The 111,619-nt window shown below is 61.8% G+C and carries 94 protein-coding genes, 1 tRNA gene and 2 pseudogenes (1 of these 97 running past the window's edge); 62 read left to right on the forward strand and 35 right to left on the reverse strand.

Going from position 1 to position 111,619, the window contains the following annotated elements:
* From A9762_RS03480 to A9762_RS03515, 8 genes are all read left to right on the forward strand, one after another.
* Positions 1-222: the final stretch of an aldehyde dehydrogenase gene (locus A9762_RS03480; RefSeq protein ID WP_069340659.1), read on the forward strand. The gene continues 1,275 nt to the left of window position 1, outside the view; only the last 222 of its 1,497 coding nucleotides appear in the window; the start codon falls outside the window, past its left edge; its stop codon occupies positions 220-222.
* A gap of 74 nt (positions 223-296) precedes the next feature.
* Positions 297-1,310: an ABC transporter substrate-binding protein gene (locus A9762_RS03485; protein WP_069340660.1), complete on the forward strand. Its 1,014-nt coding sequence runs from the start codon at positions 297-299 to the stop codon at positions 1,308-1,310.
* A gap of 13 nt (positions 1,311-1,323) precedes the next feature.
* Positions 1,324-1,668 carry a hypothetical protein gene (locus tag A9762_RS03490; RefSeq protein ID WP_069340661.1) on the forward strand — a complete coding sequence of 115 codons (345 nt, stop codon included), beginning with the start codon at positions 1,324-1,326 and terminating at the stop codon, positions 1,666-1,668.
* Positions 1,668-1,886 carry a recombinase-like helix-turn-helix domain-containing protein gene (locus A9762_RS03495; protein ID WP_139133048.1) on the forward strand — a complete coding sequence of 73 codons (219 nt, stop codon included), beginning with the start codon at positions 1,668-1,670 and terminating at the stop codon, positions 1,884-1,886. Before A9762_RS03490 ends, A9762_RS03495 begins: the two co-directional genes overlap by 1 nt.
* A gap of 73 nt (positions 1,887-1,959) precedes the next feature.
* Positions 1,960-2,991 (forward strand): aromatic ring-hydroxylating dioxygenase subunit alpha, encoded by a 1,032-nt coding sequence (locus A9762_RS03500; protein WP_069340663.1) that lies wholly within the window; start codon positions 1,960-1,962, stop codon positions 2,989-2,991.
* 23 nt (positions 2,992-3,014) lie between these two features.
* Positions 3,015-3,461, forward strand: a complete 447-nt coding sequence (locus A9762_RS03505) for a RidA family protein (protein WP_069340664.1) — start codon at positions 3,015-3,017, stop codon at positions 3,459-3,461.
* A gap of 45 nt (positions 3,462-3,506) precedes the next feature.
* The gene (locus A9762_RS03510; protein ID WP_069340665.1) at positions 3,507-4,472 is read left to right on the forward strand and encodes a PDR/VanB family oxidoreductase; all 966 of its coding nucleotides are present in this window, start codon (positions 3,507-3,509) and stop codon (positions 4,470-4,472) included.
* 34 nt (positions 4,473-4,506) lie between these two features.
* The gene (locus tag A9762_RS03515; RefSeq protein WP_069340666.1) at positions 4,507-5,478 is read left to right on the forward strand and encodes a VOC family protein; all 972 of its coding nucleotides are present in this window, start codon (positions 4,507-4,509) and stop codon (positions 5,476-5,478) included.
* Between the two features lie 174 nt (positions 5,479-5,652).
* On the opposite strand, the gene A9762_RS03520 is transcribed toward A9762_RS03515, so the two are convergent.
* On the reverse strand, positions 5,653-6,198 hold the full coding sequence (locus A9762_RS03520; protein ID WP_069340667.1) for a glutathione peroxidase: 546 nt from the start codon (positions 6,196-6,198) through the stop codon (positions 5,653-5,655).
* Positions 6,199-6,292: 94 nt separating this feature from the next.
* Positions 6,293-7,285 (reverse strand): AraC family transcriptional regulator, encoded by a 993-nt coding sequence (locus A9762_RS03525; RefSeq protein WP_069340668.1) that lies wholly within the window; start codon positions 7,283-7,285, stop codon positions 6,293-6,295.
* Between the two features lie 144 nt (positions 7,286-7,429).
* Here A9762_RS03525 and A9762_RS03530 point away from each other — a divergent pair, with 144 nt between their 5' ends.
* The 6 genes and pseudogenes from A9762_RS03530 to A9762_RS03550 all read left to right on the forward strand — a co-directional run bounded on the left by A9762_RS03530 (position 7,430) and on the right by A9762_RS03550 (position 19,693).
* Positions 7,430-8,761: an aromatic ring-hydroxylating dioxygenase subunit alpha gene (locus A9762_RS03530; RefSeq protein WP_069340669.1), complete on the forward strand. Its 1,332-nt coding sequence runs from the start codon at positions 7,430-7,432 to the stop codon at positions 8,759-8,761.
* A 95-nt stretch (positions 8,762-8,856) separates the two neighbouring features.
* The gene (locus A9762_RS03535) at positions 8,857-9,894 is read left to right on the forward strand and encodes an ABC transporter substrate-binding protein (protein ID WP_139133049.1); all 1,038 of its coding nucleotides are present in this window, start codon (positions 8,857-8,859) and stop codon (positions 9,892-9,894) included.
* A 613-nt stretch (positions 9,895-10,507) separates the two neighbouring features.
* Positions 10,508-16,456: an autotransporter domain-containing protein gene (locus tag A9762_RS03540; RefSeq protein WP_069340671.1), complete on the forward strand. Its 5,949-nt coding sequence runs from the start codon at positions 10,508-10,510 to the stop codon at positions 16,454-16,456.
* A gap of 253 nt (positions 16,457-16,709) precedes the next feature.
* Positions 16,710-17,354: pseudogene (locus A9762_RS29355) on the forward strand (tetratricopeptide repeat protein); the annotation flags it as partial.
* Between the two features lie 264 nt (positions 17,355-17,618).
* Positions 17,619-18,797, forward strand: a complete 1,179-nt coding sequence (locus tag A9762_RS29360; protein WP_069340744.1) for a glycosyl transferase family 8 — start codon at positions 17,619-17,621, stop codon at positions 18,795-18,797.
* Positions 18,798-18,799: 2 nt separating this feature from the next.
* Positions 18,800-19,693, forward strand: coding sequence for an alpha/beta hydrolase (locus tag A9762_RS03550; RefSeq protein WP_371442389.1), 894 nt, complete (start codon positions 18,800-18,802; stop codon positions 19,691-19,693).
* A 27-nt stretch (positions 19,694-19,720) separates the two neighbouring features.
* Here the strand turns inward: A9762_RS03550 and A9762_RS03555 are convergent, their stop codons facing one another.
* Together A9762_RS03555 and A9762_RS03560 are read right to left on the reverse strand one after the other, a co-directional pair.
* Positions 19,721-20,584, reverse strand: coding sequence for an NAD(P)H-binding protein (locus A9762_RS03555; protein ID WP_069340672.1), 864 nt, complete (start codon positions 20,582-20,584; stop codon positions 19,721-19,723).
* A gap of 57 nt (positions 20,585-20,641) precedes the next feature.
* Positions 20,642-21,979, reverse strand: coding sequence for an NAD(P)/FAD-dependent oxidoreductase (locus A9762_RS03560; protein WP_069340673.1), 1,338 nt, complete (start codon positions 21,977-21,979; stop codon positions 20,642-20,644).
* 117 nt (positions 21,980-22,096) lie between these two features.
* Here A9762_RS03560 and A9762_RS03565 point away from each other — a divergent pair, with 117 nt between their 5' ends.
* The 3 genes from A9762_RS03565 to A9762_RS03575 all read left to right on the forward strand — a co-directional run bounded on the left by A9762_RS03565 (position 22,097) and on the right by A9762_RS03575 (position 24,706).
* Positions 22,097-23,056: a helix-turn-helix domain-containing protein gene (locus A9762_RS03565; protein WP_371442390.1), complete on the forward strand. Its 960-nt coding sequence runs from the start codon at positions 22,097-22,099 to the stop codon at positions 23,054-23,056.
* Positions 23,053-24,180 (forward strand): ArsO family NAD(P)H-dependent flavin-containing monooxygenase, encoded by a 1,128-nt coding sequence (locus tag A9762_RS03570; protein ID WP_083253597.1) that lies wholly within the window; start codon positions 23,053-23,055, stop codon positions 24,178-24,180. The genes A9762_RS03565 and A9762_RS03570 overlap by 4 nt, the downstream gene beginning before the upstream one ends.
* Before the next feature lie 268 nt (positions 24,181-24,448).
* Positions 24,449-24,706 carry a hypothetical protein gene (locus tag A9762_RS03575; RefSeq protein WP_139133050.1) on the forward strand — a complete coding sequence of 86 codons (258 nt, stop codon included), beginning with the start codon at positions 24,449-24,451 and terminating at the stop codon, positions 24,704-24,706.
* Positions 24,707-24,806: 100 nt separating this feature from the next.
* Here A9762_RS03575 and A9762_RS03580 read toward each other — a convergent pair whose 3' ends face one another.
* Entirely contained in the window at positions 24,807-25,127 is a 321-nt protein-coding gene (locus A9762_RS03580) for a hypothetical protein (RefSeq protein WP_069340676.1), read from the reverse strand.
* A 659-nt stretch (positions 25,128-25,786) separates the two neighbouring features.
* On the opposite strand from A9762_RS03580, the gene A9762_RS03585 reads away from it, so the two are divergent.
* A complete protein-coding gene (locus tag A9762_RS03585) occupies positions 25,787-27,205 on the forward strand; it encodes a glutaminase (protein ID WP_256388773.1) in 1,419 nt (472 codons plus the stop codon).
* A 447-nt stretch (positions 27,206-27,652) separates the two neighbouring features.
* Here A9762_RS03585 and A9762_RS03590 read toward each other — a convergent pair whose 3' ends face one another.
* Positions 27,653-28,360 carry a hypothetical protein gene (locus A9762_RS03590; protein WP_069340678.1) on the reverse strand — a complete coding sequence of 236 codons (708 nt, stop codon included), beginning with the start codon at positions 28,358-28,360 and terminating at the stop codon, positions 27,653-27,655.
* 195 nt (positions 28,361-28,555) lie between these two features.
* Here A9762_RS03590 and A9762_RS03595 point away from each other — a divergent pair, with 195 nt between their 5' ends.
* Positions 28,556-28,822, forward strand: coding sequence for an AlpA family transcriptional regulator (locus A9762_RS03595; RefSeq protein ID WP_170836173.1), 267 nt, complete (start codon positions 28,556-28,558; stop codon positions 28,820-28,822).
* A gap of 791 nt (positions 28,823-29,613) precedes the next feature.
* The gene (locus A9762_RS03600) at positions 29,614-30,903 is read left to right on the forward strand and encodes a hypothetical protein (RefSeq protein WP_069340680.1); all 1,290 of its coding nucleotides are present in this window, start codon (positions 29,614-29,616) and stop codon (positions 30,901-30,903) included.
* A gap of 652 nt (positions 30,904-31,555) precedes the next feature.
* Here A9762_RS03600 and A9762_RS03605 read toward each other — a convergent pair.
* The 3 genes from A9762_RS03605 to A9762_RS28390 all read right to left on the reverse strand — a co-directional run bounded on the left by A9762_RS03605 (position 31,556) and on the right by A9762_RS28390 (position 35,518).
* Positions 31,556-33,256: a hypothetical protein gene (locus A9762_RS03605; RefSeq protein ID WP_069340681.1), complete on the reverse strand. Its 1,701-nt coding sequence runs from the start codon at positions 33,254-33,256 to the stop codon at positions 31,556-31,558.
* A 33-nt stretch (positions 33,257-33,289) separates the two neighbouring features.
* Complete coding sequence (locus tag A9762_RS03610) at positions 33,290-34,465, reverse strand: dsDNA nuclease domain-containing protein (protein WP_170836174.1); 1,176 nt, start codon at positions 34,463-34,465, stop codon at positions 33,290-33,292.
* 672 nt (positions 34,466-35,137) lie between these two features.
* Positions 35,138-35,518 (reverse strand): hypothetical protein, encoded by a 381-nt coding sequence (locus tag A9762_RS28390; protein ID WP_139133051.1) that lies wholly within the window; start codon positions 35,516-35,518, stop codon positions 35,138-35,140.
* A 326-nt stretch (positions 35,519-35,844) separates the two neighbouring features.
* Between A9762_RS28390 and A9762_RS28805 the strand changes: the two genes are divergently transcribed.
* Positions 35,845-36,075 carry a hypothetical protein gene (locus tag A9762_RS28805; protein ID WP_069340683.1) on the forward strand — a complete coding sequence of 77 codons (231 nt, stop codon included), beginning with the start codon at positions 35,845-35,847 and terminating at the stop codon, positions 36,073-36,075.
* Between the two features lie 236 nt (positions 36,076-36,311).
* On the opposite strand, the gene A9762_RS27950 is transcribed toward A9762_RS28805, so the two are convergent.
* Positions 36,312-36,608, reverse strand: coding sequence for a hypothetical protein (locus A9762_RS27950; protein ID WP_083253607.1), 297 nt, complete (start codon positions 36,606-36,608; stop codon positions 36,312-36,314).
* A gap of 586 nt (positions 36,609-37,194) precedes the next feature.
* The gene (locus A9762_RS03620; protein ID WP_069340747.1) at positions 37,195-37,539 is read right to left on the reverse strand and encodes a helix-turn-helix domain-containing protein; all 345 of its coding nucleotides are present in this window, start codon (positions 37,537-37,539) and stop codon (positions 37,195-37,197) included.
* A gap of 181 nt (positions 37,540-37,720) precedes the next feature.
* Between A9762_RS03620 and A9762_RS03625 the strand changes: the two genes are divergently transcribed.
* From A9762_RS03625 to A9762_RS03635, 3 genes are all read left to right on the forward strand, one after another.
* Complete coding sequence (locus tag A9762_RS03625; protein WP_139133052.1) at positions 37,721-38,479, forward strand: bifunctional 2-polyprenyl-6-hydroxyphenol methylase/3-demethylubiquinol 3-O-methyltransferase UbiG; 759 nt, start codon at positions 37,721-37,723, stop codon at positions 38,477-38,479.
* 741 nt (positions 38,480-39,220) lie between these two features.
* The gene (locus tag A9762_RS03630) at positions 39,221-40,354 is read left to right on the forward strand and encodes a ComEC/Rec2 family competence protein (RefSeq protein ID WP_139133053.1); all 1,134 of its coding nucleotides are present in this window, start codon (positions 39,221-39,223) and stop codon (positions 40,352-40,354) included.
* On the forward strand, positions 40,354-41,166 hold the full coding sequence (locus A9762_RS03635) for a hypothetical protein (RefSeq protein ID WP_069340686.1): 813 nt from the start codon (positions 40,354-40,356) through the stop codon (positions 41,164-41,166). The genes A9762_RS03630 and A9762_RS03635 overlap by 1 nt, the downstream gene beginning before the upstream one ends.
* A gap of 61 nt (positions 41,167-41,227) precedes the next feature.
* Here the strand turns inward: A9762_RS03635 and A9762_RS03640 are convergent.
* Both A9762_RS03640 and A9762_RS28395 read right to left on the reverse strand, forming a co-directional pair.
* A pseudogene (locus tag A9762_RS03640) lies at positions 41,228-42,041 on the reverse strand (IS3 family transposase); the annotation flags it as partial.
* A gap of 149 nt (positions 42,042-42,190) precedes the next feature.
* On the reverse strand, positions 42,191-43,501 hold the full coding sequence (locus A9762_RS28395; protein WP_139133054.1) for a hypothetical protein: 1,311 nt from the start codon (positions 43,499-43,501) through the stop codon (positions 42,191-42,193).
* A gap of 291 nt (positions 43,502-43,792) precedes the next feature.
* Between A9762_RS28395 and A9762_RS03645 the strand changes: the two genes are divergently transcribed.
* A complete protein-coding gene (locus A9762_RS03645) occupies positions 43,793-44,392 on the forward strand; it encodes a recombinase family protein (RefSeq protein ID WP_069340687.1) in 600 nt (199 codons plus the stop codon).
* Between the two features lie 30 nt (positions 44,393-44,422).
* On the opposite strand, the gene A9762_RS03650 is transcribed toward A9762_RS03645, so the two are convergent.
* The 4 genes from A9762_RS03650 to A9762_RS03665 form a co-directional block, all read right to left on the reverse strand.
* Entirely contained in the window at positions 44,423-45,652 is a 1,230-nt protein-coding gene (locus A9762_RS03650; RefSeq protein ID WP_069340688.1) for an integrase arm-type DNA-binding domain-containing protein, read from the reverse strand.
* Positions 45,653-45,846: 194 nt separating this feature from the next.
* Positions 45,847-45,931, reverse strand: a tRNA-Leu gene (locus tag A9762_RS03655).
* Positions 45,932-46,114: 183 nt separating this feature from the next.
* On the reverse strand, positions 46,115-47,284 hold the full coding sequence (locus A9762_RS03660) for an ABC transporter substrate-binding protein (protein ID WP_069340689.1): 1,170 nt from the start codon (positions 47,282-47,284) through the stop codon (positions 46,115-46,117).
* A 171-nt stretch (positions 47,285-47,455) separates the two neighbouring features.
* Complete coding sequence (locus A9762_RS03665) at positions 47,456-48,397, reverse strand: CysB family HTH-type transcriptional regulator (RefSeq protein WP_069340690.1); 942 nt, start codon at positions 48,395-48,397, stop codon at positions 47,456-47,458.
* A gap of 133 nt (positions 48,398-48,530) precedes the next feature.
* On the opposite strand from A9762_RS03665, the gene A9762_RS03670 reads away from it, so the two are divergent.
* The 5 genes from A9762_RS03670 (at position 48,531) to cobA (ending at position 53,522) form a co-directional block, all read left to right on the forward strand.
* A complete protein-coding gene (locus A9762_RS03670; RefSeq protein WP_069340691.1) occupies positions 48,531-49,307 on the forward strand; it encodes a sulfite exporter TauE/SafE family protein in 777 nt (258 codons plus the stop codon).
* A 104-nt stretch (positions 49,308-49,411) separates the two neighbouring features.
* On the forward strand, positions 49,412-50,128 hold the full coding sequence (locus A9762_RS03675) for a phosphoadenylyl-sulfate reductase (RefSeq protein ID WP_069340748.1): 717 nt from the start codon (positions 49,412-49,414) through the stop codon (positions 50,126-50,128).
* A gap of 124 nt (positions 50,129-50,252) precedes the next feature.
* On the forward strand, positions 50,253-51,200 hold the full coding sequence (cysD, locus tag A9762_RS03680) for a sulfate adenylyltransferase subunit CysD (protein ID WP_069340692.1): 948 nt from the start codon (positions 50,253-50,255) through the stop codon (positions 51,198-51,200).
* 101 nt (positions 51,201-51,301) lie between these two features.
* Positions 51,302-52,603 (forward strand): sulfate adenylyltransferase subunit 1, encoded by a 1,302-nt coding sequence (locus tag A9762_RS03685; protein ID WP_069340693.1) that lies wholly within the window; start codon positions 51,302-51,304, stop codon positions 52,601-52,603.
* Between the two features lie 109 nt (positions 52,604-52,712).
* Entirely contained in the window at positions 52,713-53,522 is an 810-nt protein-coding gene (cobA, locus tag A9762_RS03690) for a uroporphyrinogen-III C-methyltransferase (protein WP_069340694.1), read from the forward strand.
* A 50-nt stretch (positions 53,523-53,572) separates the two neighbouring features.
* Here the strand turns inward: cobA and A9762_RS03695 are convergent, their stop codons facing one another.
* The 7 genes from A9762_RS03695 to lptF form a co-directional block, all read right to left on the reverse strand.
* A complete protein-coding gene (locus A9762_RS03695; protein WP_069340695.1) occupies positions 53,573-54,334 on the reverse strand; it encodes a hypothetical protein in 762 nt (253 codons plus the stop codon).
* A gap of 43 nt (positions 54,335-54,377) precedes the next feature.
* Positions 54,378-55,904 (reverse strand): hypothetical protein, encoded by a 1,527-nt coding sequence (locus tag A9762_RS03700; protein WP_069340696.1) that lies wholly within the window; start codon positions 55,902-55,904, stop codon positions 54,378-54,380.
* The gene (locus A9762_RS03705; RefSeq protein ID WP_069340697.1) at positions 55,814-56,854 is read right to left on the reverse strand and encodes a hypothetical protein; all 1,041 of its coding nucleotides are present in this window, start codon (positions 56,852-56,854) and stop codon (positions 55,814-55,816) included. Before A9762_RS03705 ends, A9762_RS03700 begins: the two co-directional genes overlap by 91 nt.
* A 197-nt stretch (positions 56,855-57,051) precedes the next feature.
* Positions 57,052-58,056: a hypothetical protein gene (locus tag A9762_RS28400; protein ID WP_139133055.1), complete on the reverse strand. Its 1,005-nt coding sequence runs from the start codon at positions 58,054-58,056 to the stop codon at positions 57,052-57,054.
* Positions 58,057-58,368: 312 nt separating this feature from the next.
* Positions 58,369-58,749 (reverse strand): sirohydrochlorin chelatase, encoded by a 381-nt coding sequence (locus A9762_RS03715; protein WP_069340749.1) that lies wholly within the window; start codon positions 58,747-58,749, stop codon positions 58,369-58,371.
* A 10-nt stretch (positions 58,750-58,759) separates the two neighbouring features.
* Positions 58,760-59,899 carry an LPS export ABC transporter permease LptG gene (lptG, locus tag A9762_RS03720; RefSeq protein WP_069340750.1) on the reverse strand — a complete coding sequence of 380 codons (1,140 nt, stop codon included), beginning with the start codon at positions 59,897-59,899 and terminating at the stop codon, positions 58,760-58,762.
* Positions 59,899-61,026: an LPS export ABC transporter permease LptF gene (gene lptF, locus A9762_RS03725; protein ID WP_069340699.1), complete on the reverse strand. Its 1,128-nt coding sequence runs from the start codon at positions 61,024-61,026 to the stop codon at positions 59,899-59,901. Before lptF ends, lptG begins: the two co-directional genes overlap by 1 nt.
* 91 nt (positions 61,027-61,117) lie before the next feature.
* Here lptF and A9762_RS03730 point away from each other — a divergent pair, with 91 nt between their 5' ends.
* The 3 genes from A9762_RS03730 to A9762_RS03740 are packed head-to-tail and all read left to right on the forward strand — an operon-like array spanning position 61,118 to position 63,419.
* A complete protein-coding gene (locus tag A9762_RS03730) occupies positions 61,118-62,629 on the forward strand; it encodes a leucyl aminopeptidase (protein ID WP_069340700.1) in 1,512 nt (503 codons plus the stop codon).
* On the forward strand, positions 62,626-63,042 hold the full coding sequence (locus A9762_RS03735) for a DNA polymerase III subunit chi (RefSeq protein WP_069340701.1): 417 nt from the start codon (positions 62,626-62,628) through the stop codon (positions 63,040-63,042). Before A9762_RS03730 ends, A9762_RS03735 begins: the two co-directional genes overlap by 4 nt.
* 2 nt (positions 63,043-63,044) lie before the next feature.
* Positions 63,045-63,419, forward strand: coding sequence for a DUF2486 family protein (locus A9762_RS03740; protein ID WP_069340702.1), 375 nt, complete (start codon positions 63,045-63,047; stop codon positions 63,417-63,419).
* Between the two features lie 90 nt (positions 63,420-63,509).
* Here the strand turns inward: A9762_RS03740 and A9762_RS03745 are convergent, their stop codons facing one another.
* The 3 genes from A9762_RS03745 to ilvD (A9762_RS03755) all read right to left on the reverse strand — a co-directional run bounded on the left by A9762_RS03745 (position 63,510) and on the right by ilvD (A9762_RS03755) (position 67,937).
* Complete coding sequence (locus A9762_RS03745) at positions 63,510-63,899, reverse strand: c-type cytochrome (RefSeq protein WP_240493432.1); 390 nt, start codon at positions 63,897-63,899, stop codon at positions 63,510-63,512.
* 290 nt (positions 63,900-64,189) lie between these two features.
* On the reverse strand, positions 64,190-65,863 hold the full coding sequence (gene ilvD, locus A9762_RS03750) for a dihydroxy-acid dehydratase (RefSeq protein WP_069340703.1): 1,674 nt from the start codon (positions 65,861-65,863) through the stop codon (positions 64,190-64,192).
* 205 nt (positions 65,864-66,068) lie between these two features.
* Positions 66,069-67,937: a dihydroxy-acid dehydratase gene (gene ilvD, locus A9762_RS03755; RefSeq protein WP_069340704.1), complete on the reverse strand. Its 1,869-nt coding sequence runs from the start codon at positions 67,935-67,937 to the stop codon at positions 66,069-66,071.
* A gap of 199 nt (positions 67,938-68,136) precedes the next feature.
* Between ilvD (A9762_RS03755) and A9762_RS03760 the strand changes: the two genes are divergently transcribed.
* From A9762_RS03760 to A9762_RS03775, 4 genes are all read left to right on the forward strand, one after another.
* Positions 68,137-69,090: a LysR family transcriptional regulator gene (locus A9762_RS03760; protein ID WP_069340705.1), complete on the forward strand. Its 954-nt coding sequence runs from the start codon at positions 68,137-68,139 to the stop codon at positions 69,088-69,090.
* Positions 69,091-69,333: 243 nt separating this feature from the next.
* Positions 69,334-70,224: a prolipoprotein diacylglyceryl transferase gene (gene lgt, locus A9762_RS03765; protein ID WP_069340706.1), complete on the forward strand. Its 891-nt coding sequence runs from the start codon at positions 69,334-69,336 to the stop codon at positions 70,222-70,224.
* A 270-nt stretch (positions 70,225-70,494) separates the two neighbouring features.
* Positions 70,495-72,531, forward strand: coding sequence for a hypothetical protein (locus A9762_RS03770; protein WP_069340707.1), 2,037 nt, complete (start codon positions 70,495-70,497; stop codon positions 72,529-72,531).
* A 110-nt stretch (positions 72,532-72,641) separates the two neighbouring features.
* Entirely contained in the window at positions 72,642-73,871 is a 1,230-nt protein-coding gene (locus tag A9762_RS03775) for an ankyrin repeat domain-containing protein (RefSeq protein ID WP_069340708.1), read from the forward strand.
* A 48-nt stretch (positions 73,872-73,919) separates the two neighbouring features.
* Here the strand turns inward: A9762_RS03775 and A9762_RS03780 are convergent, their stop codons facing one another.
* A complete protein-coding gene (locus A9762_RS03780; RefSeq protein ID WP_069340709.1) occupies positions 73,920-74,591 on the reverse strand; it encodes a GntR family transcriptional regulator in 672 nt (223 codons plus the stop codon).
* Positions 74,592-74,944: 353 nt separating this feature from the next.
* On the opposite strand from A9762_RS03780, the gene dctP reads away from it, so the two are divergent.
* The 6 genes from dctP (at position 74,945) to A9762_RS03810 (ending at position 82,012) form a co-directional block, all read left to right on the forward strand.
* A complete protein-coding gene (dctP, locus tag A9762_RS03785; protein ID WP_069340710.1) occupies positions 74,945-75,991 on the forward strand; it encodes a TRAP transporter substrate-binding protein DctP in 1,047 nt (348 codons plus the stop codon).
* The gene (locus A9762_RS03790) at positions 75,988-76,608 is read left to right on the forward strand and encodes a TRAP transporter small permease (RefSeq protein WP_083253602.1); all 621 of its coding nucleotides are present in this window, start codon (positions 75,988-75,990) and stop codon (positions 76,606-76,608) included. Before dctP ends, A9762_RS03790 begins: the two co-directional genes overlap by 4 nt.
* A complete protein-coding gene (locus A9762_RS03795; protein WP_069340711.1) occupies positions 76,605-77,948 on the forward strand; it encodes a TRAP transporter large permease in 1,344 nt (447 codons plus the stop codon). The genes A9762_RS03790 and A9762_RS03795 overlap by 4 nt, the downstream gene beginning before the upstream one ends.
* Before the next feature lie 49 nt (positions 77,949-77,997).
* Positions 77,998-79,560, forward strand: coding sequence for a malonyl-CoA decarboxylase domain-containing protein (locus A9762_RS03800; RefSeq protein ID WP_240493433.1), 1,563 nt, complete (start codon positions 77,998-78,000; stop codon positions 79,558-79,560).
* A gap of 42 nt (positions 79,561-79,602) precedes the next feature.
* Positions 79,603-80,403, forward strand: a complete 801-nt coding sequence (locus A9762_RS03805) for an enoyl-CoA hydratase/isomerase family protein (RefSeq protein WP_083253609.1) — start codon at positions 79,603-79,605, stop codon at positions 80,401-80,403.
* Positions 80,404-80,479: 76 nt separating this feature from the next.
* Complete coding sequence (locus tag A9762_RS03810) at positions 80,480-82,012, forward strand: malonyl-CoA synthase (protein ID WP_069340712.1); 1,533 nt, start codon at positions 80,480-80,482, stop codon at positions 82,010-82,012.
* Positions 82,013-82,116: 104 nt separating this feature from the next.
* Here the strand turns inward: A9762_RS03810 and A9762_RS03815 are convergent, their stop codons facing one another.
* Together A9762_RS03815 and A9762_RS03820 are read right to left on the reverse strand one after the other, a co-directional pair.
* Positions 82,117-82,824, reverse strand: a complete 708-nt coding sequence (locus A9762_RS03815) for an SIMPL domain-containing protein (protein WP_069340713.1) — start codon at positions 82,822-82,824, stop codon at positions 82,117-82,119.
* A gap of 163 nt (positions 82,825-82,987) precedes the next feature.
* Positions 82,988-83,458, reverse strand: a complete 471-nt coding sequence (locus A9762_RS03820) for an EVE domain-containing protein (protein WP_069340714.1) — start codon at positions 83,456-83,458, stop codon at positions 82,988-82,990.
* A 226-nt stretch (positions 83,459-83,684) separates the two neighbouring features.
* Here A9762_RS03820 and A9762_RS03825 point away from each other — a divergent pair, with 226 nt between their 5' ends.
* Positions 83,685-84,473 carry a hypothetical protein gene (locus A9762_RS03825; protein ID WP_069340715.1) on the forward strand — a complete coding sequence of 263 codons (789 nt, stop codon included), beginning with the start codon at positions 83,685-83,687 and terminating at the stop codon, positions 84,471-84,473.
* Between the two features lie 105 nt (positions 84,474-84,578).
* On the opposite strand, the gene ompA is transcribed toward A9762_RS03825, so the two are convergent.
* The gene (gene ompA, locus A9762_RS03830; RefSeq protein WP_069340716.1) at positions 84,579-85,247 is read right to left on the reverse strand and encodes an outer membrane protein OmpA; all 669 of its coding nucleotides are present in this window, start codon (positions 85,245-85,247) and stop codon (positions 84,579-84,581) included.
* Positions 85,248-85,658: 411 nt separating this feature from the next.
* On the opposite strand from ompA, the gene gyrA reads away from it, so the two are divergent.
* The 6 genes from gyrA to aroA all read left to right on the forward strand — a co-directional run bounded on the left by gyrA (position 85,659) and on the right by aroA (position 93,812).
* Positions 85,659-88,280, forward strand: a complete 2,622-nt coding sequence (gyrA, locus tag A9762_RS03835) for a DNA gyrase subunit A (RefSeq protein ID WP_069340717.1) — start codon at positions 85,659-85,661, stop codon at positions 88,278-88,280.
* A 141-nt stretch (positions 88,281-88,421) separates the two neighbouring features.
* Positions 88,422-89,009 (forward strand): DUF2059 domain-containing protein, encoded by a 588-nt coding sequence (locus A9762_RS03840; RefSeq protein ID WP_069340718.1) that lies wholly within the window; start codon positions 88,422-88,424, stop codon positions 89,007-89,009.
* A gap of 308 nt (positions 89,010-89,317) precedes the next feature.
* Entirely contained in the window at positions 89,318-90,430 is a 1,113-nt protein-coding gene (gene serC, locus A9762_RS03845) for a 3-phosphoserine/phosphohydroxythreonine transaminase (RefSeq protein WP_069340719.1), read from the forward strand.
* 87 nt (positions 90,431-90,517) lie between these two features.
* Complete coding sequence (pheA, locus tag A9762_RS03850; RefSeq protein WP_069340720.1) at positions 90,518-91,600, forward strand: prephenate dehydratase; 1,083 nt, start codon at positions 90,518-90,520, stop codon at positions 91,598-91,600.
* Between the two features lie 17 nt (positions 91,601-91,617).
* Positions 91,618-92,490, forward strand: a complete 873-nt coding sequence (locus tag A9762_RS03855; RefSeq protein WP_069340721.1) for a prephenate dehydrogenase/arogenate dehydrogenase family protein — start codon at positions 91,618-91,620, stop codon at positions 92,488-92,490.
* Positions 92,490-93,812, forward strand: coding sequence for a 3-phosphoshikimate 1-carboxyvinyltransferase (gene aroA / locus A9762_RS03860; protein WP_069340722.1), 1,323 nt, complete (start codon positions 92,490-92,492; stop codon positions 93,810-93,812). Before A9762_RS03855 ends, aroA begins: the two co-directional genes overlap by 1 nt.
* A gap of 284 nt (positions 93,813-94,096) precedes the next feature.
* On the opposite strand, the gene A9762_RS03865 is transcribed toward aroA, so the two are convergent.
* Complete coding sequence (locus tag A9762_RS03865) at positions 94,097-95,422, reverse strand: Nramp family divalent metal transporter (protein ID WP_083253603.1); 1,326 nt, start codon at positions 95,420-95,422, stop codon at positions 94,097-94,099.
* Between the two features lie 111 nt (positions 95,423-95,533).
* Between A9762_RS03865 and cmk the strand changes: the two genes are divergently transcribed.
* From cmk to cysM, 10 genes are all read left to right on the forward strand, one after another.
* On the forward strand, positions 95,534-96,229 hold the full coding sequence (gene cmk / locus A9762_RS03870) for a (d)CMP kinase (RefSeq protein WP_217424881.1): 696 nt from the start codon (positions 95,534-95,536) through the stop codon (positions 96,227-96,229).
* 114 nt (positions 96,230-96,343) lie between these two features.
* The gene (rpsA, locus tag A9762_RS03875; protein WP_044454718.1) at positions 96,344-98,047 is read left to right on the forward strand and encodes a 30S ribosomal protein S1; all 1,704 of its coding nucleotides are present in this window, start codon (positions 96,344-96,346) and stop codon (positions 98,045-98,047) included.
* A 12-nt stretch (positions 98,048-98,059) separates the two neighbouring features.
* Entirely contained in the window at positions 98,060-98,353 is a 294-nt protein-coding gene (locus A9762_RS03880; RefSeq protein WP_017232087.1) for an integration host factor subunit beta, read from the forward strand.
* Between the two features lie 248 nt (positions 98,354-98,601).
* Positions 98,602-98,895: a lipopolysaccharide assembly LapA domain-containing protein gene (locus A9762_RS03885; protein ID WP_042115054.1), complete on the forward strand. Its 294-nt coding sequence runs from the start codon at positions 98,602-98,604 to the stop codon at positions 98,893-98,895.
* Between the two features lie 60 nt (positions 98,896-98,955).
* Positions 98,956-100,131 (forward strand): lipopolysaccharide assembly protein LapB, encoded by a 1,176-nt coding sequence (gene lapB, locus A9762_RS03890; RefSeq protein ID WP_069340724.1) that lies wholly within the window; start codon positions 98,956-98,958, stop codon positions 100,129-100,131.
* A 21-nt stretch (positions 100,132-100,152) separates the two neighbouring features.
* Positions 100,153-101,526, forward strand: a complete 1,374-nt coding sequence (locus tag A9762_RS03895) for a UDP-glucose/GDP-mannose dehydrogenase family protein (RefSeq protein ID WP_069340725.1) — start codon at positions 100,153-100,155, stop codon at positions 101,524-101,526.
* Positions 101,527-101,543: 17 nt separating this feature from the next.
* The gene (gene rfaE1 / locus A9762_RS03900) at positions 101,544-102,533 is read left to right on the forward strand and encodes a D-glycero-beta-D-manno-heptose-7-phosphate kinase (protein ID WP_069340726.1); all 990 of its coding nucleotides are present in this window, start codon (positions 101,544-101,546) and stop codon (positions 102,531-102,533) included.
* A complete protein-coding gene (rfaD, locus tag A9762_RS03905; protein ID WP_069340727.1) occupies positions 102,530-103,534 on the forward strand; it encodes an ADP-glyceromanno-heptose 6-epimerase in 1,005 nt (334 codons plus the stop codon). The genes rfaE1 and rfaD overlap by 4 nt, the downstream gene beginning before the upstream one ends.
* 219 nt (positions 103,535-103,753) lie before the next feature.
* Entirely contained in the window at positions 103,754-104,545 is a 792-nt protein-coding gene (locus tag A9762_RS03910; RefSeq protein WP_069340728.1) for a helix-hairpin-helix domain-containing protein, read from the forward strand.
* 136 nt (positions 104,546-104,681) lie between these two features.
* A complete protein-coding gene (cysM, locus tag A9762_RS03915; RefSeq protein WP_069340729.1) occupies positions 104,682-105,584 on the forward strand; it encodes a cysteine synthase CysM in 903 nt (300 codons plus the stop codon).
* A gap of 116 nt (positions 105,585-105,700) precedes the next feature.
* On the opposite strand, the gene mltB is transcribed toward cysM, so the two are convergent.
* Positions 105,701-106,798: a lytic murein transglycosylase B gene (gene mltB, locus A9762_RS03920; protein WP_240493434.1), complete on the reverse strand. Its 1,098-nt coding sequence runs from the start codon at positions 106,796-106,798 to the stop codon at positions 105,701-105,703.
* A 530-nt stretch (positions 106,799-107,328) separates the two neighbouring features.
* On the opposite strand from mltB, the gene A9762_RS03925 reads away from it, so the two are divergent.
* Positions 107,329-108,252 carry a histone deacetylase family protein gene (locus tag A9762_RS03925; RefSeq protein ID WP_069340731.1) on the forward strand — a complete coding sequence of 308 codons (924 nt, stop codon included), beginning with the start codon at positions 107,329-107,331 and terminating at the stop codon, positions 108,250-108,252.
* Positions 108,253-108,354: 102 nt separating this feature from the next.
* The gene (locus A9762_RS03930; protein WP_069340732.1) at positions 108,355-109,176 is read left to right on the forward strand and encodes an enoyl-CoA hydratase; all 822 of its coding nucleotides are present in this window, start codon (positions 108,355-108,357) and stop codon (positions 109,174-109,176) included.
* A gap of 87 nt (positions 109,177-109,263) precedes the next feature.
* Here the strand turns inward: A9762_RS03930 and A9762_RS03935 are convergent, their stop codons facing one another.
* Both A9762_RS03935 and A9762_RS03940 read right to left on the reverse strand, forming a co-directional pair.
* Positions 109,264-110,037 (reverse strand): ferredoxin--NADP reductase, encoded by a 774-nt coding sequence (locus A9762_RS03935; RefSeq protein ID WP_069340733.1) that lies wholly within the window; start codon positions 110,035-110,037, stop codon positions 109,264-109,266.
* Between the two features lie 128 nt (positions 110,038-110,165).
* Complete coding sequence (locus tag A9762_RS03940; protein ID WP_069340734.1) at positions 110,166-111,149, reverse strand: alpha/beta hydrolase; 984 nt, start codon at positions 111,147-111,149, stop codon at positions 110,166-110,168.
* Positions 111,150-111,619: the final 470 nt, after the last annotated feature.

Here is a 111,619-nt window from a genome sequence, read left to right on the forward strand (position 1 = left end):
CGCGACTACAAGCGCGCCTGGCGCATGGGCCGCGCGTTGGAGACGGGCACCGTCTGGATCAACACCTACAAGCAGTTCTCGATCTCGACGCCGTTCGGCGGCTGGAAGGAGAGCGGCATGGGTCGCGAGAAGGGACGTCTGGGGCTGCTCGAATACACGAACCAGAAGAGCCTTTACTGGGGCATGAACGATCAGCCGCTCGCTTGGGCGGGCCAGGTCTGACGTGGGTAGCGAATGGTGGCAAGCCGCGATGCACGGGGCATCGCGGTCATCCGAAACTTGAGCGAGGCAAAGATATGTTGTCGATTTTCCGTGCATCGTTGGCGCGTCGCGCCTTCCTGACGGCCGGCCTGTGCGCCGTGGCCGGACTCGCGGGCGTGGCCGCACCGGTCATGGCCCAGCAGCCGGCGACCCAGCAGATCACCTACCTGCTGCCGGCACCGGCGAACCTGCCGGCGTTCGCGCCGCTGATGCTGGCCGAGAAGAAGGGCTACTACGCCGCCGAAGGCCTGTCGGTTCGCTGGTTGACGGTGCAGGGCGGTGCCGACGTCGGCAAGCAGCTCGCCTCGGGTAACGGCGATCTGGGTGGCGGTCTGGGCGACACGCCGATCGTGCTGCGTCCGAACGGCATTCCGATCAAGGGCGTGGCGCTGCTCGGCGGCCGCACGCTGCACCAACTGGTGGTGCGAGACGATGCGAACATCAAGTCGCCCGCCGACCTGAAGGGCAAGACCATCACCGTGCTGGCTTATCAGGACACGGGCTTCTACGCCACGCTGGGTCTGCTCGCCTCGGCCGGTCTCACGCGCAACGACGCCCGCATTCAGGGGGCCGGTCCCGCAGGCGTGTGGCAGCAGGTCGCCACCGGCAAGGCCGAAGTCATGGTCGGCACGCCTGAGTGGGCGCAGAACATCGAAGACGCTGGCGTGAAGGTCACCATGACGTCGACCGACAAGTACTTCCCGGGCATGGCGCAGGCAATTCTGGCCTCGGACAAGACCATTGCCGAGAAGCCGGAGATGATCCGCAAGTTCGTGCGCGCGACGGTCAAGTCGGTCGCCGAAATCATGCGTGATCCGGCGGGCGCTGCGAAGGAATACTGCGCCACCGTGCCGGGCTACAAGGGCAAGGAAGCCGAGATCGAGAAGATCCTCACTTACTACGCCCGCAATGTGTACCCGGGTCAACAGCGTCTGGGGGCATTCGACCCGGCACGTGTGACGAAGCTGCAAGACTTCTACGCACAGGAGAAGGTCATTCGCGAGAAGTCGAAGGTGGACGATCTGTTCACCAACCAGTTCGTGCAGTGATGCGAGGCCAGCGATGAGTGAGACCGCACCGGGCACGGCCCAATCCGAAACGATGTTGCTGACGGTGTTCCTGCGTCACGATCAGTCGAACAATCTCGACGATTTTCAGGAGCGCCTGAAGGCGGCCGAATGGTGGGAACGCTTCCCGCCCGCCGGCGTGAAGGTGGTGTCCTGGACGGTGGCGATGAGTTTCGGCCAGATCGTCACGCTGGAGTTGCTGCCGCACTTGCTGCCCGCAGTGAACGTCGAGCTGGAGCGCTCGGCGTGGGGCGTGTTCCGCACCGAATGCTATCCGACTTACGACTTTGTACCCGTGCACGCGCGCATTCGCGAACGGGTTCGCAATGGAGGGAAATGATGGACCGTTATCTTGAACCGCATCAGGCGCGTCGTCATGTGCCGACGCAGTATGAAAGCCTGCTGGGCGACGCCATCGAGCGCGCCTACGCCGCCGGCACGCACGATCTGGCCGGCCTCGTGGCTTATCTGAATCGCACCGGCCCCGGCCCGCAGGACGGCGACGTGTGGACGGAAGACGTCTACAAAGCGCAGATTGCCCGACTGGCCGAAGAGTAAATACATCAGACAGCGCGATCGTCGCCCGCCACGCAGGCGTTGGCGGGTGATGCGCGCGATGGAGACGTCCCCCATGACAACGCAACAGCCCATTCTTACCGCCGACGCCATTCTGGAGCGCGGCCTGAAAAACCTCTGGTACCCGATCTGCCCGTCGGGCATGATCGGCCGCGAGCCGGTCTCGCTGCGCCGCCTCGGCAAGAAGCTCGTGTTCTGGCGCGATCAGGACAATCAGGTGCATGCGCTCGACGATCACTGCCCGCACCGTGGCGCCCCGTTGTCGAAGGGCATCGTGATGGGCGACCGCATTGCGTGCGGCTATCACGGCGTGCAGGTGCGCTGCGACGGCACCGTGATGCGTGTGCCGGGCAGCCCGGGCTGCAAGCTCGAAGGCTCACGCCCGACGCAGGCGTACCACATCGTCGAACGTAACGATGCCGTCTGGCTCTACAACGCCACCGAGAACATCGACACGCCGCCCCCGCTCGTGCTGCCCGAAGAACTCGACGCCGACGGTGAATTTTCCTCGTTCCTTTGCTACACGGAATGGAAGGGCGACTACCGTTACGTGCTCGATAACGTGATGGACCCGATGCACGGCACGTATCTGCACAAGCAGTCGCACTCGATGGCCGAGGGCGACAACTCGGCAGCGTTCCGCATTCGCGACACCGACCGTGGCTTCGTGTTCGAGAAGGAAGGCCAGCGCGACGTGAACTTCGACTGGACCGAGTGGGCGGACACCGGCACGCACTGGATGCGTCTGGAAATTCCGTATCCGAAGACGGGCGGCCCCGGCGGCAACTTCGTGATCGTGGGCAGCTACACGCCGATTTCGCCGACGCTCGCCGCCGTGTTCCACTGGCGTTGCCGCAAGCTCGACGGCTGGCAGCGCGACACGTGGCGCTTCCTTTATCGCAATCGTCTGGAAGCGCGTCACTGGGCCGTGCTGGAGCAGGACCGCGTGATGCTCGAAGACATGGAGCCGGACGCCAATCAGAACGAACATCTGTATCAGCACGACATGGGTATCGTGCGTCTGCGTCGCCACCTGAAGAACCTTGCGAAGGCGGAGCTCGAACGTCTCCAGCAAGGCAAGGCATAACGGGTACGGAGCGCAAGACAAGCATGCAGATCGATCCACCCCTCAAGGCCGAGCGCATCCGCGCGCAAGCCGTGCCCGATCTGGGCACGGCGACGTGGAGCAACGGCATTCGCTTCGGCAACGAGATTCTCCTGTCGGGCATGACGGCGCATCCGGCCACGCGCGATGCGCAAGCGCCGCTCTCGACTTACGAGCAGACGCTCGTCGTGCTCGGCAAGATTCGCGCGCTGGTCGAGGCGGGCGGCGGTCGTCTCGCGAACATCTACAAGCTCGTGGTGTACGTGACCGACATTGCCGACAAGGATGAGGTCGGGCGCGCGCGCCGCGAGTTTTTCGCGGACGTGGCGGCCAACGGCGGTGCGTATCCGTGTTCGACGCTGGTGGCCGTCAGCGCGCTGGTATTTCCGGAATTGCGTGTGGAGATCGAGGCGTTTGCGCGTCTCGACATCGATTTGTCCGTGGCGGGCTGACCCGCGCGGCCATCAAGAAGATCAGCAACATCAGAGAGCGGTGTTATGAGCAAGTCAAACCTGTCGGCAATGGTGCGCACGCTTCGCTTCGAGGCGGCAGGCATCATGAGCATCGAACTCGTGCCTGTGGCGGGCAGCGCCACGGCCTTCCCTGCTTTCACGCCGGGGGCGCACATCGATCTGCATTTGCCGAGCGGACTGGTGCGCAGCTACTCGCTCGTGAATGCGCCCGGTGAGACCAACCGCTACGTGCTCGGCATTCTGGCCGACCCGAAGAGCCGGGGCGGGTCGCGTTTCATCCACGACAACTTCCGCGTCGGCATGACGCTGGACATTTCCGAGCCGCGCAATCACTTCGAACTCATGGAGAGCGCTGAGCACACGGTGCTGGTGGCGGGCGGTATCGGCGTCACCCCGATCCTGTGCATGTATCGCCGTCTGCGCGCGCTGGGGCGCAACGTCAAACTGCTGTACTGCGCGCGCACGGCGTCGCAAGCGGCCTTCGTCGATGAATTGAACGCGCTGGGCGGCGATGTGACGTATCACTTCGACGAGCAGCATGACGGCAAGCCCGCATCGCTCGCGGCGTTTCTGGCGGATCAACCGGCAGGCACGCACGCGTACTGCTGCGGGCCCGGCGTGATGCTCGATGCCTTCGAGGCGGCGTGCGCCGAGGCGGGTATCGCTAACGTGCACATCGAGCGCTTCGCCGCTGCGCCGGACGCGCCGCCGCCGGCAACGTCCGAAGGCTATGTCGTCACGCTCGCGAAGTCCGGCAAGGACATCGCGGTGCCGGCCGGTGCGACGCTGCTCGATACGTTGCTTGCCGCCGGTATCGACGCGGAACATAGCTGCATGGAAGGCGTGTGCGGCGCGTGCGAGACGCGCGTGCTCGACGGATGCCCCGATCATCGCGATTCGGTGCTCAGTGCATCGGAGCGCGCGTCGAACAAGGTCATGATGATCTGCGTGTCCGGTTGCAAAGGCGACCGTCTGACGCTGGATCTGTGAATCTCCTGACCCAGAACCTTTTCCCGAGACTGTCATGACGATTCTTGGCATCGAACAAATTACCTACGGGGTCACCGACCTCGACACTTGCCGTCGGTTTCTCGCCGACTGGGGCCTGACCGAAGTGGCGGCCGACGCCAATGGCGCGCACTTCGAAACGCTCAACGGTTGCCGCGTGCTGGCGGTGCGCCACGACGATCCGTCGTTGCCGCCCGCCATGGAAGACGGCCCCACGCTGCGCGAGGTGACGTGGGGCGTTACGACGGCTGAAGAAGTCGCCGCGGTTGCCGACCGTCTCGCCGATCAGCCGGGTTACTTCTTCAAGGATGGCGCGACGGGCTGTATCGACCCAAATGGGCTGGCCGTGCGTGTGACGGTGACGAGCAAGCGAGCGCTCGACGTGCAAGGTGCGCCGACCAATCCGTGGGGACTGCCGGCGCAACGTGTGAATACGCCGAGTCCGGTGTATGAGCGTGCCCAGCCGATCGAAGTCGGTCACGTGGTGTTTTTCACGAACGCGCTGGCGGCGACGCAGGCGTTCTACGAAGACAAGCTCGGCTTCGAGTTGTCCGATCGCTATCCGGATCGCGGCGCCTTCATGCGCTGTGCGCCGCATGGCGGCCACCACGATCTGTTCCTGCTGGCGTTACCCAACGGCAAACGCGGTCTGAACCACGTGGCATTCACCGTGCGCGATATCCACGAAGTGTTCGGCGGCGGCATGCACATCGACCGTTGCGGCTGGGAAACCCAGTTGGGGCCGGGCCGTCACCCGATTTCGTCGGCGTATTTCTGGTACTTCAAGAATCCGTGCGGCGCGCTCATCGAGTACTACGCGGACGAGGATATTCTCACGCCGGAATGGCAGCCGCGCGACTTCGAGCCGGGACCGACGGTGTTCGCGGAGTGGGCGGTGGATGGCGGGCTGGATGGCAATACGCGTCGCCAGAAGAAGGGCGGTGAAGCGCCGACCGGCAAGTTCATGACCGACACGGCCAAGCGCTGAGTCGGTACATCGTAGACGCGTCGGACCTGGGGGGACGGCGCGTCTGCTTTCGCGAGTTGTCGCGAGAAGCGGGGACCGGCGTGTGATGGGGCGGCCATGCTGGCCGTGCGTCACGCGCCGGCGACCGTGTCGTCGGCGCGGTGACATCGGGGGCAGCAGCCCCCATGAGGCAACTTACTTGGCCAGTTCTGCGTCGATGGCAGCGACCAGACGCGGATCGTCGGCCTTCACATCCGGCGAGAAACGGGCCACGACCTGACCGTTACGGCCGACCAGGAACTTCTCGAAGTTCCACAGCACGTCGGCGCGGTTCTCGCGCTCGACGCCAAATCCCTTCAGACGTTCGCGGAACGGGCCTTCGCCGATGGCTTCAGGTTGCGCGTCGACGAGTGCCGTATAAAGCGGGTGACGGTCGTCGCCCAGTGCCGAGAGCTTGGCGAACAGCGGGAAGGTGACGTTGTATTGCGTGGTGCAGAACTCCAGGATTTCGGCGTCGGTACCCGGCTCCTGACCCTTGAAGTTGTTGGCGGGGAAGGCCAGCACTTCCAGACCGGCGGCGCGCTTGTCTTCGTAAAGGCGCTCAAGCCCTTCGTATTGCGGCGTCAGGCCGCACTTCGATGCGACGTTCACGACCAGACGCACTTTGCCTGCGTAATCGGCCAGCGTGGCGGACGAGCCGTCGTTACGGTTGACGGCGATGGTTTCGATGTTCGTGCTCATGAAAATTCCTGTCGATGGAGAGGGGCAGCAAGTGACCACAGCGGGTCCGGCGAGTGTAGCGTAAGCCCGCCGGACGTGCTGAGCGTCGCTCGGGCTAGTGCATGTTTGCGTTGCCTGCCGTATCCGGCACGTCGGGTGCGCCCGCATCGAGCAGATCGCGCGTGCGCCGCCCGAAGGCGCGTGGCGTATCGCCCGCCCAGCGCTTGAACGCCCGCGAGAACGCCTTCTCCGAGGTATAGCCGACTTTGTCCGCAACTTCCGCCACGCGCAGCGTGCGCGTCGCGAGCGCCTCGGCTGCGAGATGCATGCGCACGCCCGTCAGATGCGCCATCGGCGCGCTACCGACCAGCGTCGTGAAGCGTGCCACGAAGCGCGAACGCGACATGCCCGCCAGCTCCGCCAGTTGACGGACATCCCAAGGGGCAGCGGGCTCGCGATGAATGGCGAGCACGGCACGTCCTACCTGCTTGTCGAGCAACCCCTTGAGCCAGTGGGCGCCCACGCGTTCGTTCTGCAACACATGCGCGCGCACCATCTGGACACACAGCACGTCGGACAGACGCGCTGCCGCAATCATCCAGCCGGGCTTGCACGCCATCGACTCCTCGATGAAGGTCTGCAACGTCGCCTTGAGCCATGGGGCGACCGCAGGGTCGTCGTGGCGGATGTGAATGATGGGCGGGAGGATCGCGAAGATCGGATGCCGGTGCGCGGAGGCGAATCCCACGATTGCGGTATGCAACTCACACAGCGGGCCGTCAGCGCCGACGACCATCGCCAGTGGCGTGTCTGAGCGTGGCGTGATGCCGCGCTCGGCGAGCAGGTCGTTGAACGGGACGGCGGGTACGTCCGGCGTGCTCGACATGCGATGCGCGCTGCCGTGCGGCAACAACACGACGTCGCCTTCCCGGATATACACGGGGTCTTCTCCTTCGACATGAAGCCAGCACGACGCCCCACGGCAGATCCGGAAGGGGATGCCCTGCACGGCCTCCTTATCGAACGCCCACGGCGCGTGCAGTGTGAAGTGACCGGTGACGACGGCGGTGGCGTGCACATCCGCCAGAACTTCGCTCAGTTGATCCATGACGTCTCGCTTTTTTTTGTGGGGTGGCCGTGCGGTTGAGACGAACGGCAACTCAATTGAATTTTGCGGTAGTTCCTTGCGCGCGTCTTGCGATCAAAAATCGTCGCATCTCCCTGCCATCCCCCTGCCATTCGAGACGCCATCATGCTTAGCCAAGAAAAGAACAAACTCCTCACCGAAGTCGGTCCGGGCACCGCCATGGGCGACTACCTGCGGCGCTATTGGCATCCCATCGCGGGTGTGTCGGAATTCGACGGCAAATCCGTTCGTCCGATCCGGTTGTTCGGCGAAGACCTCGTGCTCTACAAGGATCTGTCCGGCAACTACGGGCTGGTGCAGCGGCGCTGTCCGCATCGCAACGCGGATCTCGCGTTCGGCATCGTCGAGCAATGCGGCCTGCGCTGCGCGTATCACGGCTGGGAGTTCGGCCGTGACGGCGCGTGCACGCATCAGCCGTTCGAGGAAATCGTCGATCCCACGGCGCGGCTGCGTCAGAAAACGCGCATCACCGCCTACGAGGTTCGCGCGAAAGCCGGATTGCTGTGGGCGTACATGGGGCCGCTGCCCGCGCCGGAATTGCCCGATTGGGAGCCGTTCAGTTACGAGCATGGCTTCGCGCAAGTGGTCATGGCCGAGATTCCCTGCAACTGGTTCCAGTGCCAGGAAAACTCTATCGATCCCGTGCATTTCGAATGGACGCACAACAACTGGACGGCGCGTCAGCAAGACGCCGGCGCCGCCTACGTGCCCACGCACTTGAAAGCCGCTTACGAAGAGTTCGAGCATGGCTTCGTCTACAAGCGTTTGCGCGCGGCCGAGACTGAGGAGAACGTCATGTGGACGGTGGGACGCGTGACGTTGTGGCCGAACGGGTTCTATCTCGGGCATCACTTCGAGTGGCGCGTGCCCATCGACGACGAAAACACGCTGTCGGTGTTCTGGGTCTTCAATCGCGTGCCGAAGGAACAGGAGCCCTATGTCCAGACACGCATTCCGACGTGGTACGGCCCGCTGTACGACGAGAACGGCGACTGGATCACGTCGCATGTGGCGAATCAGGATTTCGCCGCGTGGGCCGGACAGGGGCGCATTACCGACCGCTCGAAGGAAACGCTGGGCGCGAGCGATCGCGGCATCGTGATGATGCGCCGCAAGTTCTTCGAGGAGCTTGAGGCCGTGGCCGGTGGCGCTGCGCCCAAAGGCCTGATCACCGATCCTGCGAAGAACGAGCGCGTGTTCCTGCCGTCTGCCTGTCGGGACGAGATGTTGACGGGGCTCACGCGCGAGGCACTGTCGGCGCATCCGTTACTCGGGCCTTATCTGCACGACTTCTTCGGGCAGGCCGGGCAGCCGGACGATGTGCGCGAGGCGTACGAACAGGCGGTGGGGCAGAAGATGCGCGGCGCGAAGTTCTTCACGGTGCACGGTGCGGGCGAAGTGCAAGGCGACGAAGCCGATAAGGCAAGCAAGGCGTAGCGGACACGTAGCGATCGATGGGATCGGGATGCGATCCGGATGTGAACGTTGGGTGTGGTTCATCCGAAACATAACTTCAAGAACGCGAGGACAAGGTGAACGTAAAGGCAAAACTGTGCGGGCTCGGCCCGATGGCGAGGGGCTGGCGGGTGCTACGTGGTATGTGGGTTGCGGGCGTTCTGGGAGCAACGGCATGGTCGGCTCAGGCACAGGGCACGGCGCCACTCAAGGAGGTGACGTTCCTGCTTGCGGCGCCGCCGGGCGAGCTGGCGTTCGCGCCGTTCATGCTCGCGCAGAGCAAGGGCTATTACGCGCAGGAGGGGCTGAAGATCCGATGGATCACCGTGCACGGCGGCGCTGCGGTCGGCAAGCAGTTGGCGGCGGGCAATGGCGATATCGGCGACGCGCTTGGCGACACCGCTATCGTGCTGCGTAACAACGGGATTCCCGTCAAAGGTGTGGCGTTGCTCGGCGGACACCCGTTGCATCAGTTCATCACGCGGGCGGATCGCAATATTGCGCAGGCCAGCGACCTGAAGGGCAAGACGTTGTCGGTCATGTCGTACGAAGACACGTCGTATTACGTCACGCTGGGCATTCTGGCCGCAGGCAAATTGAGCAAGAGCGACGTGACGATATACGCGGGCGGGCCGAACGGTGTCTGGCAGGACGTCGCTAACGGTCGCTCGGACGGGTTGGTCGGCACGCCGGAGTGGGGCGCACGCGTCGAGGAGACCGGCGTCAAGGTGCATTACCGGCCGACGGATCAACTGACGCCGGGCATGGGGCAGGCGATCATCGCGTCGGACAAGAAGATCGCGTCCGATCCCGAGACCATTGCGAGGTTCGTGAAGGCGACGATGAAAGCGATGAGCGAGATCGAGGCCGACCCGGTGGCCGCGTCGAAAGCCTATGTAGCGGCGGTGCCGACCTACGCCGACAAGCTGGATTTCGTGACGAAGGTGCTGACTTACTACGCGAAGTATGTCTTCCCGAGCCGCCTGCGTCCGGGAGAGTTCGACCCGGCCATCGTGGCTTACGTGCAGAACTCGTACGTCGACAAAAAGGTGGTGCGTTCAGCGCAACCGGTGGAGTCGCTTTACACGAATCAGTTTATTCCCGGGAGCAAGTAAGGCACTTGTAAGATTTTCTAGGCATACAAACCATTGTGCACAAATAAGAGGCGGCGCCATGAGAGTGGGCTGCCTTTTATTATTGGCTTGTAATGATCTGAGGAGGATTTACCAGAGAGCGACGTTGTTTTTTGAGTCTCTTTTTATCTCAATAGAATCATGTGTTTAAGATGTTATTCGGTTTGGCGATTGACAGTCGGGTAAGCGTGTGAAAGGATTCGGTCGATAAAGAAAATTACCAGAAATAACACACGCAACGCGTTCGCCAATAATAACGGGGTAGTCCGAATGTTTCGTATCGCTTCTCGCCAAATCGATACGCCTGTGTCAAGCACAGGCCGTGCCAACGTTTCCACCTTTCGCGAAGCCTGTCTCCGCCATTAGCGAAAAGGGGCCATAGCGCTCCTTACCGCGCTTTCCGCTTTTCCGCCGTCTTCGGCAATTCGCCGAAGTCTCAGTCCGACAGACATTGATGCCCTTCGCTCATGCGGCGGAGTGTTTGCGTTTGCCTGCGCGCATCGTGCTGATCGTTGGCAGTTCCCGGAAAGTCGCGCAAGCCGTTCCGAATTCAGACACTCGTGCATCAATAAAAACAAAGACCCTGGGAAATCAAATGAATCACATTTATCGCGTGGTGTGGAGCGCCAGTCTGGGCATGTATCAGGTGGCCTCGGAAGTGGCCAGCGGCCATGGTGGAAAGTCGCGCTCGGTCGATCGCCGTCGGGCGCGCAAGGCAGCCGCTGTGGCGGCGGTGGCCGTGGCGTCGATGGGGACGGGGATGGCGTTTGCCGTACCGGTGAACCCCGTCGCCACGATGGATGGCCTGACGACGCTGTTCGGCGGGCAGCCGGATCCGTTCACCTCACCCGCATGGGCGTTCGACGGTACGAACCTGACGATTTCCGGCACGACGTTTGCCTCGATCACGGGAAGCCTTGGCACGATTTCGAACGCGGGTACGCTCACGGGTACGTATGCCCTGTCGTTCTCTGCGGCAGCGAATGTGTCACGTGTCGAGAACGATGGTTCGATCAACGTGACCGGTAATAGCTCCGGGTCGTACAACAGCGGCACGATCGGCACCTTCGTCAATCGCGGATCGGTGACGACGGGCACGTTTGGCGGTATTGGCAACGGTGGCTTGATTTCCCAGTTCGAGAATAGCGGCACGATCACCGGGTTCCTGCAAGGTCTGAACAACAGCGGCACGTTGACTTCCGCCGTCAATACCGGATCGATTGCTGCGACAGCCGGATATGGTGTGTTGAATACGTCGCAGTTCGGCGAACTCAACAACAGTGGACGTATCTCGGGCATTTTCGGCGTCGCGGCGGTCAATACCGGTTTGCCGAATCCGCAACTCGGTTCGCTGGTCAACAGCGGCACCATTGTCGGAACGGAAACGGGTATTTCCAACAGCGGCACGTCGATTACGACCGTGGAAAACCGTAGCGGTGGACTGATTACGGGCACGAACGGCACGATCGGCGTGGGCATCGCTAACCGAAGTGCCACCGTCAATTCGGCGCTGGTGCATGGCTCGATCGGCACGATCAACAACGCCGGTACGATCTCCGGCGCCGTCTATGGCATCTATAACGTCGATTCGATCGGTACGATCAACAACCTCGCGGGCGGGGTGATTACCGGGTCGTCCGCAGCGATCACCAATCCGTCTTCGGACGCTTCGGTGGGGCAGATCAATAACGCCGGCACCATTGTCGGGAACGTCCTGTACGGCGGGTCTCAAGCATTGTCCATCGCCGGCGCGTCGGGCGCGTCGTTCGGTACGCTGACCGGCTACGGCGGTTCGATGGGGACGCTGGCGAGCTCGTTTGCCGATGTGCACTTCAACGGCGGCAACCTGCTGCTGAACGATAACATCGACCTCCTCAATGCCCGCACGGCGTTCAACGACGCGTCCGTGTTGCAGGTCAACCGGCCGATCTTCGTCACCGGCAACTACTCGCAGGGTGCCAACGGCACGTTGCAGATTGGCGTCGGCACCGGCGCGGTGACGACGGGCAATATCGGACTCGATGCCGGTTACGGCCGTCTGCTGGTCTCGGGTAACACCAGCCTTGCCTCGGGTTCGACCATCGCCTTGCAGTCGCTGGGATACAGCTTTGCCGCAGGCCAGCGTTTCGTCGTGATCGATACGACGGGCAGCGCCACCTACAACGAAGGGACGTTGCGTTACGTCGTCAACGGCGCGCCGCACCTGTCCGGCACGGGGGCGAACGTCTTCAGCAGCGGTCATCAGGACCTCGTCGTCACGGTCACAGCGCCGTATGTCGGCGCCATGGGGGCAACGACCGCGCTCGTGGCCGGTACGCCATCGGCGTCGCTGCCGGACTGGAGCTACGACGGCACGAACCTGTCCGTCACCGGCACCTCGTTCGCGACGATCACCGGCAGCATGGGCACGCTGACGAACTCTGGCACGCTGACCGGCGCTTACGCATTGTCGACCTCGCCGGCGGGCAATATCGGACGTCTTGAGAACGACGGCGTGATTGCCGCGACCGGCTCGGGTAGCTCAGGTCTCTATAACGGCGGCACGATCGGGACGCTGGTCAACCGTGGATCGGTGTCGACGGCGGCGTTTGGCGGTGTCAGCAACGGCGGCACGCTCACGCGCTTCGAGAATTCCGGCACGGTCACGGGGGCATCGCAAGGCCTGAACAACAGCAATGTGCTCACGTCGGCGCTCAATTCGGGCACGATTCAGGCCGCCAATGGCTACGGTGTGCTCAACTCCGCGCAATTCGGCTCGTTGACGAACACCAGCACGGGACTGATCTCGGGCTATTACGGTGTCATCTCCACCAAGACCGGTTTGGCGAACCCGTCGATGGGGACGCTGACGAATAGCGGCACCATTACCGGCACCAACAAGGGGGTCGTGAACAGTGCCAGCTACCTCGGTCTGCTCGACAACCAGTCGGGCGGACAGATTCTCGCCACGGGGGGCACCACGGCGGACATCGCCGCGGTGACCAATACGGCTGGCGGATCGATCGGCCAGATCAAGAACGCTGGCACGATTTCGGGCGGTTACTACGGTATCTATAGCGAAGCCGCCATCGGCACGATCGACAACCTCGCCGGTGGCCTGATCAAGGGGCTGGGTGGCGCGATTTCGAATCAGTCGCCGACGTCCTCGATCGGTCAGATCAACAACGCGGGCACGATTGCCGGCTGGATCATCAACCGTTCGCCGAACACGCTGTACATCAGTGGCGCGACCGATGGCACGTTCGGCACGCTGACCGGCTTCGGTCCGACGTACTCCAGCACCATCGTCAGCACGAACGCCGATGTGCATTTCAATGGCGGCAAGCTGGTGGTCGACGATCACTTCGATCTCGCCGGTACCCGCACGGCGTACAACGATTCGTCGGTGCTCCAGATCAACAAGGCGCTGAACGTCAGCGGCAACTATTCGCAGGGAGCCGACGGCACGTTGCAGATCGGTGTCGCCAGCGGTGCGATCACCACGGGCAATGTCGCGACGGATGTGGGCTACGGGCGCCTGTTCGTTTCGGGCAACACTTACATTGCGCCGGGCTCGTCCATCGCGCTGCAATCGCTGGGCTACAACTTCGCGGCAGGCCAACGCTATGTCGTGATCGATACGGCAGGTTCGGCGATCTACAACGAGGGAACGCTGCGCTACAGCGTGAACGGCTATCCCGCGCTGGCCGCCAGCGGCGCCAAGGTCGGCAATGGCAGCAACAACGATCTGGTCGTGACGATCTTTGCGCCGGCCAACATCGGCACCATCGGCGGCACGACGGCGCTTACACCGGGTGTCGCCACGGGCGTTGCCCCTGACTGGGCGTACGACGGTGCGAACCTGACGATCACCGGCACGACCTTCGGCTCGATCAACGGCTCGCTCGGCACGCTGACGAACAACGGCACGCTGACCGGAACGTCGGCGCTGTCGGTCGGCGGCAACGGCGGCAGCATCGATCGCGTCACGAACAATGGTCTGATCCATGCGACGGGCACGACCGATTCGGCGATCTACAACGGTGGCGTGATCGGCACGCTCGTCAACAACAACACGTTGCTCTCCGAGAACATGGCCGGGGTGAATAGCGTGACGGCCCTGACGCGTCTCGAAAACAGCGGGCAGATCACTGGCGGCCGATTGGGTGTTGCGAACACCGGCGTGCTGACGACGCTGGTCAATACCGGCACCATTACGTCCACCTCGACGATTTCGACGGGCGTGGGTCTGTGGAGCACCGGCCAGATCGGTTCGATTAACAACAGTGGCCGGATTACGGGCTACACCGGCATCATGCTCGCGCCGTCGGGCAACGTCACACCGCGCTCGACGCTCGATACGCTGACCAACAGCGGCACCGTGGTGGGCAGTTTCTCCGGGTTGAGCAACTACGGCGGCACGATCGGTACGATCAACAACCTGGCGGGCGGACGCATCACCGCCACTGATTCTTCCTACTCGTCGGGTATCGTCAACGACTGGACGACGGTCAGTGGAACGACCTACGGCGGCACGATTGGCGCGATCAACAACGCCGGTACGCTCACGGCAGGCTATTACGGTATCTACAACGCCAACGCGATCGGCACCATCAACAACCTTGCCGGTGGCGTGATTACGGGGTTGGGCGGTGCTATCTCGAATCAAAGCGCAACGTCCTCGATCGGTCAGATCAACAACGCCGGCGTGATCGCCGGGTGGATCATCAACCGTTCGCCGAACGATCTGCGTATCGCCGGTGCGACCGACGGCACGTTCGGCACGATCACGAGCTTTGGTCCGACGTACGGCGGCACGATCGTGAGCACTAATGCGGACGTCCGCTTTAACGGCGGCAATCTCGTCGTCGGCAACAACTTCGATCTGGCGGGCACGCGCACCGCTTACAACGAAGCCTCGGTGCTTCAGATCAACAAGGCCATTCAGGTCTCGGGTAACTACGCGCAGTCCGCTGGCGCAACGCTGCAACTTGGTGTGGCAAGCAATGCCGTCACGACCGGTGATGCCGCGACCGACAGCGGTTACGGTCGCCTGGTGGTGAGTGGAAACACGACACTTGCCGCCGGGTCGCGTGTGGCGTTGCAATCGCTGGGCTACAACTTCGCGGCGGGTCAGCGCTACGTGGTGATCGACACCGCAGGCACGGCGACCTACAACGCGGGCTCGCTGCTGTACAGCGTGAACGGCTCGACGACACTCGATGCCAGCGGCGCTGAAGTTGCCAACGGCAGCCACAAGAACCTGGTGGTGACGCTCGCCAACGGTACGGGGGCGAATAACAGCACGGGCAACGGCGGTATCAACAACGGCGCCGGGTCAGGCATTGGCGGTGGTGGTACGGGCGCGAACCCGGAAGCGGGCAGCGGTAGCAACAATAGCGGCGTGCCGGCATTCGACCCGCGTACGAATGCAACGATCGCGTCGACGCCGAACGCCGTGTCGGCCTTGCGAGGCTTGCTGGGATATACCGGCGTGAGCGACCCGCAATTGCTCAACCTGTTCAACGCGACGCTCGGTTCGCTGAGCGATCGCTCCGGCGATTCGGCCAACCGCGTCGGCAAGCAGCTCGCGCCGGCACAGAACACGCGTGCGGCGGGTGCGGCGACGTTCGATTCGATGGGCGTCGTGAACTCGCACGTCAACGGCCTGCGTGTGGCGCAAGCGGGCGGTACCGGTGTTGCGACAGGCGATGCCGCAGCCAACTGGGGCGTGTGGGGGCAAGCCTTCGGCGGCCATGCGAGTCAGTCCGCACGTGATGGCGTGGACGGCTACAGCGCGAATTACGGCGGGTTGCTCGTCGGCGCAGACCGCGCGTTCGGCGACCACGTGCGTGCCGGGGGAGCCTTCCAGTTCTCGCGCACGGTCATCAACAACGATGGCAGCACGGCGGGCAATTCCTCCAGCGTGAACGGCTATGGTCTGATCGGCTATGCCGCATACACCGGCGAGCCGTGGTACGTGAACTTGACGGGTTCGGTCGTGTTGCAGCGTTACGATTCGAAGCGCTTCGTGTCGATGCAGGGCTTCAACGGCATCGCCAACGGCAATTTCAACGGCCAGCAATACGCGACGAGCGCCGAGTTCGGTTGGCCGTTGGCATTGGGTCGTGCCATCGTCACGCCGCTCGCCAGCATCACGTATAGCTATCTGAACCAGAACAGCTACACGGAAACGGGCGGCAACGGCACGGCACTGTCGGTGGGTAGCGCGGGCAGCAGCTCGGTGCGCAGTGCGTTGGGCGCGAAGATCGCGCTGCCGTTCGAGACGTCGTCGGGCACGTGGACGCCGGAGTTCGGCCTGCGCTGGGTGCACGAGTACAACCGCACGCGTCAGACCACCGGGGCGAGCTTTGCTGCGGATCCGACCGGTCAGACGGGTTTTACCACCGTTGGGGCAACCCCGGTGTCGGATCTGGCCGAGATGTCGGTGGGCGTGACGCTCATGCGCGCGAACAACCTGAGCGCGTCGATTCGTTACGATCTGCAAGCGGGCTCGGGCTTCGTGTCGCACACCGGTATCGTGCGCGTGCAGCAGCGCTTCTGATCGTCTGAGGCGTGCGGGCAAGACCCGGCGGTCGCAGCCATTGACACGGCTGCGACCGCCGTGGAAGTATCACGCAGTGCCCGCGGCCTGACGATGTTTCCGGCCGCCCCCCCGCCTTTCTCCCGGTTGTTATCCGATGTCTTCCGCTCCCGCATCCTCGTCGGCGTCCTCCGATCCGGCTCACGACGCTTCTCAGGCTGCTTCTCAGGCCACCTCTCAGACCGTTCCTCAGACGCTGACCTTCGCGCAGGCGATGGCGCTGGCGAATTCGCACTGGCAGGCGGGGCAGGCGCAGCAGGCCGAAAGCTTGTGTCGACGCGTGCTGGAAGTCGCTCCCGAACACCCCGATGCGCATTATCTTCTGGGGCTCATGGCGCATGCGTTCGGCAAGCGCGACATGGCGATCAGGCATCTTGAGACGACCTGCCGTGCGGCAAACGGGCACGCCGCCTGCTGGTCGGATCTGGCCGAGATGTACCGGCAGGCGGGCCGTCTGGATGAGGCCGTGACCGCCGGGCGGCGCGCCGTCGAGATCGATCCGGCGTTCGCGGCCGGATGGAACAATCTCGGCATCGCCTTGCAGGAGGCCGGGCAGCTCGAATCGAGTCTGACCTGTCTGACCCGTGTGGGCGAGCTGGAACCCGGCTCGGCCGATGCACAGAACAATCTGGGCAATACCGCGCGTTTGCTGCGTCGCTTCGATGTGGCCGAAGCGCATTACCGCCGCGCGCTTGCTCTCGAGCCGCAGCGAGCCGACACCCTCAGCAATCTCGCGTCGTTGCTCAGCGTGCAGCAACGATTCGACGACGCCGAGGCGCTGGCCCGGCGTGCCATCGATATCGCGCCGAACTTTGTCGACGCCTATCGCAATCTTGCCGACATCGAGCTGTCGCGAGGCAATGTGGCGTCGGCGTTACAGGTTGTCGAGGTGATGTCGGCATTCGCCGCACAACATCCTTCGACCCTCGTGGCGCGCGCAAGCATTCTGCGTCTGGTGGGGCGTCTCGACGAAGCACTGATCAGCGCTCGTGCCGCGGTCGAGCTTGCACCGGACAACGCCAACCTGCGGGCGACGCTGGCGGCCGTGGAGGCGGACATTGCCGCGCGGTCGGTATCTGCACAATCATCGGACGCGGTGCACGGTGAAGCGCGAGCGCCTGCGATGCAGGATCTCGCTGCCATTCACGAGACGGCCGCCCAACATATCGCATCGCAAGACTTCGCGGGCGCGGAAGCGTTACTGCGCGAGGTCGTATCCGCCGGCGCGGCACCGATGTCGATGTGGCGATTGCTGGCGGTCGCCTTGCGCGCACAGGGCAAGGCAGAGGAAGGCCGCGACGTGCTGGCGATGCTTGCGCGTCAGGTGCCGGGCGATCTGTCCAACCGATTCGATCTTGCAGAAGCGCTGCTCTTGCTGGGGGATTTCGAACGCGGCTGGCAGGAGTACCGCTACCGGTACAGCCTGGAGCACACGCAGTCCATTGAACGGAAGGTGCAGCGTCCGCGTTGGAACGGTCAGCCAATTCCCGGACAGACGTTGCTCATTCACGACGAGCAGGGATATGGCGACACATTCCAGTTCATGCGCATGGCGTTGTGGGCGAGGGAGCGGAGTCAGGCGCGGGTGATTTTCGAGGTGAATCCAGAGACGCTGTCGATCGCGCGACGCATGTGGGGCGACACCGATATCGTCGCTCGCGGCACGTTGCCCGTGACGTTCGATCAGCATTGCGAGTTGATGAGCTTGCCGATGGCCATGGGCCTGAAGCTTGACGATTTACCGGGCAATGCCGCCTATCTGCGCGCAGATCCGGCGCGCGTGGCGCATTGGCGTGCACGGTTGGCCGAAGTGCCGAAGCCATGGGTGGCCGTGGTGTGGGCCGGGCGTCCGGAGCACGTGAACGACAGGAACCGCTCGGTGGCGCTTGATCAGTTGGCACCGCTGGGTGCGAGCGGCGCCACGTTTCTGTCGATTCAGAAGGGCCCCGCGGCTTCGCAGGCGAATACGCCGCCCGCAGGCATGACGATGGTGTCGTTGAGCGACGAGATTCGCGACTTTGAGGACACGGCCGCGATTCTCCATCTCGCGGACCTGCTGATTTCGGTCGATTCGTCACCCGTCCATCTGGCCGGCGCCATAGGGCGGCCGGTGTGGGTAATGCTGCCTTACGTGCCGGACTGGCGCTGGTTGCTCGGGCGGGACGATTCGCCGTGGTATCCCGGCATGCGGCTATTCCGTCAACCGGCGGTCTCCCAGTGGGCGCCGGTGATCGAGCGCATGGCACAGGATCTGACGCAGTTCGTCGCTCGATGGACGCCGGCGCAAAGCGACGAGGAATGACGATGGCGAGCGATGCACGCATGGACACGCTGCGATGGGCAAAATGGGTCGGGTGGGCCGGGTGGGTGATGGCCTTGAGCGCAGTGGCGCTCATCTCAGGTTGCGCGAGTCTGGATCGCAACGCCCATGCCGAAGCGATTGCGCAGCCCGCTGGTCTGAAGCGCGAAGTGCTGGCGGCAGGGGACTTCCGGATGACGGCATTCTCTCGCGTCACCCGCCCGGACAGGCCGTTGCGGATCTACATCGAGGGTGATGGCTTGGCGTGGGTGTCGCGCACGGAACCGTCGATGGATCCGACACCGGTTGCGGCAACCGGGCTCGCGCTGGCCGCAGCGGATCCGTCTGCCAACGTCGTCTACCTCGCGCGTCCCTGTCAGTTCACGCCGATGGCAGACAATCCGCGTTGTGGCATCGCCTATTGGACGGGCAAACGCTTTGCGCCCGAAGTGCTCGATGCGATGGACGCAGAGATCAGCCAGTTGGCAAAGCTTGTGCCGGGGCAGCCGCTGGAACTGGTCGGGTTCTCCGGGGGCGGGGCGATTGCGGTATTGCTCGCGGCCCGTCGACACGACGTCGCTTCGCTACGAACGGTCGCAGGCAATCTCGACGTCGAGTACGTGAACGAATTGCATCGTGTCTCGGCGATGCCCGATTCGCGCAATCCCATTACCGTTGCCAGCCGGGTTGCGCGCATTCCCCAGATCCATTTCAGCAGCGCCGAGGACACGATCGTGCCGCCGGATGTCGCGAAGCGCTTCGCTGCTGCCGTGGGCGGTGCGTGCGTCAGGACGTCCGTGGTGACCGGCCTGTCTCACGACGGTGACTGGGCAGCGCGGTGGCGCGACCTGCTCGCGCAGACGCCGGTCTGTGGCAGCACGCCGGGCGATGCTCGATGAGCCGACGCGGTAGCCGTCGGTGGCGAGTCAGGTTTCCCGAACCAGTGCGGCAATCGCATCGAGAAGCGTGACGTCGCCCCGCAAGGCGTGCTTGCCGTCATCCCGGAATCGGAACGTGCCGTCGTTGAAGGCGTCCAGCATCTGGATGCGCGGCAGCGGGTTACGCATGCCCTGCGCACGGAATAGCGGGTCCCATCCCGCGCGCGGCACGGCCTCGGCGCTCACGTCGCGAACCAGCGTGCGGGCGAGGGCACTGGCGATATCGTCTGGCGAATAACGCTCTGGGCCTTCGATCTCCCAGATTCGCTCGTCACTGAAATCCTCCAGCATGGCACGTGCGGCGAAATGACCCACGTCGTTGGTCGATACCATCGGGATCGCGCGATCCACGGGCGCCAGATAGCTCGGAAACTCGCCGCGCTCACGGGCGGGCGAAATGTCCCACGCGAAGTTTTCCATCAGCCATGCCGGACGCAGGAATGTGACTGGTAATGACAGCGAGACCATCGCCGTCTCGAACATGTGCAGTGCGGTGAGCAACGTGGGGACTTCGACATCGGCCCCGATGCTCGACAGGCAGACGACGCGCTTCGGACGTGTAGCCGCAAGCGCCTGACGCACGGCGTCGATCAGATGACGGGCGTGCGAGAAGTCCGGCTCGGGGTCGGCATTCGGCGGCAGCATGACGAACACGGCTTCGCTGCCGCGAAAGGCATTGGTGAGGGCATCGACGTCGCCATTCTCGGCAACGGCGATCTCACCGCCGAGCGTCGCCCATCGGCTCGATTTGACGGGGTCCTGAACGACAGCCCGCAGCGGCACGCCCGCCTTCAGCAAATCGTGGCCGATGACGCCGCCGACGCGTCCCGTGATACCCATTACGGTGTACATGGTCACTCCTCGCGCGCAGTCACGTTGCCGTAAAAGTAACACGGGAGCGCCAACGTCTCATAACTGCATGGCATCCACGGCGACCGCCCGGGGTTGCTGCGGCGAACGGCGGCGGGCATTGAGCAACGCGGCGCCGGCATCGGCCAGCCGGACGGCCTCTCTCGCGCGCTCGCACATGTCGCGTTCATAGTCGGCGAGCGCTTGCGATAGCGGCATGCGGCCCTGCGCCACGGCGTGCAGATGTTCGGCGAGACGGGCGGCGTCGCGCAAGGCGGTGTTGGCGCCCAGTCCGCCGGCGGGACTCATGGTGTGGACAGCGTCGCCCAACCCCGTGACGCTCTCTACTTGCCACGGCAGCGGACTGGTCGTGCTGCGCACGGGCATCGTCCGGATGGTTTCCGGTACCGCGTGCGAGAACAGCGATTCCAGATGCGGATGCCAACCGGCGGTGAGCGCTTCGATGCGATTGAGCGGTGCGTTGTCCGCCAGCCCGATGCCGGTGCGAGGCGCGCCCAGCAATGTCTGCGACGGGCCGATGAAGGCCCAGTACAGATAGTCGGAAACCGGGGAGAGCGGCATGCGGGCCGGGCAAGCGACGTCTGGCGTGGACAGCGGGGTGGCCGGCGGACGACGGAACAGCATTGCCTCGATGACAACCGCGAAGCCGTCGGCAAATACGACCGTACTGCCTTCCATCGTCGTGGCTTCGCCGTGTGCGTCCATCAGAACGAGCAAGGCGGTAGATACCGGTGTCAGTCCGTAAATGCAGACGTTGCCCGTGTCGCGCGGGGTCATGCCGGGCAACACGTATTCGCGAACACGGGAATGAGTGCCGTCCGCTGCCACGACCAGCCCCGGTGCGCTGTGGGAGCCGTCTTCGAAATGCGCGATGCGGCGACCGTCTTCGGCGGTGGTCGTGCGGGAGAAGGTCTTCCCGAAGTGCACGCGGTCGAGAATGCCGTCGAGCAGGATTTCCCGAAGCGTCTGGCGATGCACGCTGACGTCGCCCGGAATCTCGGGCACGTGCGGCGCCGGGCGTGCCGTGACCGCCGCCGTTCGGCGGCGATGTGCGGTGACGCCCTCGTCCGTATGGGCGTCGTGCCAACTGGGCGGCAGGACGACATCGGCGTCGTCGAGCTGCGGCGTGACGAAGCGGCCGCCGGTGCGGGTCGCCGCTGCGTGCTCGCGCACGCGCTCGACGCGGCCGTCGGGCAGGCATTGGGTGAGGGCGTCGAGGCCGTCGGCGTCGATGCGCAGACGGTATCCCTGGAAGCGGGCTTCGGGGGCGGCATCGCGCTCATAGACATCGAACGGGATGCCTGCGCGACGCAGGCCCTGAGCGAGACACAGGCCGCCCAGACCCGCGCCGATGATGGTGACATGCAAGGCAGACATGATCGTGAAGGTGCCCCCCGAAGGCGGCTGAGTGTGGTACTTCGCTCATTGTCTGCGCGCTCGGCACTGACCTGATAACATCGTTTGGTCATAAAACAATGCAAATCGGACAAAGGTATGTGTGCCACCCCTGCCGATCCCGTGGATCCTGTTCGTCCCGTCCATCGTGAGGACACCCTCGATTCGCTCCCGCTGACCGCGCAGTCGCGCAGGAAGTCCGACGTGCCGATGATGTCGCTGGATAGTTCACCATTCGCCCGGTACAAGCCGAACGATCGGCCTGACGGCCCGCCCGTGTGGGCGTTCGGCGGAAGCGATCATGAGCGAAGCCTTTTCAAGATCGGCACGCGTGAGCTCGACTGGCATTCGCATGTGCGCGGGCAGTTGTTCTGCATTCACTCGGGTCTGGTGCACGTGCACACGCCTTACGGGGCCTGGGTGCTGCCGCCTTATCGCGCGGGATGGATTCCACCGAACGTGACGCATCGCGTGTCGTTTGCCGGTGTGGTGAGCGGGTGGATCGTGCTCGTGGCGCCGAGCGCCGCGACGGTGTTGCCATCGACGCCACGCGTGGTGGGCGTGTCCGAGTTGCTGGCGGCGCTGGTCAAGCGGGCGGTGGCGTGGGCATCTCGCGATGCGTTGACGGACGAGGAGGCGCGTCTCGCACAGGTGCTGATTGACGAGATCGCGCGTGCACCGGCGGAGCCGCTGGGGTTGCCGATGCCGACCGATGCGAGGGTGGTGCGCGTGGCGCGTGCCGTGCTCGACGATCTGGGCGGACAGGCGTCGCTCGACATGCTGGCGCAGCATGCCGGGGTATCGTCGCGTACGGCACGGCGGCTTTTCGTCGCCGAAACGGGGATGGGGTTCACGCAGTGGCGGCAGCAGGCGCGTCTGGTGAGTGCGCTCGAACGACTGGCCAACGGGGAGCCCGTCGGCACGATTGCCGACTCGCTGGGGTATTCCACGCCGAGCAATTTCATCGCGATGTTCCGCCGTGCCTTCGGCGAATCTCCGGGGCGGTATTTCCGGCAGGTCGGACCACGCATGCCGCCGGATGAAGAGGATGCCGAATGAGCCGACAAGACATTTCCTCCGAGGGGCGAGAGGCTGGAGGCGCTGCGAAGGCGGTGCGCTACGTCGACACGCTCGTCATCGGTGGCGGACAGTCGGCGTTGGCGACGGCGTATTTTCTGCGCCGCTGGCACGTGGACTATGTGGTGCTCGACGATCAGCCGACAGCGGGTGGTGCGTGGCAACGCGCGTGGACGTCATTGCAACTTTTCTCGCCTGCGCAGTGGAGTTCGTTGCCCGGGTGGCCGATGCGTGGCGGCGAGCAGCATTACCCGTCGCGCGATGAGGTGGTGGCTTATTTGCGCGAATACGAGGCACGCTACGAGGTGCCCGTGATGCGTCCGGTGAGTGTGGCGCGTGTCATTGCGCAGGAGGCGGGATTGCGCGTTAGCACCGATCGAGGCGACTGGCTGGCACGTACTGTGATCAGCGCGACCGGATCGTGGCGTTCGCCCTATGTGCCTTCGTATCCGGGGCAAGCCTCGTTTCAGGGACGTCAGATGCATTCCGCCGACTATGACGGTGCCGAAGCGCTGCGCGGTGCGCGCGTGCTGGTCGTCGGCGGAGGCAATTCCGGCGCGCAGATCTATGCCGAGGTGTCGCGAGTGAATGATGCGACCTGGGTCACGCTGAGTCCGCCATCGTTCTTGCCGGATGACGTCGACGGGCGTGTGCTGTTCGAGCGTGCCACCGCCCGGTGGCAGGCGGCACAGCGCGGGTTGCCGGATCCTTATCCCGACAATGGGCTCGGGCATATCGTCATGGTGCCGTCGGTACTTGCGGCTCGCGAGCGCGGCGTGTTGCAGGCAGTGCGGCCGTTCGTCCGCTTCGTGGAGGATGGTGTGGTCTGGGAGGACGGCGCGTTTTCGGCGGTCGATGTCGTCATCTGGTGCACAGGATTCCGACCGGCGCTGGGGCATTTGCATTCGCTACCGCTGACGCAGGAAGACGGACGTATTCGCGTTGCCGGAACCCGAAGTATCGATGAGCCCAGACTTTGGCTCGTCGGCTATGGCGAGTGGACGGGATACGCGTCGGCGACATTGATTGGCGTGATGCGAAGTGCGCGTGCGACGGCGCAGGAGATCGTCGCCTATCTCGGCGAGCCGATGTCGGAGACTACGTAGCGCCGAAAGTCCCGGGCAACGGGATAGAGTGGTTTCCATGCAGTGACGAGAGCGAACCGTTCGGTGTCGCAAAGCCACGGAAAAAGCCGCGGATTTCCTGCCGAATCTCTCGCACTGCACTTCGTTTTTTCACGCGTCGCCACTTTGGATATCAGGTGAGACGATGCGACAGAAGGTGGTGATGAAGATGGGAACACTCCGGAAAATTGATTCGCGATTTACACGTTTGAAAGTTAGTCATACGGATACCAGATCCAAACATGACGAAATGAGGTTGCAGGCTCGCATCGCTTCAGTCGAAGCGATTCTGCCCACCCTCGCGACCAAAGAGGATCTGGCCAAGGAGATCGGCACGCTGCGTGCCGAAGTGCACCAGGAGGTTGGCGGCCTCAGAAGTGAGATGCATAAGGAGTTCGCGACGGTGCATCGTGAGTTGCATGCACTGACGTGGCGGCTGATCGGTACGATGGTCACGCTCGGCACGGCGCTGGTGGCCGCGACACATTTCGTTTCGAAGGCCGGGTGATCGCAAGCGTCTGCCAAGGTCCTGCGTGACATGCGGCCATGCATCGGGACGTGCGATCAGAAGTCATGGCTCGTCGTTCCCGACGAGCCATTGTTCCCGCCTAACCCATAAGCTTCGGCCGTTTTCCAGGGCCGGGCGAATGAAGTACCCGGCAAGGACTGACGAACTTGTCGCATGCGACCGCCGCTTGCGCAAACGTCTCGAAGTAGATCGCGTGATCGTCATCCGTGACGTGAGCCTTTTCGATCTCCGCTGCCGTGTCGTTCCATGCCAGCCCAAGGTACTTTCCGTGGTCATGAAACCAGACGACATAGCCCTCTCTTGCTAACGATTTCGGTAATTTCGGCATGGGCGCCTCCTCGCGCCTTTTCTTGCCTGTCCCATTGTGTTTCACGTGTTTGGTGTCTTTCGACGTGGTCATGAAAGTCTCCGTCACTTCCCGGTGAGTTAATTGGATTGGGGGGCGAAGTCATGATGTCAGGCGTGAAGTGACCTGAGTTTCAGCTTCATCCGAATAGGAAGTGCCGGAGCGCCGTACCCGACAGGTTTCGGCGTTTTTCACAAATGCGCGCATTGCTGCGCCGGATGCGCAAATCCACGTGGTATGCGCGTCTCAGAGGAATGTCGGGCGTTCGTCGGGAAGGCGGCAATCTGGACCGACGCGAGACGCGACTGAGTGCCCGTTTAAGAAATTACGTAATCCTTTGGCAGGCGGCGCGCCGGCGTATTGACGTAGACAGCGGCCGCCGGTGTGCGATTGATCGCGGCTTCGCACGATGTGTGTCTCGGCGATGAGCGAGCTATGGAATCGGACGGCGGCACCAGACGAATAGTCTGGTCGTACAAAAATTAGTACAGGGATGCTTCTTGAAAGTCTTACGTCCAAGCCCCGCAATTCCCCCGCATGACGTTGTTGCCACCGACTGTCCGCGTCGACCCAAACACACCGAGATAGCCCGCGATTTCCTCGGCTCACGCAATGTGAGCAGCGGTCTGCGGGACGGCGCCGGTTGCGGTGTCGGTAGGGAGCCCATATACGTCGTGGACATGACGCTACTGGAGGAAGTGATTCGCGCTCGCATGTCGCCCGCTGGCAAGGGGGCGCCGGTTCAGGGCATTCCCGGTACGGCGCCGTGCGCCGATAAGCGTGCGATCTCGCTGATGAACACGCAGACGGGGCAGATCGTCAGCGTTGGAGATCCTCATCACCGGTTTTCGCAGCAGAGCATGTCGAAGCCAATGGCGATGGCGTTGGCGATTCGCTTGATGGGTGATCAGCCGGAACACTACCGGCAGCGCATCGCGTCGGAACCGTCCGAGCTGCCTTACAACGACCCTGCGCTCATGCCGGATGGCCGCCCGTTCAATTCGAGCGTGAACATTGGCGCCCTCGCCACATGGATGTTGATACACATCCATACGCCGTCGGGAAGGGAGCCTTTCGATTTGTATCTGGAGATGATGCGTGCGCTGACGGGAAATGCCTGTCTGACGGTCAACGAGGAGATGGCGCTTGGCGAGTTCAGGTATTGCCCGCCCGGGGCCGAGAGGAGTCGCAACCGGTTATTGCTCGCAAAGTTGACCGACGTCGGATTCGTCGATGACGACAGTTTGCTGCGCTATGCATTGCGCAAACATGGCGGGGGCACGATCAAGGCGCACACGACGCGGGACGGGATGCTGGCGCCGTCGTTTGTCGTCGCGTGCCGGCATGCGCTATCCGAAGATGCATTGCTCAGCTACTGCCGCGCTTGTGCAGTGATGGTGAATACCGTAGACATGGTCCGTGTCGCCGGCGTGTTTCGCAACGCGGGCGTGCGGATCGACGGCGCAGACGGAGCACGAAAGCAGGTGTTGCCCGCAGCGATTGCGGACTACGTCCGACATTCAAACGACATGGGGGGCAGTTACGAGGAGTCGGGGACGCAGTACGCAAAGAATGCGTTCGGTGGAAAGACGGGCGTGGACGGTGGGATTTTCGGCAGCCTGTATCGACATGCGAATCTCGTGGTCGCGACACATCACTCGGATCTGAACGCAGCGGGGAATTCGGGCGAGGGGCAAAAGTGGATCAATACGCTTAATCGCCTGAACCTGACGTTTCCCTCGTTGCCAGGTACGGTGAAGGCAGGATCATTGCCCGTGACCCGAGTGCGATCCATCGCCATGCGTTTGCCGATCGGTGCATTAGGTCCGTCGCCGCGCGACGTCGACCGAAGGTTGCAGATGGACATGACAGACGAAACAAGGCGCTCGCTAATGGACGCGATGCCGCTGATCGATGGAGCGCCGCAGCAGTTTTACGCAAAAGCGCCTGACGGCCGGAAATCGAAGGATCAGACGTTGGGCGGGACACTGCTAGTCTCCGCAGTCGACATCCACGGCACCATGAAACGCTACTACCACATGTCGAAAGATAGGCACGCGCTTGGCAAGGTGGTTGTGGTCGATGAGGCGCATCAGCCGGAAGCCCCACGGAAGCATCGGAAGGGCAAGTGAAGGATCGGAATGCGTCCCTGGCCGTGTGCAACCAAAAACGTAGAACGGATCGAACATTTTTGCGTCGCGACGTACGTTGCCCACGTTTTCGTACTGCGTCGAACGTGGAGCCCTGATGAGCAAGTCAAATGCTGATTCGGGCGGCATCGCTCCGATCTTTACGCCAAACCACCGGGAATGTCTTGCCAGATAAGGCTGTTGTGGTGCCAGGGCCGGACTGGAATTTATAAGGAAAAGCCGCGTTGGTGCTTGGCTCGTATAAATTTCAATTTTTTATGCCCCCAAAGATGCCCCCAAGATCGGGTTGCTATTTGCCCGCCCGTGACGCCTGGTGGAATGTCCAGGGTTGATCGCCATGAAATTGCAATGGAGGTTTTGGGCGGGCCAGGGCATCTGAGTTGTGCCAAACGCTAAACACCCCCGATCATCTCGTGATAACGCCTTGTGTCACGCGGGGTCAGCATTTTCGCGCGAGTCTTCGTCTTCGACACGAAAGCCGTTTTCCTTCGCTTCACTCAGATACCGGCGAACCGTTTTTGGGTCGATACTGCCTCCAGTGCGTTGTGAAACGAGTTTGGCTACGTTCGAGGCAATACCACGAACCTGCCCAGCCTGCTTGTTGGCCGCAGCCAGTTGGTACAGCGCCCCGATGATGTTAATCATCGAATCATACTGCCCCTGCCCACTATGAACGTCCTTGTTGCGGTTGCGCTCAAACTCAATGCCAACTACCCGGGCGAATTTCTCAAAGTCGGATCGCGTTATCGCCAGTTCGGTAAGACCCCAACTGGGGTGATGAGCCGTCACATTTACCCGACTACCATTCTCGGCATGAATTGCATCGATGCGGCCGAGTGCAAGCATTGCGTGAAGCGTGTCGAGATGATTATCCACCACGCTCATCCAGTCCTCTCTCGCTCGGACCTCGATTACCGTCAACCCGGTACGATTGGTTAAAACAATTTCCGCTGTCGTTTCGGCTGCTTCAGTTGCCAAATACGTCGCCTTCGGCTTGATCTTCGAACTGGCGATGATTCCCAGCGGGTTACAACGCCGCTCCAGATTTTCTCGTTCTTCTCGTTGTCTTGCCCTCGCTTCTTCAACCTGCCACTGCTCCAGCGGTTGTGCCATTTGAGCCAGCGCTTCTCCAGTCATTTCGAGGCCTCGTCATCTCTTTAGTGGTAATGCTTGCGGAATCCACGTGCTTCCACATTGTGAAAGGGGGGATGTCCATTCACAAACGGACATGTCCCCTCATCGCTGCAACCCGCCTCCAAAATGCGTCTCAGGTGCTCGACGGACCGCACCGGTTACCGCTGCAACGCGCTCTTCACGCCACCAAGGAAAGCAATGGACCCGCCCTCTCAATCTTTGAAGCAAAAACAAACGGAAAACGGCATCGCGTCGCGTGTTGACGCTTCTCCGATCGATCCCGTACTGCGCCGTCAGGTAGTACGCGAAATGTTGGGGGTTGCGAACTCGACCTTGCACGTGTGGATCAAGGATGGTCGTTTCCCGCCCCCTCTGGAGCTCGGCCCGCGCGTGCGTGGCTGGCGTCGTTCAGTTGTCGAGGATTATCTCGAGAACTGCGCGAAGGTATCCACGACCGGCCAGTAGGACTGTTCCACGGACGCGCACACTGTGGCCGTGCGGACGATTCTAACGCTTGCCGGAGTGACGCGGGGGGCATTCACGATCGCCGCAGGTTCACTTGGTGACGTGTCTGAGTAACGCGGACTAATTTTGAAAAGGAGATTACCAACCATGACGATCTTCATGCGGCTCGCCCAGTGACCTGACATGTCGTGCGTTGACTTTTCCGACTTGTACGGCGTCGTTGTTCAAGTCGGGAAAGTCGACCACGGGTGTGTCGCCGGTAACGCGCACGGATCGAAAAAATCCCTGAAAAATAGACTCATCAGCGCAGTCTGCCTTGGCCCATATGCATCGATAGCCAAGTCAGGAAACTCAACCATTTATCGCACAAGTGCGCACGTCTGTGCCACCTCGATATCGCAGCAGCCCTTTATTTCTAGGGTATTTTCGCGGATCGAACAGACTCACGGCGCGGCTGTAATAACTGTATTACCCCCTACTACTAATAGCACTACCTACAACAGTTGTCGCTATTCCGAAGTCATCTGCGTTTGATCATTCAGGCATTGAGAAGCCGCCTGATGTTTGACCCGTTTCGCATCCACCGATGCAGGGAGTTTGCCTAGCGCGTACCGCATAAATATCTTTCGCTTGGACAAACAGAGCACGACGCTGGTCGCACAGCCAGTGCACTGTGGTGATGCTCGCCCGGAATTACGAAAAGGGCAGCACAGCGTCCTAACGTTTCGCTCTCTTGCATGGGGGAGCGCCATATGTACTCGCCCGTAAGGGCATCAGTCTGAGGAACAGTTATGAAACAGCGTGATCCACCTGCACTGCAACCGAAGGCCGGCAGCACCTTTCCGCTCGATCATATTCAAGATGTCGGGATCGACAAGCTGAAGCTTGCCTTGCTGAGCAAGCATATGGACGATGCACTCATCGAGTCTGTCGTGCAGCGCCTGAGTGATATGGAAAAGGAAGGGGCGAAGCGGCAGTCGGTCAAGGGCCGGGCGTTCCGAGATTGCCTTTCAGCCCGTGTTGGTGACGGCTATCTTCGGATTGAGTGGTCACCGAACCGCGCCAAGTATCCGTACTGGCTCACGGTCGAGTTCAATCCGAATCCCTACCTGCGCTCCGGTGCCGAAGCCATTCGCGAGCTGGCCAGCTTCTTTCGGTTGCTGTTCGGTACCGAGTCTGCTCGGATCATGGAGCGGGCTCTGGTTTTGCGCATGGACATCAATATCGATTACGACATCAACGTTTTGGAGGGTACGCTCGTATCAGTAAAAGGAAAGAGCGGTGGTGCAAACGTGATGCGCGATTTTGACGGCAAAGGCACACTCGCGACGCTTTATGTTGGTGTGCTCGGGTCAGATTGTCGCTTATCCGTTTACGACAAGGCGGCCGAGACGCTTCGCCGTGAGTTGAAGTCGACGGCGTCGGTTACTCTTGCTGCGCTCGCATCGCCGAAGGGCTGGCAGCTTGCGATCAAGAAATTGAAGGACAAGGAAAAGGCGATCCAAAATCACTGGCGCATGGAAGTGCGTTGCCAGCGCAAGGGCGGCTATCGACTGTCCCAAGTAACTGAGCTTGCATCGAGCTTCGACAGCGTGCAGGTGTTTCATCTTCCGCCGGATCGAGCACCGTTCAACCAGTCGCTTGGCCGCACGTTCATGGGGCTTGCCTGTCATGTCGGCATCCCCACCGCGCTTAAGGCTCTGGACGAAAATGACCGTCGCCGCATGCAGCGGGAAATTTCCAAACTGGATCAGGTGGAATGGTTCAACGCGGAAATTCTACGTGACCACATCAAGGTCGCCATCGAGCAACTCGCCCCGATGTTCCGCGCACCCGATCGTCCCCGCTTACCCGGGCAAGGTCGATGCGTGACAATGCGGCCACTACCGGTGAAGCTGTCGCTTACGGTGCCCGACTGTGGTGCAGCCGCAGGAAAGGCCTCGACACAAGCGGTGAGGGTTGTGACCAAAACGGCGGCCCGGCCGTTGATGAAATCTGATCCGCCTGCGAACCGGTTGGTTGCCAAGCATCGTCCGCCCGGTCCATCGGAATGTAAGTCGCGCGTCAACCGAATCGTTTAGCAGTTCGCCTGCGCTCGTGATGGCTTGCCGTGTGCCTATCGTGCCCGACACTGTAATCTGAGTGTCGGGCACGAAGGCCCGCGTTCTTAACCCGTGCCAGCAGACTCTGAGTGCTGAGTCAACGGCCCTGACGGGGATACCCATGCTTATTAATTTCCGCAAAGCCTCGGAGAACATCGACGCGATCTGTGTCGATCTTGTGAAAGGGGGGCATGGTCGAAACCTTCCGAGTCAACTACAAGCGCATTGAATTCGATGTTAGGCAAATTATTCAGGGCTGCATTGTCCTCGGTCTTGCCATCAAAGGGGCCGATCAGGACTAGCATCATTACCTGATCAACACCGATGTTGACGACTTCGAGTCCCCTTCAAAAAGTGAGCCCGTCGCGCTGGCGATTGCGAAGTGGCAAGCTGTTAGTTCGCCGCTTCCCTACAGTACCCGGGCGTGAAGAAGCCGTCCCTGCGTTGAATTGTTGCTGGTTGCCCGAAGTACTGTTCCGGTTCTTTGGCGTGGTTCAATTAACACTTGATTATGTCGAGACTTACGCTAGTTTTGGATGCGCGTGATCGTCAGTCTTACGGCTTAATGCGCCATGCTTTGGTTCTAATCGCACGCGACCTTTCAAATCGGCTGCTGCTATGCAGACACTTCTTATCCCTGTGACAGCGTTGTCTGGTACATCTTTACTAGCAAAGGCTCCATCAATTGTTCGGTGGGTTCCCAATCCTCTTCATTCAGCATCTTGTACTTCTCCGTCAGGTTAATCTGATGATCGAAGACGAAGTCGGTGGGTGTTTCCAGTCCGACGATGAGTTGCATGCCTGCTGGTAAGTCGTTGGCAATGAACTCGAGCACTGCGGGCAGGTTAAAGTCGTCTTGGGCCTGTTGGTTGGGCGAGTCAATGACTACCGGGATGTCGTATGTGCCCATCTTGCCTTGAACGGTCCGCCAGATCGATGCGTAATAGGCGAGAATTGATCGCGGCCCGCCACTGCCCGACAGAGACGGGCGTGATGCCAACTGCATAGTTTTGGTCGTCACGGATTGAAGCTGTAATGCAATGCGACTGGTCACGTAGTGTTCGCGGAAATCGGTCAGGATGGCCTTCGTGCGCTTGGGAGAGCGCAGCTCGCTCATCTTCGTTTCAAGTGCTTCGACAGTAAGAACCACAGCATCAATGGCATTTTGAATATGTTTGCGCTCTTCCTCGAAGGCCGCGAATGCCGACTCCGCGCCCAGACTACCTACTACGTCTTGGAACTTCAATTCGCCTTTGCGCGTGTCCAACAGGAGGGAGATGCGCAGATAGTTCTCGTTGAGTGAGCTTAGCTCCGAGAAGGCCTTTTGTGTCCGCTTGCGAACCTCGGCGGCATCCTCCCGCAGTCGCGTAGCGAGCTCGCGTAGAACGCGAGCATCTTCTGCGAACTCCAATAGGTCAAGGAAGGGCTTCTCGTGTTCAGCATGACATGTCGGGCACACTAGTGGCGCTGCACCATTTTTGAAAAGGTACTTTGCGTCGCTGTCATATGCGGCAAGAGCGGTTTCAGCCAGATGAATCTGATGATCCAGATTCTTCAAAAGTTCTTGCTCCCGAACGGCCACGTCACGCAGTGCTTCCTGTCGGATGTTTAGCTGGTTGACTTCCTTTGTAAGTTGTTCAATCTCTACGGCAAAGTTGTCAGCATTGACCTTTGGGCCTGATAGCGGGATCGTTTTGCTAAAGCGCTCGATAGCACGCTCGAGCAGGCGGTACTCGCGTCGGTTATCTTCAAGAACCTTGGCGTGTTGGGACTTCTCTGCGCTTGCCGCGTAATAATCAGGCGGACATACACCAGTGAAGTACTCAAGGATTGGCTTGAACGGTGCGGTAAAGCGCTTCATGCCGCCGAACGTGTTCCAGTCTGATTGCCAACTGCCATCTTGGTTTACGTAGAACGGCACGAAGAAGCACGCGGGGTCAGCGGGTACCACTTCCGCCTGCTTCTTGTCTGAGAACACCAGGTTGAAGTTGGTTATCTCGCAGAAGTGCTTGGACCAATCTCCAAATTTCGATGTTGAGACGATGAGTTCGAAGTTCGTATCAAAAAGCGCGCGTCGTCCATCTTGGTGGAGAGCGAAGTAGCGCTTGTCATCCACCGAGAATTCAAGCAAGGAAGTAGCGTTCTCGTCCCATTGCTCAAGCTTGCCTTGCGGCTTCGCGCCCAGTGTCTCAAAAAGGCTCCGAATCACCGTCGTTTTGCCCGTGTGGTTTCTCCCCACGAGCAGGTTCTTGTTCGGATGGAACTCTATGTGTCGAGCTTTCCTCTCGCGATGAGATAGCAGCCAGATGTTGTTGAATCGGAAGCGATGCATAGTCTTTTGTTCTCAGGCTTCGTACGAGGCGTCTTAGTTCGGGTCCACGCATTTCGTTATGGCTCTCATGACAAACCGTGCCATCAGGTCGTGATCACGATGTCCGCTGAACTTGACCCTGAGTACGGCAAGCGCGGCTTCGACAAGCGGCCGCAAGTTGGATGTCCATGGATTGGTTGCAATCCAATCGTCGCAGAAGCTGTCGATCTCATTCGAGATGTTGGTTCCCCCCATGAGCCGATCTCGCTGCGCACGTGCTGCTGCGGTGCGTACTGATGTGATGGTCATGAAGTCGACGCCCTCGGTCTGGAGTTGTTTCAGCCAGACGTCAAGCAACGCGAGGCGATCGGGAACCGTCTCCAGATCGGCCAGAGCCGCCAAGAATGCGTTCCTCGAGAAGCCGCGTTCTTTGACGAGTTTTTCGAACGATGTGCAGGCGTCGGTGCGGCGGGTCAGTGGAGATAGCTGCATCACCAATGAATCGACGAACGCCTTTGCCTGACCTGCGTGCTCCGGACTACGTTCGTTCAGGAGCTCCAGCGCAGCGGCAATCGCCGGTGCGGCCAAATTATCGGAGTGTATGGCGACCTTCTCCAGCCTCACTCTGGCCAAATCTGGCGGAGGGGCGCCTGGTGATAGCGAAGCGAAAGCATCAATAAGTAGCTGCACGTGCGCAGTTGCTAGGTCGGCAAGTGAGCAAGGCATTGTTGTGGCTGCCGAGCCGCCGCTGGCGAGCGGGAAGTCGCATCCTGCATTTGATAGGAACACGCCTTCGACCGGCAGTGAGCTAAAGGCCGTCAGGCTGAGATGCAGCTTGCCGAGAGCTGATTCCGAGACCTTTTCGAAGGTGGGTGCTTTGACTGGTGCCGTTATGGCCTTAGTCGACTTACTTTGCTTGGGCGACGGGGCCTTAGGGGCGGATGTGCCGGTCAGGACCGACCAAGTCCAAGTGCCAGCGTCCTTCTTTTTGACCTGATAGACCCTGGCGCGGGATGGTGTGGTTGCGGAATCAAGCTCTGCAACGTCCTGGATAGACTCAAAGAGTAGGAGGAAGTCTGGTTCGTTGGCCTTCTCCAACTCGATCATCCGGAATACAGCCCACCAGCGAGGGAAATCAACGCCCTTCGCCCCATGTCCCCCACCAGTTTCTGAATGTTTGGGATCGTTCGAAACAAGCAAAATCTCTGCCGCACCGTCGACTAGGCTCAACGCGCCTCCCCGTTTGCCTCCGGCCATGCAGAGGAATTTTGTTTTGGACTAGAAAACCAGCTTGGCGCACGACCCAGATTAGAGCCGGTCGACTTTAAATTTTTGTCATCCTTATAATAAGGATGTCTACAAGTTTTGTAAATCTGAATGGTGAGCGATGGGCCGCACGAAAAAATAACGATGAATTGCTTGGGGGGGGAGGAGATTGTCGCCGCGAGATGAAAGGCCGGGTCGTGAAATCTGGAACTGCCACCCTCCTGCAGAAATTTTCGAAATATGATTTTGGCAGCCAGAGATGTCAGTATGAGAGTTAGGCGGATGAACTCGAAATCGATGAAGTTACACAATTCACCGTACGTGGTCATTCGGCCAGGGGCCTCGGTAGATTGTGGATACCTGCAGCTGATAATGAAACTAAGAACGTCTTATCCTTTCGCATAAGCGCGACGATCCCCGGTAACCACCGGGGTTTAAATCATTGCTCTTGAGAAGATCAAGGTCGTTGGCATAGAGAGAGTTGATTGACTGCAGCCAACAGAATCTAAACGACCATTCGATGTCGCTTTCGTTGTCCTCCGCTGGCCGACTTCTGTCATTGGAAACGGGAAGCAAGCCGCAACGTGGCCTCGGAATATCGACGCTACGACTTGCTTTGTCCCCTCTTGGTAATGCTCAGGCGATCCACTCAGCTACGATGCTCGTTCCAGTCACTGCGCCGAGGTATATGCCGACGATCTGCGGTCCGAGGCTCCAGCAAAGTCGTGCCCAGACTGCATCGGAGATGCCTCCTTTGGCAATCAGTATGTCGGGCTGAAACACTCGTCGCACAGCATCGCCGCATCGAATTCCAATGTAGCCAAGTAGGGTTCCAATCGCCCAGAGAGAGAAGAACTTCACCGCAAAATGGCTCGAATGCTGCGGAAGATATACGGATGTTGCGAAGAATGCTACGACGAATGCGACGGCGAACCACACAGTAGCTCCGAGCCTACTGCGTCGCCGTGTTTTCGTTGATGCATCGTTCTCGTTTTCGTGATTGATGGGTTCATTCATTTCAAATCTCTCGTAGTCGTTGCTTGCTGGTGTGCGTTGAGGCTTACCGCCCGCATTTGCTGTGCTGTCATTCGCCCCGAAGAACACTAATAGTCAGGGCACTTTGGTTCCGCAGGCGTGAGCTAAGGCGGTTTGTCGGGGCACCGCCTTCTTCGAGGTGCGGGGCGAAGCGATATCGCTTCAGTAACTACCACTCGCTTTCGATCAAATGTGGTTTCGTAGACCGCATGTCTGGCGGACCGTCGGTCGTCATCGCTCCACGTCAGCCGAGCGTTGTAGGCCGCAAGGCTCGGCTCGACTTCAGATGAATCGATGGCCAAGAGCGTATGGCCCTCGAACGTTCTCCCGATCTGCCGACCCTCGACCCCGACAACCAGAACGGCGTGTTGGCACGTTCGGTGGCGCTCGCGAAAAGCCATTACGACAGGCTGTCCTTGTCGCGCTTCGTGTTCACAGAAGCGAATGACATCGGCGTGAGCGCCTTCGAAATAGACCGGTCTCAGTTCAAGATTCAGCTCCCACATCAACGTGTGCAGGTCCGCCATTGGAATTCCTGAATGCCAGTACGGAATCGCACGGCGAATGAAATCGCGCTCGCTGTAGGAATATCGAGACGTCGGGCGCAATGGGTTTTGCATTCGACGATGTAATGCAAGAGCCATCGCGGTGGCATGCAATGCGCACGAAGAATCAAAGCTGCCCTGAAAACTGAACGTGGGTGAATTTGAACCTGTGATCAGCAGGCGTCGTCCAGATCGAAGGGCCGGATGGAGTTTTTGCACGGTGAACTCCATCAGTATTCCGCCGGGGTAAGGATGCTCGTGGCACTTCGATCAGCTTCAGTAATGATCCACACGCGTTCTTGCCGAGGTCCGATTTCGTAAGCGGAAAGAATTCGCCCCCCGCCAGAAACCGCTTGTTCGTTTAGGAGGGCGTCGGTGGCACACACAACACCCCAGTCGCCTGAAGCATGACGTCTCAACAGTTCAACGACGTTCGTTCCGGTGCGATTGAGAACTTCGACGGCTCCTGCGGTCGCAAGAATATCGCCGAGGAGAAACCGAGAAATTTTTGTTTTTTCGTTCTTCATATGTAGGTGTACTAAATAAATAGGCAAAAGCAGGCCACTGCCGATGCGGGCGAACAAATTCAAGGCAGAGGGAAATTAGTCGGTGGGACGTTAGGCAGGCCGTTCGGCGTCAGCCCAGAGACACCTGCAATTGACGCTTTACCGACTATCCAAGGTGCGAGGAAAACGCGGAGAAAAGCTGCGTCGCAACAGGTGCTCGAAATCGCTGAGGTAACGTCGAGCGAGGTGGATTATTTGACGGTCGAAAACCGCGACTCATGTCAAATAAAATCCACAAAAATCACAAAAATCGCATGAATATCCCATGATTTTTGAAAATCGTAGCACGATTTTTCAAATTCTTCGACTGGGACGCAAGACGGTCGGATCTTCTTGCAACAAGGATTTGTTGCAAAAAAGAGACGGATGGGCCATTTTTATGTCCGTAGATGGGGCAAATCCCCGGGGCGATGGCTTCTGCGAGCCGTAAAACGGGCTTAGAGGGGCTATCTCGGGCAGGGAAAGGGGCTGGCAAGTCCTTCGAGCGCGACGGCTCCAGTGCGCCCTATGCAGGGATCGCCAATGACTTGCAATTAAGGGCAAACCCCTATCTCAGCCGGGTGCGCTTGATTTCGGGAGGGGTGGCGGCGTTTGCCCTTCGCTCTCCAGTCGGCGCAAGTGACACGTCATCAAGCGTTGCGAACAATTCGGCCAACGTGTAGCCGAGTGCGAAGCAGATGTTGGCGATCGTTTCGATGGTGGGGTTCGCAATTCCCCGCTCGACAGCCGAAATGTAGGTGCGATCTACCCGTGCCTCAAACGCTAAGGTTTCCTGCGACTTTCCCGCTTCATGGCGGCACTCCTTAACCCGTCGACCAATTGCCTCAGAAATTGGCGATGGGGCCGCGGGTGCAGGAGGCTGTTTCTTCTTGGTGGTCATGGCGGGCAGGATGCCCGTCTGACGACTGATTAACGACGTAGTACACACAACAAACATTGTCGAGTTTATTCTACAATGCGATTTCTTAGATTTGTTCTGACGTCATCCTCCCCGTCTTTCGTCTGTCGCACGCGATTGTTGGTTGGTGGCTGACGCTGAGGGCTCATTGAGCAACGTCGAGAAGAAAACCGCTATGTTCGAGAAAGAAATCGGGGCTGGAATCGGGAAGAACGTCGACCGGATTTTGCGAGGCCGAAGTGACTGGAGAGGCAAGACCGTAGTCGATCTGGCATGCGGAGACGGACGGACAACGTATGTACTGAGGAATCTCGGCGCAGACGTGCGGCCTTACGACATCCTGCCGGAACGATGCAAGTTGGAAGACGGTGCGCAATACGCCGACATCATGGAGGGGCTACCGATCGAAAGCGATTCCGTCGATGTGGTGATTTTGCAGGAGGTAATCGAACATCTGCCGAACCACTTGTCGGCGTTACAGGAGATTTGTCGAATCCTCAAGCCGGGTGGAGAGCTATTCCTGACTACGCCGAATCGCAGCTCATTGGCGTCAAAGTTGGCGTATCTCTTCTTTGAAAGCGAGATTCTGCGCGGTACGCCACCGAGCGCGATGGAGAGCGTCTGGGGCGAGTCTGGCGACAAGCGGTATTACGGCCACTTGTTCCTAATGGGGGCGCAGCAACTTCGGACGCTGTCTATGCTGGCTGGCTTCAGTTCGATGGAGGTTCATCGAACCGAGAAGAGTACGTCGTCGCAATGGTTGATGTTGCCGCTCTATCCCGCGCTTCTTGGGATCAGCTATCGCGCTTACCGGCGAGCAGTTCGAAAGTCGAAGAGTCACGCATATGCGAGCGAAAAAATGGCTCAATTGAAGCTGAACGTCGTTGGTCGTGTACTTACTAACAAATTCCTTATCGCATCTTTAAGAAAATAGACGACCCCATTCCACAAACTCAGAATCACCAAGCCGCGGCGCTAAAACCGTCGACTTGTGACCTGAATTGGTCGTTTTTTCTGCGAAGCGGCCATTCCCTAAAATAATGCAGGGACGATACCATTACGGGGAAGTGCATACCCGTTTATGGTTGATTGTGACCTAAGCTTTCCCCTCCATTTTACATCACCCCGGGGCTCGCTGAACTGGAAGCCTCGCGTGCTTGAGTGCGTGGGAGTGTGGATTAGCAGGTCCGGTCGAGCTGTCTGGAACAGCCGGTGAGCGCGGCGTGCCGGTCCTCCGAGCAGAGCTACCCCGCGAAGCCGCTAAAGCAACGGGAGCTGGCCTCACTCAGCTCCCAATGACCTGGTACCGGCTGAATACGCCCGGCAACTTGTGTTTTTGTCCGAGACGACTTGCCCCGATACTCCGAAAACGCGCTCTGGATTTTGTACGAAAAACCCAAGCGGATCACTACCAAGTGATCACGGCGAAGCACGAGCCGTTAGGCAAAAAATACATGAAAAAAAGGCTCCGGTAGGAGCCTTTTGCGTTTTCACGGTTGTCTGCCGCAATTGCTTGTGCTTTCTTGTAGTTACCGGGATCGGGAGTGACTGTCTCAATTTGGCCCAAGCCGGTCGCGGTTAGTCCAGAAGTAGAGCACTGAGTGCACGGTTTGGGCCACGTCGTACTCATCGGGTTGATTATTATTAGTCGCCAAACGGCCAGCATGAAAACCCGATGCGTACCAAACGATTACCATTTCTTGATAAATGTATTACGATTGGGCAGTTAAACAACCGACGATTGAAAAAATATATGAAATATGAGGTGACGTTTTTGCCGGTGGGGGAAGGCTCTGGGGACGCGATCGTTATCCGCTATGGCGATGATAACTCTGGCTACACCCTCCATGTTGTCGATGGCGGTCGGAATGGAACGGCTGATACCATCATCAATCACATTAATACGTACTACCCCGGCTACTTCATTGATCACATGGTGCTATCGCACGCCGACGATGATCACGCTACTGGGCTTCTGGGGGTGATGAAAAAAATTACGGTTAAGCACCTTTGGATGAACAGGCCCTGGCTGTATGCCGAACAAATTCTTCATCACTTTCATGGCAACTTTACACTGCAGGGACTAATTGACGACATCAAGAGAAGGCATCCCTATCTCGTCGATCTTGAAAAGCTTGCAATCGAGAACAACACAGTAATTCATGAAGTCTTTCGGGGCAATGAGATCGGGGCATTCTCTGTACTTGCTCCTTCAAGGGACCGATACATCAACTCGATCCCTGATTTTGGGAAGACGCCAACCCGATACACAGAAGACGCGGCCGTTAGAGGTTTCGGACTACGATCCCTGATCGAAGCCACGAAGAAGAAGCTTGAAGAAAAATGGGACATCGAAACACTCGCCTCTAACACTGAAACATCAGCTTCCAATGAAAGCTCCGTCGTGCAGTACGCAGTGTTGGGCAAAGAAGGCGTGTTACTCACCGCTGACGTAGGACCCATCGGCCTTACCGAAGCCGCTAACTATGCCGCTCAACTGCAGCTGAACCGGCCCAAGTTTGTCCAAGTGCCGCACCATGGAAGCAGGCACAACGTGACGCCCTCAGTACTCAATACTTGGTTAGGGCCTAAAGTCGCTGAAGGTACGAAAGTTGGCGTGGCCTTCTGCTCAGTAGGCTCCAACAAAGAAGACTACCCACGCGGCCAAGTGATCAATGCTTTCATGCGTCGGGGCTTCAAGGTTTACTCTACCCGCACGAAGTGGATTTCACACTATTCAGGCAGCGGCCATCCAGGCACTGTTCCCGCCGTCGCGGAAGGCTTTCAACCTGAGGTGGAGGGCCTGTGATGGAAGTATTCAAATTCTTCGACGCTTACGCCATTCGCGCAAGGCTGTTCCCAGCCATCATCGGAGCGGCTCCCGCTCTCGCGGCACTAACTCTTTTGATTTCGTGGAAGACGTTCGGACTTTCAAACATGATCGCGTCGCTCGGAATGCTCGTATTGCTTTGGGCAATAGCAGACTTCGCGCGTGCTCGTGGTCGTGCTATCGAGAGCGCGCTCTACGCTGATTATGGAGGTATGCCTTCGATCACTATGTTCCGTAGAAGCGATTCGACCATTGATAGTGGCTCGAAGGATAGATATCGCGTCTTTCTCGCTGGCAAGCTAGGTGTTGTTGCGCCCAGTGCCGCAGATGAGGCCGCAGATCAAGCTGCAGCCGACTCCTTCTATGATCAGTGCGGAAACTGGCTTCGCCAAAACACACGCGACACGAAGAAATTCCCCATCCTGTTCGCCGAAAATGTCACCTACGGGTTTCGCCGCAATCTGCTTGGAGTCAAGGCGCTCGCACTGGCGCTGAACGTTTTCGTCGTAGCGATCTGTGTACTACTTCTATGGGCCATGTCTTGGAACTTCGGTGCCCCTATGGGAAACAAGACCGCCGTAGTTCTGATTGTTGCTGCGGCACACGCTACTTATATGTTACTGGCGGTGAGTCGCACTGCTGTACGGGACGCATCTAAGGCTTACGGCCGAGAACTCGTCCTGAGCTGCGAATCGTTTCTGGCGTCAGGTAATACTCCGGCGAAAAAGCCTGCTGGGAAGAAGGTCGCTACCAAAACATCTACCGCAGCTACGCCGCCCGGGGCGCCTTGATCATTTTGATCCGCTTGGGTTTTCCGGACCAAATGCAGAGCGAGTTTTTCGGCGTTGCGGATCAAGGTGACCCAGGCAAAAACACCAACTGTCGGGCGAATTCGGCCGGTGCCAGCTCTTTTTAGAGCTGAGTGAGGCAGACTCTCGTTATAGTCCTGGCGCCACGCTTCGATGATCGCTTTCGCTTCGTCCAGCGTCTCGAACCGATGCAAGTTCATACGTTCGTCACGGAATGACCCGTTAAACGTCTCGATGTGGCAATTGTCCGTTGGCTTTCCCGGGCGACTGAAGTCAATTCGGGACTTGTGGTGATACGCCCACATGTCGAGCAAACGCCCGGAAAATTCGCTGCCGTTGTCCACGAAAATATGTCGCGGAGCGCCGCGCCTGGCAGCGATACGACTAAGTGCCGACACCACATGTTCGCCCCTCAACCGCTGTCCGACTTCGATGGCCAGTGCTTCTTTCGTAAAAACGTCCACGATCGTTAATGTACGGAACTTCAACCCGTCTGCGGGTTGGTCTGCGACGAAATCCATACTCCAGGCGTCGTTCGGTTTGCCTGGCACAATCTTCTGCACACGGGTGACGACCATCTTGCGTCGCTTGGGCAGTTTTGAGCGCAACTGCAGTTGCTCTTCGCAGTACAGCCGATATGCCTGATCCCGGCCCAATTGCCGGCCTTCGCGCCGTAGCAGTATGTGTACAGGCCGGTAGCCATAACGCACCCGCGTATAGGCAAGCTCTCGCATGCGTGCACGCAGCGCTGGCCGAGGGGCCTTCACGCTTTGGTAATACTGCACGCTGCGTGGTTGCTTGACCAGCCTGCAGGCCCGCCTCATCGTCAATCCGTAGTGGCTTATCACGTAATCCACCACGTCTATTGGGCATACTTCGCGTCGCATCCTGCGATCAAATCGGCAGCATGACTGCCCCTGACGCTTCACTTAAAAATCTCAGAAGACTGTCCGAATGAGCGAGGCCACCTCTGATCAATTGCCTTAACGACGAGTTGAATGGGCTGCTAAGGTATGTACCAATAATTTATAACTACACTCGTCCTGTAGTCCGCCCGCAAAACGGTAGCAACTGAGTTCAAGTCGTCTTCCACGCTCTTATGCGGGTGGTGAGAGGAGGAATCTGGGATGCAATGAACAAATAGTTCGGCAGAAAAAGCCGCGGCGGCCCCACTTTCCCAAGAGTGCTTTGAACCATGATGAGGAACTTGGACCGTGCCGATGCTGGCCCAACGAGTCAATCCAAAATGTGCTGTCATCTCCTCAAGAGTTCCGGCATCGATGCGAAGATCACCCAATAGTAAAGTGCCAGCCTTGTTTGTATTTAAGATTTTCCCGTCATAAAAAAAATGGTGCTCGTCGAAATTTTCGGCAACTGCGAAATATCCGATTCTGATTGCATATGGGCGCACGAGTAAACAAAGCGAGATATTGTTGCGCTGCTGACTAGAATTTCCAAAGTGTTTCACGTAGACGGCTCTCAGTGCATCACGCCATCCTTTGCGTGGTTTTCGACTCAAATCATATAGTCCGTAGCTACGTGATATTTTGTCGACTTCGGATTGAACAACAGAAATTTCGCAGTGAGATCGACGGGCAACAGACATGCCAGTCGCATCATGACGAAAAAGGTCAGGCTGTGTTGCATTGAAAAACATCAGTTCAAGCGGTAAGCCAAGCGCCCCCACGGACCTCGTGTGCTTGTGAGTTAGCAGTTGAGGTCCAGTCGCAATGGACGTGCCGTGAGCATTCATGAGTGGATGTCGCGGGCCGTGAGCTCGCTCACTGGAGTGCCCTTTCTCATTTTGAAAAGGCTCGTCTGCGGTTGGGGAGCTAGGCAAAGGGGCAGGAGGCGCGTCAATCGGAGGGTCGTCGTCGTCACGAGTCCCACCTTGCACCATGAGCACGGTAGTGACTTGGTCAGCAAGGCCGTGCGCATGCAGCCAAGCCACCGGATCGAGTTGGAGAGATGCCGTAGAAGCAGAGCTCGAATCCGAGTCAATCGCTGCTGCACAAGCTAACCTTTGACCGATGTCCATGTACGGCAGCGCGAGATTCCGAACCTTTCTCGATTTCAACAGGCGTTCAACTCCATTTACGTGATCGTCGTCAAAATGAGAAAGAACTAAAAGGTCGATCTCTTCAGGTGCTTGCCAGCACTCATCAAAACGTGTGATCTCTTGGTCGAGGCGCGTCGTTCTCTTTGAGCCACAGTCGTAAATCCAGCTAAATTCATTTACACGCCCCATCTCAAACGCGAACCCATTGAAGAACGTGCCATGCCCTACTGAATTGAAGCGCTGATGAACGTTAATCACTTAGCCTCCAGAAATTAAAAAAATATGCCTGCTGTTTTATGGTAAAGCAACGTGCGTAAATTGTCGAAAAAACACATCAAAAATCTAAATTGCTGATGCCTAAAAATCGAAAGACTTGCATCGAAATTTCTGAGGGGTGGTCGTACACATCACTCGCCAGCAATGCTGGCTCATTTCGGTACACCGTAATGAGCCAACCATGTGGGCGCCGCCAGTTGGATCAATAGAATTAACCGTAAAAATGAGCCATGTTATAATTGAGCCACTAACTCTAATGATCCATTAGATGCCATGCGCAAGCTCTATTACGGCCGGATTTCAACAACGGACGGTCAGTCGTCAGCGAGCCAGTACGACGACGCCAAAGCCCACGGTGTGCACGACAAGGACGTTTTCATCGATGAGGGTGTGAGCGGTTACCACGTGGCCCCTGACGCGCGGGGCGAGTGGCGCAAAGTCGAACATGATTTACGCCACGGCGGTATTCTTATCGTGCGCTGGCTCGACCGCATTAGCCGAAGATACGACGAGTTGCACCGCACGATGCGTCGATTGATGGACTTTGGCGTCCGTGTCGAATGCACGCTCAACGGAATGGTTTTTGATGGGAACGCCAAGTGCGCTATTGAGAAAGCAACGCGCGACGCAGTGTTGGCGTTCATGGCCGCGCAGGGTGAGGCTGATTATCTGAACCGTGCCGAAATGCAACGACGCGGCGTTGCGATTGCGAAAGCAGAAGGGAAGTACAAGGGCCGCGCGCGATCACATGACTACGCGGCAATCAAGGCATGGCGGGTGGAGCGGGGCGCTAGCATCCGGATGACGGCCGAGGAGTTCGGTGTCGGCACTGCCACCGTCAAGAGGGCGTGTGCCGAGCGCATATCGCGCTAAGTGCGTTCGTCTTCCATCGGTTCGTTGCTTTCAGCCTTGGCCAGCCCCAGCTGCTGCGCCGATGGGGATAACTTGAGCGCCTGCTTTTAGCCGATCAAGATAGTCGGCCCACTGCTGCATCATGGCGCGACGTTCCTTGATGAACTTGGTTCGGTTGTAAGCTGAGCCGAGGTTGTCTGGTACTACATGCGCCAACTGATGCTCAATCACCTCCGGTTTTTGCTCCAATTCTTCGTGCAGAATCGTTCGTGCCATTGCGCGAAAACCGTGACCGGTTATTTCCGTACGCGTGTCGTAACCTAATCGCCGAAGCGCGGCATTGATCGCCGCCTCACTCATTGGGCGCAGTGCTGAGCGGGCACCAGGAAAGACATACCGTCCCTGACCAGTCAGTGCGTGCAGTTCTCGCAGAATGGCTACCACTTGTGATGCAAGCGGGACCAAGTGCTCTGTCTTCGTCTTAGTAATCAGATAGCGCCACTCCCCCTTGTCTAGATCGAACTGCGTCCACTCAGCTTGACGAAGTTCGCCGGGGCGTACGAATAGCATCGGGGCCAGCCTGAGTGCGCAAAGGACGGGGAATGTCCCCGAGAAACCATCGAAAGCCCTGAGCATTTCTGCGACTTTGGCAGGCTCGGTAATGGCGGCGAAGTGAGTTTCAACTGAGGGCGGAATGGCCCCGACCAGGTCTCTTGCCGGATCGCCCTTTGCCTTTCCCTCTTTGATCGCGTATCGGAAAACTCGGCTGATTTCGCTGCGCACCCGGTGCGCAGAATATCGAGCTCCTCGACTGTCGATCCGTTTGAGTACCACCAGAATTTCGGGGGCATCAATCTCGGTGATAGGGCGTTTGCCGAGCCACGGGAAGACGTCGTGCTCAAGTCTGGCTAGAGTCTTCTCGTGCTGGTTGATCTGTACGACCGTCTTGCGCTCTTCCAGCCATTCTCGTGCAACAACCTCGAACGAGTTATCCGCGTTCAATCGGGCTGTCCGCTTGTCGATCTTTTTCTTTTCCCCTGGATCGATCCCCGCCGCCAATTGCTCCCGCGCGATGTCCCGCTTCTTGCGTGCTGCGGCCAATCCGACCGTCGGATAGACGCCCAGTGCGAGACGTTTTTCCTTTCCGTTGAACCGGTACTTGAGCCGCCAGTATTTTCCCCCCGTTGGGGATACTTCGAGGTACATGCCCCCGCTGTCAGCAAGACGGTAAGTCTTCTCGCGGGGAGCTGCGTTGCGCGCGGCAATGTCAGTGATGGGCATCACGACCTCATTGGGGGCATTTTCTTGATGAGAATCCGATTTCCTAGCAAGTGCCCCCTAAAGTGCCCCGACGTGCCCCCGGATGTCAACACATCCCGATGCATGTCGGCGAACGGATTGGGAAGCAAAAAACCCGCGAAGACGTTATCTGTCGCGGGTTCTCGAATTCTACTGAATTTTCTTGCAAGTGTATCTGGTGCCCAGGGCCGGAATCGAACCGGCACGCCTTGCGGCGGGGGATTTTGAGTCCCCTGCGTCTACCAATTTCACCACCTGGGCGGATGTGCGGGCACCGAACGGTGTCGCAGCGTGAGTCGTTCGAAAAACCTGATGGTTCACCGGACGAAGGCGAGATTATGACCGAAATTTGCCCCGGCCACAAGCCCGCCGCATGCGCTTTTCTTCTCCGTCGCCAAGTGCCTCTCGGCTCGCCCGGCGACGGCAATGGCAGACGCCCAATGATCAGTCAGAGACGAACACGAACTTGCCGTTCTTGATCTGTCCCATCACGCCAGCCCGCTGGTCCAGCCCCACGTGATCCTGCGGGCTCAGGTTCATGATGCCGTTGGGAATCGCCAGGTTATGCGTCGACTCCAGCGCGTCGCGCAACGCTACGCGGAACGCCGGGGTGCCCGGCGCCGCCACCTTCGCTGCACGCGGCACGGCATCGTTGAGCAGATCCCACACGCCATAGGCATCGGCCGCGAACTGGGTCACGGTATCCGTGCCGTACTTGGCTTCGTACTTCTTCGTGAACGCCAACGCTGCCGTGCGTGCCGGATGTCCCGCCGGCAAGGTCTTGGCGACCACGCCCGGCTGCGTCGGGAACAACGTGCCCTCGACATCCTTGCCGCCCACACGAACGAAGTCGTAGGTCGCGATACCGTGCGTCTGATAAATCTTGCCGGTATAGCCGCGCTCCTGAAGCGTGCGCTGCGGCAGGGCCGCCGGGGTGCCGGAACCGGCAACCAGAATGGCGTCCGGTTTGGCCGACATCAGCTTCAGGGCTTGCCCGGTGACGCTCGTATCGGTGCGATTAAAGCGCTCCTGCGCCACGATCTTCAGCTTGCGCAACTCCGCAAACTTCGTGAATTCCTTCAGCCAGCTATCGCCATAGGCATCGGCAAACCCGATGAAACCCACCGTCTTGATGCCGTGGTTCGCCATATAGCGCGTCATCACGTCGGCCATCGCCGAATCGTTCGCGGCCATCTTGAACGCCCAGCGACGTTTCGCGTCCTGAGGCTCCACGGCGACTGCCGAGCCGATCAACGTGATCATCGGCGTTTCCGCCTCGGAAATCGGATCGAGCATCGCCAGCGCGCTCGGGGTGATGTTCGGCCCGACGATGACGTCGACCTTGTTCTCGCTGATCAACTTGCGCGTGTTCTTCACCGCCGTGCCCGGATCCGAGGCGTCGTCGAGAAAGACGTAATGCACCTTCTGCCCGCCGATCTGATCGGGCCAGAGTTGCATGGCGTTCTTGCTGGCAATACCGATGGCCGCCGCCGGTCCCGTCGACGACAGGTCGATGCCGACGGTCAGGTCGGCGCGTGCGGCCGTCGCCACACCGGTCAGGGTCAGAGTGAGCAGCAGGCCCGACAGGCGAATGCCGCGAAGCGTTGAGCGCATGAGGTCTCCTTTTGGTCGAATCGCATAAGCATACCGCACCGTCAGCGTTCGACCAGCCGGAAAAAATACGTCTCGGAGATGTCGCCGGGAAAGTGTGTTTCGGCGTATTGACGACCGGATGCCGCCAGCGGTGCCCGAGAATTGAGCACCGCTGGCGGCATCCGGAATACTTCAAAGCTCGTAGCTCTCGTGCTCGCCGCGCAACGCCTGTTCTACCAGCTTGCGGGTAAGGATGGGTGAAAGCAGTTCAACCATCGTGAAGACATAGCCGCGCAGATAAGCGCCTTGCTTGAGCGCGACGCGCGTCACATTGGTGCCGAAGAGGTGACCGACCTGAATGGCCCGGAGATTGCGGTCGCGCTCCGGGTCGAATGCCACCCCCGCCAGAATCCCCACGCCCAGTCCCAGCTCGACATAAGTCTTGATGACGTCCGCGTCGATGGCTTCGAGCACGATGTCCGGCTGCATATGACGCAGCGAGAACGCCTGATCGATCTTGGCGCGTCCGGCGAACTGCGGGTCATAAGTAATCAGCGGGTACTTGGCCAGATCCTCGATGCCCACCGACGGCAATTGCAGTAGCGGGTGATCGGGCGGCACCACCGCCACGTGCTGCCACTGATAGCAGGGCAGCGACACCAGATCCTTATAGCCGGCGATGGCTTCGGTGGCGATCGCCAGATCGGCCTGATCGTGGAGCACCATCTCGGCGATCTGCGTCGGGCTGCCTTGCAGAATCGACAGACGCACCTTCGGATAGCGCTTCTTGAACTCGGCCACGGCGTGCGGCAGCGAGTAGCGCGCCTGCGTGTGCGTGGTGGCGATGGTCAGGCTGCCCTGATCCTGCGCGGCGTAGTCCTTGCCGATCCGCTTGAGGCTTTCCACCTCCATCAGAATCCGCTCGACGGACTCGAAGATGATGCGCCCGGGTTCCGTCAGGTTACGGATGCGCTTCCCATGACGGGCAAAGATGTCCACGCCGAGCTCTTCTTCAAGCTCGATGATGGCCTTGGAAACACCCGGTTGGGAGGTGAAGAGCGCTTTTGCGGCTTCCGTCAGGTTGAAGTTCTGGCGGACGGCCTCGCGCACGAAACGAAACTGGTGCAGGTTCATTTGTATAACTTTAGAAAATATACAAACAATTTTTAATTCGTTTGAAGTATATAGCCTTTTCATTACAGTGGGTGCCACTGTTTCGATAACGTTATTCCTTTCAGGCATTTAGGACCCACCAGGAACGTCATTCATGTCGCTGTGGCTTGAACCCCTTTCCGGATTTGGCGTCGGCCTGCTGGTCGGCCTGACCGGTGTAGGCGGCGGCTCACTGATGACGCCCTTGCTCACGCTCCTGCTGGGCTATGCCGCGCCTGTCGCCGTGGGAACGGATCTGGCGTTTGCCGCGATCACCAAGAGTTTCGGGACGGTCGCGCACCGCTCGCACGGCCACGTGAAATGGCACATCGTGCGTCGGCTCACGCTCGGCGCGCTGCCGGCGGCGCTGGTCACCATTCTGTTCCTGAAGCGCCTGGGCGGTATCGACGAGGCGGCGCTGCACGTCATCAAGCTGACGATTGCGGCGTCGGTACTGCTCACGGTGCTCTCGCTGCTCTTTCGCGCCAAGCTGCTCGCGGTGCTGCGCGCCCATCCGAACTGGCAATTGACGGGGCGCTCGCAGGCGGTGGCGACAGTGATCGTCGGCGCGGTCATCGGCGTGCTGGTCACGATTTCCTCGATTGGCGCAGGCGCCGTGGGCGCGACGCTGATCCTGATGTTGTATCCGCAGTTGGAACCGGCCGAAGTCGCCGGTACCGATATCGCCTACGCGGTGCCGCTCACGGCCATTGCCGCGTTGGGTCATATCTGGCTCGAGACGGTGCACTGGGCATTGCTCGGCAGTCTGTTGATCGGCTCCCTGCCCGGGATCTGGCTGGGCGCGAAGCTCACCCGCCATCTGCCCGAGCGCATCGTGCGCGCGGCGCTGGCGGCGACGCTCACGCTCGCGGCAGTCAAGCTGGTCGGCTGACACCCCACATAAAACAAGGAGTTCGCGACATGCGAAACGAATCCCGCTGGGAACCCACCCCGGCAGCCGTACCGTCGGGCGTGGCCGATGCCGAGCATCAGGACATGGCGTTGCTCGACGAAATGGAAGCCGTGCTGGCTGAGCGACTCGCCCGCATCGCTGGTTCGCACCGCAATGTGAAGTTCGCGAGCAGCCTCGCCGCCGAAGACATGCTCATCACGCACGTCATCCTGCGTCAGCAACTGCCGATCACCGTCTTCACGCTGAACACCGGTCGTCTGCACGAGGAGACGGTCGGCATGATCGACAAGATCAAGGCGCGCTACGGCTACGACGTCGTGCAATACGCGCCGCACGCCGATGCCGTCGAACAGTACGTCACCGAACATGGCGCGAACGCGTTCTACGAGAGCGTCGATCTGCGCAAGGCGTGCTGCCAGATCCGCAAGGTCGAGCCGCTGGGTCGTGCCCTCGCCGACGCCGACGCCTGGCTCACCGGCCAGCGTCGCGAGCAATCGGTCACCCGCGGCGAACTGGCCTTCGCGGAACAGGACGACGCCCGTGGCATCGCCAAGTACAACCCGCTGTTTGACTGGACCGAAGCGCAAGTGTGGGCTTACCTGACCGCGCGCGACGTGCCGGTCAACCCGCTGCACGCGCGCGGCTATCCGAGCATCGGCTGCGAGCCGTGCACCCGCGCGATTCGCCCCGGCGAAGACAGCCGGGCAGGGCGCTGGTGGTGGGAGTCGCGCGACAGCAAGGAATGCGGGCTGCACGCGAGCAACCTGAGCAAGATCCCGGTGTCGGTGCAGTCGAACTGATCGACCGGAATGCCGGGCAACAAGATAGAAGACGATGTGACGGACAGACAGCACTGACGCACATCGGGCAACAAGACTCTCGAAAAATTCGGAATCACTCGGAATCGTCAAGGAAGGGAACACTATGGGTGCGATGCACGAAGTTGCGCAGGCCAATGGCTCGCGAATGGATCATCTGGACTGGCTCGAAGCCGAATCGATGTACATCCTGCGCGAGGTCGTGGCGGAGTGCCGTAAGCCTGCGTTGCTTTTCTCGGGCGGCAAGGATTCGGTCGTGGTGCTGCACCTGGCGCTCAAGGCGTTCGGTCTTGGCCCGGGCCGCAAGACCCAACTGCCGTTCCCGCTCGTGCATATCGACACCGGCCACAACTATCCGGAAGTGATCGAGTTCCGTGATCGTCACGCCGAAGCGCTCGGCGCCGAACTGGTCGTCGGTCACGTCGAAGACTCGATCGCGCGCGGCACGGTGCGCCTGCGTCGCGAAAACGATTCGCGCAACGCCGCACAGGCCGTCACGCTGCTGGAAACCATTGACGAATACGGTTACGACGCCATGATCGGCGGCGCCCGTCGCGACGAAGAAAAGGCGCGTGCCAAGGAGCGCATCTTCTCGTTCCGCGACGAATTCGGTCAGTGGGACCCGAAGGCGCAGCGCCCGGAACTGTGGCACCTGTTCAACGCCCGTCTGCACAAGGGCGAGCACCTGCGCGTGTTCCCGATCTCGAACTGGACCGAGCTGGACGTGTGGCAATACATCGCTCGCGAGAACCTCGACCTGCCGTCGATCTATTACTCGCACGAGCGTGAAATCGTGCGTCGCAACGGGCTGCTCGTGCCGGTCACGCCGCTCACGCCGAAGCAGGACGGCGAGACGAGCGAACTGGCGCAGGTGCGCTTCCGTACCGTGGGCGACATCAGCTGCACGTGCCCGGTGGCCAGCGTTGCCGCGAGCCCGGTGGAGATCATCGCCGAGACGGCCGTGACGGACATCACCGAGCGTGGCGCCACCCGCATGGACGATCAGACGTCCGAGGCGGCGATGGAACAGCGCAAGAAGCAAGGGTATTTCTGATTCGCCGGCACGCACCGCGATCAGATCCACGTTAAGACACACCGGCTCGTTGAGCGACACACCGCGCCGCTCGGGAGCCAAGCCATCGAGTTGAAAAGATCATGAGCCTCACCCCGCACCAGGAAGACCTCGGCGTGCTGCGTTTCATCACGGCAGGCAGCGTCGACGACGGCAAGAGCACGTTGATCGGCCGTCTGCTGTACGACAGCAAGTCGGTGCTGACCGACCAGCTCTCCGCCCTCGCACGCGCCAAGCACAAGCGCACCGCCGGCGAAGACATCGACTTCTCGCTGCTGACCGACGGCCTCGAAGCCGAACGCGAGCAGGGCATTACCATCGACGTCGCCTACCGCTATTTCACGACGGCGCGCCGCAAGTTCATCATTGCCGACACGCCGGGCCACGAGCAGTACACGCGCAACATGGTCACGGGCGCATCGACGGCGCACGCCGCCATCATTCTGGTCGATGCCACACGCGTGACCGAAGTCGACGGGCGCACCGAGCTGCTCGCGCAGACCAAGCGTCACAGCGCGATCGTCAAGTTGCTGGGTTTGCAGCACGTGATCGTCGCCATCAACAAGATGGACCTGATCGACTACAGCGAGACGGCGTTCGACAACATTCGCGCGGCGTACCTCGAACTGGCGCAGCGCCTCGGTTTGCAGGACGTTCGCTTCGTGCCGGTCTCGGCGCTCAAGGGCGACAACATCGTGTACGCGAGCGAGCGCATGCCGTGGTACCAGGACGAACCGCTGCTCGACATGCTCGAATCGCTGCCGGTCGCGCAGACGGGCGGTGAGCTGCGCTTCCCGGTGCAACTGGTTGCGCGTCAGGACGGCTCGCATGCCGACGACTTCCGTGGCTACATGGGCCGCGTGGAATCGGGTTCGGTGCGCGTGGGGCAATCGTTGCGCGTGCTGCCCGCGGGCCGCACGGCCACCGTCGCGGAAATCGTCGGCCCGCGCGGCCAGATCGAAGAGGCGTTCGCCGGTCAGTGCGTGACGATTCGTCTGACGGAAGACGTGGACGTGTCGCGCGGCGATACCTTCGTGGGCGCGGACTCCGCGCTGGAGCCGTCGCGCAAGCTCTCCGCAGACGTCTGCTGGTTCGACGAAGACGCGCTCGCGCCGCAACGCAAGTACCTGCTCAAGCAAGCGACCAGCACGGTATACGTGAAGATCGGCAGCGTGGACACGGTGCTCGACGTCAGCACGCTCTCGCACGGCACGGACAAGACGACGCTCGCCATGAACGATATCGGACGCGTGCAATTGAGCTTGCAAAAGCCGGTGGCGGCCGACACGTACGATGCCAACCCGGCCACGGGTGCCTTCGTGCTGATCGACGAAGCAACCCACCACACGGTGGCAGCCGGTATGATTCGTGCGCTGGCGGCCTGATTCCGGTCGCCTCGCCCACGTAGTCTTGCATTGGCACGGCACACGGTGCGCTTAAACGCACCGGTGTCGGCAAAGAAAATCGACGGACCCACGAAACGACGGCAGCATCATGACGACGACGCACGCACCCCAATCGCAACCGGTTCAACGACCGGGCAAAGTCTATCTGGTGGGCGCTGGTCCGGGTGCCGCCGACCTGATCACGTTGCGCGGCGCACGTCTGCTGGCACAAGCGGACGTGGTACTTCACGACGCGCTGGTCGAACCGGAAATGCTCGCGCTGTGCCCGCAGGCGAAGCTCGTCGCCGTGGGCAAACGCTGCGGCAAGCTCTCCAGCGCGCAGCAATTCATCAACAAGCAACTGATCGATCACGCCCGTACGCACGCGCTGGTCGTGCGCCTGAAAGGCGGCGATCCCATGCTGTTCGGTCGGGCAGACGAAGAACTGCGCGCGCTTGAAGCCGCAGGGATCGAGGTCGAGGTCGTGCCGGGCATCACGGCGGCGCTCGCCAGTGCCGCTTCGCTCGGACGTTCGCTGACCCTGCGCGGTGTGTCGCGCAGCGTGGCGTTCGTCACGCAAAGCCGGGCGCCCGGCTCGCCGGAGATCGCGCAGGACGCCTCGGCCGATTCGCTCGTCTATTACATGGGGCGCGATGCCGCGGCCCGCATTGCTTCGGAACTGATCGAGGCGGGCAAGTCGCCGGGCACGCCGGTGGCGATCGTCGAGTCAGTGACGACATCGCGTGAGCGCCGCATCGGCATGACGCTCGCCGACTTGCGCGACGGCGTTGCCGTCTCGTGGTTCGACAGCTCGCAACCGAGCGTGATACTGGTCGGCGAGGCGTTTGCCGACGTGTTGGCGCAACCCGAACTTCAGGCGCAAGCCGACACGCAACCGCCGGTGTCGGCGGCCGCGTAAGCGGGTTCAAGGCGCACCCAAAGCGCACCTAAAACGCACCTAAAGCACACTCAACCAACGTTCGGCATACGAACGGCGGCAATGCCACGGTTCGGGTGCTCGACACCGTACATTTCGCGCAAATTTCGGTGCGCGTCGTACATATCGGTCCAACGGTAGCTTTGAATTGCCAGTGCAATGGCTGCGAGCGTTTTCGTGACCGGATCGCCCGGCATGACGATCAGCCCTGAAAGTCCCAACGTGATGCCGACATCGGCGATGAGCTCGGTAATCGAGAGCTCCTCTTTCGAATCCGAAGATTCCGCAGATGCCCTCGCACGATCCATCGATCGTTGAATGTTGCGCGCGCCTTTGCGCGTCATCAGCCTGTCGACGACGTCCTCGACGGACACGCCGCGTCCGCGCTGATTGACCGCATCGATCAGGCTTCGCAGCGCTGCTGTGACCCCAGCCTGCGATGACAACGCATCGAGGTGCTTCATGATGCGCGACAACGTTTCCTGTTCGTGCAGAGGTGTGCGGTCGGGCCCGTGCTTCAGGTCGGTGAGGGCGCAGTGAAACATGAAGAAATTCCGCTCGTAGATGTCCGTCAGGCTGGTGATCCAGTCGGGAAACGCAAAACCGTTGTCGCTGTCTTCAGGCTTCGATAGCTCAGACGCCTCCTGGGGGATCTGCTTGAGTGCAGTGAAATCCGTTACGAGGTCGCTGACGTCTGGCCTCGCCGCGTTTGCTGGTACGGGCGTCAATGCCGTTATAGGGGCCGCATGGAAGCTCGGCGCGTTCCATGGCAAGAGGGCCTGACCGATTTGCATAACAAGAACTCCTGTGAAGTGTTGCGCTGAGTTACCGTGAAAGTCAAAGTCGGAGGGCGACGCGTACCGGCGCCACATCGTTGAAGTCACGAGATAGCTTCACATTTGCCAGGAAGGACAGGTCGATTTCCTTCGTCCCGATGGCATAAACCCCGCCTTCCCTGACCAATTCGTACGGACCCGCCATGGCATTCAGATGCGCGCGCACAACTTCGATGATCGTCCGGCTGTCCGAGTGCGAAACGAGGCCGAGCGCAGGATCAAGAAAGTAGTACTGCGCCGCGGCGTCGGTGAGAAGGTGCCGCCCCATCATGAGCGTGTGGGTTCCGGCCGTCATTTCGAAGGCGCGCTCGGTGTTCTGGGCGCCGTTGAAGAGTGTGTCGAGTGTCTCGATGCCCAGAGACAGGGAGCGCTGGGGCAAATACTTAAGCTTGATACGTCCCAGTTGGCTGAGATCCTGCATAAGCCGATCCGTGGCGGATGGCGGCATTGCTGCCGCGCGGTTGAAGACATTTACCGCCGTCTCCACCGGCAAGTTCCGGTTGATCAGTGGGCACGCCCGCAACAGCCCGTTACGCACATGCCCGAGATAAACCCGTGCGCGCTGCGTGATAGGTTCGTAGAGCGCCCCAAGGCGCGTTGCCTCGTCGGGTAGCGGGCTGATCACGAACGCCTCGGCCGCATCCAGCACGTTTTGCAGATAGTCGATGCGCCCGGCGAGCTTGCCGAGGGTTTCGGCGTCCGTGACGGAAAGATCGACGAAGTCGAGCTTCAACAGGCGCAGTTGCCATGGCAACGGAATGGAATTGCCCGACGTGTCGACGCTTGTCACGGCGTGCCGCGCGCTCTCGAAGACCGGATCGCGCATGTCGCGTAATTCGTCGAAGCGGGCGCGAAAGCCCTGATCGATGCGCCAGGCGGTGTCCGGGTCTTCCAACTCGGGGGCCGCAAAATCCGCCTGGGTCACGACATGCCAGCGCCCCGATTGCGAACGGCGCAGGAGGGGGGCGTCTTCCTTGATCGCTTCCGAGGCGGATTCCGGCGCCATGCGGAAGAAGCCGGTCTTGCTATCCAGTGAGAGGTAGGCGCGCGTGTCTGAGTCGATGGCGGCGTAGAACCTGCCGTCCACGCGGTGCAGGCCGAGGATCAGCGCGTCTTCGGCGCGTGGGGCCTGCGATACGAAATACTTGTAGCGGGCGTCTCCGCGCAGAAACAACATCACCTTGAAACGTGAGGCTGCGATGCCTTGCGCCCCGATCGCGGACAAGGAGTTCTCCCATCCTTGTTTGAACAGTGCGCTGTCGTGGGTTGCCAAGCCGACGCCCATGCCGATGGCGCCGACGCCGGCGTCGACGACCGAGTAGGCCAGACTGATGGGACGCGCGAACGGAAGTGCCCAACTGCCGAGCCCCAAAGCCAGGTCGACTTTCGAGAACTTGTCCATCAAGTTGAGCACCGGGCGGTACTCGGACTTCACGGTCAAGGGCGCAGGGTGATTGTGCTGCGACTCATAGGCCGATGCGATGGCGGTGAAGGTGTCGACCGACGTGGTGTCGCGCACGCCTTGCATGTCGATGCTCGGCGCGTTGTACCACGTGGCATTGTCGGGTGCGCCGTCGAACAGGCTGACGATGCGCTCGCGCGTCGCGTCGCTGCGAACTTGTTCGGTGAGAGTTCTGTCGCGAAGTGGGCCGAGTCGGAGAGCATCTGTCCGATACGGTCGAGCATCGTCTGGTCGGCTGCGGGCATCGTGGCGATGTCGTCGGGGACATCGAGGGCGGCGTCGCCAGTGATCGACTCACCGGATGCGGCGAATGTGAGCGGTAGTCGGTCGGGACGGCCCGGGCGCTGTTGATGACATCCTGACGACAAGAACAGTAACCCCAGCAAGTACCCTGTCTTTCCGCTGCGGGTGAAATCCAATGCGGGCACGTTGTGCGAGCCGTACGACGTACTCGTCGGCGTGATGCCGCGATCATCGGCACGCGCCCCGCTACCCAGCAAAAGAAAGTCGCGCCAAGCCTCGACGATCGACGTACGCCAGTCGCGAAAGTAGCGCCACCATGCACGACCGAAGCCGGGCGTTTCCGGGGGAGACGTTGTCTCGCATGCTTCGAACGGTTTGGGGGCGGGCTGGACGATCTCGTCGAGCAGGGCTTCACAGACTTCCGCTACGGGCGTCTCCGGCCTTCGTCCGGCGAGTTCGCCGGGGAGCCTGTCGAGAAGGTAGGTCGCCCGCGACGGATCGTCACCGAACGTGTCGGCAATCCGTTCGATCAGGTCGTCGTTCAAGGCGGCGAGGTCGTCGACCGGGACGTTGTGCGCGGCAAGCCGTAGCAGAAGGCCCACCGCCGTGCTGGCTTCCGGTGACTCGCCGAGCATCGTGCAGGCCGCCGTCGATAGTGTCTCGAAACGTGCTACGTCTGCAACGATGCGATGGGGGGGCGTCTCGATGGACGTCTCGCCAAACCCGGCACGTGGCATCGATGCCGCCAGTGCTCCTGCTGCGTTTGCCTGCATGTCGAAACCTCCGTCGGTTACCCGTTGTCGATTTAGACTTCCTGAACGTTCGAAATGCGCCGTCGGGGCCTTTCGCCAGTATCGGCATGGACAGATGGCTCGGGGTGCCCGGATACGCAGTGGCGTTGAGCACGACATCGACAATGGACATCAGCCCACGCGCGTCGGCCTGGACATAGATCTGATCTGGATTCGCGCTACGAATGCCGGTGCGTTCCAACTGATTGACGAGAAAGGTTCGTATGGTCGGTTTGACTTGCGGGATGGCTTTCGACAAGGCAAGTCTGAGCGATTCCAGATGGACGACATTCTTGACGTCCGTCAGGGAAACGGTGCTTGAATGTCCCGGCAACGTTCGGTGCGCGGAAGCACATTGCTGCCGGAATGCCTGCATTCCCTGCTCGACGCCGGTGGCACTCGTCCCCGATAACCATTCGCGATACTGTGAAATTCGCGACGGGGTGTCGCTGCTTGCACTCGCCAGTGCGCCATCGGCGGCAATGGTGTCGAGCGTTGCCTGCGTGGCGACCGCGATAGGAGGGCGCTGCGGCTGAGAGGTCAGTTTTACGAGCGGCGCGTGCTTCTGGCTCGCGTCGCGAGCATGTATCGGCAAACGTTGCCGCCGGATGGGGGATCGTCGCCTCGACGTGTGAGGCGCGAATGCCGCTTCCCAGCAGAAGGAAGTCGCTCCACGCCTCGACGATCGATGTGCGCCAGTCGCAAAAGTAGCGCTTCCAGGCGGTGCCGAACCGGCAGACTTCCGGCGCCGGAAGCGCCGAGCGAGACAGCGACCGTTCGAGATCACGTCGGTTTGCCGCGCCGAGGAGCTTTCGGCAAACGTCAGCCACGCTCTCCGACGGGGAGCGCCGGGCGAGTCGCGCGGGCAGCATGTCGACCAGGCTGGCGCCAAGCCGGGGATTCTCGTCGAAGGCATTCATGAACCCCTCGATGACGTCGTCGTCAAGTGCTGCGAGGTCTTCGATGGAAATACCCTGCTCGGTCAGTCGAAGCATCAGCCCCAGCGCAGGCTGCGCTTCGGGGGATTCGTCGAGCATCGTGCACGCCTGAGTCGAGAGAGCATCGAATCGGACAATGTCGTGACGCGCGTAGTGGCTCGTGGCGTTATTGAGGCCGTCCAGTCTGTCCAGACGATTCGGCGCGAAGGTGTGTGTCGTCAGTGCGTTGGGTAGGGTGGCGGGCATATCGGAACTTTCGTCGACGAAAAAGGCCCGCGGTACAGCGTGTGTGACCGGACTGCGCCAGGGGGCATGTGCACGGGGCGTACGGCGAAAGTCTGTCGGGGGAGCCCCCCCCGCAACTTGCAGATTGTGGTCAAAGCCGTGCAGTGCAAACGATTGGGAGGGTGCCCGGTACATGCATGCGAGCACGCGGCGCGACGACACAACGAACGGCAACGCGACGACGGAAGGGGCGGTGGCGCGGAGGGGAGGGGGGGCGGTAGGGAGGTGGTGCGGAGCGGGCGGATGTGGCGCGAAAGGCGGAGCGGTCTGCGCTCAGCGACGATCCAGTTCGCCCGCGCAGTAATTGGCGAGCGCTTGAATCACGGCGGCGTCTTCGCCGATGGCAGCGCTCACGCGCAGCGTGACGCCCGGGTGTGCGGTGCGGCAGGCGTCGACGAGCACCGGCAGATCGCGCCGGACGTGGCCGCCCTGACCGAGAAAGACGGGCACGACGGTAATGTCGACGCTGCCTTGCGCGACGAGTGCGTCGACGGCATCGGCCAGACTGGGCGTCATCAGTTCGAGAAACGCGAGGCTGACGTTGGCGTCGGGGCGCTGCGCGACCAACTGGTCGCGCAGGCGCTCGAACGGCTCGGCCCAACGCGGATCGCGCGAACCGTGGGCGAAGAGAACGACACCGGGCTTGCCGTGCATCGTCGTCACCTCAATGCTTGTCGACCCAGCGCAACGCCCCGATGGCGAGCACCAGATAGAGCAGCGATGGCAAGGCCGCTGTGAACCACGCCGGCCAGGTATTGAGCAAACCGAGATGCGAGAACAGGTTGTTGAGCAACTGGAAGCTCATGCCGAGCATGATGCCGCCGAACACCTTCAGGCCGATGGCCCCGGCGCGCGCATGCAGATAGGCGAACGGCAGCGCCAGCGCCATCATCACGAAGACCGCGAACGGGTACAGCAGCTTCTGCCATAGCGCGAGGTTGTAGCGGTCGGTGTTCTGCTGGTTTTCCTTCAGGTGGCCGATGTAGCGGTACAGACTGCCGATCGCCATGTTGTCGGGCGAGACCATCAGCACCGACAGGATCTGCGGCGTGAGTTCCGAGCGCATCTGCACCGTGTCGATGTGCACCTGCTTGCTCTGCACGAGGGCGCGTAGCGGGTCGGTGCTGGTCGTGGCGTCGGTCGTCGCGGTGAAGACCGTCTCGGATACGTCCGTCAGTTTCCAGTAATTCGGGGCATCGAACTGGCCGAGCTTGGCCAGCCGTACGCTGTCGAGCCGCAACTTGTCGTCGAACTCGTAGATGCGCACGTTGGCGATGGTGTTGTCCGGATTGAGCGTGCCGACGTTGATGAAGCGGGTCACGCGCTGACCGTCCTGATCGATGGTGTCTTTCACCCAGACACCCGAACGGAAGCCCGCCGAGACCGAACTCCCGAGGGCTTCGAGGCGGATCTTCTGTGCCAGTTGTTCGGCGCTCGGCGCGATGTACTCGCCGATGACGAAGGTCACGAGTACCACCGGGAACCCGATCTTGAGCAGCGAGCGCAGCGCCTGCCCCGTCGACAATCCCGACACGCGGAAGATCGTGAATTCCGAATTACCGGCCAGCTGCGCGCAGACGTAGATGGCGGCGATCAGCGAGGCGACCGGAATGATTTCGTACATGCGCTGCGGGGCGAACAGCAGCACGTAAGCCAGCGCATGCTGGAAGCGGTAGCCGCCCCGGCCGACGTCACCGAGTTCGCTGACCAGATCGAAGAAGACGAACAGGCCGACGAACGCCAGCAGCACGAACAGGAACGCCAGATAGATCTGACGGGCAAAGTACTTCTCGTAGACGCGCATCATCGGGCACCTCCCGAGGCACGCGCCGCGCCGGCGCCATGATTGCGGCGACGACCGAACAGGCCACGGAAGCGCACGCGGCGCAGGTAAAGCAGCACGATGATGGCCAGTGCCAGCGCGTGCAGCAGCCACACGCCCACGGCCAGCGGCAGGCGCTCCTGCGCCACCCATGCCTGCGACAGGCTCAACAGGTTGGTGTACGCCAGATAAATCAGCACGGCCATGACCAGGTTGACGGTTCGACCGTGACGCGGGTTCTGATAGGCGAGCGGTACCGCGAGCAGGACCAGCGAGAGTGCCAGCAACGGCAGGCCGATGCGCCAGACGATTTCGCCACGGAAGATGGGGTTCTGGATTTCACGGAACAGGCGGGCCGTCGGCACGCCCTTGGTCGGCGTATTGTCCGGATCGGCCGCCGTCGGATTGTCGATCTTCACGCCGTAGCGCTCGAACTCCATCACGCGGTAGTCGGGCTGTCCTGGTACGCCGTCGTAGCGGCGGCCTTTTTCCAGCACGATGTAGCGGTTGCCGTCCTTGGCCGTCTCGATGTGACCGTCTTTCGAGACGACGACGTTGACCTTGCCGTTTTCCGTGCCGGAGACGAAGACGTTGTGGACCTTCGTGGCGTCGGGGGAGACCGTCTCGACGAAGAACACGCGATGGCTCGCGGCGCTCTCGCGGAACTGGCCCGGCGAGATCATCGAAACGTCGTCCCGCTGGGCGAAACGCGCTTCGAGCAGCGAGATCTGCTGGTTCGCCCACGGCCACGCCACCAGTGCGCAGAACGTCACGACAGCCAGATAGGGCGCGGCAAAGCGCAGTACCGGTTTGACGAAGTCGGTGATCGACAGGCCCGAGGCGAACCACACGACCATTTCCGAGTCGCGGTACCAACGGGTGAGGACGAACAGGATCGAGACGAACAACGTCACGATCAGAATGACGGCGAGGTAGCCGATCACGGCCAGGCCGATGAGCACGAGCACATCGCGCGGATCGGCTTTCCCCGACGCGGCGAAGCCCAGGATGCGGATCATCATGGTGGTGAGCATGACGGTGATCAGCACCATGAAGACGGCCCCGGCGGTGTAGTTCAGCTCGCGCTGCAGGGAACGCTGAAAAATCATGTGATGACGGTTGGGGTGCTCTCGCGGTTGGGCGAGCGCGGAAAAAAGCGGATAATTGCGGCTCGTACGAATTTTACCCGAGGAAAGCGCGATGGACTTTAGCACAAAAGCCTTCGATTCGACCAAGGCGGGCCAAGCCGGTCTCGCCAACGCAAAGACCGAATGTCTGGTGGTTGGCGTGTTCGAGCAGCAGCCGCTCGCAGGACTCGCCAAGGCGCTCGACGCCGCGAGCAAGGGCCTGCTCGCCCGAATGGTCAAGCGTGGCGAACTCGACGGCAAGCTCGGCAGCACGCTCATGCTGCACGAAGTCGCCGGCTGGAGCCCGGCACGTGTGCTGTTCGTCGGTCTGGGCCGTGAAGACCAGCTCTCGCAGAAGCACTTCAACGAAGCCACCCGCGCCGCCGTTCGCGCCGTGCTCGCCTCGCGCGCCACGGACGCACTCTGGACCCTGCCGCAAGCCAAGGTGCTCACGCAGGACACCGCCTGGGCCGTGCGCGCCTCGGTGATCGCGCTGCGCGATGCCACCTACCGCTTCACCCAGATGAAGAGCAAGGCCGAGCCCGCCAACACGGCGCTGCGCAAGGTCGTCTTCTCGGTCGCTCCGGACGATCTGAAGGCCGCCAAGCTGGCCGCCAAGCACGGCGAAGCCATCGCCAACGGCATGACGCTCACCAAGGATCTCGGCAACCTGCCGGGCAACGTGTGCACGCCGACGTATCTGGCCGACACCGCCCGCAAGCTCGCCCGCGAATTCAAGCTCAAGTCGGAAATCCTCGGGCCGAAGCAGATCGAGGCGCTCAAGATGGGGTCGTTCCTGTCGGTCGCCCGTGGCTCGGTCGAGCCGCCGCAGTTCATCGTCCTCAAGTATGAAGGGGGCAGCGCCAAGCAAGCCCCGATCGTGCTCGTGGGCAAGGGCGTGACCTTCGACACGGGCGGCATCTCGCTCAAGCCGGGCGAGGGCATGGACGAGATGAAGTACGACATGTGCGGCGCGGGCTCGGTGCTCGGCACGATCCGCGCGGTCGCCGAGATGGGCCTCAAGCTCAACGTCGTCGCCATCGTGCCGGCCACGGAGAACATGCCGAGCGGTCAGGCGACCAAGCCGGGCGATGTCGTGACCAGCATGTCCGGTCAGACCATCGAGGTACTCAATACCGACGCCGAAGGCCGTCTGATCCTGTGCGATGCCCTGACCTACGCCGAGCGCTTCAAGCCGGCAGCGGTGATCGACGTCGCCACGCTCACGGGCGCGTGCATCATCGCACTGGGCCACGTGAATTCGGGGTTGTTCTCGAAGAGCGACGCCCTCGCCGACGAACTGCTGGCCGCCGGCCGTACGACGGGCGACACCGCCTGGCGTCTGCCGGTCGAAGACGAGTATCAGGAGCAGCTCAAGTCGAATTTCGCCGACGTGGCGAACATCGGCGGGCGTCCGGCCGGTAGCGTGACGGCGGCTTGCTTCCTGGCGCGCTTCACCGAGAAGTACGAGTGGGCGCACCTGGATATCGCCGGTACCGCGTGGAAGAGTGGCGCGGCCAAGGGGGCGACGGGCCGTCCGGTGCCGTTGCTCACGCAGTTCCTGATCGATCGCGAAGCCCGGTGACCCGCGTCGACTTTCACACGCATGTGGCGAACCGGCTCGAATACGCGTGCCGGTTCGCGCGCAAGGTCTACGGGGCCGGGCAGACGCTCGTGGTCGTTGGCGAACCCGACGTGCTGCGCGCGTTCGATCAGGCGCTGTGGACGTTTTCGCCGCTGGAATTCGTGCCGCACTGCTTTACCCGCGATCCGCTCGCCGCAAAGACGCCGGTCGTGCTGGCTGCGCCCGACGAGGAGGCCCAGCACCATCAGGTCCTGCTGAATCTGGCGGGCAGCGTGCCCACGCACTTCGCCCGGTTCGAGCGTGTTGTGGAGATCATCGGCGACACCCCGGAAGACTTGTCCGGGGCTCGCGAGCGTTATCGTTTCTACCGTGACCGGGGCTACACCCTGAACAACTACGACCAACGAGGTTGACCGTGACGAACGAGCCCGAGCGCAACGATCCCGGCATTCCCACGCTGACCGAAGTGCTCGCGCCGGGCGAAGGGGCGCCGCAGCTGGACACGGCCGATGCGCCTGCCGAAGCGGTGGTACAAGCGACGGAAAAAGGCGTGCCGGCCGATGTGGCGGTCTTTGCCGAGCGCGTGAGCGCCCGGCTCACGCTGCAACTGGCCGACGAGATCACGACGATGGTGGAGCGTCGCTGCCACGACGCGTTGATCGATCAGACGTCGTGGCTCGTGCAACTGATCGGCAAGCAGGTCGCCGACGCCTTGCAGGCGCAACTGCCGGATCGCATCCGTCAGGCGGTGATCGAAGAGGTCGCGAAGCAGGTGCGCTCGCAAGGGTGATGTGCAGTTTCGCAGGCGGGGACTTGCTTCGCCCTGGCGTATGAGGCCAACGTCTGGCGCTGTCGCCCGTTGGGGTTCCTGCCGTCCGGTCTAGGAGCGTGACGGGCGCGCCATTCCAAGAATCCACTGCGCGAGCCGATTGGCCTCACCCGGGGCGAGTTGCAGGCTCGCCGGCATCGGAATCTTTCCCCACTTCCCCTGACTACCGTCGGAAATCGAGCGTGCGAGCGCCTCGGCTGCGCCCGGCTGTCCGGCGTAGCGTTTCGCGATGTCGCGGTATGACGGTGCGAGCAGCGTTCTGTCGGCCGCGTGGCACGTCATGCAGTTGCGGGCGCGGGCAAGCGTCTCCATCGCACGTGCATCGGGCACGTCGGACACGGGGGCGGACGTCGTGTCGCCTTGCGCGAAGGCCGCGCCAGTGGCGAGCGTCAGCCAGACACTCAACATCGCGCCGGCACAAACGCCGGTCAATCCCTTCATTTGGTACTCCCCGACCCATGACCTTTGATGGATTCGCGATGCGAGGCTGCCGGAGGGGCGCGTCCGCAGTCGTCCCCGAAGGATGGGGCGACAGGGTAACGGCCTGATGGTGCCGGGCAGGCGCATCGACGCGCCATTATACGGCGGCGAACCCGCGCTTCGGCGTGTCATGAAGACGCATGGCGGCGCATGAAAAAACGGCGCGTTCGCCGGGTGAGCGAAGCGCGCCGTAGTCCGCCGCCGGGCGGCCGGGAGGTCGCCTGACGGGGATCCGTCATGTGGGCCAGTCGTCAGCCCGTGGCACCGCCCTTGTTGGCCGGTTGGGCGAGTGCGGCGTACTTGGCCAGAACACCGCGGGTGTAGCGCGGTGCGGGCGCCTTCCACGCGGCACGACGGCGCGCGAGTTCATCGTCGGCCACATTCAGTTGCAACAGCAGCTTGTGGGCATCGATGGTAATCGAGTCGCCTTCGTGCACCAGCGCGATGGTGCCACCCACGAACGCCTCCGGCGCCACGTGCCCGACGACCATGCCCCAGGTGCCGCCCGAGAAGCGGCCGTCCGTGATGAAGCCGACTGACTCGCCGAGCCCCTTGCCGATGATCGCGGACGTCGGTGCGAGCATTTCCGGCATGCCAGGCCCTCCCTTCGGTCCCAGGTAGCGCAGCACCAGAATGTCGCCCGCCTGAATCTTGTCGCTGAGAATCGCTTCCATCGCGCTCTGCTCGTCGTCGAACACGCGCGCCGGGCCGGTGATGACGGGATTCTTGAGCCCGGTGATCTTGGCGACGGCGCCGTCTTCCGCCAGATTGCCCTTGAGAATGGCGAGGTGGCCTTCCTTGTAGAGCGCACGGTCGATGGGGAAGATCACGTGCTGATCGGCGCGCGGCACCGACGGCACCTCCTTCAGCTCTTCGGCGATGGTGCGGCCGGTGATGGTCATGCAGTCGCCATGCAGCAGGCCCGCGTCGAGCAGAATCTTGAGCACTTGCGGAATGCCGCCGGCCTTGTGCAGGTCGGTCGCGACGTACTTGCCCGACGGCTTCAGGTCGCAGATGACCGGCACGCGCGCACGAATGCGTTCGAAGTCCTCGATGCTCCACTCGACGTCGGCCGCATGCGCGATGGCGAGATAGTGCAGCACGGCGTTGGTCGAACCGCCTGTGGCCATGATCAGCGCCACGGCATTCTCGATGGACTTGCGCGTGATGATGTCACGCGGCTTGAGGTCCTGCTTGACGGCTTCGATCAGCACGCGGGCCGATTCGGCGGCCGAGTCGACTTTCTCCTGATCGGGGTTGGCCATCGTCGACGAGTAGAGCAGGGACATGCCCAGCGCCTCGAACGACGAACTCATCGTGTTGGCCGTGTACATGCCGCCGCACGAGCCGGTCGACGGGCAGGCGTTCTTCTCGATGCCCTTGAAGTCGGCTTCGGTCATGCGCCCGGCGGTGAATTCGCCCACGGCCTCGAACGAGGAGACGATGGTGAGATCCTTGCCCTTCCAGTTGCCCGGCTTGATCGTGCCGCCGTAGACATAGATGCCCGGCACGTTGATGCGTGCCAGCGCAATCATGCCGCCCGGCATGTTCTTGTCGCAGCCGCCGATGACGACCACGCCGTCCATCCATTGGCCCTGCACGGCCGTCTCGATACAGTCGGCGATGACTTCACGCGAGACGAGCGAGTACTTCATGCCTTCCGTGCCCATCGACATGCCGTCGGAGATGGTCGGGGTGCCGAAGGTCTGCGGGTTGGCCTGGTGGGTCTTGATGGCGTCCACTGCGGCGTCGGTCAGACGCTGCAACCCCGCGTTGCACGGGGTGATCGTCGAATGGCCGTTGGCCACGCCGATCATCGGATTGTCGAAGTCTTCTTCCTTGTAGCCCAGCGCGTAGTACATCGAGCGGTTGGGCGAGCGGGCCACGCCTTGCGTGACGTTGCGCGAACGACGGTTGAATGCCATGACGTCTCTCTCCTGTGGGGATGCGCCACGCCACGGGCTGTCGCAGCGTCGCACATAGGCGTTGTTGTATCACGCTGTCCTGCCGACGGTACGGCCGATCTTCCGGCGTACCGCTTCATGCCATTGCTGTCTTGTTGCACGGGAGGAGCACAGGTGCGTGCCCCTCCCGATCCGACCGATGACCGAACTGACGGTATCGGTGGAATTATCCGCGCTTGCCCAGCTTCAGTTGGGACAGATCGCGCACGGCGCCACGGTCGGCCGAGGTGGCCAGCGCGGCGTAGGCTTGCAGGGCCTGCGAGACCACGCGTTCGCGGCCGATCGGCTGCCATGCGTCGTCGCCACGGGCTTCCATGGCGGCGCGGCGGCGGGCGAGTTCCTCGTCCGGGACGGCCAGATGCATCTTGCGCTGCGTGATGTCGATCTCGATCACGTCGCCGTCTTCCACCAGACCGATGGTGCCGCCTTCGGCCGCTTCCGGCGACGCGTGACCGATCACGAGGCCCGACGAACCGCCCGAGAAGCGGCCGTCCGTGAACAGGGCGCAGGTCTTGCCCAGACCCTTCGACTTCAGGTACGACGTCGGGTACAGCATTTCCTGCATGCCCGGACCGCCCTTCGGCCCTTCGTAGCGGATCACGACCACGTCGCCCGGCTGGACCTTGTCGCCCAGAATGCCTTCGACGGCGTCGTCCTGGCTTTCGAACACGCGCGCACGGCCGGTGAAGACCCATTGCGCTTCGTCCACGCCAGCCGTCTTCACGATACAGCCCTTCTCGGCAAGGTTGCCGTAGAGCACGGCCAGACCGCCGTCCTTCGTGTACGCGTGTTCCTTGTCGCGGATGCAACCGGTTTCGCGATTCAGATCGAGCGACGGGTACGTCGACGACTGGCTGAAGGCGATGGTCGTGGGCACACCGCCGGGGGCGGCGCTGTAGAACGTTTGCGCCTTGTCGTTGGCAGCGTTCGTGACGTCCCACTGCGCGATGGCGTTGCCGAGGGTGCCGCTGTGAACGTTGCCGCACGACGTGTCGAGCAGGCCGCCGCGAGCGAGTTCGCCCAGAATGCCGATGATGCCGCCGGCGCGGTGCACGTCTTCGATGTGGTACTTGTCGGTTGCCGGTGCGGCCTTGCACAGGCACGGCACGTTGCGCGAGATGCGGTCGATGTCGGCCATCTTGAAGTCGACGCCGGCTTCCTGCGCGGCGGCGAGCAAGTGCAGCACGGTGTTGGTCGAGCCGCCCATGGCGACGTCGAGCGCCATGGCGTTTTCGAAGGCAGCCTTGGTGGCGATGTTGCGCGGCAGGACCGAAGCGTCGTCTTCCTGATAGTAGCGACGGCACAGGTCGACCACGAGACGGCCAGCCTGCTCGAACAGGCCGCGACGCCAGCCATGCGTGGCGACGATCGTGCCGTTGCCCGGCAGCGCGAGGCCGATGGCTTCGGTCAGGCAGTTCATCGAGTTGGCGGTGAACATGCCCGAGCAGGAACCGCACGTCGGGCAGGCGCTGCGCTCGACTTCGGCCACTTCGGCGTCGCTGATCTTCGGATCGGCGGCCTTGATCATGGCGTCGATCAGGTCGATCTTGGCGATGACCTGTCCGTCGCCGTTCTTGACCTTGCCGGCTTCCATCGGGCCGCCCGAGACGAACACGACCGGAATGTTCAGGCGCATGGCGGCCATGAGCATGCCCGGGGTGATCTTGTCGCAGTTGGAGATGCAGACCATGGCGTCGGCGCAGTGCGCGTTGACCATGTATTCGACCGAGTCGGCGATCAGTTCGCGCGACGGCAGCGAGTACAGCATGCCGCCGTGACCCATGGCGATACCGTCGTCCACGGCGATGGTGTTGAATTCCTTGGCTACGCCGCCCGCCGCTTCGATCTCCTTGGCCACGATGGCGCCCAGATCGCGCAGGTGCACGTGACCCGGAACGAACTGCGTGAACGAGTTCACCACGGCGATGATCGGCTTGCCGAAGTCGTCGTCGGTCATGCCGGTGGCACGCCACAGGGCGCGGGCGCCGGCCATGTTGCGGCCGTGGGTGGAGGTGCGGGAACGGTAATGAGGCATGGTCGTCTCTGAAACGCTTTGTGCTTGTGGGGTCAACGGAAAACCGGGGCCGTCCGGCGCTTTCCAGCGCCATTCGTCGAACCGTCGCCCTTTCAGGACGGCGGGACGGCGGGTCGATCCGGCCGGACGTCAAGATTCGTCTTTCCTTGGATGCTTGTCAAATATATTATTTGACTCGGATTGAGTCGAAAAACATATCATGGACCTGCGTCAGTTCCGATACTTCGTTGCCGTGGCCGAAGAGCGCCATTTCGGGCGCGCCGCGCAACGCCTCTCGATGACCCAGCCGCCGCTCTCGCAGCAGATCCGGGCGCTGGAGGCGTCGCTCGGCGCGCCATTGTTCGTGCGGACTAACCGTTCGGTTGAGCTGACCGCCGTGGGGCGGCAACTGCTGCCCGAAGTCCGGCGGATTCTGGCCGACGCCGATGCGCTGCCCGCGCTTGCGCAAGGGCTGGCGCACGGCGAGGTCGGGACACTGTCGCTGGGGTTCGTCTCGACGGCGGACTACGGCATTCTGCCGCCGCTGTTGCGGCAGTTCGGCGAGCGGTATCCGCGCGTGCGCCTGCAACTGCTCGAAGCGACGAGCGACGTGCAGGTCGAGGCGCTCATGGACGGACGCATCGACGCGGGCCTTTTCATTCCGCCGGTTCCCGCGCGCTACGCCAACGAGCTGTCGTACTTGCCGATCATTCGCGAGCCGTTGATGCTGGCGCTGCCCGCCGGGCGCGGCAGCGCGCAGGGCGGTGCCGATACCGACACCTCGCACAGCGGCCCCGGGGCGCCGGTGAGTCTGGCCGATTTCGCCGACGAACCGCTCGTCATCTTCCCGCGCCGCGTGGCGCCGGCGTTCTACGACATCATCATGGGATGCTATGCGGCGCTCGGCCTCACGCCACGCGTGGGGCAGGAGGCGATTCAAATGCAGACCATCGTGAGTCTCGTGTCGGCGGGCATGGGGGTGGCGCTGGTGCCGCAGTCGCTGTGTCATCTGCGACGCACCGGTGTCACCTACCGCGCGCTGCGCGAGACGAGCGCGCTCATCGAAACCGGCCTGCTGTGGCGCACCGCCGAAGTGACACCGGTGCTCGAAGGCTTTCTGGAGACCGCGCGCGGGGTCGCGCACACGCCCCCGGGCGCGACGCTCGAGACCTGAGCCGTCGACGACCCCTGATCCATATTGCAATCGTGGAGACGGCCCGCAGGCATGTCGCGACGTCGTGTGCTCGTGGTATTGTGCTGCCCATCCTGTTGCCTGCGCCGTTGCCTGCGGCAGTCCTGCGGGCGCGTGCCGGATCGCCAAGGCCTGCGGCCACGACCGACGGCGGCGACAGCTTGAAGAAGGGCATTCCCTTCCTCCCTGGCGGAACTTTTGTTCACGAATCGATTCTTCTGATCCATGCTGATTCATCCTCAATTCGACCCGGTCGCGATTCACCTCGGCCCGCTCGCTATCCGCTGGTACGGCCTGATGTATCTGGTCGGCTTCATTCTTTTCCTGCTGGTGGGACGCCTGCGCGTGCGCCAGCCGTCCATTGCGGCGCAAGGCTGGAAGGCCCAGGATCTCGACGACATGCTGTTCTACGGCGTGCTCGGCGTGATTCTCGGCGGACGTCTGGGCTATGTGATCTTCTACAAGCTGTCGTTCTATCTGGCGAATCCGCTGGACATCTTCAAGGTGTGGGAAGGCGGCATGTCGTTCCACGGCGGCTTCCTCGGTGTGCTCGTCGCGATGTGGCTGTTCACGCGCCGTCGCGGGCATTCGCTGCTCGAAGGCACCGACCTGATTGCACCGATGATCCCGCTGGGGCTGGCGGCAGGGCGTCTGGGCAACTTCATCAACGGCGAGTTGTGGGGGCGGGTGACGTCGCCCGATTCGCGCTTTGCGATGCTGTTCCCGCAGGCGGCAGGTGAAGACGCCCAGTGGGCGCTGGCGCATCCGCAGGCGATGGCAGACAACGCGATGGCGATGGTGTTCGCGCAGTTCCACGGCTTGCCGCGCTACCCGTCGCAGTTGTTCGAATTTGCGCTCGAAGGCGTGGCCCTGTTCGTGTTGCTGTGGTGCTTTGCGCGTCGGGCGCGTCCGGTCGGCGCAGTCTCGGGCATGTTCCTCGTCGGATATGGTCTGTTCCGCTTCCTCGCCGAATTCACGCGCGAGCCGGATGCCTTCCTCGGCCTGCTGTCGTTCGGTCTGTCGATGGGCCAGTGGCTCTCGCTGCCGATGATCATCGCAGGCGTGATCATGCTGGTGTGGTCGTATCGTCGCCAGCAGGCCGCATCGGCGGCATAACCGGCGTCACTGGCATCACCACCGCGGTTCACACAAATCAGCGGTCCCGCAATGCACAACGGGCCGCCGGAGATCACTCCGGCGGCCCGTTGTCTTTTCTGCGCAAGGTCTGCGCATTCCCGAAGCCATCCTCTCGCGTCGTTGATCGATTTTTACATGTGGTGCCGTTTGCCTGCCGGTAAGCTTTTCGTGTCGACGGGACCGATGTGAGCCAAGGCATCGGCCTGTCAGGACGTCGTGCGTTTCAGACAGACAAAGGGATGGGGCGGAATGCAGTGGCTGGGGGTACAGCAGGGTTTCGGGTCCACCACGGACCTGCGCGAACGCATAGCGATTTACCAGGGTGTCGCCAACGCAGGGGACGAGGCTACGAAAGCGCAGCCTGTCGCGCAGCGGATGCCCGATTTCCAGGGGGCGTCGCAACGCTCGACGACCCGCGACAATTCTCTCGCCACGCTCACCGCGTTCGGTGCGCCCGACGGAGCGCGAGCCAGGATCGTCGAATGCCGGGATGCGGTCGATTCTATCGGCGCATCGGGATTCTCCGACGATTTCGCTGGCGCCCGTCGACGCTCGCCGACCCGCAGCCCGACGATCGTGGAAACGCTGCGACGCGAAATACTCACCCCTGAGTTCCTCCATCCGTCCGGCGTCGGTCAAGCGCGTGCCGGGCGCGGCGAGCGTGGCGAGTGTGGCGCCGCACGCCAATCGGTGTCGAAAGTCCCGGCGCTTCCCGGGCGCTGGTCTGACGTGATGGCACCGGCCCTCTCACGCAACGTCCGGTGTTGGCAATTCGATCCGACCTTCACCTTTCGCGAGACGGTCGACTATGCCCCGCAAGCGATGCCCGCTGTCGTCACCACCGCAGTGGCAAGTGCGACAGCGTCGCGCATGGGGCTGCCGGGGGGTGTCCCGATCGTTTGCGACCGGGCGTTCCACTACGATGCGGGCCACCTGAAGGCGACGACCGAATGGCGCGCCGCATGTCATTCTGGTCGCACGCTCAGGCAAAGCTGCGAAGACCTCGGCGCGTTTCCGTACCCGGCGTGTGTGCCGGTCAATTTCAGAGGCGATGTCAAAGGTGTCGTCGTCATGCCGATCGACATCACGCCGAACCCGGGCGAGCCGCCGGTGACCTTACTGTTCAGTTCGCCCTACGGGCAGTATCTCTCGAACGATGGCAGCGTCCATGCGATGACGTTCGTCGGCGATGCAAGCTACACATTTGCGATGCCGTCGACCGATATCCCTGCGGTGGGCCCGGTGGTTGCGCATCGCGTCATGCCGGGCAGCGATGCCGACGTTCTTTTCCGGCTGGCCGACCAGATCATGATCACGAAAAAGGCAATCGACACCGTCGTGAGCCGCACCATCGGTCCGGGCTGGGCGAATGGGCCGATGTCGGCGAACGGCAGCACATTGAACCTGAAGTGGGTCCGGCATGACGCGGGACTCACCCGATTGTTCTCCGAGGCTGGCGAAGTATTGACGCAACAACTCGGCGCGATGCTTCATGTGCTGCACGATCCGGATGCCCGGCTGATTCGTCTTTATCGCAATTTCGTGCCTGACGACAGGTATGCCGACGGGAACGCGCGTCTCCTCGTGGCCTTGCACCGCGACAAGCTCATGCAGCACCGGACGTCGTTGGAGGCGACATTTCGACGCCTCACGGAAATGGCGGCGATTGTCGATTTCGAGTCGCGGAATGGCGCCCCGGTCGATGGCACGCTGCTGGGCATGGCAATGGGTTCGTCGGCACAGGCCACGATCAAGTCGCACTACGATGTGCCGGTCATTCTCGTTGCGCGGCATCTCGTGCAGGACATCTTCATGGCGCAAGGCGCGCACGTGGCGAACGTCGCGGGGCATCACTTTGCGGACGTCCTGTTTCACGAATGCGGTCATGCGGCGGCCCGGTGGGAGGATGCCGCGACCCCGCAACCATGGGCACGCAGGCCGGCACATGAGTTCAGGCATGTGTATCTGCGAGAAGAGTGGCGTGGCGGCACGATGGACCTGGCGCCGTTCATGGCGACACTTCGCGAATCCACGCCCGGCTCGGTCGTGAATCTGGCATCGTTCAATCAACTGATGCGAATGCTGTTGCCTGCGCTCGATGCAGGACTTGCGCCCGACGTGTTTCCCGGCCTGCTGGATGGCAGCTCGGCCCGTTACTCGTACGAATACCTCGTGTCGATGCTGAGCGAGCCCCACGATCGGGCGCGGCTCGACGCGGATTTTCTCGAATTTCTCGACGAACTCGCACAGCGAGGGCGTAATGTCTCCCTTCAGGTCCATTCGTGAGGGCCGTTGAGCTGTCTGCGTCCGCCACGGTGTGCGGCGCGAATCGCACCCATCCCGGCGATGCCGTGAGCGCGCTCGCGCAAAGGATCGACCGGCTATTACGTTCGCCTGTGAACACCTGGACCGCGGATCAGTTCGTGTCGGTCGGCGTGGAGACCCGGACTGCGGGAGTGCTGGCCGCACATCTGCAAGCGATACCGACCACGGGTTTCCTCTGCGTCGATGTGCTGATGACGGTCATGAATGACTCGATGGATGTCGGGCAGGCACTCGACTTGCTGGACAAAGGGCTGGACAGGCGTGATCCGTGCGCCGCCGAATGCACGGACGGTGACGGCACGGGGGCGGTGATTCTGATTGGCCGGGCAATCGGCGGTACGACGCTGGCTGACATGCGGCTTCCGGAGGCGCGAGGCGGGCACGCTTTCGTGCGTGGCTTGCTCGACTGCTTCGACGGTCGTACGGCCCCCGATGCGACGGGCATCGCTAACGTGGTGAGCGCCATGTCGATCGTGCTCGACTGTGGCGCCCCGCTCACCACCGATGCGTTCGACGGTGTGCCGCCGCTGATCTACGCACTATCGCGTGGCGTGCCCGCCCCTGTGCTCGACGTGCTGCTCAGGCATGGTGCCGATCCGAACGAGCCGCTGTCATGCGAGGGCGTGAGCGGACCGGCGTGCGGTCTGGATTATGTGGTCGGCGGTACGGCGATGCACCACGCGGCGCTCGCCGGGCGGGGCGACGCAATGAAGGTGTTTTTCATCACGCACGGTGGTCGGCTCGATGCGATTACGCGTGATGGATACGAACCGATGGCGCTCGCCGGGGCCTCGACACATCGCACATTCGGGCCGCGTTACGGGCTGATCGAAAACACGCTGTCTGCGCTGCACGCATGGATTGAGACGGACGAGGACAATACGCGTCGCCGGGCCAACGGTGAACAATTGTGCGAAGTGCTGGCGACACGTCTGCTCGAACTGGGAAGGTCCGTTAATACGGCTACGTTGCATCACTGGTTGGGCGCAATGACACAACTGGTGGAGTACGGTTGCGACGTCGCGAGCGTGCTGTACCGTTCGCCCTCGCAGGGCGGTGCCAGTTACGTTGCCCGTATTCGCAACATGATGCGGCAATGGTACGGCGATAACAGTCGTGCAGCGCAAGCACTGAACGATGGCGAAACCCTCAATGTCGCCGGCGATGTCGATGCGTGGATTCGCAGCCTTGCACCGCCGGCAAGCATGCCGCGCGATGGCATTGTCGCGAGCCGCTGCGTCATGCGCGCCACGCACGGGCCGTTGTTCGGCGACATCGGTGAGCGCACTGGCGGTGTTTGAGGCGTAAGCGCAGGGGGGAGGGTGTAAGGGGGAGGCGACCCGATCTGCTCAAGCCGTCTTGCGCGCCAGCGCGTGCAACGACGCCATGAGGTCGGCGAACCGCTCGCCCTGCACGGTCACGTGAGCGCGCAAATGTTCGGCGGCCGCGTCTGCATTGCCGGCTTCAATCGCGCGAAACACGGCGTCGTGTTCCGAAAACGACTGATGCGGCCGGTCGCGCACGCGCAATTGCAGCCGACGATACACACGCAACCGGCGATGCAGTTGCAACGCGGTTTCCTGAAGATACGCGTTGTGGCTCGCCTGATAGATCAGCGCATGGAAATGCGCATTCACTTCGTAATACGTGTCGATGTCCCGCGCCTCGGCCGCCGCGCGGCTGGCTTCGTGCGTGCGGCGTAACTCGTCCAGTTCTTCTTCCGTGATGCGGCGCGCCGCCAGACGTCCGCACATCGATTCGAGTTCGGCCATGACCTCGAACATCTCGCATAGCCGCTGCGGGTCGATCTGCGAGACGACGGCGCCGCGACGCGGCCGTATCTCGATGACCCCCGACGACGCCAACTGGATCAGCGCCTCGCGCAAAGGCGTGCGCGACACGCCGAACGCGGTCGCCAGTTCGACCTCGTCGAGCCGCATGCCGGGCGGGTACTCGCCCACGGCGATTTTCTCTTCGATGGCCTGTCGCAGCGCTTCCGATCGTTTGGGTTTTACGGTCATGACGGTCTCGCTCGCTCGGTCGGGTTTCGATCCCGTCAGACGGGGCCGTTTGGGGGGCATGGTTGCCAAAGTAGCGCGTGATGTCCCCGCTGAAGATCGGGGTAAACGCCAGAAGTGTATTTTTTAAAGGGTCATTTTGTATACACCGTGACGGATTGACTATAGGATTTGAACCCGAGAGCGGCAACTCGCGCACTCGTCATATCAAAACAATGCAGTCATCCGTACATGCAGTGCCGGCGAGCCGGTGGTGCACTTGCCGCGGGGTTTCGCCGTTCGGGAAGCCCTGTTGCGAGCGATGTCAGGCACCGGGTTTCGCGGGTCTATCGCTGACAAAAGTGACAGGAGACGCCATGGAGACAACCCCTTCCCCGCTGCGGCGGCAACTCATGCTCGGCGCCGCATCGGCGCTGGTGACCGGTGGACTCGCCAGCCCGTGGGGCGGCGCATTCGCGCAGACCGGCCCGCTCAAGATTTCCCATCAGTTCCCCGGCGGCACGCTGACCGAAGGCGACTTCCGCGACCGTTTGTGTCGCAAGTTTGCGCAAGAGGTCGAGAAGCGCACCAACGGCGCGCTGAAGTTTCAGGTCTACCCGGGCAGTTCGCTCATGAAGACCAACGCGCAGTTCTCTGCGTTGCGACGCGGCGCGCTCGATCTCTCCCTCTATCCGCTGCCCTACGCGGGCGGTGAAGTCCGCGAGCTCAACATCGGTTTGATGCCGGGGCTGGTGACGTCCTACGCGCAAGGCAACGCCTGGCGTAACGGCGAAATCGGCAAGGTGCTCACCGACGTGCTCGCCGAGAAGAACATCGTGATCGTCAGTTGGGTCTGGCAGGCGGGCGGGGTCGCAAGCCGTGCCAAGCCGCTGGTCGCACCGGAAGACGCCAAGGGGCTTAAGGTGCGGGGCGGTAGCCGTGAGATGGACATGATGCTCAAGGAAGCCGGCGCGGCCGTGATTTCGTTGCCATCCAACGAGCTGTACGCGGCCATGCAGACCGGAGCGATGGATGCGGCGATGACGTCGTCCACGAGCCTCATGTCCTTCCGTCTCGAAGAGGTTTCCAAGCATCTGACCACGGGGCGCAACAAGTCCTACTGGTTCATGCTGGAACCGCTGCTCATGTCGAAGCAGATTTTCGACAAGCTGCCGAAGGACCAGCAGCAGGTCATTCTGCAAGTCGGCGCGGAGCTGGAAGCGTTCGGCACGGAGGCGGCCAAGGCCGACGATGCGCAGATCGCCAGCGTCTATACCAAGGCCGGCGCGAAGGTCTACGACCTCGATGAAGCGACGGTGATGAAGTGGCGCGACATTGCCCGGCGTACCGCGTGGAAAGACTACGCGAGCAAGTCGGACACCTGCGCGAAGCTGCTCGCGCTGGCCGAGAAGGTGCCTGCATGAGCGGGGCCGTCGCGAGCGCGGAGCCGGCGGTGGCACGCTCGCGCCTGCTGCGGCGGCTCGACGCCCTCTTGCAGGGCGTGAGCCGTCTGCTCATGGTCGTGTGCATGCTGGCGCTCGTGGGCGCGGCGCTGGTGCTCAGCTACAGCGTATTCGCGCGGCATGTGCTCAAGCTCGCGACCGACTGGCAGGACGAAGCGGCGGTGTTCCTGCTGGTCGGTGCGACCTTCGTGTCAGCCGCGCATGTGCAGCACTTGCGCGGGCACATCGGCATCGAGGCGATTACCACGTTGCTCTCGCCGCGTGTGAATCGGGTGCGGCGCTGGATCGTCGACATACTGACGCTGGCGTTCTGCGGCTTCTTCGCGTGGAAGTCTTGGACGCTCTTCTGGGAAGCCTATGTCGACGGCCAGACGAGCAGCTCCACATGGGGGCCGCCGCTATCGATTCCGTACGGCCTGATGGCGTTCGGCATGACGCTGCTCACGGTGCAGTTGCTGCTGCAAGTGGCGATTGGCGCCTGCGAGATGACGGCGGGTATGAGGGGCACGAGGGGCACGGGGGGAACGGGAGACGACGCGGCGCATCGCGGCCCGGATCGCACGGGAGGGCACGCATGAGCGAGCTCACTATCGGATTGTTGTATGGCGGCGCAACGCTCGTCGCCATGTTCTCCGGCATGCCCATCGCCTTCGCCCTGGGGGCGGTGGCGGTGGCGTTCATGTTCGGTTTCATGCCGGCGTCGTCGCTCGATACGGTGACGCAGAACGTCTACGAGGAGATGGCCAGCATCACCTTGTTGTCGATTCCGCTGTTCATCCTGAAGGGTGCGGCCATCGGCAAATCGCGCGCGGGGCAGGATCTGTACCTTGCGCTGCACGCATGGATGCGACGAATCCCGGGCGGGCTGGGCATTGCCAACGTCTTCGCTTGCGGACTGTTCGCCGCCATGGCCGGGTCGAGTCCGGCGACGTGCTCGGCCATCGGCAGCGCCGGGATTCCCGAGATGCGTCAGCGCGGTTATTCGCCGGGCTTTGCCGCAGGCATCATCGCCGCGGGCGGCACGCTGGGCATTCTGCTGCCGCCGTCCATCACGATGATCTTGTACGCGGTGGCTGCCGAACAATCGCTGGGGCGTCTGTTCCTCGCGGGAATCGTGCCCGCGCTGCTGCTCGTGGCGCTGTTCTCGTGCTACGCGGCGTGGCGCTACCGCAAGGAGTACACCAACGCGCAGGTCGCGCTCGCCCGCGACGGCACGCCGTCGCCGTTCCCGACCGAGCCACCCGCCACCATGCGCGAGAAGCTGGCGCTGCTGCCGCGCGTGTTGCCGTTCGTCACGCTGCTCATTGGTGTGATGGCGGCGCTCTACGGCGGTTATGCAACGCCGTCGGAGACGGCCGGACTGGGCGGCCTGCTGGCGCTCGCGCTCATCGCCGTGATTTACCGGATGTGGAAGCCGCGCCAACTGGCGCCGATTCTGACGGGGACGTTGCGCGAGTCGACGATGCTCATGTTCATCATCGGCATGTCGCTGCTCTATTCGTATGTGATGAGCTATCTGCACATCAGTCAGTCGGCCGCGCAGTGGATCGTGGGACTGCAACTGTCGCGCTGGGTGCTGCTCGCTGCCATTCTGCTGATGGTGGTCGTGCTGGGCTTCTTCCTGCCGCCGGTGAGCATCATTCTGATGACCGCGCCGATCATTCTGCCGCCGCTGCGCGCGGCCGGGTTCGATCTGGTGTGGTTCGGGGTCGTCATGACGATTGTCATGGAACTGGGGTTGATTCACCCGCCCGTCGGTCTCAACATATTCGTCATCAAGAACACCGCGCCCGATATCGCCTTGCGCGACATCGTCTGGGGCGTGATGCCGTTTGTCGTGTTGATGGTCGTCGCCGTCGTGCTCATCTGTCTGATGCCCGGGTTGTCGTTGTGGCTGCCGGATCAGTTGATGGGGTGAGGGCAGGGCCGGAATCTCTTGAGAGGAAGCCATGAAGGATGAGCCGATCATGTCCGCAATGTCTGTGCCGGTATCGCTGAGTTCGTCGTCGGGGACGTCGTCGTCTGCTTCGTCCTCTTTGCCCGGAAGGAGTGCGCCGGAGAGCGTGGCGGAGGTGAGCGCGCCGGTGCCCTCAGCGAAGCCGTCGCTCGGCGAGCGCCTCGGACAGTGGTTCGGACGCGGCGGAAAATCCGGTGGCGGTTCTCCGAAAGACGGCAAGGATGGCAAAGACGGCAAAGCGGACGGCAAGGTCGTCGCCGCGACGCTGTCGGCGCGCGCGCAGAGCGCGTTGCGCCGTCAGTTGACGCAGTGCCTGTCGGCGCGGCTGACGGACTCGTCGGCCAACGAGGCGGCGCGCGACTTCATGACGCGCTACAGCGCGGCGTCTGCCGCAGAGCAACTGGCGTTGCTCACGGTCGTCGCGGATATCTGCGCGAGCGACGCAGCGTCGGCAACGGATAGCAAGGACAGCAAGGACAGCAAGGACAGCAAGGACGGTAAGGACGCAAAGGAAGTGAAACGTGCCGCCACCGGATTGGCGGGGGCGCTCGGCAGCGAACGGGTCCGGTTCCTCAAGCGCTTCAATGCGTTGCCCGACGGGCTGCCGTTCCTCGTGCGCTGGCGCGCGGACATGCTGAATCACCGGGCGGCGCTGCCGGGGCTCGCGGCGCTGGAGGAGGATCTTGGCAGCCTCTTCTCGACGTGGTTCGACGTCGGCTTGCTGGAGTTGCATCCGATCACATGGGATTCGCCGGCGTCGCTGCTCGAAAAGCTCATGCGCTATGAGGCCGTGCACGAAATTTCGTCGTGGGCGGATTTACGCAACCGGCTCGATTCCGACCGTCGCTGCTACGCATTCTTCCATCCGCGCATGCCGCGCGAGCCGCTGATTTTCGTCGAAGTGGCGTTCGTACCGGACATGGCGGCAGACGTGCATTCGCTGCTCGACGAGCAGGCGCCGCTCGAAGACTTGCGCCGCGTGCGCTGGGCCATCTTCTATTCGATCTCGAACACGCAGCCGGGGCTGCGCGGGGTGAGCTTTGGCAACTTCCTGCTCAAACGCGTGATCGACGAGTTGCATGTCGACTTCCCGAAGTTGCGCAACTTCGCGACGCTTTCCCCGATTCCCGGCTTCAATGACTGGCTGCGGCAACTGAGCGCCGCAGCGCTGGCCGAAGTGCTCGGACCGAAGCGTCTGAAGCTGCTGGCACAGGAGCCGTCGCTGGCGGGTGAGGTGTCGGGCGCGCAGGTGATGGCGTGGTTGCAGACTTCGCCCGAGCGCAAGGGCCTGCAGACGCTGCAACGCACGCTGGGCGAATCGCTGGCGGCGCACTATCTGGCTCGCGAGACCGTGCGGGGGCAGCCCCGCGATCCGGTCGCGCGTTTTCACCTCGGCAATGGCGCGCGCGTCGAACGGATCAACTGGCACGCCGATCTTTCGAAGAAGGGCGCGAAACAATCGTGCGGCATGATGGTGAACTATCTCTACGAGCCGGACGAACTCGACGCGAATCTGCAACGGCTGATCGACGGCAAACCCGCTGTCGGACGCGCGGTGACGCGTTTGCTGTGAACGTACTGAGTGAGTGTACTGAATGAGCGCATGGAAACCATCATGGAGGCACGGGTGAGCGAAGTTCTGCGCGACGACAGTTTGCTTGACGAGGGGCTGGTGACGCTGACGCTCTCCAATCCCGGCAAACTCAACGCCATCTCGGTGGCGATGTGGCACGCGTTGCGCACGCATGTGCAGACGCTTGACGGCGACACCCGCGTGCGCGCGATCGTCATCCGGGGTGCGCAGGGTCACTTCGCTGCGGGCGCCGACATCGAGGAGTTCCCGGTGGAGCGCGGCAGCTACGATACGCTGCGTCGCTATCACGGCGAGGTCATCGGCCCGACGCTCGATGCCCTGGCGCGCTGTCGCCATCCGAGCGTGGCGTTGATCGAAGGCGTGTGCGTGGGCGGCGGGCTGGAAGTTGCGGCGCATTGCGACTTGCGTATCGCTGCGCAGGGAGCGCGCTTCGGCGTGCCCATCAACAAGCTTGGCTTTCCCATGGCGCCGGGCGAGTTGCGCGGGGTGCTCGCGCTCGCGGGACGCGCCACGACGCTCGAAATTCTGCTGGAAGGTCGTGTGTTCGGTGCGGCGGAGGCGAAGGAGAAGGGGCTGCTTACGCGCGTTGTCGAAGACGAAGCGGTGGAAGAAGCAGGCTACACTTGCGCCCGACGCGTTGCCGCCGGGGCGCCGCTCGCCGCGCAATTGAACAAGTGGCTGATCGCCCGGCTCGCGCCGAGCGCGCCGCCGTTATCGGAGGCCGAGTGGCAGATGGCCTTCTCGTACTGGGACTCGCACGATCACCGTGAAGGCGTTGCCGCGTTTCTGGAAAAGCGTGTGCCCGATTTCCGGGGACGCTGAGGCGCTCCGGTCTGTATTTGCGATCTGTATTCGATTTCACCCTGAAGCATCCATTGTTCTGAATCCGGTTCTGTTTATGACGCAAGACGCCAACCTCTACCGACTCTTTGCCGAACGTTTTCCCGCCGACAAAACGGCGTGCGCCATCGAGACGCCCGAAGGGCTTTATTACAGTTGGGACGACCTCGAACGGGCCAGCGCCCGTATCGCCAACCTGCTCGCGAGCCTGGACCTGAGCCCGGGCACCCGCGTGGCGGTACAAGTCGAGAAGTCGCCGGAGGTGCTGCTGCTGTATCTCGCCACGCTGCGCGCGGGGCTGGTCTATCTGCCGCTCAATACGGCGTATCGCGAAGGCGAAATCGCCTACTTCGTCGAAAACGCAGCGCCGGATGTCGTGGTGTGCAGCCCGTCGAACTTCGGCTGGGTGTCGAAGATCGCCTTCACCCATGGCGCGAAGCACGTCTTTACGCTCGGTGATGACCGCACCGGTTCGCTGCTGGAGCGAGCCGCGTGGTTCGGCGACACGTTCGAGACGGTGCCGCGCTCGCCCGACGACCTCGCGGCCATTCTCTACACCTCGGGTACCACGGGGCGCAGCAAGGGCGCGATGCTCTCGCACGGCAACCTGGCGAGCAATACGCGGGTGTTGCATGCCTTCTGGGGATGGGGGGAACGCGAAGGCGGCGACGTGCTGCTGCACGCGCTGCCGATCTTCCACGTGCATGGGTTGTTCGTGGCAAGCCACGCCGCGCTGTATTCGGGCAGCAAGATGATCTGGCTGTCGAAGTTCGATGCGCGGGAAGTCCTGCACCAGTTGCCGCGCGCCACCGTCTTCATGGGGGTGCCCACGTATTACGTCCGCCTGCTCGCGGAGGCTGGGCTGAATCGCGACGTGTGTCGCAACGTGCGTCTGTTCATCTCGGGCTCGGCACCGCTGTTGCGTGAGACGTTCGACGCGTTCCGCGAGCGTACGGGGCATACGATTCTGGAGCGCTACGGCATGTCGGAGACGGTGATGCTCGTCTCCAATCCGTATCACGGCGAGGCGGAAAAGGTACGTCGTGCCGGCACGGTCGGTGTGCCGCTGCCGGAGGTCGCGGTGCGTGTGGTCGGCGACGACGGGCAACCGAGCGTGCAGGGTGACATCGGCCACATTCAGGTCAAGGGGCCGAACGTGTTCGCGGGATACTGGCGTATGCCGGAGAAGACCGCCGAGGAATTTACGGACGACGGGTTCTTCAAGACGGGCGACGTGGGCAAGTTCGATGAAGACGGCTATGTGCATATCGTCGGGCGCTCGAAGGACCTCATCATCTCCGGCGGCTACAACGTCTACCCGAAGGAGATCGAAGGCTTCATCGACGAGATGGAAGGCGTGGCCGAGTCTGCCGTGATCGGCGTGCCGCATCCGGATTTCGGCGAAGCCGTCGTCGCCGTGATCGTGCCGCGAGCAGGTGTGCAAGCCCCGGACGAGCGCGCCGTCATCGATGCACTCAAGCAGCGTATCGCCAACTTCAAGGTGCCCAAGCGAGTGCACGTCGTGAGCGAGTTGCCGCGCAATACGATGGGCAAGGTGCAGAAGAACGTCTTGCGCGATCGATTCAAGTGAGCGAAGCGCTGACGTCTTCACGTCAACGATGAAAAAAATGCCGCCTCGATGAGGCGGCATTTTCATTGCTGCGATCGGCGCTGCATTCGCGCCTTCGGTACGTCTTACTTCATTTGTACCGTGCCCGAGACCGTCACGGTCACTTGCGTCTTGCCGCCTTCGAGTTGCATCGGCGGGGCGGCGTCGGCGCTCGCGCTCATGGCCATCGCCTTCATGGCGTAGGGGCGCGGCATCATCGGCGCGTTTGCACCCACCTGCACCTGACGGATCGTGTAGCCGCTGTAGCCGAACGCCTTCGCGTTGTTCTGCGCCTGATTACGGAACGCCTGGATAGCCTGGTTGGTGAGTTCGGCTTGCGTCTTCTCCTGCGCTTCGCGCGAGAGCGAGAACGACACGCCGTCCATCTGCATCTGATCCGAGATCTGGCTGGCCAGACGCGACGCAGCGCCGAAGTCCTTCGACGTCATTTGCAGTTCGGTGCGGCCGCGCCACGCCGTGATCTTGCCGTCGCGGTTGGTCGACGGATAGAGCGACACGTTGCCGGTCTGCACTTCGACGACACTCTGGCTCTTGGCGACGGACATCGCCTTGTTCGCCTTTTGCGTCAGGTTGCGCGACACGGTGGCCGCATCGGGGCCTTGCTCCTGTGCCGACATGGTGATGTGCACGGTGTCCTGCTCGACTTCCTTCGTGGCACTCGCTTCGAGACCCAGCACGCCGGAGACCTGACGTGCCGACTCGTCACCCGATTGGGCATACGCCGCGTTCGCGGCCGTGGCAATGAGAAGAGCAGCGGCGAGAGATTTGCGCATAGTTATGTCCTTTTTTCGAATGTGAGTTCGCATCTTGATGGCGAACGTTTGACCGGTTGCCGACCGATAGCCTGCAAGTAAGTACGCGCTATGCGTTGGGCGGCAACGTTATACAGACGCTATCGCAACAATTTTGGTTCCCTTTCGGGATCCTTCCTGTAATTCATGCTCTAAGTAAGTGCTTGCTGATGAACTTCCAGTGTTCCGGAGCGACCGGTGTGATCGAAAGCCGGTTGCCACGCGCCAGCACGAGCATGCCGTCGAGCTCCGGTGTCTGACGCATTTCGGTCAGAGGCACGAGTCGGGTCTTGCGATCGAGCTTGACGTCTACGAGTAACCAGCGCGGCGACTCGGGCTTGGATTTGGGATCGAAGTACGGGCTCTTTGGGTCGAACTGCGTCGGATCCGGATACGCGGTGGAGGCGACGGTGGCCAGACCGGCGATACCCGGCACGGCGCAGCTCGAATGATAGAAGAGCACCCCGTCGCCCACGCGCATGTCGTCACGCATGAAGTTGCGCGCCTGATAGTTGCGCACGCCGGTCCACGCAAGGGTCTGCTGTTTGGCGTTGGCGAGGTCGTCGATGCTCGCCTCTTCGGGTTCGGACTTCATCAGCCAGTATCGTTGCGTCATGTCGTTTCTGTGTTCGGGATGGCTTGCGGTTGGCGTCGGACGGAATGCGGGGCGGCAGCAGGGCAGACGCAGCCTGAACGACCCGGAAGGATCCCGAGGCGGGGCATGGGCCATGGATGGTTTGCCGCACTGCGATATTGGGCCAATTCCTATACTATGCCTTTGTGACCTTTGCGTGACGTTCCATGGACATGTTCAACCGCCTATGCCGATAGGAGAGTGAGTCATGGCAGCAGAGCCGTCTGTTCGTAGCAACGCGTTCATCTTCTATTCCCTCGCCACGGTGTCGTTTATCGAAACCAGTGTCCCCGAGTTCGTCTCCACGCTCAACCAGATGTATGGCGACGACGACGAGATGCGCACCTGGCTTCAGGACACCTGGCTGCCTGAAGAAGTCGAGCATGGGCGGCTTGCCAAAGACTATATCGCACGCGTCTGGCCGGAGTTCGACTGGGCTCAGGCTTACGACGCGTTTCTCGCGCGCTACAAACCCCGATGCGACGTGCAGTACATGCGGCCTTCGCTGGCGCTGGAGGCCTTGTCGCGATGCGTCACCGAGACGCAGACGGCCATGATCTACCGCTGCCTTGAATCGTATATGCCGGTCGAGGAGCTCAAGCAGATGATGCACAAGCTGAGCAGCGAGGAGGTCGGTCACTACCGGTACTTCCGCAAGACCTTCGACCGGTATAACGCCGTCGAGCAGCACGGCGTGATCAGCCGGCTGCGCACGATGGTGGCGCGAAGTGAACTGGTGCGTGACGAGGACATCGCGTTCGCTTTCGAACCGCTGAACCACTTCTGGCGATCGCCCCCGCCGTTCGAGACGATGACCTGGGACGCCTTCCTGTCGATGTCGGGCGATGTCATGAAGCAGTACATGCCAGTGGAAGCCGCCACGCGCATGATGTTCAAACCGCTGGAGACGGGTTCGTGGTGGCGTGACCGTCCGGTCAAGGCGTTGATGTCCTTCATGGTGAGGCGGCAGTATCCCCAGTTGGGAAGCGAAGCCTGACGTCACCGGATACCGCATTTGTCCGTCATGTCCGGAGCCCGGCGAAGGACGACGGACGAAAAAAAACCCCGCCGAGGCGGGGTTTTTCGTTGTCGGTGAACCGTATTACTTGTTCGTGCCGACGACTTCAACTTCCACGCGACGATCCGGAGCCAGGCAGCTGATCAGTTGCGTGCGGTTCTTCTGGTTGCAACCAGTCGTAACCGGGTTACGCTTGCCCTTGCCTTCCGTGTACACGCGGTTGGCTTCGACGCCCTTGCTGACCAGGTAAGCCTTCACAGCTTGTGCGCGGCGCAGCGACAGACGGTCGTTGTACTTGTCCGAACCGATGCGGTCGGTGTAGCCCGTGGCGACGACGACTTCGAGGTTCAGTGCCTGAACCTTGCCAGCCAGGTCGTCCAGCTTCTGCTTGCCGGCCGGCTTCAGGATAGCCTTGTCGAAGTCGAACAGTGCGTCAGCCTGATACGTGACCTTTTGCGAGACCGGAGCAACCGGAGCGACCGGAGCCGGTGCCGGGGCAGCGACTTGTGCAATGATCGAGCCATCGCACTTGGCATTGGCCGTGGCCGGGGTCCAGTAGGCATCGCGCCAGCACAGTTCGTCCGAGCCGTTCTTCCAAACCCACTCGCCGCTGCCGTTCACCCAGTTGTCGTTGACGGCTTGCTTCGAGGCCGCGATCGGGCCCGGAGCGGTCTGGACGTAGTTTTGGGCCATAGCCGAAGCAGCCATCACTGCGGTAGCTGCAACGATCGCGAGCTTAGCGAATTTATTCATATTTCTCCTCTCGAAATGAGATTACCGCAGGTTTACTGCGAGCCTAGACGACAGAACCAAAGTCTTACATCGCTCGAAGTATAACATTGGCAAGTGCGCGAAAGCATGGCCCATGCACTTCGAATAATGTCTAACTTATGCCACGGCATTTTGCCATAGCGATTCAGACGGTCGCGAGAAAAACCCCTGCTTTGCCGCCGGTCGTGGCGCAGTTGTGGTTTGAGCGCAACACCTTTTGAGGCCCCTCGCCAACCGTTTCATTTCTTTCCCTTGTTTGGCGTTTTGGCGTGCCAGACATCTCTTGTGCATCGCATCACGCTCGTTTCGGATGCCTATGACGGGCATGTTAGAATCGCACGATCATATCGCCGGCAGCCGCCTATCGCGATTAGGGCTTGATAGACACGGATAATGGATCAGTTCGCCAAAGAAACTCTCCCGATTTCGCTCGAAGAAGAAATGCGGCGGTCGTATCTCGATTACGCCATGAGCGTGATCGTCGGCCGCGCCTTGCCGGATGTGCGTGACGGCCTGAAGCCGGTTCACCGCCGCGCGCTCTTCGCCATGCACGAGCTGAACAACGACTGGAACCGTGCTTATAAGAAGTCGGCACGTATCGTCGGTGACGTCATCGGTAAGTACCACCCGCACGGCGACGCTTCTGTATACGACACCATCGTTCGTATGGCGCAGCCGTTCTCGCTGCGCTACATGCTCGTCGACGGTCAGGGCAACTTCGGCTCGGTCGACGGCGACAATGCCGCCGCCATGCGATACACCGAAGTTCGTATGGCCAAGATCGGTCACGAACTGCTCGCCGACATCGACAAGGAAACCGTCGACTTCGGACCCAACTACGACGGCAGCGAAAAAGAGCCGCTCATTCTGCCGGCGCGTATCCCGAACCTGCTGCTCAACGGTTCGTCGGGGATCGCCGTCGGTATGGCGACCAACATTCCGCCGCACAACCTCAACGAAGTCGTCGAGGGCTGTCTGTATGTCCTGAAGAATCCGGAAGCGACCGTCGACGAGCTGATCGAGATCATTCCGGCGCCGGACTTCCCGACGGCCGGCATCATCTACGGCATTTCGGGCGTGCGCGAAGGCTATCGCACCGGCCGCGGCCGCGTGGTGATGCGTGCCAAGACGCACTTCGAGGACATCGATCGCGGCCAGCGTGTGGCGATCATCGTCGACGAACTGCCGTATCAGGTTAACAAGCGCTCACTGCTCGAACGGATCGCGGAACTCGTCAACGAAAAGCGTCTGGAAGGTATTTCGGACATCCGCGACGAATCCGACAAGAGCGGCATGCGTGTCGTGATCGAACTCAAGCGCGGCGAAGTGCCCGAGGTTGTGCTTAACAATCTCTATAAGCACACGCAGTTGCAGGATACGTTCGGCATGAACATGGTGGCGCTGGTCGACGGCCAGCCCAAGCTGCTGAACCTGCGTGAAATGCTGGTCCACTTCCTGGCGCATCGCCGCGAAGTGATTACTCGCCGCACGGTTTATGAACTGCGCCGTGCCCGTGAACGCGGCCATGTGCTCGAAGGTCTGGCGGTAGCACTCGCTAACATCGACGACTTCATCGCGATCATCAAGGCAGCCCCGACGCCGCCGATCGCGAAGGCGGCGTTGATGGAGAAGTCGTGGGATTCGTCCGTCGTGCGCGAGATGCTCGCGCGTGCCGACAGCGAGACGCAGGGCGGTCTGGCCGCCTATCGTCCGGAAGGGCTCGATGCGGCGGTCGGCGTTCAGCCCGACGGCCTGTATCGCCTGTCGGAAACGCAGGCGCAGGAAATTCTGCAGATGCGTCTGCAACGCCTGACGGGTCTCGAGCAGGACAAGATCGTCTCCGAGTACAAGGAAGTGATGGCGCAGATCGCCGACCTGCTCGACATTCTGGCCAGTCCGCCGCGTGTGACGGCGATCATCAGCGAAGAATTGACCGCCGTGCGTGCCGAGTTCGGCGATGCACGCCGCTCGACCATCGAACACAACGCGACCGAACTCGATACCGAAGACCTCATCACGCCGCAGGACATGGTGGTGACGCTGTCGCATTCGGGTTACATCAAGTCGATGCCACTGTCCGAGTATCGCGCGCAAAAGCGTGGCGGTCGCGGCAAGCAGGCGGCGGCGACGAAGGACGACGACTGGATCGATACGCTGTTCATCGCGAACACGCACGACACGATCCTGTGCTTCTCGAACCGTGGCCGTGTCTACTGGATCAAGGTGTACGAAGTGCCGCAAGGTTCGCGGAACTCGCGCGGCCGTCCGATCGTCAATATGTTCCCGTTGCAGGAAGGCGAGAAGATCAACGTGGTGCTGCCGGTCAAGGAGTACACGGAAGATCGCTTCGTGTTCATGGCAACGAGCTTGGGCACGGTCAAGAAGACGCCGCTCGCGGCCTTCAGCCGTCCGCTCAAGAAGGGCATCATCGCCGTGAATCTCGATGACGGCGACGTGCTGATCGGCGCGGCCATCACCGACGGGGCGCATGACGTCATGCTGTTCTCCGACGCCGGCAAGGCCGTGCGCTTCGACGAGAACGACGTGCGTCCGATGGGCCGCGAAGCGCGTGGTGTTCGCGGTATGCAGCTCGAAGACGGTCAGACGGTCATTGCGCTGCTGGTCGCCGAAAACGAGCAGCAGTCGGTGCTGACGGCAACCGAGAACGGCTACGGCAAACGCACGTCGATCACGGAATATACCCGCCACGGCCGTGGCACTAAGGGTATGATTGCGATCCAGACGAGCGAGCGCAACGGCCGTGTGGTTGCCGCAACGCTGGTCGAGCCGGATGACGAGATCATGCTGATCACGACCGGCGGGGTGCTGATTCGTACGCGTGTCTCCGAGATTCGTGAAATGGGTCGTGCCACGCAGGGGGTGACGCTGATCAGCCTGGACGAAGGTACGACACTCTCGGGTCTGCAACGTATCGTTGAGTCCGATGCCGAAGTTGCCGAGAACGGCGACTCGCAGGGCGACGACGAGACGCCGGACGCGGATGTCACGGAGTAATACCGGCGTAACTCGATGTAATCTAGGGGTACATTGCCCCGAAAAGTCAGTAGAATCTGGCCCGATGCAGTGAAGTGCCCAGGCGAGGATGCATCTATTTATCGTCGGTGGAAACTGACGAATTTTGGAGTGACTATTACTATGCAACGCAACGTCAAGAAGTGGATGTGGCTGCTGCTCGCAGCACCGGCAATGGCAATGGCTCAGCAGAGCGCTCCGCTTGACGCGGACAAGAAGGCAGCCATCAAGGATCTGCTGGAAGCCATCGACGCAAACAAGCTCGTCACCGCCATCGGTGAAGGTGCTCAAGGGCAAGCCAAGCAACTGGCGCCGCAAGTGCTCGAGCGTCAACTGGTCGAAAACAAGACGTTGACCGATGCTCAGAAGCAAGCGATCGTCCCGACGCTGCAACAGAACTCGGTGCAGAAGCTGGTTGACGGCGCAGGGAAGGTGTTCACGACCGACGCATTCAAGAACGACGCTGTGCAGGCTCAGTACAACGCCTACGGCAAGTTCTACACGACCGACGAAATCAAGGGGCTGACGGCGTTCTACAAGAGCCCGGTGGGCCAGAAGTACATCAAGGTCCAGGATCAGGTCGGCCAGGAAGTGGTTGGCGGTCTGATGCAGAAGTACATGCCGCAATCGATCGACGCGACCAGCAAGCAAGCTGACGCCGAAATCGCCGCGGCTGCCAAGTCGGCACCGAAGGCGCCGGCCAAGAAGTAAATTTCGGCCGATCCCTCGGGGATTGACCGATAATGGCCGTTTGCGAGAGATCGCAAACGGCCATTTTGCATTGATGGGGTTTGCCGGCAGGTTCTGCTCGGAATTTTCCGGGAAACGACCATCCTGCGCCGGAATTACGGCCCGCCTCCGCACGTAAGGGCCAACTGGCGGTATAGTGGGTCTTTGCCGCCGCCGCCGCTCGGCCGGGATATCCCGGCACATCGCGAGTCCTCGCAAGACGTGAAACGCAAGCCGCACGGGTCAATGTCCGTCGGCTTGCGTTTCACTTTTACTGCTGCAAAACCAATATGACGCGCGCTTTCAATTTTTCCGCCGGTCCGGCGGCGCTGCCTGAAGAGGTTCTACGTCAGGCAGCCGAGGAAATGCTCGACTGGCAGGGTGCCGGCATGGGCGTGATGGAGATGAGCCATCGCGGCCGGGAGTTCATGAGCATTCTGGCGCAGGCGCAGGCCGACCTGCGCGAGCTGCTCGCGGTACCGGACAACTACCGGATCCTCTTCATGCAGGGTGGGGCGCTCGCCGAGAACGCGATCATCCCGATGAATCTGCTGGGCGGTGCCCGTGCGAACGAGCGTCGCACGGCGGACTACGTCGTGACCGGCTCGTGGTCGGTCAAGTCGCAGAAGGAAGCGCGCAAGTATTGCGACGTCAACGTCGCAGTCAGCACCGAAGCGGAAAATTTTACGCGTCTGCCGCAGGTCGATGAATGGAAGCTGTCCAAGGACCCGGCTTACGTCCATATCTGCACGAATGAAACGATCCATGGCGTCGAGTATTTCTGGACGCCGGACCTGGCGGCCGTCGGTCTGTCGGACGTGCCGCTGGTCGCCGACGTTTCGTCGCACATTCTTTCGCGTCCGATGGATGTGTCGAAGTTCGGTGTGATGTATGGTGGCGCGCAGAAGAACATCGGGCCGTCGGGGCTGACGATGGTAATCGTGCGCGACGACCTGCTCGGTCGTTCGTTGCCGTTCACGCCGAGCGCGTTCGACTGGAAGACGGTCGCCGAGAACGATTCGATGTACAACACGCCGCCGACTTACGCGATCTACATTGCGGGGCTGGTGTTCCAGTGGCTCAAGCGCCAGGGTGGCCTTGCGGCGATGGAGTCGGTGAACAAGGCGAAGGCGGAGCTGTTGTACGGTTTCCTCGACGGCAGCGATTTCTATCGTACGTCGGTCGCTCCGGATTGCCGCTCGCGGATGAACGTGCCGTTCTTCCTGCACGACGACGCACTGAACGAAACATTCCTGGCCGGCGCTCGCGAGCGCGGCCTGCTGCAACTCAAGGGCCACAAGTCCGTGGGAGGCATGCGCGCCTCGATCTACAACGCAATGCCGCTTGCCGGCGTCGAGGCACTGGTCGACTATCTGCGCGAATTCGAGCGCAGCCACGGCTGACGAGGGCGAACGGCCGGCGCAACGGTTGAAAGACTGTGCGCCGCGAGCTGCCTGATCATGTCACTTAGCAAGAAGACAATACGCTCCATGGAAGACGATCTGAACGCATCGCTGCGCCCTTTGCGCGAGAAAATCGATGCTATCGATGCGCAACTACTCAAGTTGCTCAATCAACGCGCGGCTGTCGCCCTCGAAGTGGGTGAGGTCAAGAAGCGCTTTGGTGCCCCGGTATTCCGGCCCGAGCGGGAATTGCAGGTGATTTCCCGCTTGCAGCAAGCTAACGACGGCCCGTTGTACGGCGATAATCTGGCGTCCATCTGGCGCGAGATCATGTCGGCCAGCCGCGCGCTGGAAAAGGTGATGACCGTCGCCTATCTCGGCCCCGCCGGGACTTATAGCGAGCAAGCTGCCCTGACCTATTTCGGTCAGAGCGTGAAGGGGCTGCCGTGCCCGTCGCTGGACGAAGTGTTTCGTGCCGTTGAAGCTGGTAGTGCTGACTTCGGCGTCGTGCCGGTCGAAAACTCGACCGAGGGTGTCGTCTCGCGCACGCTGGATCTGTTGCTGCAAAGCCCCCTGACCATTGGCGGCGAAGTGGCGTTGCCGATTCACCATAACCTGATGTCCCTGTCGGGTACGCTCGACGGTGTGACGCGCATCTGCTCGCACGCGCAGTCGCTGGCCCAATGCCAGCATTGGCTGACGGCGCATTTTCCGCAGCTTGAGCGTCAGGCCGTGTCGAGCAACGCCGAGGCCGCGCGTATGGCAGCGGCCGATCCGGCCATTGCCGCCATCGCCGGTGAATCGGCGGCGACGCAGTATGGCTTGCAGATCGCGTTCTCGCACGTGCAGGACGATCCGCACAATCGCACGCGTTTCGTTGTGATCGGCACGCAGGACGCGGCGCCGAGCGGCCGCGATCAGACGTCGCTGATTCTCTCGGTGCCGAATCGCGCGGGTGCCGTCGTCGCGCTCCTCGAACCGCTGGCCAACAATGGTGTGTCCATGACTCGCTTCGAGTCGCGTCCGGCCAAAAGCGGTGCCTGGGAGTATTACTTCTACGTCGACTTCGAAGGGCATCGCGACGATGAGAATGTCGCCAAGGCACTCGACGCGCTGCGTCAGAACGCGGCCTATTGCAAGGTGCTCGGCTCGTACCCGCGTTCCGCGTGACGCCGGGGAAAGACACCATGAGTCTGAATAAGCTCGTTATCTGCGGCGTTGGTCTGATCGGCGGTTCGCTCGCGCGCGCGCTGAAAGCGGCTGGCGCCGTGAAGGAAGTCGTGGGGGTGGGACGCACCGAGGCGTCGCTCGCTCGCGCATGTGAACTTGGCGTGATCGATCGGGCGGCATCGTCGATGGCGGATGCCGTCGCAGGCGCCGACATCGTGTTGCTGGCTGCGCCGGTGGCACAAACGCCTGCACTACTTGCTGCGATCCGTCCGTATCTGGGCGGCCAAACGATCGTGACCGATGCGGGCAGCACAAAGACGGACGCCGTAGCGGCCGCACGTTCTTCGCTCGGCGACGACGCCTGGCGCTTCGTGCCAGGACACCCGATTGCCGGTGCCGAACTGTCGGGCGTCGATGCGGCGAAGGCGGACCTGTATCGTGATCGTCGCGTCGTGCTGTGCCCTCAGTCGGGTAACCGCAGCGACGACGTCGCGCGGGTGCGTGCGATGTGGGAAGCGACGGGCGCGCGCGTCTCCGAGATGACCGAAACACAGCATGACCGCGTGTTTGCCTCGGTGAGTCACTTGCCTCACGTGTTGTCGTATGCGCTGATTGCGCAAATTCTCGACGCGCCGGACGCCGCACTGAAGTTCGGGTTCGCGGGCGGCGGTTTTCGCGATTTCACGCGCATTGCCGCGTCGAATCCGGAAATGTGGCGCGACATCTGCGTGGCGAATCGCGACGCCATGCTTGCCGAGCTCGATGGTTATCTCGCGACACTCGGCTCGCTACGTCAATTGATCGATGCCGGTGATGGCGCCGGTCTCGAGGCCGTGTTCGCCCGCACCAGCCAGGCGCGAACGGACTGGGCCAAGCAACAGGAAAAGTAATGGAAACGCTCGATCTTGGCCCGTACGGCCACGCCGAAGGCACGCTTCGACTGCCCGGCTCGAAAAGTATCTCGAACCGTGTGCTGCTGCTCGCCGCGCTCTCGCGCGGCACGACGCGTGTGCGTGAACTGCTGGCGTCGGACGACACGCAGGTCATGCTCGACGCGCTCGCTGCGCTGGGCGTCAAATGCACTCAGGTCGGCGATTCACGTGACTTCATCGTGGAGGGATGCGGCGGTGTATTTCCGGTGAAGCTGGCGAAGCTGTTCATGGGGAATGCAGGAACCGCGATTCGTCCGCTGACGGCGGCGTTGTCGCTGAGTCATGGCGACTATGAGGTGTCTGGCGTGGCGCGTATGCACGAGCGTCCGATCGGGGATCTCGTCGACGGACTGCGGCAGCTTGGCGCTCAGATCGACTATCTCGGCAATGCCGGCTATCCACCGTTGCACATTAAACCGGCCGATGTGAAGGCGCCTGTGGCGCCGATTCGCGTGCGCGGCGATGTGTCGAGCCAATTCTTGACGGCGTTGTTGCTGACGTTGCCGCTGCTGCCGTCGGAGACGGGCGAGATTGTCGTCGAAGTCGAAGGCGAATTGATTTCCAAGCCGTACATCGACATCACGCTGCGACTGCTGCGCCGGTTCGGTATCGACGTGCGTCAGGACGGCTGGTCGCGCTTCACGCTTCCGGCGGCGGGTGCGGACGGCGCGAAGTACCGGAGCCCGGGTGAGATTCGCGTGGAAGGCGATGCCTCGTCTGCGTCGTACTTTCTGGCCGCCGGCGCGATCGGTGGTGGCCCGCTGCGTGTAGAAGGTGTCGGCCGTGACAGTATTCAGGGCGACGTGCGCTTCGTCGACGCGCTGGCGGCGATGGGCGCGCGCGTGACGCTGCATGACGATGCTATCGAAGTGCATGGCATCGATACCCCTTCGGGCAAGCTGCGTGCGCTGGATATGGATTTCAATCACATCCCTGATGCCGCGATGACGATTGCCGTGGCTGCGCTCTTTGCTGACGGCACCACGACGCTGCGCAATATTGCCAGCTGGCGCGTTAAGGAAACGGATCGGCTGGCTGCAATGGCCATCGAACTTCGCAAGGTCGGGGCGACGGTGGAGGAGGGCGCGGATTATCTGCGCGTGACGCCGCCCGCTGCGCTGACGCCGAATGCGGCGATCGACACCTACGACGATCACCGCATGGCCATGTGCTTCTCGCTCGTGAGTCTGGGCGGTGTGCCGGTGACGATCAACGATCCGAAGTGCGTCGCCAAGACATTCCCGACGTACTTCGCCGAGTTTTCGCGCGTCGCTTCGTAATTTGCTCGGTGCCGGCAGGCCCGATTCGGTACCGTTGCGATCTTGCGCGGGGCTGAATCGGGCTTTGTGCATTCCTGGCGCCGCGTCGTTCGCGCTGGCGCCTCTTTTCTGAGGTTGCTCAGCCGTGTTCCGTTAGGGCGAGCGTATGACCATTCTGGCGTCTCGCAACGCTGCGTTCGCCGACTTCCGAGGCGGGCCGGCGCCCCTGATCGATGAAACGCCGGGCCTTTGTCATGGCGGGGGAGGCCCAACGAACAAGCCCGGACGTCGCGTGCCGACGGCCATCACGCCTGCCCCGTCATCGTTTGCCAGAGCAATACGCCATTGAGCAGGACGATGGCGGCGGCGATCAGCCATGCGCTGGCAAGCAGCACGCCGCGAACCCGCCACTGCCCCATCAACTTGGCATCACCGGCAAACCGGACGAGCGGAATCACCGCAAACGGCAATTGAAGGCTGAGCACCACCTGACTGAAAATCAGCAGGTTCGTGGTCTGGGCCTCGCCACCATGGCCGACGATCAACAACGCCGGAATCAACGCCAGTCCCCGCGTGATGAGCGCGCGCTGCCATGGCTTCATGCGCAGATTCAGAAAACCTTCCATTGTGACCTGACCGGCGAGTGTGGCCGTCACGGTGGAGTTCAGGCCGCAGGCGAGCAGGGCGACCGCGAACATGACGCCCGCCCATTGACTGCCGAGCAACGGCGCCAGCAACTTGTGCGCGTCGCCAAGCGATTCCACCGCGGTGTTGCCACTGGCGTGGAACACGGCAGCGGCAAGTATCAGCAGTGCGGCGTTGATGAGAAAGGCGAAGCCAAGCGAGAGCGTGGTGTCCCACTGGGTTGTCTTCAGCGCCCGGTTCATCGTGGCGGGCGTGCGTTCGGGCATCGCTTCGCCACGCATGCGAAGCAGCGCCGAGTGGAGGTACAGGTTGTGCGGCATGACCGTGGCCCCGAGAATCCCCACCGCCAGCCAGAGCATGCCCGCCTGAGCGACGATCTCGCTACGCGGGCGCAGGCCGGAGACCGCGGCACCCCAATCGGGATTGGCCAGTGCGAGCTGCGCGGCGAAGCAGCCGGCAGTGAGCAGAATCAAGGCGGCGACGGCGCCTTCGAGGCGGCGCTGTCCGAACCCCTGCAAACCCAGCATGGCAAAGGCGAGGAAGCCGGCGAGCACGACACCGACCGGTAACGACAGACCGAACAGCAGTTGCAGTGCGACCGCGCTACCGATGATCTCGGCGAGATCGCAGGCGATGATGGCGATCTCGCAAAGCCCCCATAACGCCAACGAGGTGCGACGGCTATACTGGTCACGTGAGAGTTGCGCGAGATCGCGTCCGGTCACCAGGCCGACGCGCGCGGCCAACCATTGCAACAACAACGCCATGACGCTCGAGAGCAGCACCACGCTCAGCAGCGTGTAGCCATAGCGGGCACCACCCGCGATCGCCGTGGCCCAGTTGCCCGGATCCATATAGCCGACGGCGATGAGCGTGCCCGCCCCGGCAAACCCCATCCAGCGCTGCGCGCGGCGCGGTGTCGGGTTTTGCGGATCGGGCGGCGGCACCCATTCGGGGCCGGCTAAGGGATAATCGCGGCTTTGCATGGCAGTCACATCTTCCGGCGGCGCAAATAGCGTCCATATCTAAATGATAATCATTATTATTTGGATGGGAAGTTTTATTTTTTAATGTGTTGGATAGACAGAGACGAAGGAATGCCTGATTTGACGGTGGTGGACGACTCGATTCCGGTCATTACGGTGGATGGCCCGACGGCGTCCGGTAAAGGGACGGTGGCGCACCGGGTGGCCGACGAACTGGGGTTTCATTACCTCGACAGCGGCGCGCTCTACCGGTTGACCGCGCTGGCGAGTGCTCGCCATGGCATCGACCCCGATGACGTGAGCGCCCTCGCCGTCCTCGCGGAGACGCTCGACGTGCGTTTTCGCGATCAACGTATCTGGCTGGCGGGCGAGGACGTGACCGACGCCATCCGTGCCGAAGCGATCGGCAATCGGGCGTCCAGCATTGCGGTGCACAAGGCTGTCCGGCAGGCGCTTACGGCGCTCCAGCGGGGTTTCAAGACCGCGCCTGGGCTGGTGGCGGACGGTCGTGACATGGGAACGGTGATCTTCCCGGAAGCCGATTTGAAGGTGTTTTTGACCGCCACGCCACAGGCGCGTGCCGAGAGGCGGTATAAGCAATTGATAGAAAAAGGATTTTCTGCTAACATAGACAGTCTCATGCTGGATCTTGAGGCGCGCGATGCGCGGGATCGTACCCGTGCCGAGGCGCCGCTGAGACCGGCAGAGGGTGCGCGGGTACTCGACACGTCGGGGCTTAACGTCGATCAGGCGGTGGCTCAGGTGCTCGAATGGTTCGCGCAAGTGCAGTACCCGCAAGGCGCCTGACCGGGTGTTTCATGCAGTCACCTGGCTTGGCTTTGTTTAACCTTTAACCCAACCGTTGCACGTTCTCGTCAGCCCCCCTTCGGGAGATGGACGTCAGCGGCGTAATCCACTTTTATGTCCGACCTGCAAACCTCGACCAACGAATCTTTCGCGGCGCTTTTCGAAGAGTCGCTCTCCCGTCAAGACATGCGTGCTGGTGAAGTCATCAGCGCTGAAGTCGTTCGGGTTGACCACAACTTCGTGGTCGTCAACGCCGGCCTCAAGTCCGAAGCGTACATCCCCATCGAAGAATTCCTGAATGATCAGGGCGAGGTCGAAGTTCAGGCCGGCGATTTCGTTTCCGTGGCGATCGACGCCCTGGAAAACGGCTACGGCGACACCGTGCTGTCGCGCGACAAGGCCAAGCGTCTGGCCTCGTGGCTGCAACTGGAAAAGGCCCTCGAATCGGGCGACCTCGTGACCGGTACGATCACCGGCAAGGTCAAGGGCGGTCTGACCGTGATGGTCAACGGCATCCGTGCATTCCTGCCGGGTTCGCTGGTTGACACGCGTCCGGTCAAGGACACGACCCCGTACGAAGGCAAGACCCTCGAATTCAAGGTTATCAAGCTCGACCGCAAGCGCAACAACGTTGTGCTGTCGCGCCGTGCCGTGATCGAAGCCACCCAGGGTGAAGAGCGCGCCAAGCTGCTCGAAACGCTCAAGGAAGGCGCGATCGTCAAGGGCGTGGTCAAGAACATCACCGATTACGGCGCGTTCGTCGACCTCGGCGGCATCGATGGCCTGCTGCACATCACCGACATCGCATGGCGTCGTGTGCGTCACCCGAGCGAAGTTCTGTCGGTTGGCCAAGAAGTCACCGCCAAGATCCTCAAGTTCGATCAAGAGAAGGGCCGTGTCTCGCTGGGCGTCAAGCAACTCGGCGAAGATCCGTGGGAAGGCATTGCTCGCCGTTACCCGCAAGGCACCCGCCTGTTCGGCAAGGTCACCAACATCACCGACTACGGCGCATTCGTCGAAGTGGAATCGGGGATCGAAGGCCTGGTTCACGTGTCGGAAATGGACTGGACCAACAAGAACGTTGCACCGACCAAGGTTGTCCAGCTGGGCGACGAAGTCGAAGTCATGGTGCTCGAGATCGACGAAGACCGTCGTCGTATCAGCCTCGGCATGAAGCAGTGCAAGCCGAACCCGTGGGATGACTTCTCGCGCAACTTCAAGAAGGGCGACAAGATCAAGGGCGCAATCAAGTCGATCACCGACTTCGGCGTGTTCATCGGTCTGCCGGGCGGCATCGACGGCCTGGTCCACCTGTCGGACCTGTCGTGGAGCGAAGCCGGCGAAGAAGCTGTTCGCAAGTACAAGAAGGGCGACGAAGTCGAAGCCGTGGTTCTGGGCATCGACGTCGAGAAGGAACGCATTTCGCTGGGTATCAAGCAGCTCGAAGGCGATCCGTTCAACACCTTCGTGGCGATCCACGACAAGGGCTCGATCGTTGACGGCACCATCAAGGCCGTTGACCCGAAGGGTGCTGTCGTGTCGCTGGGCGATGACGTGGAAGGCTACCTGCGCGCTTCGGAAATCTCGCACGACCGTGTGGAAGATGCCCGTAACGTGCTGAAGGAAGGCGAAGCCGTCAACGCAATGATCGTCAACATCGATCGCAAGTCGCGCAACATCAACCTGTCGATCAAGGCCAAGGATTCGGCCGAGCAACAGGAAGCGATGAGCAAGATGTCGTCGGATAGCTCGGCAGCGAGCGGCACCACGAACCTCGGTGCCCTGCTCAAGGCCAAGCTGGACAGCCAGAATCAGTAAGGTCCAAGGCCTATGACCAAGTCTGAATTGGTCAACCAGTTGGCGGCGCGGTTTCCCCAGTTGGTGCTCAAGGATGCCGATTTCGCGGTGAAGACGATTCTCGACGCGATGGCCGATGCGCTTGCGCGCGGTCATCGAATCGAAATCCGCGGTTTCGGCAGCTTCGGGCTCAACCGTCGGCCACCGCGCGTCGGCCGCAACCCGAAGTCGGGCGAAAAAGTGATGGTGCCGGAGAAATTCGTGCCGCACTTCAAGCCCGGCAAGGAGTTGCGAGAGCGGGTTGATCACAAGGCGTCGGACCAATAAGGCCCTTTGGGATCTACTACGCAAGAAAAGCGCCTTCGGGCGCTTTTTTTGTATCTGACGATCGACAAGGAGGCGCCGGTGCGGACAATCGCCGGAAATGTGAAGCACTTTGCAGGAACGACGCCTCGCAGAGCACATCCGGTACAATACGCCCACGTGCTGGCCTGTTGCGTTCAGGGCTTCGACGCCTCGTGCGGCCGGCTCAAGCTGCAAAACATACGGCAATCCTGCCGCAGGAGCCTTTCGGCATGAAGCTGATTGTTTGGATCGTTCGTCTGATCGTCTTCGTGGTGTTGCTGTGTCTCGCGCTGGCCAACACCGGCGAGGTCACGTTGAACCTGTTCCTGGGGCATACGTGGACAGCGCCGCTCATCATGATCGGACTGGCATTTTTTGTGGTCGGTGGTGTCATCGGCGTGCTCGCGACGTTGCCGAGCCTGATGCGCCAACGCCTTGAACTGCGTCGCACGCGACGCGACCTGGCCCGTGCCCAGCGTGATCCCGAGGCGAGCGATCAGCCGCCGATGCTGCCGCCGGTTTAACGCGGCGCGGCGCACGACGCTCGTCATCCTCATCGACTGTTTCAACGACAACACGCATTCATGGAATTCGAGGTCTGGTGGCTACTTGCCATCCCCGTGATCTTCGGCTGCGGCTGGGTGGCTGCGCGACTTGATCTGCGCAGCCTGCTCTCGGAAAGCCGCAATCTGCCGGCATCCTACTTCCGCGGTCTGAACTTCCTGCTGAACGAACAGCCGGACAAGGCCATCGACGCCTTCATCGAAGTCGCCAAGCTCGATCCCGAAACGACCGAACTGCACTTCGCACTCGGCAGTCTGTTCCGCCGTCGCGGCGAGACGGAGCGCGCCATTCGAGTTCATCAGAACCTGCTCTCGCGCGATGATCTGCCGCAAGCCGATCACGAGCATGCGCTGTACGAACTCGGTCACGATTTCCTGAAGGCGGGTCTGCTCGATCGCGCCGAAGACGCTTTCAGCCGGTTGCAGACCGGCGCGTACGCGAAGGCAGCGCAACATGCGAAGCTCACGATCTATCAGATCGAGAAAGAGTGGCGCAAAGCGCTGGCGGAAGCCGAAACGTTGACGGATCTCGATCCGGCCGTGTCCTACCGCAAGGAAATCGCCCAGTTCCATTGCGAGCTGGCGCAGGAAGCGCTGCAACGCAAAGATACCGAGGCGGTCGGGCGTGAGCTGGACGCCGCGCTCGCCGTGAATCCGGCCAACGTGCGTGCACCGCTGCTGCGCGGCGATATGCTGCTCGCCGCCGGAGATGCCGAGGGCGCGCTGCGGGTGCTGCGCACGATCGAGGAGCAGAATCCGATGTACCTCGGGCTCGCTGCCAAGCGGGTCATGAAGGCCTTCGAGGCTCTGGGCCGGGCGCCGGAAGGGCTGGCCATGTTGCGTGAAGCCTTGCGCAAGAACCCGTCGGACGATCTGCTCGAAATCGTCTATGAAAAGACGTTGTCGCTCGACGGCCCGGAAGCCGCGCTCAAGCTGATGCGCGAGCAGATGCATCGTGCACCGAGCGCCCCCGGCATGGCGCGTTTGCTCGAAGCGCATGCGGCGACCGCGCATGGCGACACGCAGTCGGACCTGCAACTCATGGGCAAGCTGATTACGCAGCGCACCAAGTCGTTGCCGCGCTATGTCTGCGACCAGTGCGGATTCCGCGCCCGACTTTTCTATTGGCAGTGCCCCGGCTGTAACGGCTGGGAGACGTACACGCCGCGACGTGCCGACGTGCCGGCAGCAACATAAGTTTCATAACATCGCAAAATCATGAAGATCACCATCATCGGTTCCGGCTACGTCGGCCTTGTCACGGGTGCCTGTCTCGCAGACGTCGGTAATGACGTGTTCTGTCTCGACGTCGATCCGCGCAAGATCGAGATCCTGAACAACGGCGGCGTGCCGATTCACGAACCGGGCCTCCAGGAAGTCATCGCACGCAACCGCGAAGCGGGTCGTCTGCAATTCTCGACCGATGTCGAGGCCTCCGTGGCGCACGGCGACGTGCAGTTCATCGCGGTCGGCACGCCGCCCGATGAAGACGGCTCGGCCGACCTGCAATACGTCGTGGCCGCAGCACGCAACATCGGCCGTTACGCCAAGAGCTTCAAGGTGATCGTGGACAAGTCGACGGTGCCGGTGGGCACGGCAGACAAGGTGAGCGCCGCGGTCGCAGAAGAGCTTGCGAAGCGTGGCGAAGACGTGAAGTTCTCGGTCGTCTCGAACCCCGAATTCCTGAAGGAAGGTGCGGCGGTGGACGACTTCATGCGTCCGGATCGCATCGTGATCGGCGTGGATGACGATGCCGACGGTCAGCAGGCGCGCGCGATGATGAAGCGTCTGTACTCGCCGTTCAACCGTAATCACGAGCGCACGCTGTATATGGACGTTCGCTCGGCGGAATTCACGAAGTACGCCGCCAACGCCATGCTGGCAACGCGTATTTCGTTCATGAACGAATTGGCCAATCTGGCCGATCGCGTGGGCGTGGATATCGAAGACGTGCGTCAGGGCATCGGCTCGGACCCGCGCATCGGGTATCACTTCCTGTACGCCGGTTGCGGCTACGGCGGCTCGTGCTTCCCGAAGGACGTGCAGGCACTTGTGCGTACCGCCGAAGACTACGGTTTGCCGCTGCGGATTCTGAACGCGGTGGAAGCCGTCAATGAAACGCAGAAGACGGTGCTGATCGACAAGATCGTGGCGCGTCTGGGTGAGGAATTGAAGGGTAAGACGTTCGCGCTGTGGGGGCTGGCGTTCAAGCCGAACACCGACGATATGCGCGAAGCGCCCAGCCGTCGTGTGATCGCGGAGCTGGTACGTCGTGGTGCGAGCGTGCGTGCGTACGATCCGGTGGCGCTGGAAGAAGCGCGCCGCGTCGTCGCGCTGGACTTTGCCGACGACGCTCAGGCCCATGGCCGCATCGAGTTCTGCGCCACGCAGAACGACACGTTGACGGGCGCTGACGCGCTGGTCATCGTCACGGAATGGAAGGCCTTCCGCAGCCCGGACTTCACCAAGGTGAAGCAGGCGTTGTCGCTGCCGCTGATCTTCGACGGCCGTAACCTGTACGACCCGGAAGCCATGCAGGAACTGGGTATCGAATACCACGGCATCGGCCGCGGTCTGGGCGAGTCCGCCTGATTTTCGAGGAACGACGGATGAATTCGACGGCAACTTCGCTTACCCGTACGGTTCAGGCGCCGGGCGTGCCCAGCGTACCCCGCGAGGCGTTCAGCCGTGCCCGGGTGCTGATCGTCGGCGACGTGATGCTCGACCGCTATTGGTTCGGTGACGTCAATCGCATTTCGCCGGAAGCGCCGGTGCCGGTGGTGCACGTCAAGCGCAACGAAGAGCGTTTGGGCGGTGCCGCGAACGTGGCGCTCAACGCGACATCGCTGGGAGCCCAGGCCGGCCTGCTGTGCGTGCTGGGCGAGGACGAACCCGCCGAGCGCGTGGTCGACATGCTCGACGCCAGCGGCGTGATGGCTTTCGTGACGCGCGACGCCGATCTCGCGACCACCATCAAGCTGCGCATCGTGTCGCGTCAGCAGCAACTGCTGCGTATCGACTTCGAGAATCAGCCGGCGCGTGAGGTATTGCTGGCGGTGCTCGACCAGTATCGTCAGTTGCTCACGAGCTATGACGTCGTGCTGCTCTCGGACTATGCCAAGGGCGGTTTGACGCATGTCCAGCCGATGATCGAAGCCGCGCGTGCCGCAGGCAAGGCGGTGCTCGTCGACCCGAAGGGCAGCGATTACGAACGCTATCGCGGCGCCACGATCCTCACGCCGAATCGCTCAGAATTGCAGCAGGTCGTGGGCGTGTGGCGTTCGGAAGACGATCTGACGTCGCGGGCACAGAATCTGCGCGAATCGCTGGGGCTGGAAGCGCTGCTGCTCACGCGCTCGGAGGAGGGCATGACGCTCTTCACCGAAAGCGGTGCGCTGCACGTGCCGGCGCAGGCGCGTGAAGTGTATGACGTCTCCGGCGCGGGCGACACCGTGATCGCCACGCTGGCCGCGTCGCTTTCTGCCGGTCTGCCGCTGCCGCAAGCCGTTGTGCTCGCCAATCGTGCGGGCAGCATCGTCGTGGGCAAGCTAGGCACCGCGACCGTCGACTACACCGAACTCTTTTCCGAGCTGACATGACCATCATCGTGACGGGCGCCGCGGGCTTCATCGGCGCCAACCTCGTCAAAGCCCTCAACGAGCGCGGAGAGACCGACATCGTGGCGGTCGACAACCTCACGCGTGCGGACAAATTCCGTAATCTGGTCGACTGCGAGATCAGCGATTACCTCGACAAGAACGACTTCGTCGCGCGCTTCCAGCGCCGGGAGTTCGGTCGCGTGCGCGCCATTTTTCATGAGGGCGCCTGCTCCGACACGATGGAGACGGATGGCCGCTACATGATGGAGAACAACTTCCGCTACACGCGGGCGTTGTTCGAGGCCTGTCAGACGCAGACCGTGCCTTTCCTGTATGCCTCGTCGGCAGCGACTTATGGCGCGTCGGAAACGTTCGTGGAGACGCGCGAGTACGAAAAGCCGCTGAACGTCTACGGCTACTCGAAGTTTCTGTTCGACCAGATCGTGCGCCGCGCCATGCGCGAAGCGGGCGGCAAGCTGCCGAGTCAGGTGGCCGGCTTCCGTTACTTCAACGTCTACGGCCCGCGCGAGGCGCACAAGGGCCGCATGGCGTCGGTGGCGTTCCACAACTTCAACGAATTCCGTGCCAATGGCCGTGTGAAGCTCTTCGGCGAGTACAACGGCTACGCTGCCGGGACGCAAAGCCGTGACTTCGTGTCGGTCGAAGACGTGGTGAAGGTGAACCTGCACTTCTTCGATCATCCGGAGCGCAGCGGCATCTTCAACCTCGGTGCGGGGCGCGCGCAGCCGTTCAATGACATCGCGATTGCCGTGATCAACACGTTGCGCGAGGAGGCCGGTGAAGCGCCGCTGTCGCTCGACGAGATGGTCAAGCAAGGGCTCGTCGAGTACATCCCGTTCCCGGACGCGCTGCGCGGCAAGTATCAGTGCTTCACGCAGGCGAGCGTCGAACATCTGCGTCAGGCCGGCGGCTATCAGCAGCCGTTCTACACGGTCGGTGAAGGCGTTTCGCGTTACGTGCGCTGGCTGCTGGCGCAGTAAGCGGTCGGCGGCGGTAAGCGGGCGCCACGGGCGCAAAGCATCTCACCGGGGGCGCCCGGTACGCGGGGAGCCAGACGGCTCCCCGTTTTGTTTGGCGCGTCCTCTCGGGCGGTGTCATCCGGGCGACGGCTAATGCGTTAAACCGGTATCGGGGATATCCGATGGACGGAACGACTGCGTCGGCGGTATCGGCCCGAGTGACCTAATGAGGATCAGATCATGCTGCGCAAACTCTTGCTGGCGGTGGTTGCCTTTTTCGCTCTGTGCGGTCTCGCGACGGCCGCCGTCGACATCAATACCGCCGATCAGGCCCAGTTGGAAACCCTGAAGGGAATCGGGCCGGTGAAGTCCAAAGCCATCATCGACGAACGGAACGCCCACGGGCCGTACAAGGATGCGGCAGACGTCGCGAAACGCGTCAAGGGGCTCGGAGACAAGTCTGTCTCGTCGCTCCAGTCGGAGGGGATGACGATCGGTGGCAAGGGCGCAGGCTCGGCGTCGCCGGCGCCAGCCAAGCCGGTGCCGTCCGCCGCACCAGCACCAGCACCAGCACCCGCACCGTCGGCTAAGACGCCTGCGTCGAGCGCACCGTCATCGGTGAAGCCTGCGGCGGCCCCTGTGTCGCCGGCCCCGACGGCTCCGCCCACGCCCGCCAAGCCTGTCACGCCAGCCGCGCCGGTACCCGCAACGTCCACACAGAAGACCCCGACGCCGACGCCTGCTGCCGGCACAACGATGGCTCCGGCGTCACCCGGTGTGGCGGGGCAGGCCAAACCGGGCGCACCGCTTCCCGCCGCCGCTTCGTCGGCAGGTGCCCAGGACACCAAGGCCGCCAAGTCCGGCAAATCGAAGACGTCGAAAGATGCAAAGGACGCGAAGGCGAGCGGCGATGCCAAGCCCGGTACGGCGGTTGCCCCGTCGACGGCGTCTGCCGCCGGCGCTGCACCGGAAAAGTCGTCGAAATCTAAGAAAGCCAAGGCACCCGCGAGCGCCAGCGCGCCGAAGCTCTGACGTCAGAGGCCTCGCCAGCGTCTCGAATCGCCGGGCGTTCGCTGCAGCGACGCCCGGCCGCGAGACCTTACCCTGAGCGAGGTCATGGCCGGTGGATTAGAATGTTTCGATTCCCGACCGAAAAAAGCTTAGCGCAATGGCCTATAAGACTATCGAAGACACCATCGGCAACACACCGCTGGTGCAACTGGTGCGTTTGCCCGACGACGAAATCCGCCGCCGCAACAACGTGATTCTCGGCAAGCTAGAGGGCAACAACCCGGCGGGATCGGTGAAGGATCGTCCCGCGTTGTCGATGATCAAGCACGCCGAGCAGCGCGGGCGCATCAAACCGGGCGACACGCTGATCGAAGCGACCTCGGGCAATACGGGCATTGCGCTGGCGATGGCAGCGGCCGTGCGTGGCTACAAGATGGTGCTCATCATGCCGGAAGACCTCTCCGTCGAGCGTCGTCAGAGCATGGGCGCCTATGGTGCCGAGATCATCCTGACGCCGGTCAAGGGCGGCATGGAGTACGCACGTGACCTCGCCCAGCAGATGGAGCGCGACGGACGCGGCATCATCCTCGATCAGTTCGCCAATCCCGACAACCCGCTCGCGCACTACGAAACGACCGGCCCGGAAATCTGGCGCGATACCGAAGGCCGCATCACGCACTTCGTCTCCGCAATGGGCACGACCGGCACGATCATGGGTGTCTCGCAGTACCTGAAAGAGCAGAGCGAGTCGGTGCAGATCATCGGCGCTGAGCCGGCCGAAGGCTCGCGTATTCCGGGGATTCGCAAGTGGCCGGAAGCCTATCTGCCGAAGATTTTCGACCGCGCCCGCGTGGACCGTACGGTCTCGGTGACGCACGCCGAAGCCGAAATCATGGCACGTCGCCTTGCGGCAGAAGAGGGTATTTTCTGCGGCATCTCGGCTGCCGGTGCCTGCCAGATCGCGCTGAATCTCGCGCATGAGGTCGAGAACGCGACCATCGTGTTCGTCGTTTGCGATCGTGGTGACCGTTACTTGTCGACGGGCGTGTTCCCGGCGTAAGTCGAGCGGCAAGGCATCAAACGACAACGGGACCCGAGGGTCCCGTTTTTCATGCGCGACGGTCGATGGTGACCGATGGTGGTCGACGCCGACTGTCGGCGCCTGCGTCCCAACGATCAGGGCGCGCGTGCTGCCTTGATGGCGTCTGCCAGGTCGTACACGGACATCGCGTAGAAGAAGCTGCGGTTGTAACGCGTGAGCACGTAGAAGTTCGTGAGGCCCATGCGGTACTGCGTGGCTTGTCCGGGTGTCGGCAGATCGACGATCAGCACCGGCGTGTCCAGCGCCGAGCCCACGTCGAGGCGCGGCTCGTTCATCAACATGCCGGCCTTGATGAAGTCGCCGAGTTTCCAATGCGGTTCGGGTTGCCCATCGGCGCCCGCTTCGGCCAGCCCCTGACTCCCGCGATCGGCGGCGATGTTCCACACGACCGGTTGTCCCGGCTGCCATCCGTGCTGTTTGAGGAAGTTGGCGACGCTGCCGATGGCGTCGGCGACATCCGTCGTCAGATTGATCTTGCCATCGCCGCTGTAATCGACCGCGAAGTTCCGGATCGACGACGGCATGAACTGGGGAATGCCGATCGCGCCGGCATACGAGCCATAGATGCTGAACGGATCGACGCCGCGCTCACGTGCGTAGAGCAGCAGGTTTTCGAGTTCCTTGCGGAACAACGCCATACGCTCCGAACGATTGCGCGCGGGCGGATAGTCGAACGCAAGCGTAGTGAGCGCATCGATGGTGCGGAAGTTGCCCATGTTGCGCCCGTAGATCGTCTCGACACCGATGATGGCGACGATGATCTCCTCGGGCACACCGTATTCTTTAGCGGCACGCGAGAGCGCTGCGGCATTCTGATTCCAGAAGCGCACGCCGCCGTTGATGCGCGTGTTGTCGAGGAAACGCTTCTCGTAATTCGTCCAGTTTTTCTGGCCGGGCGTGGCGGGCGGCGCAGCAAGACGTGCGGCCGTCTGTGAGAACACCACGCGCGAGAAGACCTTCTGCAACTCGGTACGATCGAAGCCGTCGCGCGCCACGATGTCGTTGATGAATGCGTCGACCTCGGGATTGGCCGCGTAGCGTTGCGGCACCACTTCTTCCTCGAACTCGGTCTGCGCCGCTTGCTTGCCACGGGCTTGCGCGTGCGCGCTTACGCTTGTCAGTGCAAACGCGCCGATGCACAGCGCAATGCTGAACGCGCTGATCGCGCGCATCGAACGTGGGAGTGAATCGTACATCCGTACCGGTGATGTCATGCTGTCTGTCAGGCCTGTATGAAGTCCGAATGCGACGCGGCCCTTGGGGCCATCGTCACGTTAGTCGCGTTGATGCTCTCGTCGCGGCCTGTCGATGTCGAATCGCATTGCGTTGATTCGGTCCTCATCGAAAGGTAACTCGACGTGCGTGATTACCTAGAGCGCCAACCATTCATGCCAGTTCCTGCCGTCCCGAATTTCGGGAGAACGGCCCTAACCGGCTGTCACGGGTCTGCTGGGAGACTGCTTGGCAGTATAACCGAGTGCACCTGTGATACCTTAAGGCCTGTGCACTGTCCGTGACAGTGTTCATGGGGGATGCCGGCCATCGGCACGCGTTTGCGAGTGTTGTTGACGACTGTCAGTCACATCGTTGCGGCGCGAGTCAGGCTCCGCATCCGGCCGCTACCGGACGTGGAGACCACGGCGCGGCGGGCATCCCCCGCCCGTCCCAATAAAACGATTCGAAGCGATAGGCGACACAACGAATGGCTACCGGGTTCTATACACATCCCGATTGCGTCCGTCACGAGATGGGCGAGTGGCATCCGGAATGCCCCGAGCGGCTGCGCGCCATCGAGGACCAACTGATTGCCGGTCGCATCGACGGTCTGCTCGAACGACGTGAAGCGCCGGCGGCCGACGAGGCCAGCCTGCGGCTCGTGCATACGCAGGATCACATCGATTTTATCCGCGACAACATTCCCGAATCCGGGTACTTCCCAATCGATCCCGATACGCTGCTCAATCCGTATTCGTGGCGTGCGGCAACGCGCGCAGCGGGGGCAGCGGTCGCGGCGACGGATGCGGTGATTCGCGGCGAACTCGACAACGCATTTTGCAGTGTGCGCCCGCCGGGTCACCACGCCACGCCCACGCGTGCGATGGGCTTTTGCCTGTTCAACAGCGTGGCGATTGCGGCGGCTCATGCGCTCGAAGTCCACGGGTTGTCGCGCGTGGCGATCGTCGACTTCGACGTGCACCACGGCAACGGCACGGAGGCTGCGTTTGGCAACGACGAGCGCGTGTTGATGTGCGGTATCTTCCAGCACCCGTTCTATCCGTTCTCCGGCGCCAACGATCCGGCGCCGAACATGCTCAACATTCCGCTTGAAGCACGCACGTCCGGCATGGCGGCGCGCGAGGCCATCGAGTACGGCTGGCTGGGACGCCTCAACGCATTCCGTCCCGAGATGATCTTCTTCTCGGCGGGCTTCGATGCGCATCGTGAGGACGATCTCGGTGGTCTTGGCCTGACCGAAGCGGACTTCGCGTGGATCACGAAGGAAGTGAAGGCCATCGCGGATCGCCACGCGAAGGGGCGTATCGTGAGCTGCCTCGAAGGCGGCTACAACCTCTCCGCGCTCGGCCGCAGTGTCGTGGCGCATCTGAAGGTGCTCGCCGACGTCTGACGTCAGGACGCCGGCCCTCGATAGATTCGATTGATCCGATAAATCGATAGCGGCCGGCGCGCAGGGCACATCCCAGCGCGAACGTGCGGCACAGGAGACGACATGACGTCATCGCAAGCGACGGCGGCGCCCGAGCCGCTGGTTCTCGTCACTCGTGGCGAAGGTGAGCTGGCCGGTGTGGTGACGCTCACGCTCAATCGTCCGCGTCAATTCAATGCGTTATCCGAAGCGATGCTCGACGCGCTGCAAGGCGCGCTCGACGACATCGCTCGTGACGACAGCGCCCGTGTGGTGGTGCTGGCGGCGTCCGGCCCGGCGTTCTGCGCGGGGCACGACCTCAAGGAGATGCGCGCGGAGCCCTCGCTCGATTACTACCGGACGTTGTTCAATCAGTGCACGCGCGTGATGCTGTCGATGCAGCGCATGCCGCAGCCGGTCATCGCACGGGTGCACGGTATCGCGACGGCGGCAGGGTGTCAGTTGGTCGCGATGTGCGATCTTGCGGTCGCGACGTCGGTGGCGCGCTTTGCCGTCTCCGGCATCAATGTCGGTCTGTTCTGTGCGACGCCCGGCGTTGCGCTTTCTCGCAATCTCACCCGCAAGCAGGCCATGGAGATGCTGCTGACCGGCGACTTCATCGATGCACAGACGGCCCGCGAGCGCGGACTGGTCAATCGGGTGGTGCCGATGGAGCGGCTCGACGCCGAGGTGGCGGCGCTATGCCGCTCGATTCTTGCCAAGCCCGCTGCGGCGGTGGCGGCGGGCAAGGGGCTGTTCTACCGGCAAGCTGAGACCGGCATCGAGGCTGCGTATCAGATGGCCGGGCAGACGATGGCTTGCAACATGATGGACGCGTGCGCGCTCGAAGGCGTGCAGGCATTCATCGAGAAGCGGGCGCCCGACTGGGCGAAGCCGACGGACTGAGCGCCGTCTCCCCGCCATCTCCCTGCCATCTCCTCGCAGTCTCCCGTTAGTGCTGTGAATCGCGCATCCACCGGATGCGCTCCACCATCACCACTGTTTTTCCAGCACCAGCGGCCCCGGCGTCGCCGTACGGCTGACGGCGTATCCGTTGCCGGTGAACCAGGCACGCAACTCCTTGATCATGTCGGGATTGCCGCACACCATGATGCGCGACGTCGCGGGATCGAGCGTCGCGCCCATCGCCTTTTCCAATTCGCCGGACGACAGTAGCGTCGTGACACGTCCAAATAGCGCGCCCGGCGTTTGCTCGCGTGTCACGCTAACCGCGAAGTGAAGCTTGTCGACCCATGACGGATCGACGTCCGGATGCGAGAAGTGTTTGAGTTCTTCGTAATAGGCGAGGTCGCGTTCCCATCGCACGCTGTGCACGACGAAGATGCGCTTGAAGCGTTGCCACACGTCCGGGTCGCGCAGGATCGAAACGAAGGGCGCCAGTCCGGTGCCCGTGGCGAGCAGCCACAGGTCGTCGCCGCCGGTGAAGCGGTCGAGGGTGAGAAAGCCGTAGGCGGTATGGTCGACGAGCACCTCGTCGCCGACCTTGAGTTGGGCCAGTCGTGGCGTGAGCTGGCCTTCGGGAATCGTGATTACGTAGAACTCCAACGTATCTTCGGCAGGCGAATTCACGAAAGAGTATGCCCGCCAGATCAGTTCTCCGTCGTCGCCCGGCAGGCCGAGTCGCACGAACTGGCCCGCCGTGAATTGCAGGCCGGGAGGGCGGGTCGTCTTGATGCTGAAGATCGTCGGCGTCCAGAAATGCATGCCGGTGACCGTTTGCGGCGAGTATTTCGTCTGCGCTTGCATGCCGGAGGCTCCTTGCGAATCCACACAGCTTCAGTGTAGCGCGCAGTGAGGGATCGGAATGCGAGACCCTGCTTGCAGGGCGGGTTCAGGCGTACCCAACCCGCCCATTCGGGCCGACTGCGACCGGATCAGATACGGTGATGCGTACCGAACGGCGTTCGCGGCGTGTTGGCCGTGCGAGTCCCTTGCATTGCATCCATCTCCAGTGCAGACAGTCCGGAGGCGTCGCGTTGTGGTGCCTGCGTTTGCGGCAGATGCGCGACCAGCCAGGCGGTCAATTCCTCGATGACTTTTTCCCGGTCGAGATCGTTGAGCGTTTCATGGAAGTGGCCCGGGTAGAGCCGCAGGGTCTTGTCCTGCGAGCCGGCGTTGCCGTGGAACTGTTCGCTCGCCCATGGGGCGGTGAGCCGGTCCGCCGTGCCATGGAAGATATAGAGCGGCAAGTGCAGGGCGTCTGCGTTGGCGTGAATGCGCGTCATGGCGTCGAGCAGTTCGGCCGCCGTGCGCGCCGGGGTGCCTCGATACGCGTTGAGCGGGTCTTTTTTCGCCGCGTCGACCACGGCGTTGTCGCGGGCGATGGCCGCCGGATCGATCTTGAAGACGGGTACCTTCGGCAGCCAGCGCGACACCCAGCGTCCGGCCTTCACCATCCACGGCGCGACGGGCTCACCCGGCGCGAGCGCCGGGCTGCTGAGCATCAGGCCGCTGACGTTGGCGGGGGCGCGCGTGATCGTATAGAGCGCGGCGATGGCGCCCCCCATGCTGTGGCCGAGCAGGAACAGCGGCGTCGGCCCGAACGTCGTGCGGACGTGCGTGAGAAAGATTTCCGTGTCGTTGAGATAGTCGTCGAAACGATCGATATAGACGCGCGCGCCGCCTGAGCGGCCGTGCCCGCGCAGATCGTAGGTCACGGTCGCGATGCCGAGCGACGCGAAGTGCTCGGCCAGACGCGCGTACCGTCCGCCGTGTTCGCCCATGCCGTGCACGATGGCGACGACTGCGCGTAGCGGCGCGCTATCGATGTCGCCGGCGCGGGCCTCCGGCTGCCACGTATGGACGTGGAGCGTCAGCCCATCGCTGGCTTGCAGACGCGATTCCGAATGCGTTGTCATGTCTCCTCCTGGCGGGATGGCCGGGTGGCCGTCGTGCGTGCGACGGCGGTGCGATTTATCGGTAGGGTCGTCGACAGTCGTGTCGAGGGTTTTACCGGTGCGCCATTCGATCATAGGCGTGCGCGCGCCGGTGTGTTTTCTCTAGAGGAAACGCACCACGAGGAAACTGGCTGCGCAAGAGGATTTGCATAAAAATAGCACGATCGTTCGAGGTGAGGGTGGGGCGCACAAGCGCGTCCTGTCAGGCGCCGACGCCGTTTTCCGCAGGATCGAGCATCTGTGGCAATACCTGAGCATTTCAGGAATGATTGCCGCAAAATGCCTCAAATATGCAAATAATGCGTCATTCGCCGTGTGGTTATAATGGCAGCGGATTGACGTAAACGTAACTTTGGAGCGAGTTCATGAAGATCCTGGTACCGGTCAAACGGGTAGTGGATTACAACGTAAAGGTTCGCGTGAAGAGCGAC

The sequence above is a fragment of the Pandoraea sp. ISTKB genome, from assembly GCF_001721285.1.
Lineage (GTDB): Bacteria > Pseudomonadota > Gammaproteobacteria > Burkholderiales > Burkholderiaceae > Pandoraea > Pandoraea capi.

What these genes read in the sequence shown, in the direction of transcription:
- A9762_RS03885 (WP_042115054.1), top strand. Translation starts at nt 98,602, where the DNA reads ATGAAGCTGATTGTTTGGATCGTTCGTCTGATCGTCTTCGTGGTGTTG.
- A9762_RS03895 (WP_069340725.1), top strand. Translation starts at nt 100,153, where the DNA reads ATGAAGATCACCATCATCGGTTCCGGCTACGTCGGCCTTGTCACGGGT.
- lptG (WP_069340750.1), bottom strand. Translation starts at nt 59,899, where the DNA reads ATGCGCGTCTACGAGAAGTACTTTGCCCGTCAGATCTATCTGGCGTTC.
- serC (WP_069340719.1), top strand. Translation starts at nt 89,318, where the DNA reads ATGACGCGCGCTTTCAATTTTTCCGCCGGTCCGGCGGCGCTGCCTGAA.
- aroA (WP_069340722.1), top strand. Translation starts at nt 92,490, where the DNA reads ATGGAAACGCTCGATCTTGGCCCGTACGGCCACGCCGAAGGCACGCTT.
- A9762_RS03880 (WP_017232087.1), top strand. Translation starts at nt 98,060, where the DNA reads ATGACCAAGTCTGAATTGGTCAACCAGTTGGCGGCGCGGTTTCCCCAG.
- A9762_RS03495 (WP_139133048.1), top strand. Translation starts at nt 1,668, where the DNA reads ATGGACCGTTATCTTGAACCGCATCAGGCGCGTCGTCATGTGCCGACG.
- A9762_RS03660 (WP_069340689.1), bottom strand. Translation starts at nt 47,284, where the DNA reads ATGCGCTCAACGCTTCGCGGCATTCGCCTGTCGGGCCTGCTGCTCACT.
- cysD (WP_069340692.1), top strand. Translation starts at nt 50,253, where the DNA reads ATGGGTGCGATGCACGAAGTTGCGCAGGCCAATGGCTCGCGAATGGAT.
- A9762_RS03815 (WP_069340713.1), bottom strand. Translation starts at nt 82,824, where the DNA reads ATGCGCAAATCTCTCGCCGCTGCTCTTCTCATTGCCACGGCCGCGAAC.
- A9762_RS03705 (WP_069340697.1), bottom strand. Translation starts at nt 56,854, where the DNA reads ATGCAGGCAAACGCAGCAGGAGCACTGGCGGCATCGATGCCACGTGCC.
- A9762_RS03865 (WP_083253603.1), bottom strand. Translation starts at nt 95,422, where the DNA reads ATGCAAAGCCGCGATTATCCCTTAGCCGGCCCCGAATGGGTGCCGCCG.
- A9762_RS03730 (WP_069340700.1), top strand. Translation starts at nt 61,118, where the DNA reads ATGGACTTTAGCACAAAAGCCTTCGATTCGACCAAGGCGGGCCAAGCC.
- A9762_RS03790 (WP_083253602.1), top strand. Translation starts at nt 75,988, where the DNA reads ATGAGCGGGGCCGTCGCGAGCGCGGAGCCGGCGGTGGCACGCTCGCGC.
- A9762_RS03935 (WP_069340733.1), bottom strand. Translation starts at nt 110,037, where the DNA reads ATGCAAGCGCAGACGAAATACTCGCCGCAAACGGTCACCGGCATGCAT.
- A9762_RS03675 (WP_069340748.1), top strand. Translation starts at nt 49,412, where the DNA reads ATGGCGTTGCTCGACGAAATGGAAGCCGTGCTGGCTGAGCGACTCGCC.
- A9762_RS28390 (WP_139133051.1), bottom strand. Translation starts at nt 35,518, where the DNA reads ATGAATGAACCCATCAATCACGAAAACGAGAACGATGCATCAACGAAA.
- A9762_RS03600 (WP_069340680.1), top strand. Translation starts at nt 29,614, where the DNA reads ATGAAACAGCGTGATCCACCTGCACTGCAACCGAAGGCCGGCAGCACC.
- A9762_RS03665 (WP_069340690.1), bottom strand. Translation starts at nt 48,397, where the DNA reads ATGAACCTGCACCAGTTTCGTTTCGTGCGCGAGGCCGTCCGCCAGAAC.
- A9762_RS03560 (WP_069340673.1), bottom strand. Translation starts at nt 21,979, where the DNA reads ATGTCTGCCTTGCATGTCACCATCATCGGCGCGGGTCTGGGCGGCCTG.
- A9762_RS03515 (WP_069340666.1), top strand. Translation starts at nt 4,507, where the DNA reads ATGACGATTCTTGGCATCGAACAAATTACCTACGGGGTCACCGACCTC.
- lapB (WP_069340724.1), top strand. Translation starts at nt 98,956, where the DNA reads ATGGAATTCGAGGTCTGGTGGCTACTTGCCATCCCCGTGATCTTCGGC.
- A9762_RS03510 (WP_069340665.1), top strand. Translation starts at nt 3,507, where the DNA reads ATGAGCAAGTCAAACCTGTCGGCAATGGTGCGCACGCTTCGCTTCGAG.
- A9762_RS03520 (WP_069340667.1), bottom strand. Translation starts at nt 6,198, where the DNA reads ATGAGCACGAACATCGAAACCATCGCCGTCAACCGTAACGACGGCTCG.
- pheA (WP_069340720.1), top strand. Translation starts at nt 90,518, where the DNA reads ATGGAAGACGATCTGAACGCATCGCTGCGCCCTTTGCGCGAGAAAATC.
- A9762_RS03485 (WP_069340660.1), top strand. Translation starts at nt 297, where the DNA reads ATGTTGTCGATTTTCCGTGCATCGTTGGCGCGTCGCGCCTTCCTGACG.
- rfaD (WP_069340727.1), top strand. Translation starts at nt 102,530, where the DNA reads ATGACCATCATCGTGACGGGCGCCGCGGGCTTCATCGGCGCCAACCTC.
- dctP (WP_069340710.1), top strand. Translation starts at nt 74,945, where the DNA reads ATGGAGACAACCCCTTCCCCGCTGCGGCGGCAACTCATGCTCGGCGCC.
- A9762_RS03565 (WP_371442390.1), top strand. Translation starts at nt 22,097, where the DNA reads ATGTGTGCCACCCCTGCCGATCCCGTGGATCCTGTTCGTCCCGTCCAT.
- A9762_RS03525 (WP_069340668.1), bottom strand. Translation starts at nt 7,285, where the DNA reads ATGGATCAACTGAGCGAAGTTCTGGCGGATGTGCACGCCACCGCCGTC.
- A9762_RS03925 (WP_069340731.1), top strand. Translation starts at nt 107,329, where the DNA reads ATGGCTACCGGGTTCTATACACATCCCGATTGCGTCCGTCACGAGATG.
- A9762_RS03695 (WP_069340695.1), bottom strand. Translation starts at nt 54,334, where the DNA reads ATGCAAATCGGTCAGGCCCTCTTGCCATGGAACGCGCCGAGCTTCCAT.
- A9762_RS03505 (WP_069340664.1), top strand. Translation starts at nt 3,015, where the DNA reads ATGCAGATCGATCCACCCCTCAAGGCCGAGCGCATCCGCGCGCAAGCC.
- A9762_RS03840 (WP_069340718.1), top strand. Translation starts at nt 88,422, where the DNA reads ATGCAACGCAACGTCAAGAAGTGGATGTGGCTGCTGCTCGCAGCACCG.
- mltB (WP_240493434.1), bottom strand. Translation starts at nt 106,798, where the DNA reads ATGCGCGCGATCAGCGCGTTCAGCATTGCGCTGTGCATCGGCGCGTTT.
- ompA (WP_069340716.1), bottom strand. Translation starts at nt 85,247, where the DNA reads ATGAATAAATTCGCTAAGCTCGCGATCGTTGCAGCTACCGCAGTGATG.
- gyrA (WP_069340717.1), top strand. Translation starts at nt 85,659, where the DNA reads ATGGATCAGTTCGCCAAAGAAACTCTCCCGATTTCGCTCGAAGAAGAA.
- A9762_RS03745 (WP_240493432.1), bottom strand. Translation starts at nt 63,899, where the DNA reads ATGAAGGGATTGACCGGCGTTTGTGCCGGCGCGATGTTGAGTGTCTGG.
- A9762_RS03670 (WP_069340691.1), top strand. Translation starts at nt 48,531, where the DNA reads ATGTCGCTGTGGCTTGAACCCCTTTCCGGATTTGGCGTCGGCCTGCTG.
- A9762_RS03490 (WP_069340661.1), top strand. Translation starts at nt 1,324, where the DNA reads ATGAGTGAGACCGCACCGGGCACGGCCCAATCCGAAACGATGTTGCTG.
- A9762_RS03575 (WP_139133050.1), top strand. Translation starts at nt 24,449, where the DNA reads ATGAGGTTGCAGGCTCGCATCGCTTCAGTCGAAGCGATTCTGCCCACC.
- A9762_RS03800 (WP_240493433.1), top strand. Translation starts at nt 77,998, where the DNA reads ATGTCCGCAATGTCTGTGCCGGTATCGCTGAGTTCGTCGTCGGGGACG.
- A9762_RS03630 (WP_139133053.1), top strand. Translation starts at nt 39,221, where the DNA reads ATGCGTACCAAACGATTACCATTTCTTGATAAATGTATTACGATTGGG.
- A9762_RS03500 (WP_069340663.1), top strand. Translation starts at nt 1,960, where the DNA reads ATGACAACGCAACAGCCCATTCTTACCGCCGACGCCATTCTGGAGCGC.
- A9762_RS03855 (WP_069340721.1), top strand. Translation starts at nt 91,618, where the DNA reads ATGAGTCTGAATAAGCTCGTTATCTGCGGCGTTGGTCTGATCGGCGGT.
- lgt (WP_069340706.1), top strand. Translation starts at nt 69,334, where the DNA reads ATGCTGATTCATCCTCAATTCGACCCGGTCGCGATTCACCTCGGCCCG.
- A9762_RS03540 (WP_069340671.1), top strand. Translation starts at nt 10,508, where the DNA reads ATGAATCACATTTATCGCGTGGTGTGGAGCGCCAGTCTGGGCATGTAT.
- A9762_RS03760 (WP_069340705.1), top strand. Translation starts at nt 68,137, where the DNA reads ATGGACCTGCGTCAGTTCCGATACTTCGTTGCCGTGGCCGAAGAGCGC.
- A9762_RS03910 (WP_069340728.1), top strand. Translation starts at nt 103,754, where the DNA reads ATGCTGCGCAAACTCTTGCTGGCGGTGGTTGCCTTTTTCGCTCTGTGC.
- A9762_RS27950 (WP_083253607.1), bottom strand. Translation starts at nt 36,608, where the DNA reads ATGAAGAACGAAAAAACAAAAATTTCTCGGTTTCTCCTCGGCGATATT.
- A9762_RS03700 (WP_069340696.1), bottom strand. Translation starts at nt 55,904, where the DNA reads ATGCAAGGCGTGCGCGACACCACGTCGGTCGACACCTTCACCGCCATC.
- A9762_RS03555 (WP_069340672.1), bottom strand. Translation starts at nt 20,584, where the DNA reads ATGTACACCGTAATGGGTATCACGGGACGCGTCGGCGGCGTCATCGGC.
- A9762_RS28805 (WP_069340683.1), top strand. Translation starts at nt 35,845, where the DNA reads ATGGCCCTCGAACGTTCTCCCGATCTGCCGACCCTCGACCCCGACAAC.
- rpsA (WP_044454718.1), top strand. Translation starts at nt 96,344, where the DNA reads ATGTCCGACCTGCAAACCTCGACCAACGAATCTTTCGCGGCGCTTTTC.
- A9762_RS28400 (WP_139133055.1), bottom strand. Translation starts at nt 58,056, where the DNA reads ATGCCCGCCACCCTACCCAACGCACTGACGACACACACCTTCGCGCCG.
- A9762_RS03810 (WP_069340712.1), top strand. Translation starts at nt 80,480, where the DNA reads ATGACGCAAGACGCCAACCTCTACCGACTCTTTGCCGAACGTTTTCCC.
- A9762_RS03805 (WP_083253609.1), top strand. Translation starts at nt 79,603, where the DNA reads ATGGAGGCACGGGTGAGCGAAGTTCTGCGCGACGACAGTTTGCTTGAC.
- A9762_RS03825 (WP_069340715.1), top strand. Translation starts at nt 83,685, where the DNA reads ATGGCAGCAGAGCCGTCTGTTCGTAGCAACGCGTTCATCTTCTATTCC.
- A9762_RS03635 (WP_069340686.1), top strand. Translation starts at nt 40,354, where the DNA reads ATGGAAGTATTCAAATTCTTCGACGCTTACGCCATTCGCGCAAGGCTG.
- A9762_RS03550 (WP_371442389.1), top strand. Translation starts at nt 18,800, where the DNA reads ATGGCGAGCGATGCACGCATGGACACGCTGCGATGGGCAAAATGGGTC.
- cmk (WP_217424881.1), top strand. Translation starts at nt 95,534, where the DNA reads ATGCCTGATTTGACGGTGGTGGACGACTCGATTCCGGTCATTACGGTG.
- A9762_RS03780 (WP_069340709.1), bottom strand. Translation starts at nt 74,591, where the DNA reads ATGACCGTAAAACCCAAACGATCGGAAGCGCTGCGACAGGCCATCGAA.
- A9762_RS03645 (WP_069340687.1), top strand. Translation starts at nt 43,793, where the DNA reads ATGCGCAAGCTCTATTACGGCCGGATTTCAACAACGGACGGTCAGTCG.
- A9762_RS03795 (WP_069340711.1), top strand. Translation starts at nt 76,605, where the DNA reads ATGAGCGAGCTCACTATCGGATTGTTGTATGGCGGCGCAACGCTCGTC.
- ilvD (WP_069340704.1), bottom strand. Translation starts at nt 67,937, where the DNA reads ATGCCTCATTACCGTTCCCGCACCTCCACCCACGGCCGCAACATGGCC.
- A9762_RS03940 (WP_069340734.1), bottom strand. Translation starts at nt 111,149, where the DNA reads ATGACAACGCATTCGGAATCGCGTCTGCAAGCCAGCGATGGGCTGACG.
- A9762_RS03650 (WP_069340688.1), bottom strand. Translation starts at nt 45,652, where the DNA reads ATGCCCATCACTGACATTGCCGCGCGCAACGCAGCTCCCCGCGAGAAG.
- A9762_RS03570 (WP_083253597.1), top strand. Translation starts at nt 23,053, where the DNA reads ATGAGCCGACAAGACATTTCCTCCGAGGGGCGAGAGGCTGGAGGCGCT.
- cysM (WP_069340729.1), top strand. Translation starts at nt 104,682, where the DNA reads ATGGCCTATAAGACTATCGAAGACACCATCGGCAACACACCGCTGGTG.
- cobA (WP_069340694.1), top strand. Translation starts at nt 52,713, where the DNA reads ATGACGACGACGCACGCACCCCAATCGCAACCGGTTCAACGACCGGGC.
- A9762_RS29360 (WP_069340744.1), top strand. Translation starts at nt 17,619, where the DNA reads ATGCAGGATCTCGCTGCCATTCACGAGACGGCCGCCCAACATATCGCA.
- A9762_RS03580 (WP_069340676.1), bottom strand. Translation starts at nt 25,127, where the DNA reads ATGACCACGTCGAAAGACACCAAACACGTGAAACACAATGGGACAGGC.
- A9762_RS03625 (WP_139133052.1), top strand. Translation starts at nt 37,721, where the DNA reads ATGTTCGAGAAAGAAATCGGGGCTGGAATCGGGAAGAACGTCGACCGG.
- A9762_RS03585 (WP_256388773.1), top strand. Translation starts at nt 25,787, where the DNA reads ATGTCGCCCGCTGGCAAGGGGGCGCCGGTTCAGGGCATTCCCGGTACG.
- A9762_RS03685 (WP_069340693.1), top strand. Translation starts at nt 51,302, where the DNA reads ATGAGCCTCACCCCGCACCAGGAAGACCTCGGCGTGCTGCGTTTCATC.
- A9762_RS03590 (WP_069340678.1), bottom strand. Translation starts at nt 28,360, where the DNA reads ATGACTGGAGAAGCGCTGGCTCAAATGGCACAACCGCTGGAGCAGTGG.
- lptF (WP_069340699.1), bottom strand. Translation starts at nt 61,026, where the DNA reads ATGATTTTTCAGCGTTCCCTGCAGCGCGAGCTGAACTACACCGCCGGG.
- A9762_RS03770 (WP_069340707.1), top strand. Translation starts at nt 70,495, where the DNA reads ATGCAGTGGCTGGGGGTACAGCAGGGTTTCGGGTCCACCACGGACCTG.
- ilvD (WP_069340703.1), bottom strand. Translation starts at nt 65,863, where the DNA reads ATGGCATTCAACCGTCGTTCGCGCAACGTCACGCAAGGCGTGGCCCGC.
- A9762_RS03530 (WP_069340669.1), top strand. Translation starts at nt 7,430, where the DNA reads ATGCTTAGCCAAGAAAAGAACAAACTCCTCACCGAAGTCGGTCCGGGC.
- A9762_RS03820 (WP_069340714.1), bottom strand. Translation starts at nt 83,458, where the DNA reads ATGACGCAACGATACTGGCTGATGAAGTCCGAACCCGAAGAGGCGAGC.
- A9762_RS03930 (WP_069340732.1), top strand. Translation starts at nt 108,355, where the DNA reads ATGACGTCATCGCAAGCGACGGCGGCGCCCGAGCCGCTGGTTCTCGTC.
- rfaE1 (WP_069340726.1), top strand. Translation starts at nt 101,544, where the DNA reads ATGAATTCGACGGCAACTTCGCTTACCCGTACGGTTCAGGCGCCGGGC.
- A9762_RS03595 (WP_170836173.1), top strand. Translation starts at nt 28,556, where the DNA reads ATGGACCCGCCCTCTCAATCTTTGAAGCAAAAACAAACGGAAAACGGC.
- A9762_RS03605 (WP_069340681.1), bottom strand. Translation starts at nt 33,256, where the DNA reads ATGCATCGCTTCCGATTCAACAACATCTGGCTGCTATCTCATCGCGAG.
- A9762_RS03715 (WP_069340749.1), bottom strand. Translation starts at nt 58,749, where the DNA reads ATGCACGGCAAGCCCGGTGTCGTTCTCTTCGCCCACGGTTCGCGCGAT.